Source organism: Paenibacillus sp. MER TA 81-3 (assembly GCF_023713585.1).
Lineage (GTDB): Bacteria > Bacillota > Bacilli > Paenibacillales > Paenibacillaceae > Paenibacillus_B > Paenibacillus_B profundus.
Map to the genome: position 1 here is coordinate 1 of NZ_JAMAWB010000007.1, position 115,343 is coordinate 115,343.

Annotated in this window: 121 protein-coding genes, 1 tRNA gene and 3 pseudogenes (1 of these 125 running past the window's edge); 47 read left to right on the forward strand and 78 right to left on the reverse strand. The window is 47.0% G+C overall.

The features are described 5' to 3' along the window. Positions 1 to 319: 319 nt before the first annotated feature. The 12 genes from M3650_RS11095 to coxB all read right to left on the reverse strand — a co-directional run bounded on the left by M3650_RS11095 (position 320) and on the right by coxB (position 10,733). A complete protein-coding gene (locus M3650_RS11095; protein WP_251574691.1) occupies positions 320 to 1,585 on the reverse strand; it encodes an ABC transporter permease in 1,266 nt (421 codons plus the stop codon). Next, positions 1,578 to 2,483 (reverse strand): ABC transporter ATP-binding protein, encoded by a 906-nt coding sequence (locus M3650_RS11100; protein ID WP_019420013.1) that lies wholly within the window; start codon positions 2,481 to 2,483, stop codon positions 1,578 to 1,580. Before M3650_RS11100 ends, M3650_RS11095 begins: the two co-directional genes overlap by 8 nt. After that, on the reverse strand, positions 2,480 to 3,385 hold the full coding sequence (locus M3650_RS11105) for an ABC transporter ATP-binding protein (RefSeq protein WP_251574692.1): 906 nt from the start codon (positions 3,383 to 3,385) through the stop codon (positions 2,480 to 2,482). Before M3650_RS11105 ends, M3650_RS11100 begins: the two co-directional genes overlap by 4 nt. Before the next feature lie 29 nt (positions 3,386 to 3,414). After that, a complete protein-coding gene (locus M3650_RS11110) occupies positions 3,415 to 3,801 on the reverse strand; it encodes a GntR family transcriptional regulator (RefSeq protein WP_251574693.1) in 387 nt (128 codons plus the stop codon). 50 nt (positions 3,802 to 3,851) lie between these two features. After that, entirely contained in the window at positions 3,852 to 4,580 is a 729-nt protein-coding gene (locus M3650_RS11115) for a hypothetical protein (protein WP_251574695.1), read from the reverse strand. 175 nt (positions 4,581 to 4,755) lie between these two features. Then, positions 4,756 to 4,962, reverse strand: coding sequence for a hypothetical protein (locus M3650_RS11120; RefSeq protein ID WP_251574697.1), 207 nt, complete (start codon positions 4,960 to 4,962; stop codon positions 4,756 to 4,758). Between the two features lie 270 nt (positions 4,963 to 5,232). Then, the gene (locus M3650_RS11125) at positions 5,233 to 5,697 is read right to left on the reverse strand and encodes a DUF420 domain-containing protein (RefSeq protein ID WP_019420017.1); all 465 of its coding nucleotides are present in this window, start codon (positions 5,695 to 5,697) and stop codon (positions 5,233 to 5,235) included. An 84-nt stretch (positions 5,698 to 5,781) separates the two neighbouring features. Continuing rightward, entirely contained in the window at positions 5,782 to 6,690 is a 909-nt protein-coding gene (ctaG, locus tag M3650_RS11130; RefSeq protein ID WP_251574701.1) for a cytochrome c oxidase assembly factor CtaG, read from the reverse strand. Between the two features lie 114 nt (positions 6,691 to 6,804). Beyond that, positions 6,805 to 7,125 carry a cytochrome C oxidase subunit IV family protein gene (locus M3650_RS11135; protein WP_019420019.1) on the reverse strand — a complete coding sequence of 107 codons (321 nt, stop codon included), beginning with the start codon at positions 7,123 to 7,125 and terminating at the stop codon, positions 6,805 to 6,807. A 4-nt stretch (positions 7,126 to 7,129) separates the two neighbouring features. Then, positions 7,130 to 7,750 (reverse strand): cytochrome (ubi)quinol oxidase subunit III, encoded by a 621-nt coding sequence (locus M3650_RS11140; protein ID WP_019420020.1) that lies wholly within the window; start codon positions 7,748 to 7,750, stop codon positions 7,130 to 7,132. After that, positions 7,747 to 9,597: a cytochrome c oxidase subunit I gene (gene ctaD, locus M3650_RS11145; protein ID WP_251575168.1), complete on the reverse strand. Its 1,851-nt coding sequence runs from the start codon at positions 9,595 to 9,597 to the stop codon at positions 7,747 to 7,749. The genes M3650_RS11140 and ctaD overlap by 4 nt, the downstream gene beginning before the upstream one ends. A 62-nt stretch (positions 9,598 to 9,659) precedes the next feature. Further along, a complete protein-coding gene (coxB, locus tag M3650_RS11150) occupies positions 9,660 to 10,733 on the reverse strand; it encodes a cytochrome c oxidase subunit II (protein ID WP_251574703.1) in 1,074 nt (357 codons plus the stop codon). A 500-nt stretch (positions 10,734 to 11,233) separates the two neighbouring features. Here coxB and M3650_RS11155 point away from each other — a divergent pair, with 500 nt between their 5' ends. Then, positions 11,234 to 12,007, forward strand: a complete 774-nt coding sequence (locus tag M3650_RS11155) for a hypothetical protein (protein ID WP_251574705.1) — start codon at positions 11,234 to 11,236, stop codon at positions 12,005 to 12,007. Positions 12,008 to 12,078: 71 nt separating this feature from the next. Here the strand turns inward: M3650_RS11155 and map are convergent, their stop codons facing one another. Next, positions 12,079 to 12,861 (reverse strand): type I methionyl aminopeptidase, encoded by a 783-nt coding sequence (map, locus tag M3650_RS11160; protein ID WP_251574707.1) that lies wholly within the window; start codon positions 12,859 to 12,861, stop codon positions 12,079 to 12,081. A gap of 265 nt (positions 12,862 to 13,126) precedes the next feature. After that, complete coding sequence (locus tag M3650_RS11165) at positions 13,127 to 13,315, reverse strand: hypothetical protein (protein WP_019420025.1); 189 nt, start codon at positions 13,313 to 13,315, stop codon at positions 13,127 to 13,129. A 246-nt stretch (positions 13,316 to 13,561) separates the two neighbouring features. Between M3650_RS11165 and M3650_RS11170 the strand changes: the two genes are divergently transcribed. From M3650_RS11170 to M3650_RS11185, 4 genes are all read left to right on the forward strand, one after another. Continuing rightward, on the forward strand, positions 13,562 to 14,587 hold the full coding sequence (locus tag M3650_RS11170; protein ID WP_251574709.1) for a serine hydrolase domain-containing protein: 1,026 nt from the start codon (positions 13,562 to 13,564) through the stop codon (positions 14,585 to 14,587). 139 nt (positions 14,588 to 14,726) lie between these two features. Continuing rightward, the gene (locus M3650_RS11175; RefSeq protein WP_251574710.1) at positions 14,727 to 15,905 is read left to right on the forward strand and encodes an MFS transporter; all 1,179 of its coding nucleotides are present in this window, start codon (positions 14,727 to 14,729) and stop codon (positions 15,903 to 15,905) included. A gap of 69 nt (positions 15,906 to 15,974) precedes the next feature. Continuing rightward, the gene (locus tag M3650_RS11180; RefSeq protein WP_019420028.1) at positions 15,975 to 16,583 is read left to right on the forward strand and encodes a TVP38/TMEM64 family protein; all 609 of its coding nucleotides are present in this window, start codon (positions 15,975 to 15,977) and stop codon (positions 16,581 to 16,583) included. Positions 16,584 to 16,729: 146 nt separating this feature from the next. Beyond that, entirely contained in the window at positions 16,730 to 17,011 is a 282-nt protein-coding gene (locus M3650_RS11185; RefSeq protein WP_019420029.1) for a hypothetical protein, read from the forward strand. 128 nt (positions 17,012 to 17,139) lie between these two features. Here the strand turns inward: M3650_RS11185 and M3650_RS11190 are convergent, their stop codons facing one another. Next, positions 17,140 to 17,916, reverse strand: a complete 777-nt coding sequence (locus M3650_RS11190) for a sporulation protein (RefSeq protein WP_251574711.1) — start codon at positions 17,914 to 17,916, stop codon at positions 17,140 to 17,142. A gap of 255 nt (positions 17,917 to 18,171) precedes the next feature. Here M3650_RS11190 and M3650_RS11195 point away from each other — a divergent pair, with 255 nt between their 5' ends. Further along, positions 18,172 to 19,086 (forward strand): diacylglycerol/lipid kinase family protein, encoded by a 915-nt coding sequence (locus M3650_RS11195; protein WP_251575170.1) that lies wholly within the window; start codon positions 18,172 to 18,174, stop codon positions 19,084 to 19,086. 126 nt (positions 19,087 to 19,212) lie between these two features. Next, a complete protein-coding gene (gene mscL, locus M3650_RS11200) occupies positions 19,213 to 19,716 on the forward strand; it encodes a large conductance mechanosensitive channel protein MscL (RefSeq protein ID WP_251574715.1) in 504 nt (167 codons plus the stop codon). A gap of 154 nt (positions 19,717 to 19,870) precedes the next feature. Here mscL and M3650_RS11205 read toward each other — a convergent pair whose 3' ends face one another. The 3 genes from M3650_RS11205 to M3650_RS11215 all read right to left on the reverse strand — a co-directional run bounded on the left by M3650_RS11205 (position 19,871) and on the right by M3650_RS11215 (position 22,211). Next, complete coding sequence (locus tag M3650_RS11205) at positions 19,871 to 20,182, reverse strand: hypothetical protein (protein ID WP_019420033.1); 312 nt, start codon at positions 20,180 to 20,182, stop codon at positions 19,871 to 19,873. A gap of 241 nt (positions 20,183 to 20,423) precedes the next feature. After that, positions 20,424 to 21,209 carry a TrmB family transcriptional regulator gene (locus M3650_RS11210; RefSeq protein WP_233695814.1) on the reverse strand — a complete coding sequence of 262 codons (786 nt, stop codon included), beginning with the start codon at positions 21,207 to 21,209 and terminating at the stop codon, positions 20,424 to 20,426. 237 nt (positions 21,210 to 21,446) lie between these two features. Next, complete coding sequence (locus M3650_RS11215; protein ID WP_251574717.1) at positions 21,447 to 22,211, reverse strand: zinc ribbon domain-containing protein; 765 nt, start codon at positions 22,209 to 22,211, stop codon at positions 21,447 to 21,449. Positions 22,212 to 22,613: 402 nt separating this feature from the next. Between M3650_RS11215 and M3650_RS11220 the strand changes: the two genes are divergently transcribed. The 4 genes from M3650_RS11220 (at position 22,614) to M3650_RS11235 (ending at position 26,519) form a co-directional block, all read left to right on the forward strand. Continuing rightward, positions 22,614 to 24,845 carry an ATP-dependent helicase gene (locus tag M3650_RS11220; RefSeq protein WP_251574718.1) on the forward strand — a complete coding sequence of 744 codons (2,232 nt, stop codon included), beginning with the start codon at positions 22,614 to 22,616 and terminating at the stop codon, positions 24,843 to 24,845. 100 nt (positions 24,846 to 24,945) lie between these two features. Further along, positions 24,946 to 25,629 carry a GTP pyrophosphokinase gene (locus M3650_RS11225; RefSeq protein WP_233695811.1) on the forward strand — a complete coding sequence of 228 codons (684 nt, stop codon included), beginning with the start codon at positions 24,946 to 24,948 and terminating at the stop codon, positions 25,627 to 25,629. Positions 25,630 to 25,857: 228 nt separating this feature from the next. Beyond that, complete coding sequence (locus M3650_RS11230) at positions 25,858 to 26,061, forward strand: AbrB/MazE/SpoVT family DNA-binding domain-containing protein (protein ID WP_019420039.1); 204 nt, start codon at positions 25,858 to 25,860, stop codon at positions 26,059 to 26,061. Between the two features lie 233 nt (positions 26,062 to 26,294). Beyond that, the gene (locus tag M3650_RS11235) at positions 26,295 to 26,519 is read left to right on the forward strand and encodes a small acid-soluble spore protein Tlp (RefSeq protein ID WP_019420040.1); all 225 of its coding nucleotides are present in this window, start codon (positions 26,295 to 26,297) and stop codon (positions 26,517 to 26,519) included. Between the two features lie 207 nt (positions 26,520 to 26,726). Here M3650_RS11235 and M3650_RS11240 read toward each other — a convergent pair whose 3' ends face one another. The 7 genes from M3650_RS11240 to M3650_RS11270 all read right to left on the reverse strand — a co-directional run bounded on the left by M3650_RS11240 (position 26,727) and on the right by M3650_RS11270 (position 34,087). After that, complete coding sequence (locus tag M3650_RS11240) at positions 26,727 to 27,590, reverse strand: M15 family metallopeptidase (RefSeq protein WP_251574719.1); 864 nt, start codon at positions 27,588 to 27,590, stop codon at positions 26,727 to 26,729. Between the two features lie 68 nt (positions 27,591 to 27,658). Continuing rightward, positions 27,659 to 27,811 (reverse strand): hypothetical protein, encoded by a 153-nt coding sequence (locus M3650_RS11245; protein WP_251574720.1) that lies wholly within the window; start codon positions 27,809 to 27,811, stop codon positions 27,659 to 27,661. Positions 27,812 to 27,871: 60 nt separating this feature from the next. Continuing rightward, on the reverse strand, positions 27,872 to 29,260 hold the full coding sequence (locus M3650_RS11250) for a dicarboxylate/amino acid:cation symporter (RefSeq protein WP_251574722.1): 1,389 nt from the start codon (positions 29,258 to 29,260) through the stop codon (positions 27,872 to 27,874). 95 nt (positions 29,261 to 29,355) lie between these two features. Then, positions 29,356 to 29,508, reverse strand: coding sequence for a DNA alkylation repair protein (locus M3650_RS11255; protein WP_251574723.1), 153 nt, complete (start codon positions 29,506 to 29,508; stop codon positions 29,356 to 29,358). A gap of 148 nt (positions 29,509 to 29,656) precedes the next feature. Continuing rightward, positions 29,657 to 31,987 (reverse strand): glycoside hydrolase, encoded by a 2,331-nt coding sequence (locus M3650_RS11260; RefSeq protein WP_251574725.1) that lies wholly within the window; start codon positions 31,985 to 31,987, stop codon positions 29,657 to 29,659. 56 nt (positions 31,988 to 32,043) lie between these two features. Continuing rightward, the gene (locus M3650_RS11265) at positions 32,044 to 33,429 is read right to left on the reverse strand and encodes a sensor histidine kinase (RefSeq protein WP_251574726.1); all 1,386 of its coding nucleotides are present in this window, start codon (positions 33,427 to 33,429) and stop codon (positions 32,044 to 32,046) included. Beyond that, complete coding sequence (locus tag M3650_RS11270; protein WP_251574727.1) at positions 33,422 to 34,087, reverse strand: response regulator transcription factor; 666 nt, start codon at positions 34,085 to 34,087, stop codon at positions 33,422 to 33,424. Before M3650_RS11270 ends, M3650_RS11265 begins: the two co-directional genes overlap by 8 nt. 671 nt (positions 34,088 to 34,758) lie before the next feature. On the opposite strand from M3650_RS11270, the gene M3650_RS11275 reads away from it, so the two are divergent. Next, positions 34,759 to 34,977 carry a hypothetical protein gene (locus M3650_RS11275; protein WP_251574728.1) on the forward strand — a complete coding sequence of 73 codons (219 nt, stop codon included), beginning with the start codon at positions 34,759 to 34,761 and terminating at the stop codon, positions 34,975 to 34,977. Between the two features lie 5 nt (positions 34,978 to 34,982). Here the strand turns inward: M3650_RS11275 and M3650_RS11280 are convergent, their stop codons facing one another. The 4 genes from M3650_RS11280 to M3650_RS11295 form a co-directional block, all read right to left on the reverse strand. Further along, positions 34,983 to 35,705 carry a PIG-L deacetylase family protein gene (locus M3650_RS11280; RefSeq protein WP_251574729.1) on the reverse strand — a complete coding sequence of 241 codons (723 nt, stop codon included), beginning with the start codon at positions 35,703 to 35,705 and terminating at the stop codon, positions 34,983 to 34,985. Between the two features lie 142 nt (positions 35,706 to 35,847). Continuing rightward, positions 35,848 to 37,152, reverse strand: coding sequence for an ABC transporter substrate-binding protein (locus M3650_RS11285; protein ID WP_251574732.1), 1,305 nt, complete (start codon positions 37,150 to 37,152; stop codon positions 35,848 to 35,850). A 236-nt stretch (positions 37,153 to 37,388) separates the two neighbouring features. Next, positions 37,389 to 38,225 (reverse strand): carbohydrate ABC transporter permease, encoded by an 837-nt coding sequence (locus tag M3650_RS11290; RefSeq protein WP_251574733.1) that lies wholly within the window; start codon positions 38,223 to 38,225, stop codon positions 37,389 to 37,391. After that, the gene (locus tag M3650_RS11295; RefSeq protein WP_233695804.1) at positions 38,225 to 39,106 is read right to left on the reverse strand and encodes a carbohydrate ABC transporter permease; all 882 of its coding nucleotides are present in this window, start codon (positions 39,104 to 39,106) and stop codon (positions 38,225 to 38,227) included. Before M3650_RS11295 ends, M3650_RS11290 begins: the two co-directional genes overlap by 1 nt. A 154-nt stretch (positions 39,107 to 39,260) precedes the next feature. Between M3650_RS11295 and M3650_RS11300 the strand changes: the two genes are divergently transcribed. Both M3650_RS11300 and M3650_RS11305 read left to right on the forward strand, forming a co-directional pair. Next, on the forward strand, positions 39,261 to 41,114 hold the full coding sequence (locus M3650_RS11300) for a cache domain-containing sensor histidine kinase (RefSeq protein ID WP_251574739.1): 1,854 nt from the start codon (positions 39,261 to 39,263) through the stop codon (positions 41,112 to 41,114). Next, on the forward strand, positions 41,095 to 42,741 hold the full coding sequence (locus M3650_RS11305; RefSeq protein WP_251574741.1) for a response regulator transcription factor: 1,647 nt from the start codon (positions 41,095 to 41,097) through the stop codon (positions 42,739 to 42,741). Before M3650_RS11300 ends, M3650_RS11305 begins: the two co-directional genes overlap by 20 nt. A 125-nt stretch (positions 42,742 to 42,866) precedes the next feature. Here the strand turns inward: M3650_RS11305 and M3650_RS11310 are convergent, their stop codons facing one another. Beyond that, on the reverse strand, positions 42,867 to 43,385 hold the full coding sequence (locus M3650_RS11310) for a DUF2062 domain-containing protein (protein ID WP_311295074.1): 519 nt from the start codon (positions 43,383 to 43,385) through the stop codon (positions 42,867 to 42,869). Positions 43,386 to 43,575: 190 nt separating this feature from the next. On the opposite strand from M3650_RS11310, the gene M3650_RS11315 reads away from it, so the two are divergent. Then, on the forward strand, positions 43,576 to 44,352 hold the full coding sequence (locus tag M3650_RS11315) for a tryptophan-rich sensory protein (protein ID WP_251574744.1): 777 nt from the start codon (positions 43,576 to 43,578) through the stop codon (positions 44,350 to 44,352). A 143-nt stretch (positions 44,353 to 44,495) separates the two neighbouring features. On the opposite strand, the gene M3650_RS11320 is transcribed toward M3650_RS11315, so the two are convergent. The 6 genes from M3650_RS11320 to M3650_RS11345 form a co-directional block, all read right to left on the reverse strand. Next, complete coding sequence (locus M3650_RS11320) at positions 44,496 to 44,735, reverse strand: hypothetical protein (RefSeq protein ID WP_251574745.1); 240 nt, start codon at positions 44,733 to 44,735, stop codon at positions 44,496 to 44,498. Between the two features lie 437 nt (positions 44,736 to 45,172). Continuing rightward, the gene (locus M3650_RS11325; RefSeq protein WP_251574746.1) at positions 45,173 to 46,288 is read right to left on the reverse strand and encodes a GerAB/ArcD/ProY family transporter; all 1,116 of its coding nucleotides are present in this window, start codon (positions 46,286 to 46,288) and stop codon (positions 45,173 to 45,175) included. A gap of 107 nt (positions 46,289 to 46,395) precedes the next feature. Continuing rightward, the gene (locus M3650_RS11330) at positions 46,396 to 47,520 is read right to left on the reverse strand and encodes a GerAB/ArcD/ProY family transporter (RefSeq protein WP_251574747.1); all 1,125 of its coding nucleotides are present in this window, start codon (positions 47,518 to 47,520) and stop codon (positions 46,396 to 46,398) included. An 11-nt stretch (positions 47,521 to 47,531) separates the two neighbouring features. Next, a complete protein-coding gene (locus tag M3650_RS11335) occupies positions 47,532 to 47,759 on the reverse strand; it encodes a hypothetical protein (RefSeq protein WP_251574749.1) in 228 nt (75 codons plus the stop codon). Then, positions 47,760 to 48,965, reverse strand: a complete 1,206-nt coding sequence (locus tag M3650_RS11340) for a Ger(x)C family spore germination protein (RefSeq protein WP_251574752.1) — start codon at positions 48,963 to 48,965, stop codon at positions 47,760 to 47,762. It abuts the gene before it with no gap. 24 nt (positions 48,966 to 48,989) lie between these two features. Then, positions 48,990 to 50,543 carry a spore germination protein gene (locus tag M3650_RS11345; RefSeq protein WP_251574754.1) on the reverse strand — a complete coding sequence of 518 codons (1,554 nt, stop codon included), beginning with the start codon at positions 50,541 to 50,543 and terminating at the stop codon, positions 48,990 to 48,992. A gap of 143 nt (positions 50,544 to 50,686) precedes the next feature. On the opposite strand from M3650_RS11345, the gene M3650_RS11350 reads away from it, so the two are divergent. The 11 genes from M3650_RS11350 (at position 50,687) to M3650_RS32565 (ending at position 59,034) form a co-directional block, all read left to right on the forward strand. Further along, complete coding sequence (locus M3650_RS11350) at positions 50,687 to 51,151, forward strand: MarR family winged helix-turn-helix transcriptional regulator (protein ID WP_251574756.1); 465 nt, start codon at positions 50,687 to 50,689, stop codon at positions 51,149 to 51,151. Between the two features lie 101 nt (positions 51,152 to 51,252). Then, positions 51,253 to 51,660, forward strand: a complete 408-nt coding sequence (locus tag M3650_RS11355) for a DoxX family protein (RefSeq protein ID WP_251574758.1) — start codon at positions 51,253 to 51,255, stop codon at positions 51,658 to 51,660. Positions 51,661 to 51,722: 62 nt separating this feature from the next. Next, the gene (locus tag M3650_RS11360; RefSeq protein WP_251574760.1) at positions 51,723 to 52,442 is read left to right on the forward strand and encodes a pirin family protein; all 720 of its coding nucleotides are present in this window, start codon (positions 51,723 to 51,725) and stop codon (positions 52,440 to 52,442) included. A 223-nt stretch (positions 52,443 to 52,665) separates the two neighbouring features. Then, the gene (locus tag M3650_RS11365) at positions 52,666 to 54,384 is read left to right on the forward strand and encodes a phospho-sugar mutase (protein WP_251574761.1); all 1,719 of its coding nucleotides are present in this window, start codon (positions 52,666 to 52,668) and stop codon (positions 54,382 to 54,384) included. Positions 54,385 to 54,886: 502 nt separating this feature from the next. Next, positions 54,887 to 55,966, forward strand: a complete 1,080-nt coding sequence (locus M3650_RS11370; RefSeq protein ID WP_233695789.1) for a M42 family metallopeptidase — start codon at positions 54,887 to 54,889, stop codon at positions 55,964 to 55,966. Positions 55,967 to 56,175: 209 nt separating this feature from the next. Next, on the forward strand, positions 56,176 to 56,757 hold the full coding sequence (msrA, locus tag M3650_RS11375; RefSeq protein ID WP_285848413.1) for a peptide-methionine (S)-S-oxide reductase MsrA: 582 nt from the start codon (positions 56,176 to 56,178) through the stop codon (positions 56,755 to 56,757). Positions 56,758 to 57,177: 420 nt separating this feature from the next. Then, positions 57,178 to 57,513: an IS3 family transposase gene (locus M3650_RS32555; RefSeq protein ID WP_369011108.1), complete on the forward strand. Its 336-nt coding sequence runs from the start codon at positions 57,178 to 57,180 to the stop codon at positions 57,511 to 57,513. Positions 57,514 to 57,609: 96 nt separating this feature from the next. Then, complete coding sequence (locus M3650_RS11380) at positions 57,610 to 57,864, forward strand: type II toxin-antitoxin system HicA family toxin (RefSeq protein WP_251574762.1); 255 nt, start codon at positions 57,610 to 57,612, stop codon at positions 57,862 to 57,864. Between the two features lie 56 nt (positions 57,865 to 57,920). Further along, on the forward strand, positions 57,921 to 58,322 hold the full coding sequence (locus M3650_RS11385; RefSeq protein WP_251574763.1) for a type II toxin-antitoxin system HicB family antitoxin: 402 nt from the start codon (positions 57,921 to 57,923) through the stop codon (positions 58,320 to 58,322). Positions 58,323 to 58,541: 219 nt separating this feature from the next. After that, positions 58,542 to 58,850: a tyrosine-type recombinase/integrase gene (locus M3650_RS32560; RefSeq protein WP_369011117.1), complete on the forward strand. Its 309-nt coding sequence runs from the start codon at positions 58,542 to 58,544 to the stop codon at positions 58,848 to 58,850. Between the two features lies 1 nt (position 58,851). Continuing rightward, a complete protein-coding gene (locus M3650_RS32565; RefSeq protein WP_251574765.1) occupies positions 58,852 to 59,034 on the forward strand; it encodes a tyrosine-type recombinase/integrase in 183 nt (60 codons plus the stop codon). Positions 59,035 to 59,089: 55 nt separating this feature from the next. Here M3650_RS32565 and M3650_RS11395 read toward each other — a convergent pair whose 3' ends face one another. From M3650_RS11395 to M3650_RS11405, 3 genes are all read right to left on the reverse strand, one after another. Beyond that, entirely contained in the window at positions 59,090 to 60,064 is a 975-nt protein-coding gene (locus M3650_RS11395; protein WP_251574778.1) for a diaminopimelate dehydrogenase, read from the reverse strand. Between the two features lie 109 nt (positions 60,065 to 60,173). Further along, positions 60,174 to 61,628: a sensor histidine kinase gene (locus M3650_RS11400; protein ID WP_251574781.1), complete on the reverse strand. Its 1,455-nt coding sequence runs from the start codon at positions 61,626 to 61,628 to the stop codon at positions 60,174 to 60,176. Continuing rightward, the gene (locus M3650_RS11405; protein WP_251575174.1) at positions 61,625 to 62,317 is read right to left on the reverse strand and encodes a response regulator transcription factor; all 693 of its coding nucleotides are present in this window, start codon (positions 62,315 to 62,317) and stop codon (positions 61,625 to 61,627) included. Before M3650_RS11405 ends, M3650_RS11400 begins: the two co-directional genes overlap by 4 nt. Positions 62,318 to 62,491: 174 nt before the next feature. Here M3650_RS11405 and M3650_RS11410 point away from each other — a divergent pair, with 174 nt between their 5' ends. Further along, positions 62,492 to 63,352, forward strand: a complete 861-nt coding sequence (locus tag M3650_RS11410; RefSeq protein WP_251574782.1) for a CPBP family intramembrane glutamic endopeptidase — start codon at positions 62,492 to 62,494, stop codon at positions 63,350 to 63,352. 171 nt (positions 63,353 to 63,523) lie between these two features. Next, a complete protein-coding gene (locus M3650_RS11415; RefSeq protein WP_019419771.1) occupies positions 63,524 to 63,862 on the forward strand; it encodes a L,D-transpeptidase in 339 nt (112 codons plus the stop codon). Positions 63,863 to 64,015: 153 nt separating this feature from the next. On the opposite strand, the gene M3650_RS11420 is transcribed toward M3650_RS11415, so the two are convergent. Continuing rightward, positions 64,016 to 64,792 (reverse strand): N-acetylmuramoyl-L-alanine amidase, encoded by a 777-nt coding sequence (locus M3650_RS11420; protein WP_251574786.1) that lies wholly within the window; start codon positions 64,790 to 64,792, stop codon positions 64,016 to 64,018. 500 nt (positions 64,793 to 65,292) lie between these two features. Between M3650_RS11420 and M3650_RS11425 the strand changes: the two are divergent. The 3 genes and pseudogenes from M3650_RS11425 to M3650_RS11435 all read left to right on the forward strand — a co-directional run. Then, positions 65,293 to 65,676: pseudogene (locus M3650_RS11425) on the forward strand (IS4 family transposase); the annotation flags it as partial. Between the two features lie 99 nt (positions 65,677 to 65,775). Further along, a complete protein-coding gene (locus M3650_RS11430; protein WP_251574788.1) occupies positions 65,776 to 66,270 on the forward strand; it encodes an effector binding domain-containing protein in 495 nt (164 codons plus the stop codon). Positions 66,271 to 66,345: 75 nt separating this feature from the next. Continuing rightward, on the forward strand, positions 66,346 to 66,462 hold the full coding sequence (locus M3650_RS11435; protein WP_285848416.1) for a putative holin-like toxin: 117 nt from the start codon (positions 66,346 to 66,348) through the stop codon (positions 66,460 to 66,462). A gap of 307 nt (positions 66,463 to 66,769) precedes the next feature. Here M3650_RS11435 and M3650_RS11440 read toward each other — a convergent pair whose 3' ends face one another. The 5 genes from M3650_RS11440 to M3650_RS11460 all read right to left on the reverse strand — a co-directional run bounded on the left by M3650_RS11440 (position 66,770) and on the right by M3650_RS11460 (position 73,953). Beyond that, positions 66,770 to 68,689: a serine hydrolase domain-containing protein gene (locus tag M3650_RS11440; protein WP_251574793.1), complete on the reverse strand. Its 1,920-nt coding sequence runs from the start codon at positions 68,687 to 68,689 to the stop codon at positions 66,770 to 66,772. A 111-nt stretch (positions 68,690 to 68,800) separates the two neighbouring features. Continuing rightward, the gene (locus M3650_RS11445) at positions 68,801 to 71,143 is read right to left on the reverse strand and encodes an ABC transporter permease (RefSeq protein WP_251574801.1); all 2,343 of its coding nucleotides are present in this window, start codon (positions 71,141 to 71,143) and stop codon (positions 68,801 to 68,803) included. 1 nt (position 71,144) lies between these two features. Next, positions 71,145 to 71,906 carry an ABC transporter ATP-binding protein gene (locus tag M3650_RS11450; RefSeq protein WP_251574802.1) on the reverse strand — a complete coding sequence of 254 codons (762 nt, stop codon included), beginning with the start codon at positions 71,904 to 71,906 and terminating at the stop codon, positions 71,145 to 71,147. Between the two features lie 107 nt (positions 71,907 to 72,013). Then, a complete protein-coding gene (locus M3650_RS11455) occupies positions 72,014 to 73,273 on the reverse strand; it encodes a HAMP domain-containing sensor histidine kinase (RefSeq protein WP_251574804.1) in 1,260 nt (419 codons plus the stop codon). After that, positions 73,270 to 73,953 carry a response regulator transcription factor gene (locus M3650_RS11460; protein ID WP_251574806.1) on the reverse strand — a complete coding sequence of 228 codons (684 nt, stop codon included), beginning with the start codon at positions 73,951 to 73,953 and terminating at the stop codon, positions 73,270 to 73,272. Before M3650_RS11460 ends, M3650_RS11455 begins: the two co-directional genes overlap by 4 nt. Positions 73,954 to 74,060: 107 nt before the next feature. Here M3650_RS11460 and M3650_RS11465 point away from each other — a divergent pair. Together M3650_RS11465 and M3650_RS32570 are read left to right on the forward strand one after the other, a co-directional pair. Beyond that, positions 74,061 to 74,228 (forward strand): annotated as a pseudogene (locus M3650_RS11465) (ran-binding protein 10); the annotation flags it as partial. Positions 74,229 to 74,385: 157 nt separating this feature from the next. After that, positions 74,386 to 74,493, forward strand: a complete 108-nt coding sequence (locus tag M3650_RS32570; protein ID WP_369011109.1) for a putative holin-like toxin — start codon at positions 74,386 to 74,388, stop codon at positions 74,491 to 74,493. 172 nt (positions 74,494 to 74,665) lie between these two features. Here the strand turns inward: M3650_RS32570 and M3650_RS11470 are convergent, their stop codons facing one another. From M3650_RS11470 to M3650_RS11480, 3 genes are read right to left on the reverse strand one after another with little or no spacing between them, the layout of a single operon-like run. Further along, positions 74,666 to 75,313, reverse strand: coding sequence for an ABC-2 transporter permease (locus M3650_RS11470; RefSeq protein ID WP_251574808.1), 648 nt, complete (start codon positions 75,311 to 75,313; stop codon positions 74,666 to 74,668). 5 nt (positions 75,314 to 75,318) lie between these two features. After that, entirely contained in the window at positions 75,319 to 76,170 is an 852-nt protein-coding gene (locus tag M3650_RS11475; protein WP_251574810.1) for an ABC transporter ATP-binding protein, read from the reverse strand. Next, a complete protein-coding gene (locus M3650_RS11480) occupies positions 76,163 to 76,546 on the reverse strand; it encodes a GntR family transcriptional regulator (RefSeq protein ID WP_251574811.1) in 384 nt (127 codons plus the stop codon). Before M3650_RS11480 ends, M3650_RS11475 begins: the two co-directional genes overlap by 8 nt. Positions 76,547 to 76,859: 313 nt before the next feature. Between M3650_RS11480 and M3650_RS11485 the strand changes: the two genes are divergently transcribed. Both M3650_RS11485 and M3650_RS32575 read left to right on the forward strand, forming a co-directional pair. Then, positions 76,860 to 77,312 carry a Kelch repeat-containing protein gene (locus M3650_RS11485; RefSeq protein WP_251574813.1) on the forward strand — a complete coding sequence of 151 codons (453 nt, stop codon included), beginning with the start codon at positions 76,860 to 76,862 and terminating at the stop codon, positions 77,310 to 77,312. After that, complete coding sequence (locus M3650_RS32575; RefSeq protein WP_369011110.1) at positions 77,282 to 77,503, forward strand: Kelch repeat-containing protein; 222 nt, start codon at positions 77,282 to 77,284, stop codon at positions 77,501 to 77,503. The genes M3650_RS11485 and M3650_RS32575 overlap by 31 nt, the downstream gene beginning before the upstream one ends. A gap of 17 nt (positions 77,504 to 77,520) precedes the next feature. On the opposite strand, the gene M3650_RS11490 is transcribed toward M3650_RS32575, so the two are convergent. After that, positions 77,521 to 78,559, reverse strand: a protein-coding gene (locus M3650_RS11490; protein ID WP_251574815.1) for an IS630 family transposase whose coding sequence is annotated in 2 segments (ribosomal slippage) — positions 77,521 to 78,054 and positions 78,056 to 78,559 — 1,038 coding nt in all. Because the reading frame shifts where the segments join, the coding sequence is not laid out codon by codon here. Between the two features lie 178 nt (positions 78,560 to 78,737). Here M3650_RS11490 and M3650_RS32580 point away from each other — a divergent pair. Both M3650_RS32580 and M3650_RS11495 read left to right on the forward strand, forming a co-directional pair. After that, positions 78,738 to 78,881: a Kelch repeat-containing protein gene (locus M3650_RS32580; protein WP_369011111.1), complete on the forward strand. Its 144-nt coding sequence runs from the start codon at positions 78,738 to 78,740 to the stop codon at positions 78,879 to 78,881. Beyond that, on the forward strand, positions 78,841 to 79,095 hold the full coding sequence (locus M3650_RS11495; RefSeq protein WP_251574817.1) for a Kelch repeat-containing protein: 255 nt from the start codon (positions 78,841 to 78,843) through the stop codon (positions 79,093 to 79,095). The genes M3650_RS32580 and M3650_RS11495 overlap by 41 nt, the downstream gene beginning before the upstream one ends. On the opposite strand, the gene M3650_RS11500 is transcribed toward M3650_RS11495, so the two are convergent. Next, the gene (locus tag M3650_RS11500) at positions 79,078 to 80,436 is read right to left on the reverse strand and encodes an IS4 family transposase (RefSeq protein WP_251574819.1); all 1,359 of its coding nucleotides are present in this window, start codon (positions 80,434 to 80,436) and stop codon (positions 79,078 to 79,080) included. The genes M3650_RS11495 and M3650_RS11500 overlap by 18 nt on opposite strands. Before the next feature lie 165 nt (positions 80,437 to 80,601). Between M3650_RS11500 and M3650_RS11505 the strand changes: the two genes are divergently transcribed. Next, a complete protein-coding gene (locus M3650_RS11505; protein WP_251574820.1) occupies positions 80,602 to 81,396 on the forward strand; it encodes a bacterial surface protein in 795 nt (264 codons plus the stop codon). Positions 81,397 to 81,534: 138 nt separating this feature from the next. Beyond that, a complete protein-coding gene (locus M3650_RS32585) occupies positions 81,535 to 81,618 on the forward strand; it encodes a putative holin-like toxin (protein ID WP_369011118.1) in 84 nt (27 codons plus the stop codon). A 1,247-nt stretch (positions 81,619 to 82,865) separates the two neighbouring features. Here the strand turns inward: M3650_RS32585 and M3650_RS11510 are convergent. Further along, on the reverse strand, positions 82,866 to 83,135 hold the full coding sequence (locus M3650_RS11510; RefSeq protein WP_251574821.1) for a stalk domain-containing protein: 270 nt from the start codon (positions 83,133 to 83,135) through the stop codon (positions 82,866 to 82,868). Positions 83,136 to 83,622: 487 nt separating this feature from the next. Between M3650_RS11510 and M3650_RS11515 the strand changes: the two genes are divergently transcribed. Continuing rightward, on the forward strand, positions 83,623 to 84,012 hold the full coding sequence (locus M3650_RS11515; RefSeq protein ID WP_251574822.1) for a hypothetical protein: 390 nt from the start codon (positions 83,623 to 83,625) through the stop codon (positions 84,010 to 84,012). A 166-nt stretch (positions 84,013 to 84,178) separates the two neighbouring features. Here the strand turns inward: M3650_RS11515 and M3650_RS11520 are convergent, their stop codons facing one another. The 8 genes and pseudogenes from M3650_RS11520 to M3650_RS11555 all read right to left on the reverse strand — a co-directional run bounded on the left by M3650_RS11520 (position 84,179) and on the right by M3650_RS11555 (position 86,439). Continuing rightward, entirely contained in the window at positions 84,179 to 84,292 is a 114-nt protein-coding gene (locus tag M3650_RS11520; protein ID WP_251574823.1) for an S-layer homology domain-containing protein, read from the reverse strand. Beyond that, a complete protein-coding gene (locus M3650_RS11525) occupies positions 84,292 to 84,717 on the reverse strand; it encodes a glucosaminidase domain-containing protein (protein WP_251574826.1) in 426 nt (141 codons plus the stop codon). The genes M3650_RS11520 and M3650_RS11525 overlap by 1 nt, the downstream gene beginning before the upstream one ends. Before the next feature lie 117 nt (positions 84,718 to 84,834). Then, entirely contained in the window at positions 84,835 to 85,026 is a 192-nt protein-coding gene (locus M3650_RS32590) for an N-acetylmuramoyl-L-alanine amidase (protein ID WP_369011112.1), read from the reverse strand. Beyond that, complete coding sequence (locus M3650_RS11535; protein ID WP_285848417.1) at positions 84,966 to 85,463, reverse strand: N-acetylmuramoyl-L-alanine amidase family protein; 498 nt, start codon at positions 85,461 to 85,463, stop codon at positions 84,966 to 84,968. Before M3650_RS11535 ends, M3650_RS32590 begins: the two co-directional genes overlap by 61 nt. Then, positions 85,463 to 85,730, reverse strand: a pseudogene (locus M3650_RS11540) (phage holin family protein). The gene M3650_RS11535 and the pseudogene M3650_RS11540 overlap by 1 nt, the downstream one beginning before the upstream one ends. 39 nt (positions 85,731 to 85,769) lie before the next feature. Next, the gene (locus tag M3650_RS11545) at positions 85,770 to 86,078 is read right to left on the reverse strand and encodes a hypothetical protein (RefSeq protein WP_311295075.1); all 309 of its coding nucleotides are present in this window, start codon (positions 86,076 to 86,078) and stop codon (positions 85,770 to 85,772) included. A gap of 55 nt (positions 86,079 to 86,133) precedes the next feature. After that, the gene (locus tag M3650_RS11550; RefSeq protein WP_251574827.1) at positions 86,134 to 86,283 is read right to left on the reverse strand and encodes a hypothetical protein; all 150 of its coding nucleotides are present in this window, start codon (positions 86,281 to 86,283) and stop codon (positions 86,134 to 86,136) included. Between the two features lie 6 nt (positions 86,284 to 86,289). Continuing rightward, positions 86,290 to 86,439, reverse strand: coding sequence for a hypothetical protein (locus tag M3650_RS11555; protein ID WP_251574828.1), 150 nt, complete (start codon positions 86,437 to 86,439; stop codon positions 86,290 to 86,292). 8 nt (positions 86,440 to 86,447) lie between these two features. Between M3650_RS11555 and M3650_RS32290 the strand changes: the two genes are divergently transcribed. Further along, a complete protein-coding gene (locus tag M3650_RS32290; protein ID WP_251574829.1) occupies positions 86,448 to 86,804 on the forward strand; it encodes an ImmA/IrrE family metallo-endopeptidase in 357 nt (118 codons plus the stop codon). A gap of 150 nt (positions 86,805 to 86,954) precedes the next feature. Here M3650_RS32290 and M3650_RS11565 read toward each other — a convergent pair. The 3 genes from M3650_RS11565 to M3650_RS11575 all read right to left on the reverse strand — a co-directional run bounded on the left by M3650_RS11565 (position 86,955) and on the right by M3650_RS11575 (position 89,121). Next, positions 86,955 to 87,029 (reverse strand) — tRNA-Thr (locus tag M3650_RS11565). A 101-nt stretch (positions 87,030 to 87,130) separates the two neighbouring features. Next, a complete protein-coding gene (gene hcp / locus M3650_RS11570; protein WP_251574832.1) occupies positions 87,131 to 88,423 on the reverse strand; it encodes a hydroxylamine reductase in 1,293 nt (430 codons plus the stop codon). A gap of 209 nt (positions 88,424 to 88,632) precedes the next feature. After that, entirely contained in the window at positions 88,633 to 89,121 is a 489-nt protein-coding gene (locus tag M3650_RS11575) for a GAF domain-containing protein (RefSeq protein WP_285848418.1), read from the reverse strand. A gap of 186 nt (positions 89,122 to 89,307) precedes the next feature. Here M3650_RS11575 and M3650_RS11580 point away from each other — a divergent pair, with 186 nt between their 5' ends. Together M3650_RS11580 and namA are read left to right on the forward strand one after the other, a co-directional pair. Further along, positions 89,308 to 90,261, forward strand: a complete 954-nt coding sequence (locus M3650_RS11580) for an alpha/beta hydrolase (protein ID WP_251574833.1) — start codon at positions 89,308 to 89,310, stop codon at positions 90,259 to 90,261. 122 nt (positions 90,262 to 90,383) lie between these two features. Continuing rightward, positions 90,384 to 91,394 (forward strand): NADPH dehydrogenase NamA, encoded by a 1,011-nt coding sequence (gene namA / locus M3650_RS11585; RefSeq protein ID WP_251574835.1) that lies wholly within the window; start codon positions 90,384 to 90,386, stop codon positions 91,392 to 91,394. A 171-nt stretch (positions 91,395 to 91,565) separates the two neighbouring features. Here the strand turns inward: namA and M3650_RS11590 are convergent, their stop codons facing one another. The 11 genes from M3650_RS11590 to M3650_RS11640 all read right to left on the reverse strand — a co-directional run bounded on the left by M3650_RS11590 (position 91,566) and on the right by M3650_RS11640 (position 104,393). Continuing rightward, positions 91,566 to 92,333, reverse strand: a complete 768-nt coding sequence (locus M3650_RS11590) for an ABC transporter permease (RefSeq protein WP_251574837.1) — start codon at positions 92,331 to 92,333, stop codon at positions 91,566 to 91,568. Then, positions 92,326 to 93,222 carry an ABC transporter ATP-binding protein gene (locus M3650_RS11595; protein WP_251574839.1) on the reverse strand — a complete coding sequence of 299 codons (897 nt, stop codon included), beginning with the start codon at positions 93,220 to 93,222 and terminating at the stop codon, positions 92,326 to 92,328. Before M3650_RS11595 ends, M3650_RS11590 begins: the two co-directional genes overlap by 8 nt. Continuing rightward, on the reverse strand, positions 93,219 to 94,100 hold the full coding sequence (locus M3650_RS11600; RefSeq protein WP_251574841.1) for a hypothetical protein: 882 nt from the start codon (positions 94,098 to 94,100) through the stop codon (positions 93,219 to 93,221). Before M3650_RS11600 ends, M3650_RS11595 begins: the two co-directional genes overlap by 4 nt. 4 nt (positions 94,101 to 94,104) lie before the next feature. Continuing rightward, complete coding sequence (locus M3650_RS11605) at positions 94,105 to 94,716, reverse strand: nitroreductase family protein (protein WP_251574844.1); 612 nt, start codon at positions 94,714 to 94,716, stop codon at positions 94,105 to 94,107. Positions 94,717 to 94,808: 92 nt separating this feature from the next. Beyond that, positions 94,809 to 95,633 carry a lantibiotic dehydratase C-terminal domain-containing protein gene (locus tag M3650_RS11610; protein ID WP_369011113.1) on the reverse strand — a complete coding sequence of 275 codons (825 nt, stop codon included), beginning with the start codon at positions 95,631 to 95,633 and terminating at the stop codon, positions 94,809 to 94,811. Between the two features lie 20 nt (positions 95,634 to 95,653). After that, positions 95,654 to 96,961: a hypothetical protein gene (locus M3650_RS11615; protein WP_251574846.1), complete on the reverse strand. Its 1,308-nt coding sequence runs from the start codon at positions 96,959 to 96,961 to the stop codon at positions 95,654 to 95,656. A 26-nt stretch (positions 96,962 to 96,987) separates the two neighbouring features. Beyond that, a complete protein-coding gene (locus M3650_RS11620; RefSeq protein ID WP_251574848.1) occupies positions 96,988 to 98,712 on the reverse strand; it encodes a YcaO-like family protein in 1,725 nt (574 codons plus the stop codon). Next, positions 98,709 to 100,325, reverse strand: a complete 1,617-nt coding sequence (locus tag M3650_RS11625) for a hypothetical protein (RefSeq protein ID WP_251574849.1) — start codon at positions 100,323 to 100,325, stop codon at positions 98,709 to 98,711. The genes M3650_RS11620 and M3650_RS11625 overlap by 4 nt, the downstream gene beginning before the upstream one ends. Then, positions 100,300 to 102,888, reverse strand: a complete 2,589-nt coding sequence (locus M3650_RS11630) for a hypothetical protein (RefSeq protein ID WP_251574850.1) — start codon at positions 102,886 to 102,888, stop codon at positions 100,300 to 100,302. The genes M3650_RS11625 and M3650_RS11630 overlap by 26 nt, the downstream gene beginning before the upstream one ends. Before the next feature lie 32 nt (positions 102,889 to 102,920). Beyond that, complete coding sequence (locus tag M3650_RS11635; RefSeq protein WP_251574851.1) at positions 102,921 to 103,967, reverse strand: hypothetical protein; 1,047 nt, start codon at positions 103,965 to 103,967, stop codon at positions 102,921 to 102,923. A 231-nt stretch (positions 103,968 to 104,198) separates the two neighbouring features. Beyond that, positions 104,199 to 104,393 carry a thiazolylpeptide-type bacteriocin gene (locus M3650_RS11640; RefSeq protein WP_251574853.1) on the reverse strand — a complete coding sequence of 65 codons (195 nt, stop codon included), beginning with the start codon at positions 104,391 to 104,393 and terminating at the stop codon, positions 104,199 to 104,201. A gap of 309 nt (positions 104,394 to 104,702) precedes the next feature. On the opposite strand from M3650_RS11640, the gene M3650_RS11645 reads away from it, so the two are divergent. The 3 genes from M3650_RS11645 to M3650_RS11655 are packed head-to-tail and all read left to right on the forward strand — an operon-like array spanning position 104,703 to position 107,916. Beyond that, a complete protein-coding gene (locus M3650_RS11645; protein ID WP_251574855.1) occupies positions 104,703 to 105,902 on the forward strand; it encodes a hypothetical protein in 1,200 nt (399 codons plus the stop codon). Positions 105,903 to 105,926: 24 nt separating this feature from the next. After that, positions 105,927 to 107,171 carry an aminotransferase class III-fold pyridoxal phosphate-dependent enzyme gene (locus M3650_RS11650; RefSeq protein WP_251574859.1) on the forward strand — a complete coding sequence of 415 codons (1,245 nt, stop codon included), beginning with the start codon at positions 105,927 to 105,929 and terminating at the stop codon, positions 107,169 to 107,171. A 34-nt stretch (positions 107,172 to 107,205) separates the two neighbouring features. Next, positions 107,206 to 107,916, forward strand: coding sequence for an SDR family oxidoreductase (locus tag M3650_RS11655; RefSeq protein WP_251574860.1), 711 nt, complete (start codon positions 107,206 to 107,208; stop codon positions 107,914 to 107,916). Positions 107,917 to 107,982: 66 nt separating this feature from the next. Here M3650_RS11655 and M3650_RS11660 read toward each other — a convergent pair whose 3' ends face one another. From M3650_RS11660 to M3650_RS11670, 3 genes are all read right to left on the reverse strand, one after another. Next, positions 107,983 to 108,144 carry a hypothetical protein gene (locus M3650_RS11660; protein WP_251574861.1) on the reverse strand — a complete coding sequence of 54 codons (162 nt, stop codon included), beginning with the start codon at positions 108,142 to 108,144 and terminating at the stop codon, positions 107,983 to 107,985. Between the two features lie 396 nt (positions 108,145 to 108,540). Beyond that, positions 108,541 to 111,120 carry a transglutaminase domain-containing protein gene (locus M3650_RS11665; protein ID WP_251574862.1) on the reverse strand — a complete coding sequence of 860 codons (2,580 nt, stop codon included), beginning with the start codon at positions 111,118 to 111,120 and terminating at the stop codon, positions 108,541 to 108,543. Positions 111,121 to 111,212: 92 nt separating this feature from the next. Continuing rightward, positions 111,213 to 112,229, reverse strand: coding sequence for a carbohydrate-binding family 9-like protein (locus M3650_RS11670; protein ID WP_251574863.1), 1,017 nt, complete (start codon positions 112,227 to 112,229; stop codon positions 111,213 to 111,215). Between the two features lie 520 nt (positions 112,230 to 112,749). On the opposite strand from M3650_RS11670, the gene M3650_RS11675 reads away from it, so the two are divergent. Next, positions 112,750 to 113,667, forward strand: a complete 918-nt coding sequence (locus M3650_RS11675; protein WP_251574864.1) for a transposase — start codon at positions 112,750 to 112,752, stop codon at positions 113,665 to 113,667. Between the two features lie 419 nt (positions 113,668 to 114,086). Here M3650_RS11675 and M3650_RS11680 read toward each other — a convergent pair whose 3' ends face one another. Together M3650_RS11680 and M3650_RS11685 are read right to left on the reverse strand one after the other, a co-directional pair. Further along, a complete protein-coding gene (locus M3650_RS11680) occupies positions 114,087 to 115,088 on the reverse strand; it encodes a LacI family DNA-binding transcriptional regulator (RefSeq protein ID WP_251574865.1) in 1,002 nt (333 codons plus the stop codon). Positions 115,089 to 115,172: 84 nt separating this feature from the next. Beyond that, positions 115,173 to 115,343, reverse strand: partial view of a GH36-type glycosyl hydrolase domain-containing protein gene (locus M3650_RS11685; protein ID WP_251574867.1) — the final stretch only. 3,177 nt of this gene lie beyond the right edge of the window; 171 of the gene's 3,348 nt are visible here — the last part of the coding sequence; the start codon falls outside the window, past its right edge; it ends in the stop codon at positions 115,173 to 115,175.

Below are 115,343 nucleotides of genomic sequence, written 5' to 3' on the forward strand. Positions count from 1 at the left end.
ATGCTCGCCTCCAGTGGGACAGTAAGCAAAAAAATACGATTTTCATTCGTGAAATCTGAATGAAAATCGTATTTTTTGATGTGTTCACATTCGGTTACGTACAAAAGCCGTGTTTTTCAGTGGCCTCGAAAACTCGAGCGGTGTTTTGCGATTTAAGTAAACTTAAATATAACAACAAGGGCTACTAAACCCTTGATCCATCAACATTTCTGACGAATCAAGGGCCCATCCTTGTCTCAAACATGTATTGTAAATAGTCTCATTTATTAACCAAATTAGTCTCAACTATAGCCGCTACTCACACCTAACCACATCGACCTTAAATCTTGTACGCCTTCATCGCCTTGCGAATTTCTTTCCATGATGGGCGCTTACCGTACATGAGCACGCCAGTGCGGTAGATTTTCGCGGACAGCCAGCCGAAGAAAACGACCGACACGAGCATAATCAGGACGCCGACCCAGAATTCCCACCATGCCGAGTTGCCGATTCCAATCCTCAGCAGCATCGACGTCGGTATGAAGAACGGAATATAAGAGGTGACCTTCACCAGCATTGAGTTCGGTGTAGACACGCTGAAGATCGCGATATAGAAGGCAGCCATCGTCAGCATCGTAATTGGCATAATTGCCTGCGCCAAGTCTTCCGTGCGGCTCACGATCGAGCCGACTGCGGCGAACAGCGTTGCGTAGAGGAAGTATCCCAAGACGTAAAGCAGCAATCCTCCGCCTACTACCGACCAATCAATCATGGAAATGTCGAAGTTAAGCTCCTTGAGCGGGCCTGCATTGTGCGGCAGCATCAGGTTCAAAAGAACGACCGCAAGGAAGATTCCAATCTGCAGCAATCCTAGCAGGAACATGCCGATGATTTTACCGAACATTTGCGCAAGCGGCGACACGCTCGTAATGAGAATTTCCATAACGCGCGAGCTTTTCTCCTGTGTTACCTCGGATGCAATCATGTTGCCCGTCATCGTATTGGTCATGAACAAGAGGACGATAAGCACCATGACGACCACAATGGATATGCCTTTGTTCGCCGGGTTCTCTTCCGCTTCTTCTCCTGCCTTCGCGATCGTCTTCGAGTCCAGCGAGACCGGCTTGCTAAGCTCCGCGATTTGTTCCGGAGTAAGCGAATCTTTCACGAGCCACTCCGTCTTAATTAACGTCAACGCGTTCGTCAAGACCGACTGTTTTTCCATCCCAAGTTCATCTTCCCCGTGATATACAACCTTCGGGAACGACCCGGCTTGCTCTTCTTCCAATGTCAAATAGCCTTCAATCTTGCCGTCTTCCACCTGCTTGTTCAGCTCTGCTTCGGAAGTATTAGCATAAGGAACGATTTTGAGATCACCATTCTCTTGTTTCGCAAAATACTGCTCCAGCGACTGCTCGATTCTCGTATCCTTTCCTTGCATCAGTCCAATGGAAGTCGGCTCGTCACTCGAAAACAATGAAATGATGTAAGGCAAGTTCACACCTAAACTAATGATGAGCGCCAAAATAATCGTCGTGACGAAAAAAGCTTTCGTCATCATCTTCGTGCGCAGCGTAAATCCGATTACGGTCCGTACATTATGCATTTGATTCACTCCCAACCGCCTTAATGAAGATTTCGTTCAATGTCGGCTCCTTCAGCTCGAACTGCTGTACGTTCACTTGCGCCATTGCCGTCTGCAAAATATGCTGAGCAGCTCCTTCGTCGGTAATGCGGAGACGGTATCCATCATCTGTCCGCTGCACATCACTCACTCCTGCAATGCTCTGCAGACCTTCCACCGCTCCACTCGTGCGCAAGACGACATGCTCACGCGGATAACGGGACTTCAAATCGCGAAGCGAACCTTGCAGGACCGCTTTTCCTTTTTGCAAAATAGTCAGGTTGCGGCACAATTCCTCGACATGCTCCATCCGGTGCGTCGAGAACAGAATGCTCGTGCCTTGATCGCGCAGCTCCTTGACCGTCTCCTTCAGCAGCTCCACGTTCACGGGATCAAGACCGCTGAACGCCTCGTCCAGAATGAGCAGCTTCGGTTTATGAACAATGGAAGCGATAAAGCCAATTTTTTGTTGGTTCCCTTTGGAGAGCTCTTCAATTTTCTTATTATAATTTTCCGGAACGTTGAATCGCTCCAGCCAGTACTTCAGGTTGCTGTCAGCATCTTTGCGTGACATTCCACGCAACTGGGCCAAATAAGTAACCTGCTCACTTACCTTAATCTTCGGATACATCCCGCGCTCCTCTGGCAAATAGCCGAAAATTCGGGATAAACCGCTATGGAATGGTTTGCCGTCATATTGGATAGTTCCCCCATCAGGATAAATGAGTCCGAGCACCATCCGCATCGTCGTCGTCTTGCCGGCCCCGTTCGCCCCGAGCAACCCGTACATTTCGCCCTCTTCCACATCAAAGCTAAGACCATTAACGGCGGTCTTGTCACCGTATTGCTTGACGACTTCTTGTAATTGTAGCGGCTTCATCGACTTGTAGCTCTCCCTTCGTTATTCAGCTCAATCAAATAGGCTAATATATCATCCAGCTCCAGACCTTTGGTCTGCAGTGTGGGTATATCATTCTCCTGCAAAAAGGCCTCAAGCTGGGCCGCATCCTTCGCAATGAGACGTACGCCATACCGCTCCTGAATCGCCTTCGCCAGGCCAGGAATGCGGTCATAATCTGCAGCATCGCCATCAACGAGGAACTCTTTCCAAGCGTCGAACATGGCATCCTTTTCGACCATTTGCAGTACCTGCCCCTTATTCATGAACAGGATGTAATCTGCAAGGCGCTTCACTTCTTCAATAATGTGTGTAGCGATAACAATCGAACGCTGACCATCCTGCAAATAGCGTTGCATGTCCTCGATCATCATGCGCCAGGATAATGGATCCAAGCCTGACGATGGCTCGTCGAGCAGCAGCAATTCAGGCTGGGGGCTCATGGCGATAATCAAGTCCAGCTTTCTGCGCATCCCCTTCGACAGTTTGCTCAGCTTCTGCTTCGGCGGGATTTCGTATTTCGCCATATAATGCTGGTAAAATTGCCAATCCCACTTCGGATACCACTGTGCCGTAAATGTAGCCAGCTGATCTGCCGTCAAATCGTTATCATCCGGATTCGGATGTTCACCGACGAATCCGATGCGTGCTTTCAACGCGGCATCATACTCTGGTTGAACCTTCTCTTGAAAGATGGTGATGCTTCCTTGCTCCGGGTGAACGAAGCCCATGCACATGCCTAACAACGTCGTCTTCCCCGAACCGTTCGTGCCGACAATCGCCGTGACACAGCCTTGCGGTATGTGGATATTTAGCGGACCTATTTTTATATTTTCCCGCGTCTTCACAATACTTTGCAATGTAATGACGTTGTTCTCCTCCACTTGAGTTCCCCTCCTTACTCCAAATGGACTCAATGCCATTTTTGCAGAATTACTTCTTGCATCAGCTGCTCTAATTCCTCTTTCGTTATATCGACGCGCAGCGCGGCATCAACCGCTTCTTCCAATGCTTGCTCAACGGCTTGCCGCCGATAACGAGCACGCTCTTCCGCATGAACCTGTGCGACAAACGTTCCCGTCCCCTGCTTCGTCCGGAGCAATCCTTCGCTTTCTAAATCTTGATACACCCTTCTTACCGTAATCACGCTGCATTGCAGTTGATTGGCGAATTCGCGTATGGACGGAAGAAGCATACCCTCTTCAAGATGGCCGCTCAAAATGAGCGCTCGAAGCTGGTGTGTAATTTGCGCATACAGCGGTTCCGAACTGTTATCATTGATTTGAATGGGCATAAACACCGCTTCTCACCACCTCCTGCTATATGGTTTTCTGCTCACTGTCATACGCGCTATACCAAATCTCGCTTACGAATCGCATTCTTTATCCTGACGATACCGAGCGTCGACACTTGTGTAATCAGACCCAATGCAAGAATGCCGCCTAACCAAGGGTAATATTTTGCGACATACACGATCGTCAGAACAAAGCTTCCACCAGATAGAGCAATAGCTATAGCGAGAGCGGTAGTGAAGGCAATTATAATTAACGACCTCTTAAAATATTTGCTGCCGCTGTAGCTCATCTCCATAATAATGAACATCATATTAATAATCATAGAAAATGCAATGAGCATGAACGCAAAGGCGATTATGGATACCGGCGCCAGCTCTGCCCTCAACGCGGGACTGAAAATAACCTGAACGGCAATGAATAGGGTCATGTTCAACACAAACGCAACGAGCATCATCATGATGCGTGATAAGGCAATCGTATGAATGTCAATCGGCAAGGTGCGCAGCTTCACCATCCATTTCGTATATGAATCTTCCTGAATGTAACGCATCGAGCGGCGTGAAAAGAAAAGCCCCATATTGGGCAGCGTAATCAAATAAACAAAGTCCAACGTTCCGCTTAGAAATCGATGCATCCCTTCGACTTCACCCAGTACGCCATTCATCATGAACATGCTCGTTACGCTCATGTACATATTGAACAGCAGCGTCGTAACCAATCCCCACTTGAAGCGTACGAGATCATTTTTGACAAGCGCCCATGCTTGTTTATATTGATTGCCCAATGTTTATCCCTCTTTCTACAACGGATTCAGCTCCGTATGTATGTGCAACGCGCCACACTTGCTGTGCTGAATATCATGCATACTGTGTTCACTGTGCTTACTGTGTATATCTTTATATACAGTATAATCACTGTGCTGTTTTATTGTCAATACCTTAGAAAACCTTTATCGAGGCTTAAAAATGGGCGACCGAGTTTGAGACAGGTTTAGGTTTTATCGCTGACTCTTCATCATGAACGACAAGTTCCGCTCTTGCTAGTTGCTCGTTCAGACTTACAGGGATTCGCTTCATCCGTCTCTTTGCTTCATTCTCCCCTTTCATCAGGAGGCGCCACGCCCAATGACGGCTCTGATTAACTGCCATCATGATCGGCCGCTTCATGGCACGGTATAAACGACTTGTTCTTATTCTCGATGTTATCCCTCCTGACTATATGGGAGAATGGAGTAAGGGCCATTATAACGGAAGCCCGACATTGTGTTTTCGTTTGATAGGAAAATGGCGGCTGCCATTCTGAATGAAAGGTAGAGTGTAGCAAGGGATGGAACAGAGTTACCTTCTCCGGAAAGGACAACGTGACGTGAACATAAAAAAACGTCCCGCCGTGAACGTATCACAGCAGGACGGATTTTACGCAGAATCGTTATGGTATTACAGACCAAAAATCGCATCGATGACCGGCTTGGTATGACCGCCCGGATACAGTAAATACAGCAAGCTATATACCGTTACCCCCGTAATTGCCGTCGCAAACCAAATGATAGATGTGATTTTCCCCAGCTTGCGGTGTGTTTTAAACCGTGATTTGAAACCAGTATACAGCGTTACAAGACCGAATACGGCTGCAACCGTCGCCAGTACGATATGAAATAGCAGGAAGACCAAATAGAAAACTTTCAGGTCATCTGGCCCCCCCCATGCCGTATTGCCGACAAAAATCGTCCGGGATACATAAATAATAAAGAACAGAAGTGCCGCCACGGCCGCCGCCACCATCGTTTTTTTATGCTGCTCCCGTTTGCCTTTGATGATTTGCGCCCAACCGATAGCAACGAGAATCGCACTGATGGCGATGAACGATGTGCTTACAGCGGGCATCAAATTATATAAATCCACGAAAGTAACGCCCTCCTCAACTCATTCAACAAGGTGCTTCATGCTATCCCTTGCGCTAGTCTTCGTTATCATTATAAAGGATTTCTACGAGTTCATCTGCCCCTCTGGCATCAATTCCACAAAATCGTCATCATCTTTGCCTTCTCTGCGGAACCAATGCACGAAGACATATCCGAGTATACAGCCGTACATCGTCTCTTGAATCAGCTTCATGAGAATGCCCCCCAACTGCTGATCCTCAAGTGGATTGAACCAGTTGAAAAATTCCGGCCCGTCGAACGCCGCCAGCATAGCTGCCGGATCCCCTGAAATGCAATACCCCATCGCCTCAACCCAGGCATCCTTGTCCACATAAGTGGCGAACAACGGATCACTTGCAAAAATGATGAGTGCACAGGCTGGTGTAATGAGAAGTCCGTTCAGAAAAATGTAGCCCATCTTCTTCACATCGGCTAGGGTGTTCCACTCGGGAACCGGGGCGACGACCCACCACCACATGAGCGTCGATGCAATGAACAACACAATATAGTAGATGATATGTTCTGTGTAATGTGTCATGACATAGTCGTGCACGACAGGTACATGATAGAAAGAAAACAGCACATTGAACAGCACTGCGCTCAATATAGGATGAGTGAACTTTCTCAATCGTCTAAGCGGCTTCCGATCAAGCAGGTAGCGCCATAGCCAGCCCGGCACGGACAACAAAATGAGCGGCGGCACGATAATATATGATATGGCCATCATGAGCATATGAAACGTAAACATCATATGGCTCATCATGTTAATGGGTCCGCCTTGGGCGAGATACAGGAGCAGTACGCCCGTGCTAAACATCACTTTCTGCTTTACAGATACCGGCTCTGAATTAGCAAAGCGATCACGAAACGGCCCTGTCACCCCAAGATACAAAATGATGACGAGCACCGAAGAGACAAGAAACAACGGACTCCACACATCATACAAACTGAAGTAATTCGTTAAACCGAACATGAACGTTCATTCCCTTCTCTCGTTGGCGCCACCATTTCGCCACAATTTGTCCCATTATGGAAAAAGAGGCGACGCTAAATGCGTCCCCTCTTGTGCAGCATGTCTTGCCTTCGCTTACCACCATACCCAGTATACGGACATGACAATTGCTGTAAAGGCAATGATAACTCCGCCTATCATAAATACAATTGGCAGCACATGACCTTTATCTTTCATGTGCATCCAATACGACATTTGAATAACAACTTGCAGTACCGCCATAACAAGAAGCAGGATTACTGTAAACGTCGGGTTCACTTCGCCTACCGAGGCTACGGTTACAAAAGCGATTAACGTTAACACGATGGAGAAGATAAAAGCTATAATATGCTTCTGTTTACCTTCATGTCTATGACGGCGTTTCGAGTTGTCCGGTGCCATATCATGTGCTGTCATTCGCTTAGCCCACCTTTCCCATTAAGTAAACGACGGTAAAGATGAATACCCATACGACGTCGATAAAATGCCAGTAGATAGCCGACACATACACCTTCGGCGCCGTTACGAGGTTCAGTCCTTTTTTGCGAACTTGTGCAATCAGAATCGAAATCCACGCCACACCAAATGCCACGTGAGCCCCGTGAAATCCAACTAACGTATAGAAAGACGAACTGAAGGCGCTTGTCGTAAACGTATGGCCTTCATGCACATATTCAACAAACTCGTAAATTTCCATACCGAGAAAGCAGAAACCAAGAATAACGGTTACGATAAGCCAGTTAAGCATTGCTTTGACTTCCTTGCGATGCATCGCCTGAATGGCGAACACACTCGTTAAGGAACTGACCAGCAAAATAGCGGTAACTGTGGCAATCATCGGCAGTTTGAACAGTTCGGCTGCAGAAGGCCCGTCACCGATTTGGTTGCGGAGCGCTAGGAACGTAGCAAACAATGTGCCGAACAGTACCGCTTCCCCACCAAGGAACAGCCAGAAGCCGATCACCTTATTGCGGCCTTCTAAAGTCGCTTTTTCCGGCTCGTGAGGCCATTGGTCATCTACGTGATGTGCAGGCGCGCTCATGCTTTAACCCCCTTCTGCTCCAACTCTTCCGGTTCAATATGATAGCCATGATCATCTTTAACCGAGCGCAGGAACATGCAGCCGAATGTAATCAGCAAGCCAAACGCTGCGATAAGATGATTGCCGAACAAGAAGTTCAATGCCGTGTTGCCGAAGTCATCCTTCGCGAACATAAAGCCAAAGCCTGCTACGAACAAGCCGACGGACATCATGAACGGCAGAATGGATGGGGACGGCATATGAATCGAACCAAGCGGCTCAGCGGCAGGCATTTCTGTGTTGCCTTCCATTTTTTCTTTCCACCAAGCATCATAACCACGCACAAGCGGAGTCTGCTTGAAGTTGTATTCCGGCACCGGAGATGGGATCGTCCACTCCAAGGTGCGTCCGTCTCCCCAAGGATCGTTGCCCAAGTTCTTCGGCTTCGTCGACGTAATGACGACATTGACCAGGAACAAGATAACACCGACACCCATCATGATAGCACCGATCGTGCTGACCAAGTTCATCTTATCGAAGCCTTGGTTAGGCAAGTACGTGAAGACACGGCGCTGCATACCAAGCAAGCCCAAGAAGTGCTGGATAAAGAATGTCAGTTGGAATCCAATCCAGAACAACCAGAATGTTACTTTGCCCAATGGTTCATTAAGCATGCGGCCGAACATCTTCGGCCACCAGTAGTGGAGACCTGCGAACAGCCCGAGCACGAGACCGCCTACAATCGTGTAATGGAAGTGCGCTACGACGAAATACGTGTCATGGAACTGGAAGTCAGCCGGCGCGGATGCCAACATGACCCCTGTTACGCCCCCCATAACGAACGTTGGAATGAAGCTGATCGCGTACATATTCGCCGCTGTGAATTGAATCGAACCGCCCCACATTGTAAATAGCCAGTTAAATATTTTAATCCCCGTTGGTACCGCAATCAGCATCGTCGCGATGGAGAACAACGCGTTCGCTACCGGACCGAGGCCGACGGCAAACATGTGATGCGCCCAAACCATGAAGCCCAAAAATCCGATCAGCACCGTAGCAAATACCATGGAGCTATAACCGAACAGACGCTTGCGCGAGAACGTGCTGACCACGTCGGAGATAATACCGAACGCCGGAAGAATGAGAATGTATACTTCCGGGTGACCGAAAATCCAGAATATATGCTGCCATAATACCACGTTACCGCCATTCGGCACATAGAAGAAGTTCCCGCCGAAGAGACGATCGAACATTAACAGAATCAAGCCTACCGTAACGGCAGGGAAAGCGAACAAGATCAATGCGGACGTAATGAATGACGCCCAAGTGAACATCGGCATGCGCATGAAGGACATTCCTGGCGCGCGCATGTTGATAATGGTTGCAAGGAAGTTAATACCGCCTATTAGAGTACCGAGACCGGATATCTGCAACCCTATCGTATAAAAGTCAACTCCGTGCGAATTGCTGTAATCCACCGACGCGAGCGGAAGATAGGAAGTCCAGCCCGCATCAGGCACGCTGCCGATAAGCCAGCTCAGGTTCAGGAGGATCCCCCCGAAGAAGAATGTCCAGAACCCCAGCGCGTTCAGGAACGGGAACGCAACGTCGCGTGCGCCAATCTGCAGCGGAACGATGACATTCATCAATGCAAGAATAATCGGCATGGCGCCTAGAAAAATCATCGTCGTGCCATGCATCGTAATCAGCTCGTTGAACGTCTGAGCGTCAACGAAATCATTCATTGGTTTAATCAATTGAATCCGGATTAAGATAGCCTCAATACCACCTATCCCGAAGAACAATGCTCCGGCTAAAAGGTAGAGAATACCTATCTTCTTATGGTCGACCGTCGTCAGCCAATCCATAATGCCGCGATGACGCTTCACCGTGTGAGCCAAGGTCGTTACCTCCCCTAGAAGATGCTATACTATTGCTTATTGAATTCTTTCAAGGACTCTAACTTGTACTCCGCCAAGTACTTCACAATGCCATCCAGTTCTTCTTCTGACAACTTTTCTTTGAACGCAGGCATCGTGTTGCCCGGCTTAACCTTTTGCGGTTCTGTAATCCATTGGCGTAAATGTTCTTCTACAACCGCCTGCTCAATGGGTTCATCCGCCGTTTCGCGATTAAGCATAATTCCAGCAACAGCCTCGCGGCTGCCGAAGCCCTTCAAGTTCGGCCCAAGAGCTGGCGCATTGTCAATTGCATGGCAAGTCAAGCAGTTCTGCTTGAAGCTTTCAGCAACTTTCAGGTCACCTTCAAATGCTTTCGGTTCAGCTTTCATCTCAGCTACCCACGCCTTGAACGTTTCTTCGCTTACAGACTTCACTTTAAACTCCATCAATGCGTGCGATTGTCCGCAGAATTCCGCACACTTGCCTCGGTAGAGACCTGCCTCGTAAGCCTCGATGAACATCTTGTTCACATTGCCTTGGGGATTGGTATCCATCTTACCGGCAATAGCTGGAACCCAGAAGGAGTGAAGCACGTCTGCCGTTCTCAATTCGATTGCAATCTTTTTGCCTTTCGGTATAACGAGATCGTGGGCCGTATTAATACCTAAGTCAGTATATTCGAACTCCCACCAGAATTGATGACCGGTTACCTTCACATTGACTGCATCCGGGTCGCCGCTGTAATCCTCGGCAAATGCAAAAACGTATTTCACAGTCGGTACAGCCAGAATGATAAGGAGAAGAATCGGAATTACTGTCCAGATCACTTCCAGCTTGTGGTTCCCTTCGATTTGTTTCGGTATTTCCTCTTGTCCTGGCCGTCTGCGGTAGCGAATGACGACATAAATTGCAATCCCAAAGACGGCGACGACAACAATCGTCATAATCGTAATCGCCAACAGCATCAGATCAAACTGCTTGTCTGCAACCGGCCCTTGCGGGTTGAGAGTAGACAAATCCGAGCGACCACAAGCGCTTAGGAGCAAGACGAGCCCGGCAAACAACGGAAGGAGTCTCTTCACTGCATGCCACCGTTTCATCATTGATCAACCCCACTTTGTACATTTTCGCTGATTACCTCATCTCATGCCCTTGCGGACCTCTCGTGGCATATGCACGTTCATGGTGAGTGAACATATGCTCCTGCTTGCCCCACGGAAAGCCCAGGTTGGCCGTGTCTAACATACGAGTTCCTTGGATAAGGTCACATGCGCATGCAGATCCGGCCGGTCAGATCGAGTCACCGGCTCTAGCACGGATGTTGTAATCCTGTCAATTAACACAATCACTTACCTAAATATAATTTCCATAATTTTATTTGTCAATGTTTCCCGGGGAGTTCACAAAGTGTTCAGATTCTAAAATTGCCGCGTCATATCAATGTTTGTAATCGGTTACAGCCGACAAAACATATTTGAACATTGTGTCGAAGGACGTCATTTTCTGTAAATTCGCCATCGTTTTCTAATATCCTTCTTTACTGCCTGCATACTTATCACGATTTTTCAGAAAAATAATGTGAACTGTTAAGGAGGGATAAGCCATGTTTTCAAACCGCGTTCATAATTCAGACAACTCAAAACGCAACGTTCACTCTTTTGTCACAATTGCCGCAATCATGATTTGTTCCAGTTTACTCTTTACCGGCTGTGCCGGGGCCCGCACTGAGCTGTCAAAATCACCAGACGGCAACACGAAGGGAAATTATGCAGACCGAAAGGTCAAGCCGTCTCAAACGGCAAAATCGATGCAGTCCTCATCCCAATCAGATAAAAAGGAAAATCGATACCGTGCGCAAAGCGGGCAACAGCCGCACCGATTGGACGGTTCCAATGGACATAACCTTTCTACGATGTTCATCAATCGCCCTGTAAGCAACGCAGTCGGTAATATCGACGGTGTCGCGGTTGCTTACGTACTGCAGCTGCACGATAATGCTTATGTCTCCCTCACGCTGGATGGCGCCGGGCTTGGCACGAGCGGACGCGGGGATAAAGATACGCGTGAGCAGCAAGGCATCGGACGGATTGAAACGAGCTGGCAAATGGAGCAAGAAGCGAAGGGCAATCCTCCGCGCTTCGTGACACCAACCAGTCCGATGCGTACGCTGAAGCGAAGCGACGACTTGGCCGATGAATTTATACACACGATTGATGTGCTTATTCGAGAGCGCGCTCCGGAAGTAAAGCACGTCTACATTAGCGCAAATATGGACTTGTTCAATGCCCTGACCCCATACATTATGAAGGCTTATCCGGATGAATCGCTTCAGTGGGCGCAGGATGATATCATGTATCATATTCGCCGCTACTTGTAATCAATTATTTCCTATTTAAATAGAAGGTTTTAATCATCAGTGGAGCATGAGCACCTCTTTCAGGGGAATGATTATGAGTTCTTGTGCTTTCCGCCAGGTGTAAACGGGAGCATGGTCAGGACGCGCGGACCGCTGTCCGTGACGGCGACAGTATGTTCGAAATGCGCCCCCCACGTTCCGTCGCAGGTCAGAACCGACCATCCGTCATGTCCTAGCATGACGTCTCCGGGAACACCCAGCGTGAAGATGGGCTCCAGCGTGATGATCATCCCCGTCTCTAGTACCGGGCCCGTGCCGGGCCATCCATCATTCGGCACTTCCGGCGGCTCGTGCATGTCCTGACCGATGCCATGCCCGACCAATGCGGTTACGATTCCATAACCGTGCGTGCGGGCGATTTGTCCGATTGTACTTGAAATATCGCCGATCGAAGTGCCCGGTTTTACCAACTTAACCGCTTGGCGGAGCGCATATAGCGTATGCTGAACGAGACGCTTCACTTCGGGGCGCACGTGTCCGATTGGGTATGTCCAAGCCATATCGGCAAGCCAGCCTTTATAATTAACGACGAAATCAATCGTCACGATGTCACCCGAATTCAACTCACGCGCGTCTGGAAATCCATGGCACACCACATCGTTAATGGAGGCGCAGATGGCATACGGGTATCCGTAGTAGCCTTTTTGTTCTGCCACAGCACCGTTCTTCTGCAGCCACCGTTCCACAAACAGATCGATTTCCTGCGTCGTAACACCCGGAGCGAGCCGCGAAGCAACTTCCCGGTGACAGCGCGCCGCCATATGTCCTGCCTTCTGCATCATTTCAAGCTGTATGTCGGTTTTTATCTCGCTCATGAGAGTCCCTCCTTGACAGTATCCAATGTTTAATATATGACCTGACCTACTCAGGGTAGAAGTCATTTCCAAATATTATTCTATTTCCATATATTATATTTCCATATTCAAAGACCTATAGCCTGCATTAGCTCTAATATTATAAACAGGGCGCAGCCGAGTTCATCGGTGCGCCCTGTTCATTATTTCCATATGTCAAGTCGAAACGAAAGCGTAACGCCCTCTATCCAATTCTCTATCTTCTGTCGTATCAAGCCATTGTTGCCTAGGAAACACTTGTGTCTATCCTTCCCAATTCCAACTCTACAAGCTGTGTTAATTCGTCTTCATAGCCTCCCATAATCCGGTATTTCCGGATATACTCCTTCACAAATTTCCGAGGATTTTTCGGACGGAAAATGCGCGTCATCTCCAACAAGCTTTCTTTCACTTCGTTGTGACCTTTTGTTGCCATGAAAATTCCCTCCCAAAGCGTTGTAGATCGTGCTCCGCAACGGAGAATCAATTAGACTTATCGCTTAGCATTCTGGAATTTGCAACCTTTTAGTCCTATTATAGCATATTCATCAGAGCTGCAAAATCACACAATCTTTCTTAACCAATTCTTCATTGGGCATCCTAGATGACATACACAACGCATACTGACATTACATTGCTTTCATCGATATCACTATAACAACTATAAACAGGAGTGCTCAGTATGAATCAGATCAGCACATTCCGCATGTCTTCTGTGATGCCGGCAGAGGTAAATATCGATGCAGTTAAGCTGCAAACAGCATTGGAACAGTTGCCTAAGCTGTTTCCACGTCTATATTGCTGCCTGATTGCCCGTCACGGCCATATCGCAGCGGAACAATATTACAACGGCGGAGAGCCGGAAAGACTGAATGATTTGCGGTCGGCCACGAAGAGCGTTCTGTCATCCTTGATCGGTATCGCGGTACACCGCGGTGACATGCCGCCGCCAGATCAGCCAATTCTCCCCTATCTGGAAGAAGACATGCCCGTTCGCTCAGTAACCGATGAAGGATGGCGCCGCCTTACGTTTCGACACCTGCTCACGATGACATCGGGTCTGCATTGGCAGACAGGCAACAGACTGGGGGAACGCTGGATCCACCGCTTCCATAATAGTTCGAGCTGGCTTCGCTTTGCGTTGCGGCTTCCAGTCCAGCCCGAGCGGCATGGTCAGTTCCAATACCGCAGCATCGATTCCCACTTGCTGTCCGTGTTGCTTACCCGTTGCACCGGCATACGCGCGGACGAATATGCCGCGCTCCATCTGTTCCGTCCCCTAGGCATCCCGCAATACCGTTGGGACTTGTCACCAGACGGCCACGCCGCAGGTCATATCGGCCTCCATCTGACGGGAAGAGACATGCTTGCCTTCGGCCAGCTCATCCTCAACGAAGGCCAATGTCTTGCAGACAGCATGAATGAAGGAGCCCCTTCATTTACAGCCGTCATACCTCTGGAGTGGATACGCGAATCACTTCAGCCGCACGTCACCGGTCTGCCGGCATTCGGCCATTATGGATATCAATGGTGGGTTCATCAGGTTGGTTCGCATGATGCGGCCTGTGCTATAGGGCATGGCGGACAGCTAATATATGTCGTTCCCTCCCATGCATTGACCGTTGTATTTGCAAGCAATCCACGGGTATGCCGCTGGCGGCATCCGAAGCGTTGGCTCGAAGAGTGGCTGCTTCCTTCCTGCCGTTAGCTTGCACAAAACAGGCTGCATAAGGCGTATTGCATATAGCAGCGTCCATATTATCTTTTAACATGCCGTAATGTAGGTTTGCTGGAAACACTTGTAACCCCGCGTTATAATGGTACAAGCAGGAAAGGGGCGTTCACGTTTGAAAGGGATTCGCGCGCTAGGCTTAGGCCGGGATATTGTACTGCTGGCCGTTATTTTATTTCTGGTGGAGTTTGTACGTGGAGCAACATTGGTATCGTTCATACCAATTTACGGAAAAGACGTGCTGCATATTAGCTTGGCCATTATCGGAACGGCCATCACCGCGCATTATTTAACAGATACCGTTCTTAAGACTGGAATCGGCTATTTGCTTGATCGGCTATCCGCCCGGCTCATCATAAATGTCGGATTGCTTATATCGCTTATCGGCGTTGCTTTGTTCCATTTTGGGGAGAGTAATTGGATATTTATCGCTGCCGCTGCGCTGTATGGAGTCGGCATCTCTCCGGTATGGATCGTCTGCTTAACCAAAGTGAAAGAAGAGCAGCGAGCCGCCCAGATGGGCTTTCTCTATATGATATGGCTGGTCGGCATGGGTGCCGGGCCGGTTGTGCTTAATCTTTTGATGGATTACCGTCCCGAGCTGGCATTCTATCTCATCGTGAGCCTCGCCGCGATCGCTTGGCTGCTCAGCTTCTTCATCCCCGGCGGGAAGCAGACCGATTCGAGCGTCAACACCGTCCCATTCAAGGAACAGTGGGAAGCACTGCGTGTCAAGCTGAAGGCGATGAAGCCGCTTCTTCCGGGAATGATATTACAGACGTTAGGTGCCAGCATGCTGGTGCCGATACTGCCGACCTTCGCTTCGGATACGCTCTCGCTATCAAGCAGCCAGTATTCCGTGCTGCTCTTGCTTGGAGGCGGCTGCACAGTGCTTGGACTTGTCCCGATGGGCAAATGGTCCGATAAAGTCGGGCGCAAGCCTTTCCTCATCACGGGATTCGCCATTTTTGGACTGACGCTTGCATCGTTGTCGTTGCAGCCTTCCACACTTGTCGCCTATGGGTTAGCTGTCGTGCTCGGTTTATCGTATTCTGCCGTGCTGCCAGCGTGGAACGCGCTGCTCGCACTTTATGTGCCACCTGGCCAGAAGGGGCTTGGCTGGAGTCTGCTCTCCACTGTGGAAGGCATTGGCGTGCTCATCGGACCAGTCGTTGGCGGCGTGCTTGCCAGCGCATTCTCGGCTGCGACCGTCGTATGGATTAGTGCTGGTCTCTTTGCCATTATTGCGCTTGTCTATACACTGTTCCCATCGCGCTGGTTCGCAGAGCGATAGCAACCTTTTGCATATATACACGTAATGCCTATGTAACAGATTAGACGCAAGCATTTAATGAGGTGATTGATGTTGTGGCAGTGGCTGCATGATATGATATCCATGCTCAAGCATCTGGATATGAAGCAAGTCGAAAGCTTGCTTGAGCAATACTCGAACTTAGGACCTTTGCCAGGTATTATACTTCCGCTGGTGGAAGCATTTCTGCCTTTTCTTCCACTTATCGTATTTGTGATGGCTAATGCTGCTGCATACGGGCTATGGCTCGGTTTCTTGTATTCATGGATTGGCGTGTGCGCGGGATCGTGCATTGTATTTTGGATCGCACGCAAGTTCGGGGGACGATTCGGGATGTATATTCAGAAACGTATGCCTTCGTCTCAACGTTTTTTTAACTGGATGGAGGAAAAGGGCTTTACTCCGCTCTTTATTTTATACTGCTTCCCATTTACGCCTTCCTCACTCATCAATATTGCGGCCGGCATCAGTACGGTTCCGTTCCGCACGTTCATAATCGCGGTAATGTCAGGCAAGTCAGTCGTCATTTTCCTGATGGCCTTCATCGGCCACGATTGGCAGGGATTCATTCATCAGCCTTGGCGGATTGCTATCGCGATACTCCTTTTGGTCTTGTTATGGCTCGGGGGCAAGAAGCTTGAATCGCGTTATCAACTATAAGCAGGGATGCTATTAACGCCGCTAATCGTTGATGGCGTGAAGGATATTTTCTCGGTAACAGGGCAACTTATGCATACACAGCCTGTGACCCTTTCAGCACCAAGAGCACCTGAAATGTTTCCAAAGGAAAGGAGCAACTTACCCGTATGTCGAAGGAAAATCAGAAGATGCATCCGATATCACGTGATCGTGTGGAAGTAGATGGGATATATGCGAACGAATGGGGACGCGAAGAGGTGCTGCATCGCGACCAGACCTTTCCTTCTGATCCGCAGCTTGGGGCGACGGAATGGGAACTGAAGCAGTTCATGTTCGATAATCATCATGACGGTCAGACCGATCCTCGGCTCGTTCCGAAGGCGGAAGATAAGGAAGAGCCTCCGAAGCAAACACATCCGCGTAAGCACCAGGATCGAGGAGATAAGTAGACTGTTTCATTTTCTACCTGAAAGAGGTAGATCGACAGCTATAGGGGGCATTTGAGCCCCCTATTGTCGCGTTCCACACTCTATTGACCTGCACTTTTGCAGTTTATCGTAACTTTTTCACCGGACTTCTAAAGCATACGCCGAATCCGTTCGGCCAATTCTCCGGCAAATCCTTCCGCTCCGAGCATCCTCCACTCTGTATTCGTTAATCGAAATGTAGTGAAGCTTTCATCTGTGGCTGCCACTTCATTCAACCAACCTGCAGCGTTCCTCGCCGAGCGGTCAATCTGAATAAGCAGACCCAGTCGCTGTTCCGTTCCAAGAAATACCATCTCAAGTTCATCCAAATCTCCGCGAAAGTAACTGGTAGGCACAAATTCAAATTCCTGAACAAACGGATATCTCCCCCCAAGACGAGGGGCGTACTCGCATTCCGCTTTCCGCAAGCGGAATCCAAGGCGGTTGACCGCATCGATGACGATGCTTTGCTCTACACTCGGAATGAGTTCAATCCGGTCATTGTCCGTTGGATCCAACGCGCTCGTCATATCCAATTCTGTCTTGAGCCAGACTGGCGTATTGTCAATGCTTAATGGGGTCTGCGGCGGCAGCACAATCGAAAATGGGACGTCTCTCGTCTCGTTGGCATCAATGGTAAATGCCTCGCTGATGTCGTACCGCTGCAATTCGCAATGAATGCATTGCCGAATGCAATCAGCTTCACGGGTATATTGCGTCATGAGCAATATGCGAATTCCCTCCATGTGTTGAGCGCCTTGGCCACCGCGTATCTTGACGACGCCGCGCACCTCTTCTCCCGGAGCATAACGCCCCCGCTCAAGCATCGTGTCAACCTTGGCCGCACCGATGCCAATGCTCGTTAAGAAACGGTTGAACATGGACATGTCTATGTTCCCCTCCCCTGAACTCTTCACCAACATATATGAGTGAAATTGGAAAATGTTTCCCCTTCATCCATTCGACGGATACACATTTTTTCCCTGCTATATGAAATGTACTTCCTTACAAATAGTTCACGCAAACTCTATTCATTTTGTTATTATGAAAGAGCGACAAATCAATGTATACAACGAGTTTCATTCAAATATGTCCGTATGAAACGTCTATGATTCGGCTAACATGGGAGAGATGGAATATTGATGTTGTTTGTAGTAAATCGAAATGCAGGGAACGGGAAGGGAATACGGGTATGGCGTGAAATCGAAGCCCGTCTCCAACGGTTCGGCACCTCCTATACCGCTTGTATTACTGCTACCGCGGAAGAAGCCGAATCACGCGTTAGAATGCATATCGATCGTCACCCTCGAACTTCGGTCATCGTCATTGGCGGAGATGGAACTATACATCGTCTATTGCCCCTCTTAACAGGCACAGAAGTCGCACTGGGCGTTATTCCTGCCGGTTCGGGCAATGATACGGCGCGCGGCTTCCATTTACCCACTGAACCGTTAAGCGCATTAAATACAATATTGCATGGACGACGCCGTATCGTCGACCTCATACAACTGAACGGAGAATGGACGTTAACGGCGCTCGCCACAGGCTTTGACGCTGACGTCGCAGAAGCGGTCAATCGGAGCTCCTATAAGCGCTGGTGCAACCGATTGGGCTTAGGTTCGGTCGCTTATTTACTAGGTGTGGTGGAGACGCTCTCCAGATTCAAGCCTGCCGACGCGAGTGTGCGCGTCAACGGTATAGATCACCATTACAAAGACGTATGGTTGACGGCGATTGCCAACGTTCCCTCCTATGGAGGAGGTATCCGGATATGCCCTCAGGCAGCTCCAGATGACGGGGAGTTGGACATCTGCATCGTACATGGATGCAGCCGCCGGACACTGATGCGTCTCTTCCCGACCGTCCTTACAGGAAAACATGTGGGATTGCCCTATGTCACCATGCTGCGCGGACAAGAGGTGCATATCGAATCCTCCATCCCCCGGGTCACTTATGGAGACGGAGAACGCTCGGGAACGACGCCGCTGCAGGCCGCTATTGTACCGGGAAGACTGCAGCTGCTTGTGCCGCCGAAAGAGCAGCCCAGTCACACTTAGCTGCTCTCCGGACGTACGGGCCCAACCATTCTTCCTTATATTGGAACGTGGGACAAGCCGTTTCTGAGTAATAAATCGGGGTAAGTATTATGTGGAACATTTTGAACGAGAAAGGGGCAACACCCAGTGGGAGAACCCAAAGTAAAAGTATTTTTTCAAGAATTTAAGCAATTCGCCATGCGCGGCAACGTCATCGATTTGGCAGTCGGTGTCCTGATCGGGACCGCCTTCAACAAAATCGTCACTTCTATTGTCAATGATGTAGTCATGCCGCCCCTCGGTGTATTGCTAGGCGGGGTGAACTTCAAAGATTTATTCATCAATCTTGATCCAGACCAGACACTTGCGAACGGCCAATCGATACAATCATTGGCACAAGCTCAGGAAGCTGGCGTGCCCGTCATCGCCTACGGGCAGTTCATCAATGTCATCATCGATTTCATTATCGTCGCTTTCTCCATCTTCCTTATCGTCAAGGGTATCAACGCCATGCACCGTAAGAAGGAGCCCGAAGCACCAGCAGAACCGGCAACGAAGGATTGCCCATATTGCTTGTCCGAAATACCGAAAGAAGCGGTACGCTGCGGACATTGCACGTCTATGCTGAATGAGGCTGAGGCAAAAGCATAAGCAATCTTATTCGTAAACTGCCGACCGACGCGGCTCCGCCGTTCTTCCCGATGGGCAGAAATCCGCAATCTAACATAGAAAAGGCCTTCCACCTGCTGTACAAGCTAGTACGAGCAGGTGGAAGGCCTTTATGTTATGGGCATGACGTCCGACGTTACATCGGTCGATTCGGCTTGCTCATCAACTGTTCCGCAATGGCACGCAGATGCGCGTCTGGGGTGAATGTTTCCTCCCCCATATCAAGTTTCTTGACGCGTATTTCCTCGACATCGCTTCCTGCGCCTCGGGGCAGGAACACGAGGCTGTCTTCATCCTCACATGCAACATCATACCCCATGGAGCTGAACATCTGCTCTAAATCAAGCGGGGATGGTTTCTCTCCCTCAGGTGTCATGACCAAGCCGCGAAGCTTAGCAACATCCCCTGCGCCGTGATGAACGACTTCAAAATGTACGATGCATTCCATTCCGTGTCCTCCTCATTACTGTCGCTTAGCTCGGTTCCCTATATAAGAGGATATTCAAAAAGTTAAGGTTGCTGTTCGAACATTTATATAAGTCGATAGCTTATCCGAAAGCCTTGCAAACCATACACTGATTTCCAATATGCCATGGCCTGGCAAAGCGACGCTGGTGTTGTATCCTATATTACGGAGCACATCTGCCTTCGTTGCAGGAACTTGTTGTAACTTTCACAAATGTCGCCAATTAGTCAAAATATTTGTGTATGACATGTTCAAATCGCTCCCCGAATGTCCGCCTCAGATCCAGTCCCATCTCCTGCTCCAATTCATATAGCACGATGTCCTGTACAAATCGGCCGAGCACCAAATTTGTCACGGCGTCATGTTCCGTCAGCAGCGCCTTGGTGGCCAATCCTTCACCACGGGCACCGATAAGCGTTTCTTTGCGATCGATAACGAACGCGAAGTGACGTGATTCACTCTGTATTCCGGATTCATCTGTACCCGCTTGCATCCGAATAAGCTTTCTTCCTTCCGCATCTGCATCGACGATAGACCACAGCACTTTCACTCCGCGCGCCTCCGCCAGTTCCAGTTCCTCCCTCAGCACAGCGGCCTCCTCTGGCCATACATCAACGATAATTTCCCGTTTTGCTTCGTGAAGCGCCCGCTTGATCGTTTCGTTAACGGCCCGCTCCCCTTCCACACTGTAAAAGGAAGTTTCATCCACTTCGGTAGCTGGCATATGATGCTTGACATAGCGAAGCGATGACTCCAGCCGGGATGCTAAAATGCGCGTAAGTTCCTCGGGCTGCAATGCAGCGTAATAAGACGGTTCGCCGTCTTGATGCAAAATAAGCCCTTGATCAACTAACCTCTGCAATGCAGCATACACATTGGACCGGGACACACCTAACTTCTTTGCTACTTCATATCCAGTCATCGCCCCTTGCTCGGATAGGCTGACGACAATCTTCGCTTCCATTTCCGTAAATCCGAGCGAGCGTAAATGTAAAATGAGTCCTTCCATAAGACTGCCTCCTATAATCCTTGCGAGTCTTTCTCTTAGCAGGGTACGAGGCTGTCCACCCAACGTTTCCCCAACATCTATTGTATCGCAGTTCGTTTCCAGTTTCATCGAAAAAAGTCGCAAATTGTCGGTTGTATCATGTAAAAAGAGGAGCCCCGCAGCATTTATGCTCTGCCTCAGACTCCTCTGAACAACGAATTGAGCAATTACAAATCTTCTAAATAGAGAGCGTTCCTCTTATACAAAGGGCGTACCGCAGCGTTCACACCATTTCGCTTCCACATCCGCATAGCTGTTGCAATTCGGACAGCGACGGATCGACAGCTCCCCATCAGGTCCAATGGGAAGACGGCGGCCGCCTACTGTGACATTCAGATCCCGTTTTTTGTGAGCTTCCTCGTACATAGGCTTGACCATGTCAGCCGAATGAGGCTTCTCCGCATTCGGTTGGGGGGGATGGGACGATTTGTACGTATAACGTTCCGGTTCATCCTCGTACACATCAAAATCGGGAGCTTGATATGCCTTCTCCTGCGAATAAAAAGGCTCATATCGTTCGTCATCTTCTACCTCCACGAACGATGGCTTTTTCATTTGTATAATCAATTCTTCCTGCTCCTCATCCTCCTCTAGGAGCGGAGCAGGTGGTTCAGGCAATTTACTTCCGCACGAAGAACAGAATTTAGCAGTAATCGGAGCGATCTCGCCGCATTCACATCGCTTCTCATGTCGAAGCTCACTCGTCTTCCATTCCAACTGCTTGATCTCTTCTTCGAGCGCCAAATTGGCTTTGCCGATCTCCATAATGTCTGATTCGGCTATCGTTAAATCATTCTTTTTATAAGCATCGTATACAAGTTCTCCAATGTTATAAATGTTGCTCTCGATTTCCTTACGACGGGCCGTAATTTGGGCTTGAATCCGATTGATTTCCATTACATTTTGCGCTTTTTCCGATGCCTTGGAGGCACCCTCTTTTAATTTTTGAATCAGGCGGTTCATCTTAAAGCCCCTCCTTTCGCATACCACGTAGTTGACACAGCTTCTCGGCACTCTACTCAATTACATATGCCTGTAAAAATATACACTCGATGATATGAATCGAAACTTCCCCTTACCCCTTTAAGAGATATGTATGTTTCCTTTTTTGATACGCGTATTAGGGCCAACATGTTGCGCAAAACTGCCATTGTCCCACAACAACGTATGCATCCGTGCAAAAAAACATGTATACCATGTCCGATCCCACTCAAGTTATAATAGAGGCTGTTGCTGCAATACGGATCACTGCCGTGGCATTCCACATCGAATTGAAACAAGTTAACATATTAACGCGAGTTCAAAAAGGGAACTTTCTGAACAACCTCAATTAGCATATTTCTATCATAAAGGAGATGCACGACATTGACCACTCCCACTTCATCAAGTCCGGCAGCATCCCATTGGCGCACTCGTCCCGTCGGAGCCTTGAAGGAGCGCGCAATTCCTGCTGCAGATCAAGTTGCCCCAGCCGCGCAGGACAAGAACGGGAGAACAAGGAACGATGACTCGTTCTTCACCGCTCTTGCGCAACAGGGAATCCATCTGCATGAAGCACAGCGGCATGCCGTACGCCACGACGAAGGCCCGCTGCTCTGTCTTGCCGGTGCCGGTTCCGGCAAGACGTCGGTATTGACGGCGCGTGCGGCTTATCTTATGGCGGTGCGGGGCGTGAAGCCGGAGGCGTTATGGCTGGTTACGTTCACGAGCAAAGCCGCACAAGAAATGCGCACGCGGCTCGCCCAACTCCCCGGCGTAACTGCTGCCATGGCGCGGCGCGTGCAGGCCCGCACCTTCCATTCCTTCGCGCTCGTGCTGCTGCAGGCGTATGCCCCGCCATTCAAGCTGATGGCGGAAGAGCGGATGCGCCACGGCATGATGAAGCGTGTGCTCCGGGAGCTCGGACTTCATGATCAGATGCAGGCGGAGACCGTGCTCGCCGCGTTGTCCTCATTGAAGTCACGCCGCACCCTGCCAGTGGAATGGCACCCACAGGATGTCGGTGAGCGGGATATGAAGCGGGCGATGCTCCGCTTCGAAGAACAGAAAGACAATCAAGGAGGCAAAGACTTCGACGACTTGCTGCTGGACACGCTGCGCCTGCTGGAAGAAGACAAGAACTTGCTGCAACGCCTGCGGTGCCGCTTTCAATATGTAATGGCCGATGAGTTTCAAGATACGACGCCTGTTCAATACGAACTACTTCAACTTCTATCCGATGAGCATCGCAACTTGGCGGTGTTCGGTGATGACGATCAGACGATATATACGTTTAATGGGGCGTGCCACCACTATATCACCGGCTTTCAAACACGGTATCCCGATGCAAAGCAGATTACGTTAAATATTAATTTCCGTTCAACCGCTCCCATCGTCGGACTCGGGAACGCCATTATCGCTTGCAATCAGGAACGTCTGCCTAAGCTTATGCGCACTCCGGTCGGGTTGCGTGTAAAGACCAAGCACATGGCAAATATGACGGATGGCTCAACAGAAGGCAGTGAGGTGGTCACCCCTCTCTATCTTCGACCGCGGGACGCAGAGGAAGAAGCGCAGCGCATTGCGGAACAGATACAAGCCTCCGTTGCGAATGGACAGCATGCTTGGCGTGACTTCGCAGTGCTGTACCGGACCGCGAACACAAGCCGGGCGCTTGTAGAGCATTTCACGATGCAGGGCTTACCCTTCCGCCAATTCGGCGCGGAGCCGCTCTTCTACGATCATAGCCAGGTGCGGCCGTTAATCGACCATTTACGGCTCGCCTTGGAACCGCGCAATATGAATGCTATGGAAAGCGCAGTTGCTGCGTTATATATATCACGAGAGGCGGGAATGCGCACTATCCGCGATGGCGAACAACAGAAAGCGAAGAAATATCCGCTCATCCATCTGCAATATTGGATGCAGTTGGCCGAATTCCAGCGGGACGCCATCAAACCCCGCATCAAGCTGATTAAGAAGCTCGCTGCTATGAAGCCTCATCATGCCATCCGGGAAATGCGGCGCGAATTCTACGATAAGTTTACGGCAACCCTATCCGGTGAGCAGGCTACCGCTCATCAGGAGGGCGCAGCGGATACACTTGAAGAGCTTGAATCTTCCGCCCAACGCTTTGATTCCATCGACGCTTTCATTCGCCATATCGACGTTCTGAAGGAACGATACTTGGCGATGCATCCAGAGCATGCGGCTCAACGGGCGTTCCAGTCTGACAAGACTGCAGGACAGAGTAGTACAGGACGTCGCTTCGCCGACCCTCAGGAGGATGTCATTACGCTCATGACGATTCATCGCGCCAAAGGGCTGGAATTTCCAGCAGTGTTCCTTATCGGCACCTCAGACGGCATTCTGCCTCACCGCACTGCGCTGCGCAAGGAGACGCCTCCAGACCGACAGGCCTCGGCACACGCAGCAGCGATATCGCCAGACGGGGTGAAGGAAGCGCTGCTTGAAGAGGAGCGCCGGTTAGCCTATGTTGCGGTCACCCGGGCCAGAAATTGGTTGTATATCAGCTCCCCCGCCGTCGTACACGGACAGAAGGCGGAAGTCAGCCGATTCGTGCGCGAGGCATGGGGAGAAGCCGTGGCTTTGAAATAGGCACCCTGTTTCCGTTACAATAGAAATAGAACAGATGTCTTGCTGGTGGACGTATAGAAATAATCGCTTTTACAATACCGTACCAATTGAGGGGATACACATGTCGATGACAGAAATGATCAAGAAGCAGTATGAGCAAGTGAAGCAGCTGCCAACATTGTATCAATTAGCTCTAGAAGAATTGGAAACGAAGATTAAAGTCATTCAAGCCGAGTGGAAAATACGAAACGGATATGCGCCATTCGAACATATTAAGACGCGTCTGAAGGAGCCGAACAGCATTTTCAGCAAGCTGCAGCGCAAGGGCTATCCTTTAACGCTAGATTCCATCGTTAACCAAATTTATGACGTAGCTGGCATGCGCATCGTGTTCGCTTTCATCAAGGATATTTACATGGTTCTGGATCATTTGAAGACACGTGACGATATTCGCATCGTAGAAATCAAGGATTATATCGCTAATCCGAAGCCGAACGGATATCAGAGTCTGCATGTTATCGTTCAAGTTCCGCTCGTACTGTTTGATGATACGCGCTGGATTTATATAGAAATCCAAATGCGCACGCTGGCGATGGATTTCTGGGCCAGTATGGAGCACATCATTTACTACAAGTTCGAGCAGCAGGTTCCACCGCATGTAACTCAAGAATTGACCGAGGCTGCCAAGGCTGTCGATGAACTGGATCGCAAAATGCTGGATCTCCGCAAAGAGATTCTGTCTTACAATAGTGAAGATTGGGTGCAGAGCATTCAGGGCGGGCTATCGATTGAGAATGCAAAATAGTCTCTTTTCTATTTTCTACTGGGACGTGTTATGGGAATCCCTCCGTAGTCACGGAGGGGTTGCCATGCGCGTCTCCACCATTTCCCCTGTTTTTTACCCCTATCGCGCTAATGATGTCACATACATCCCGAACGGCTTGCACCGTCTCATTTTTTATATGGAACGCTTGACACATAACTTTCGTACTGGTATACAAACTGTTAGTAAGAAGAAAGCGGGTGAATTGCTGTGAAAAAACGCAAGCTGCTGCGAATCGGAAACAGTTACGGCCTTATTCTTCCCAAAGAAATTTTAAGCAAATTACATGCTCAATACGGGGATACATTCGAGATGGAAGTAAAGGAACAGACCGGGGAGCTAATCATTCGTAAAATAAGACATGCCGAGTCCGCCTATAGACCTACACCGACACGCCCTCCGTTAACGTCCTAATCTCTACGCATTTCCTAGATCCCCCATCCGCAATTCCAGATGATTCAAGACGTTTACATGAGAACCACTCAACTTGGTTAGTCATTACCTATTATTCGGTGTAACCGGTTACCAGGCGATTGGATAAAAAATGGACGGATTACATAACTTAATCGTGACGCTGGAGCACGTGGTTACCCATGTCTTCAGCGTCCCATCGATATCATTTCTGGAATGCTAAGGAGGACCACGCCATGGCCAAGCCGGATAACCGCGCAAACAACGCAGTGCGTCAACAGCATGTCATCGACAATACCGTACAGAAGCTGCATCAGACTGATCAGTATTTGTCAGAGCATGCCGATGAAATCAGTGTAACGGAACGAGAAGCGCTTCAAGCAAAAAATGAACGCCGCCGTTCCAGTATTGAAGGGTTGGCCGAAGAGCGCCGCGACGAAATCTCGGATGCTCAGTCGTAGTTCACACCGGATGAACACAGGAATGATACGTAAGTAGAGACGGATAGACATCCTTGTCCTTCCCGGATGAACCGTGTCTGCTAAGATGAATCGGCACTTGCACAAAGTGAAGCCGCTCCGGCCCGATTCATAACAGAAGAGCCCGGAGCTAGCTTTGTCCGCTAAGCTTCGGGCTCTCATATTATAGAAATGAATATAACCGAAAAATTATTGCAAAAACTGCTCCAGCGTCGTTCCCTGCTTATAAACCTCTTCTGCAGCGTCCTTGCCTACATAGCGGATGTGCCAAGGCTCGTACACGTAACCGGTGATGCCCTCCCCATCCTTCGGATAACGAATAATAAATCCGAATTCATGCGCATGCTCGGCGAGCCACTTCCCTTCTGTCGAATCACCGAACTCTTCTTCCAATACGTTATTTACGCTTGGACTGGACACGTCAATCGCCAACCCCGTCTGATGCTCGCTCGTTCCCGGAATGGCACTTACACGAGAGGCGTATTCTTCACCCTGCGTGTCCACATAGTGATTAAAAAGCGACTTCTGCCGCTTATAGGAACGATAACCGGATACCGCATTGAGCGTAATGCCGTCCTGTTCCGCCTGGGCAAATAACGACTCTAATGCATCGGCTGCTTCCTTGCGGAGATGCCGCTTCTCATGCGCCTCCGCAAAAGAGAACTTCACATTCGGTTCAACCAAATCAGATGGCTCGTATCCATCTGGCAAATAGCGTTGTTTGTTCACCACGACCATAGTGGAGTCCGCGTTCGTAACGACCGCTTTCCCATCCGTCTCTTCCGTCGTAGCCGCTAGCGCATACTTGGATTTCATCTGGGCCACCGCATCCTGCTCCGTTTCGTTCGAAGCGTTTTCTCCGGAATCGGTATCATTTTCATTGCCTTGTTCCTTATTTTGTGACGGCGTCAGTGCCGGATTAACCTGTTCTTGTCCGGATTGTGCAGAAGTTCCTTCCGCAGCTTTGTTGTCAGCCGCCTGACAGCCACTGAGCAGTATCGCCGTGCCCATAGCAAAGATGATACACTTGGCCGCCATTCCGTTCTGGCTCATGTCATATTCCCCTCTCCCAGTCTCATATTGATAGACTGAGAGTCTATTATATCGTAATTCATAGTCTATTACGAATAGGCGCACAGCAATGATAAAGCAACAATACTGCATATCTTGTAATAGATTCTATCAAAGGGAGGCGAGCTCATGAGCAACTGTATCGCAATCTCAGCTCCGCCAAAAGTAGATGCCGAATCCAGCAGCAGGAACAATTGCTCCATACAAAATACACCTCCTCTAAATCGTTGCCTGCGATTTAGGGAGGTGTATTTCCATCGTCATTATACCGTAACGGCACCTGTATCGGCCGAAGTGTCATGGCCATATTCGATATCATCGTCCTCATCACGGTTGAATGCTTCACGGTCGAACTCTCCTTCGCTCTTTCCGACCAACAGAGAAGCTACCGTCGTTCCAGTCGCGTTCACTGCCGTGCGCGCCATATCGACAATGGCGTCTACACCAAGCACGAGCGCAAACCCCTCTAGCGGAAGTCCCGCTTGAACTAAGACGACCGTCGTCGAGATCGAAGCCGGGCCAGGTACGCCCGCAACGCCGACAGAAGCGATTGTCGCTGCACCGATGATGAGCAAGTAATCGGCAATGTTCAAGTCGATGCCATACACGCGGGCGATGAACACGGCCACAATCGCTGGATAAATGCCCCCGCAGCCATTCATGTTAATCGTGGCACCGAGCGGAGCAACGAAGCTCGCAATTCGTTCGGACACCTTCATCCGCTTCGTTATGACTTCCAAATTCACTGGCAGCGTCGCATAGCTGCTGCGGGTCGTAAAGGCGACCGCCATCGTCGGATAAGCCTTCTTGAAGAAGCGAATCGGGTTGACGCGGGCACCGAAGGTGACCAGCGATCCGAACGTCACGATCATATGAATCAAGCACGCGACATACACCGCGATAATGAACCAAGCCAATTCTTTCAGCGTCGATAATCCATACTTGGCTGACATCGCCGTCATTAATCCGAGTACTCCATATGGGGTAAGCTTAATAACAAACTTCGTGACACGGAACATAATATGTGAAAAGGATTGGAAGAAGGCTCTCACCGGCTGTACCCTATCCGGATTGCGCAGCCCTTCTAACGTAATCGCAACTGCAATAAAGGCAGCGAAAATGATAACCGGAACTACTTTTCCCTGAGCCATCTCATTCACCGGATTGGACGGAACCAAGTCGAGCAGCACTTGCTTGAATGTCGGAATTTCGCGTTGTTCAAAGTTTTGCGCCGCTTCCGTACTTTGCGCGATGCCAGAGCCCGGGTCGATGACCAACGCCGTGCCGAGGCCAATGACGGCGGCTATCGCGGTCGTAATAAGAAAGAGCGCAATGGTCTTCGTTCCGAGCTTCTTCAGCACGTTCGGGTCTTTGACTGAGGTGATGCTCGTAATAATGGTCGCAAAGACGAGCGGCATAACGACCATTTTAATGAGGCTGACATAGATTGATCCCAAAATGCTGATGTCCACAGAAGCAGGTCCGAATATGGCTCCAAGCGTCAAACCGAATGCCATTGCCAGCAGCACTCGAAGTCCGAAGCCGACTTTCTGTTTAGCGAGCCACCAGAGTACGATAACGAGCAGCAATGCAGCTCCCCAACTCGCATAGACGTTCCAGTCCTGCAGAGTAATCCAAGATTGTTCCTTCATGGTTATGCCCCTCCGCATGTTTGTCTTATAATTCCTACTTGTTTAATAGGTATTGTAGAAACGGGGACGGTTATCGTCAACCCTTTTTTTCGCGCTTACTCTTCCGTCGCCAATCCGTCTACGGTGTCCCACCACGAATTCGCCACGATAAAGCGCCCTATTCGATGTATATGTGATAAATCGAAAAACTTCACTCCGTCTTCGAGTAATCCCATCGCGATATAGGCAAACTCCCGTTCCTCCTGCACTCACAGTTCCTCGGCCGCGTGTAATATTTCCTCGGCTGTTGTGGGCTTTTCCCAGTCACACATGCGGTACTGCATTATCGAAATAGAAAAAAGCCGTCTCACCGTCTTGAAAGACGAATGAGACAGCCCGTATATTATCGTTGTGGCATCATCGTTGACGTACAGCTGAGGCGGCGTTGAACACAGTTTTCTTATCTCCTTCATAAATGACGGCGGACTTCGCCTTGACGGTGTCGTTTCCGTATACTGCATCCTTGTCCGAGAAATTGGCGACCACTTTCAGATCGGAGCCGTACTCTGCGGACTGCACCAACCGATCTGGGGACAGCACCTGGAACGCTGTCATCTCCTTCGTCACAGCCTTGGCATGGAAGGGCGACCATACCGCCAAGTAATCTGTGATCATCTTTTTATGGCTCTCCCATTCTTCCTTATCGAGATGATAGAGCGGAGGCACGTTGTACAGCAACTCATACAGCATGCGTTCGGCGGCCTCGTCCTTAATTTTGAGACTGCCCCACTCCCAATGATGGGTCGTTATTACCGAATCGTTGTAGACTAGCTTGAACAGCGGCAATGTATACGCCGGGTCAACATAAATATGTTGATACAGCTCCTTGATCGGAACCTGCTTCGCATACCGTTCAGGAATGCCGCCCTGTGCTGACCAATATGCGCCTACATAATATGGGCTGTTCTTGTCTTCCCGCATATCCTTGTCGCTCCACTTAATGACCGGCGTCTCCAAGCCATGGGCAAAAGCGATAACCCTGCTTGCAAAGTCATTCCCGCCTTCTGAGCCGATGACCATATGCTTCTCCTTCGCGATATAATCCATCCGTTCGAGACGCGCATCCATATCCTGCTCCTGCGTCGTCACATGCCCCGGTGAATAGTCGTCATATATTTCCCCTGTCGCGTCACAATCGATAAACCAAGAGTTATACATGATGCCGTCCTGCAAAATACTATCCACGCGCTGCTTCACGCTTGGAAGTGATAAGGTAGGATTCAGCTTGCGCCCCCGATTAAGGAAGCCGCCGATTTTTTTGCCTTTCTTGTTCGCGATGGTCGCTTGTTCATAGAGTGAGTTATCTGAAAAATAAGCCGTATTCCAATCTTTATTTTCCTGTTTCTGAATGGAGTGATAGGAATCGTACGGTCCAATCAAGTAACCTAGCTTGGCAGCCTTCTCGACAAAAGCCGGATTCATTAGCCCATCTGCCCAGTTCGGCAGGCCAATCCACGTCTTCGCAATTCCCGCTTGATGCATGTCCTCCACCAGCTCCGTCGAATGGTCACGCCCCCACGCCGAAGGATCGTCGACCGCATCCTGGAATGCGCTCTTCAGCAGGTTCTTGTTGAACGCATACAGCTTCTGCTCACTCAGCTTGTCCACGCCATCGGCAATTGTCTTGAGCAACGCAGCATCTGCCGACTGAAACCGGTCGGGACGGTACAGCTGCTCCAGCTTCATCACCTGATTCAGCGCCTTCACGATGACACGCTTGTGATAGGCGTTCAGCGGCTCCTTCTTCACCTCTTGCAGCACATTGTTCAACTCCTGCGCGCCATCCTCGGTGTAACGATCCGCGAGCTCCGCAATCCACGTCCAGATCGGGTCATTCAGCTTCTTTTTCATCGCTTGCCAACGAATGTTGCTATCCGTCAGCAACTGATTGTTCCACATATAAATATGCGGCGCCCCGTACAGCTTCTTGATTTCTGGATTGTCCTGCGCCTTCTCGGCCAGCGTCTTGAAGCCCTGCTTCTCCTGCACATACCCCCGGTACAGCCTCGCTATAGCGACAGGATCATTGTTCGTCACATAGAGCCTGAACCCATATTCCTTTTTCGGATTAATGGAAGGGAACTCATGGGAGAACGTCATGCCAATGTTCGATTCTGTGTCGAACGAGACCTCGTTGTTGAACGGATTCTCGACTATATAGAGGAGCGCGTAATGCTTCATATTCATGGCCATAAAGTTCATCGAGAACGACTCGCTCCACGTGAACGTCTCATCCTGCAAAAATTGCTTCCAATTCGGGTCGCTGCTCGGAATTCGTTTGCCTTCCCACATCGGGAGCATATAGCTGTCCGCCTGTACGGTTGGCCATGCGAATTGTTCCGCACCAATCGATTGAATGCGAATGTTGAGATAGTCCTCCTTTTTTTCGATGATTACCTTCACCTGTTCTTCGGGATACGTCCATTCCATGCGATCGGCTTCTTTCTTCAATTCGGTGAAGTTGCGCCGCTTCATGGGCACAGACGCATGCTCCTTCACTCCGTCTCTGTCGATCGCGATGTCGAACGTTGCCGGGTCCACCTCATACGTAAAGTCGCTGTAAGGCGCCTTGACCGTCTTGGCAACCTGCGAAGCCGCCTCTGCCTTAACGGCTTCCTGTCCGCTGCAGCCGGTGAACATACTCAAAGCCATGACGGCCGCCAATATGGATAGTAATGTTTTTCTCATGTGTGCATGCCTCCTGTACTGATATTGAATGCATGCATCATCATAGCCGTTCTCTGTTACGCCAATGTGACAGGAAGAGTAAAATAAAATTCAATCATGCCTTCCGAAGCGCGGACACCGTATGGCGCATCGTGCTTCTGCATAATGGTTCTGACGAGCGATAGGCCGAGTCCGGTTCCGCTCAGCTGCTTGCTGCGTGATCGTTCCGCCACGCTGAATGGCTCCCAGATTCGCTCCAGCTCGGCTTCGCTCCACTCGCCGGTGCTGTTTTGGATACTGAATGTGAAGCGTGAGTCCTGCAGCCGCACCGTAATGTGAATATCCGTGCCTGAAGCATATTTGATCGCATTCGTAATCAAGTTGTTCAGCACGATCTCTATTTTGGCGCGATCGGCTATGACGCGCATCTGGCGTATGCCGCCGTCGTCTACTGCAACCGTCAAGCCTTGCTGCGTCATGGCTGCACGGTATTTGCCTACCGTCTCTGCCAACAGCTCCATAAAATCAAATGAAGTCATTTGATAGGTCTCGGCTTGAAGTCTGGACAGCTCTAACAAGCGCTCCACGAGCCGTGTCATATCGTCAGCCTGATTCTCGATTACCGTGGTGTAGGTTCCATCGTCTAAACCATCCTTTATGCCTGCCGCATATGCCTTGATTAGCGCGAGCGGTGTTTTGAGCTCATGCGAGATGTCGGAGATGAAGCCGCGCAGATTCTCATTGCGGCTGTGCAGCTCCCGATGCGCCCGCTCCAGCTTGTCGCTCATCGCATTGACACTTGCCGCTAACGATTCAATCTCGTCACCGGTCTGGATATCAGCCTTGCGGAACGATAACTCGGCAATATCCTCGGCCGTCTCCTTCAGCTCGGCAAGTGGCTGAAGAATCCGCCTTGCCGACCAGGCTGACAACAGCAAGGTCACGAGCAACGCCCCGGCAGAGATGAACAAGGCGAACCGATTGACGATCTGAAGCGTCTCATCGGAATGGGCGACCGACTCCCCTATCGCGTACAGCTCGTTCTCCTTATTCATGAACGTGACGAGAAAGCTCGATTTCAGCTTCGCTTGACTGTATATTTTGTGAACCGTTTCTTGCTGCGCTAGCTTCGCCACATTGTCATCCGTAATCCAGAACTTGCTAAGCGTAATGCCTTTGCGGCCGAGCGCAAGCTTTACATTTTCATTCAGCTCATCAATATGCATCATGAACGGGGCATGAACGATCGTGACGCCATAAGATTGCTCCAATCGTTTGATGTCTGCCTGCAGTTCATTCCCTTCCATCTTATCGAGCATCGCCGTCAGCTCAGCTAGGTTGGCCTTCTTCTGATGCAAATAATATTGGGGCAGCAAAAACGTATTGGCCAGATAGGTCAGCAGCACCACCAGGCCGACGATGAGCGAAAAGCGGACAAATAGCTTGCGGCTCAGCTTATTCATCGTCTTCCATCGTCTCCTTGGGCACCTCGAGACTGTATCCCACTCCACGATGCGTCTTGATGAAATGCTCTCCTATCTTCTCGCGCAGCCTGCGTATGTGGGTGTCGACCGTACGGTCATCGCCGAAGTAATCGAAGCCCCATACTTGATCGAGTAAGGTTTGCCGCGTTAAAATACGGCCTTTATGCTCGATAAACGTCTTCAAAAGCAGGAACTCCTTGTTCGTCGCCTGAATGTCCGTTCCGTCCTTATATATTTTGTAGCCCTGCATGTCTACGGTCAGATTGCCTAAGCGGACGCCGTCTTCGACCTGAAGCAGCTTTTTGGCCCGCAGCATCAGAATGCGCGGATCGAACGGCTTGCGCACATAGTCGTCCGCCCCGGACTGCAGCGCTTTAAGCTCATCCTCCGCCTCACCCTTGGCTGTAAGCAGCAACACCTTCGCGCCGCTGCGCTGCTTCATCTCCCTGCATACGTCAATGCCGCTCACCTTCGGCATCATCCAATCGAGAACAGCCAAATCGATAGCTTCGCTGTAGAACACGTTCAACGCGGCCTCGCCGTCTGCGGCAATATAAGTCCGGAAGCCTTCCCGGTCGAAATATGCTTTTATAATGTTCAACATATGCGGCTCGTCATCCGCAATCAATATATTCATCTAGTATCTCCTTGCTGTGAAGATGGCAATATGGATTTATGAATTCCGTTTTATTTATGATACAAGAATTCATAGTGAATCCCAAACTGAACACGAACAAAAAGACAGCCGGCATATCGTTCTGCTGTCCACGCAACCTTAATTCGTCGTAATCCAGGATAGGAAGGAGTATTCTGGTAGATTAGATACCGGATCGGGCCAAGCTTATATTGAAATAAATGGAATTCATTGCGTGTTAGATATCCTAGGATTAGCCACCTTAATCATTAACCATATTGAATACATTGACTCTTCTTCATGAACGAAATATTCTGTTCGTGCAATCACGCTTCAGACGTACAGTGCTCCACTTCATCCGCCCCTTTGCTTCATTCTCCCCATCCTTCAGGGGGCCGCACACCAATGACGACTCTAGTTATCTGTCATTAGGAGCGACCTCTGCCTGGCATGGTATATACGAATCGGCAGGGAGCTCGTCCCCCTCGTCATCCTCCCTCCTGACGATTTGGGAGAATGGACATAAGGACCATTTGCTGAGTACCCGACAATCTATTCTCATTCGAAGAGGAAAGGGGCTGCCATTCTGAATGCCATTCATTGCGCAATCTGAATCATGGGGAGAGTGAACAAAAGGGGGAATCGAACAGGGTTGAGGAACCACGAATGCTAGTTTGGAGATACGCAATGAGATACGCAATGAGATGCGCAATGAGATGCGCAAACAGAAGCGGGAATCCGCATCATTCAGGTCCACACCGATTGACCAGGCTACGGATTTAGTCGGCTCATCCACACTTATTCCACAGCAAGCGATGAATATAGCCAGATCCACGATACAAAATACAGTCCATATACCGCTTAGCCGTTCAATCGGTATGTGGACTGTATAGATGGCTCATTTAAAATATTCCGTAAGCGAGCCCAGCGGCGGATTGAAATCTTCGCCGAACAGTTCGAAATAGACGGTGTCGCCAATGCGCTCAACGACACGTGTGCCTGCTATCGTGGACTGATACGTCTTATAGCAGGCCAGAGCGCGCTCCATCGCGTCGATATCGGCGGCGCTGAGCTTCTGCACGACATCGATACGCTCGGGCGCCGACAGCTTGAAGCGGAACGTGCCGTCCGCGTTCATGCTCGCTCCGCCCGGATCGGGCATCGCGAGGAGTGCGAGGCGCTTCAGCGGCGCCACCCCTTCGTCGCGCAGCTCCAGGAAGACGCGCTTCACGGCCGCATGCGTGACGAGATGATCGTGGAAGCCGCTTATGCCATGAACGGCGTAGGTGACCACGACGTCCGGCTGGAGGCGACGAATGGCGTCAGCCGCCGCGCGCTCGACGATGCGAGGATCGATGTCCTGCAGCCCGCTGTCGGGCAGGTCGAGCACCGTCATCTCCGTCAAGTCGAGCGTCTTCGCCACCTCGAGCATCTCCCGGTAGCGGACCTCGCCCATCTCTTCGATGGTGAGGCCGAGCTTGTGGCGCTGCGAGGTGGCGCCACCCTTCGTCAAGGTGAGCAAATACACTTCATGCCCCGCTTGGCGCTGGGCATGAATCGGGCCTGCCGGACCGAACGATTCATCGTCGGGGTGAGGAAATATATACAGAATCTTCGCCATGCATCATCATCTCCTTCACCCCTAGTATAAACGTTTGCCACACATTAGGAAGCGCCAATCCGCAGCCTACGCGCTGGACTGTCAGCGCCATGATCGAACAGTGGCCCCTACGCAACGTAGAGGCCACATGCATTAAAAAAAGTTATTTTTTCAAATTGTCCCAAGCTTTTTGGAAGTCGTCCAGCATCTTGCCATTGTCCGACTTGCCTGCGATGTAAGCCTGGATGGCATTACCGAACTCTTGCGTGGCGCCGTCCGGATATTTGAACCAGTTCCAGCTAAGCACCTTGTTCTCTTGGCTGTACTTCATCACATCAGCCGCAATATCGCCGAGATCGTCTGCTGTCGCCGTAATCGTCGTCATCGCCGGAATGAATTTGAACTGCTTCGCAATATATTCCTTACCGATGTCGGAAGTGACCATCCAATTCAGGAATGTCTTCGCTTCCTCTTTCACCTTCGAATTTTTGTTCACGACCCAGTTGTTCGGAACGCCCACCAAAAGCTTGTCGTTCTTCGCGGCATCCTCATCAATCGGCATTGGCAGCACACCCAAATTCAAGTCAGGATTAATGCCATCGATTTGCACCTGCGTCCAGTTGCCTTGCTGCATCATCGCCGTTTCGCCTTTTGCGAACAGTGTAACTTGCGTATTATAGTCTGTCGTGAGCGGATTTTTGTTACCGTATTTAGCGGTCAAATCAAGCATTTTCACCCAATTTTCAAATTCTGCATTCCCTTTGAACTTCGCGCTTCCATCATTCAAGCCCTGGATGAAGGCATTCGGATCCGGTTGTTGTTGCGCAAAAGCCACGTTCAAGGTGTGAATACCTAGAATCCACCATTCCTGATACCCGTTCGCGAACGGTGTGATGCCAGCGTCCTGCAGCTTCTTCGCTGCTGCATCCAGCTGCGACAACGTCTTTGGCATCTCCGTAATTCCAGCTTTTTGGAATAAATCTTTATTATAAATGAAGCCATAGCCTTCCAGGTTCATCGGCATGCCGTACAGCTTTCCGTCCTTCGTCATCGGTTCTTTCGCGAGCGGAATGACATCCTTGACCCACGCCTCGCCCGACATGTCTTCCAAGTGCTCCATCCACGTCTCCATCTCTTGGAAACCGCCGTTATTGAAAATGTCCGGCGCGTCATTGGCCGCGAATTTAGCTTTCAGCGCTGCGCCATAATCGGCACCGCCGCCGACAGTCTGAATGTCCAGCTTAATATTCGGATGCTCTTTCTCAAATTCCGTCTTCAAGCGGTTGAGCGCCTCTGCGATTTCAACTTTGAACTGAAATATTTTAACTGTTTTGACTTCCTGTTTTCCTTTATCACCGTCTGCCGAACCTGTTGCATCACTAGAGCTGCTTTCCTTGGATCCGCAGCCCGCCAGCATGACGGATACTGCCAACAGCATAAGCATTGACCATTTTGCCATTCGTTTCATTCGAAAGACCTCCCTATCTGTGTACGTAACGATGTTGCTTCATTGTTGACATGCTAATCTTCAGATTCTGATATTATTTTCGGAACGCTGCATTCTTTCTTTGAACATTTCCTGTCTTCTTTTGTGTTACAAGCTCAGTATAGCTTCCTTCGTGCAAACGTTTACACCGAAAGAATTGACCGAACAGGTGGAATTCATTGACCTCTGCAGCCACCTGTTCGAGTGTGTACATCTTATTATCCTTTCACAGAGCCTGCCGTAATCCCTTCGATAATATATTTCTGCATCGCGAGGAAGAAGGCGACGATCGGAGCAATCCCAAGCACGAGCGCTGGCAACGCCAAGTCCCATTGCTTCGTATATTGTCCGAAGAATGCGTATGTCGCGAGCGGAATCGTGCGATGCTCTGCGCTTTGCAGCATCAAGGACGGCAGCAGATAGTCGTTCCAAATCCATAAGCTGTTCAGGATGACGACCGTGACGAACATAGGCTTCAAAAGCGGAAACACGACGCGCCAGAATACAGCGTACGGCGAGCATCCGTCCACTACCGCCGCTTCCTCAATTTCTACCGGCACAGATTTCACAAATCCATGGAAGAGGAAGATTGAGAGCGGAGCGCCAAAGCCAAGGTAACAAATAATAATTCCGCCAATGCTGTCTGTCAAGTGAATCATTCCCGTAACTTTCACAAGCGGAATCATAATCGATTGAAACGGAATGACCATGGCGGCGACAAAAATCATGAACAGCGCCTTATTAAATCGACTGTTGTGACGAACCATACGGTAAGCGGCCATCGCACTCAAGAGCGCAATTAGCAAAATACTTGCAGCCGTAATGATAAACGAATTCGAGAACGCCTGCGGGAACTTCGTAATCTCCCACGCCCGCTGGTAGTTGCTCCATTCGAACGCAGCCGGCCAGCTGGCGGCGTTCGACAGCAGATCGCCGAACGACTTCACCGAGTTCACAAGCAGGAAGTAGAACGGAACGAGAAAGACTAATCCGACGATAATCATGACAACTTCCGTAACAAACGTGCGGCCGCCGTATTTTTTTCCTGATTCCATTACACCTCCACCTCCTTGCTCTTCGTGATGCGCACTTGGATAAGCGTAATGACAGCGACGATAATGAAGAACAAGAACGCTTTCGCCGTGCCGAGACCGTAGCGGTTATTTTGGAAAGCTTCTAAGTAAATGTTCAACGCAACTGATTCCGTTGATTTGAACGGCCCGCCTTTCGTGAGCGACAAGTTCAGGTCGAACATTTTAAAGGACCACGAAATAGCCAAGAATAAACATACCGTCACTGCCGGCATGATGAGCGGAACGATAACGTGGCGCAGCACCTGCCCACGGGTCGCGCCATCGATCTCCGCGGCCTCCATAACATCCTTCGGCACGTTCGTCATCGCGGCGATGTAAATAACCATCAGGTAGCCGGCCGTCTGCCAGACGAACACGATGATGATGCCCCAGAAGGCGGTAATCTCATCACCGAGCCATGGAAGGTTGAAGAACCCAATTCCCGTTGCATCGCCGATGGCCGAGAAGCCTTTGACGAAGATGAACTGCCAGATGAACCCGAGCAAGAGACCGCCGATTACGTTCGGCATAAAAAATATAGTCCGCAGCGCGTTGCGCAGCTTGAGCGGCTTCGTGAGCACATATGCGAGGCCGAAGCCGAGCAGGTTCGTCAGCACGACGCCTACAATCGTAAATTTGGTCGTAAACCAGAAGGCCGGAAAAAAATCCGAGTCTTTTGCAAAAATTTGTGTAAAGTTATCCAATCCGACCCAAGCAACTGTACCCGATACCCCATTCCAATCGGTGAAGGAATAGTACATGCCAAGCAGGAACGGAATGACGACAATTAGTGTAAAAAAGAATGTCGCCGGGCCGATGAAAAAGAGCTGCTGTCCGACTTGTGACCATGCTTTGCGCGACATCCGACTCTCCCCTTTGCGTGTAAAGTAAGTGTTTGTACATTCAGTATGGGGTTTTATGAAAGCGGTTGCCACTGATGCTGGTGAACGAAAAGGTGGAATATATTGACCTGACCCTGAGGAAAAAGGTACACTTTGAACCGGAGGCGACGTTGTTATGCGATGGAATAGTATTCGGACTAAGCTCATTACATTTATGCTGATTGCAACGATCGTCCCTACAGTAGCGACGATGGTCATTTCCTACAGCTACACGACGGATTCACTGAAAAAGCGGGCTATACAAGAAAATCATCAGTTGATTTTCCAAGGTAAGACCAATCTTGCGAACTTCCTCGAAAATATAAATCGCGCTTCGCTGACGGTCTATACCGATTTTGAATTTTTTCGCCAATTAAGCCGGGGATACGACGATTACACGTTCGAATCCTATTCGTATATCACCTTGCAAAATATTGCGGCTTCCATGCGCGACATCTGGCAGGTGTACTTGTACCGCAACGAGGTCAAGCGCGCCACGCTCGTCATTCAGAACGTGCCCCGCCGCTTGCATGACGAGGAGCCGAACAGTTCGGCGCTGGAATATGCGCGCGACGGCGACGGCATCGGCATGCAGCCGACACATTTGAGCCAGACTTATGGCTTCGCCACCTCGCCCTATTATTTCCCGAGCGTGCAGGTGTTTTCTTTGCATCGAAAAATTTACCGCGTCCCGTCCAAAGAAGAGATCGGGCTCTTGTCCATCGATGTGAAGCTCGATGCGCTCGCCGCAATTATCGATCAGTTGTACCAACGGGACAAAGAGCACATTTATTTGCTAAATGATGACGGAGACGTGTTCTATTCCGATGATCGCAGGCTCATCGGACAGCGTCTCCATGAAAGCTGGTATACTTCTTCCCATTTTCAGAGCAATGGAAACGGGAATTTTGAAAAAGATGACGCTATTTTCATACATGAACGCATTGATACACCGATCGCCAACTGGACGCTGGTCAAGCAGATACCGAAATCGTATCTGCTGCGGGAGGCTAACCGCGCCGCGGTCATTAATATGATGCTCATCGCCCTCTCGCTCGTCGTCATTATCGCGGCCACCATCATCGTCTCACTGCGGATTACGAAGCCGATTAGCCAGCTTGTCCGCTACATCAATCAGGTTCAGACCGGGAACTTGCGTGTGGACATCCAGCCGGTCAGCAATGACGAAATCGGCGTCGTCTCGAAGCGGTTCCGCAATATGATGGACATGATTAACAATCTCATACTGCGCGAATATCAGCTTGAGATTGCGAATAAGACGAACCAGCTCAAGGCGCTGCAGGCGCAGATTAACCCGCATTTTATGAACAATGCGCTGCAATCGATTGGCACACAGGCGCTGCAGTTGAACGCGCCTCACATCTACAAGCTGGTGACAGCACTGGCGAAGATGATGCGCTACAGCATGTATACCGATCAGAGCACCGCCACCCTGCACGAGGAAATCGAGCATGTGAGGGCTTACTTGCAGCTGCAGGCGCAACGGTTCGAGAACACCTTCGATGCCGCCTACGAGAATGAAGCGGCTACCTTGAACGTTCTCGTGCCCAAGATGACTCTGCAGCCGCTCGTCGAGAATTATTTCAAGCATGGGCTCGACCGCGGATTGACAAGCGGGAAGCTCATTGTTCGCAGCCGCTTTATCGATGAACCGGACGGGCTTATCGAAATCACCGTGGAGGATAACGGACGCGGCATGCCGCTTCAGCACCGGATTAAGCTCAACGAGAAGCTGCGGGAACTATACCCTGAACAGCCCGGTGTCTCGACGACACACGTGTTGTCGCGCAACGATTTCGTGACAGGGGAAGCCTCCTCCGGAATCGGACTTGTGAATGTGCTCACCCGGCTCACGCTGTTCAGCGGCGGAAATGCCAACATGCATGTGGAAGCTGTGGAGCCGCAAGGCACCCGCATCGTCATACAAATGAAGGTGGAGCGTGATAACAATGAAGGCATTGATCGTTGATGACGAGAAGCATGTCCGTGACGCCATCAGGCTGCTTGTGGAATGGGATGCGCACGGCATCGACCATATTTATGAAGCAGCCGACGGGCAACAGGCCGTGGAGCTGCTCTCTGCTCATAAGCCGCAAATCGTCATGACAGACATGATGATGCCCAATATGAGCGGCAGCGCCTTAATGGAGTGGATTAGCCAACATTCCCCTACAAGCAAGCTAATTGCGATAAGCGGGCATGATGATTTTGCGCTGGTGCGGCACACGATGCAGCACGGAGGAATGGACTATATATTGAAGCCGATCGATCCCGAAATAATCAATGCAGCTGTAGCCAAAGCGGTCGCCGCCTGGCTTCAGGACGAGAAAGAGCGGGTTGCGCGTCACCAGCAGCGAATGCAGGTGAATGAATTCAAGCCTCTCCTGTCGGAGAAGCTGTGGTCGAGCCTGCTCGATGATCCTTCCGTCTATGAGGCCAATATGCGCCGGCTTGAATTGGAGTTCGGCTTGCCGGCTGGCATAGATGAAGTGCGGATCACTGTTGCGGTGATTAATGTATACCATCCGACGTTTCGCCATAAATTCGGCGATAACCGCCAGCTGCTGTATTACTCCCTGCTCAATATCGCCAACGAGATCGTGAATGGTGGTGCGCAATCGCGTGGCGCCGCCTTCCGCTATGCCAGTGCACCGAACGAGCTGGTGCTCGTCATGTGGAAGCAGGCGGACGAGCTTGAAGCGGTGCTGCAGCAGGTGAACGAAGGCTTGCAGCAGACGATGCAGCGCAACCTGCATTTCGGCGTAAGCGAGAAGGTGGCCTTTCCAGCCGGAATGCAGGACGCTTATGCCAGAGCCAAGGCCGCTCTGGCGCAGCGCAACCTGCTCGAACGCGGCTCACATATTCATGCTGCGCGGGCACTCGCTGCGCCGGAAGAAGCTGGCGCTTCCGCTGCGAGCAAAGCCGTGCGGCTCTCGTCTTATGACGAGGCATGGAAGCTGGCCGTACAGAGCGGCCATGCCGAGCAATTGAAGAGCGCCGTCCGCCGCTGGGTGGATGCCGCGCGTTCCCTGCAAGCGGTAACGCCGCATATGCTGCAAGCTTGGTTGAAGGAATGGGGAGCGCTCCGTATGCGCATTGCGCAAGAGGTGGCCCCCGATGCCGCGGATCAGATTATCGCGCAGCTGACGCAGCATGATTCGTTGACCGAAATCGATTGCACGGAGGAGTTGCAGTGGGACGTATGGGAAGACGCCTGGCAGACAGCGTTGACGGAGCTGTCTGCGGCCCTGCTCAGCCATCAAGGACAGGAGCAGCACATTATTTTTGACATCGCCAAATATATCGAACAGCATTATCATGAGGAACTGTCTCTGCAGGATATGGCTGGGCGCTTCTATGTGAGCCGCGAATATATTTCGCGCAAATTCAAGCAGCAGTTTGGCATCAACCTATCGGATTATGTAACGCAAATTCGAATAGAGAAGGCGAAAATGCTGCTGTTGAACCCGCACCTTCGGATCGTGCATGTCGCCGAAATGGTCGGCTATCAGGATGAGAAATATTTCAGCAAAGTGTTCAAAAAAGTGATGGGCGTATCGCCGAATGCCTATCGAAAGCGGCAATCCGAGCTATAATGCAGAAGAAAAATGCCTGTGCAATCCTATCACAACAAGTTAAACAGACACTCCGTTCCATACAAAAGGCACTGCGTTTCTCTTGGGAAGTAGAGACGCAGTGCCTTCTTGAAGTTGGCTAACGTTTACGCATGCTTCAGCTTGCGCGAGCGGACAAGCCATAGAAATCGATGACGATAGCGATGCACCAAATAACGGACAATAAAATAACCGACAGCCGTAAACACAATACTGTTCAAGACAGCGCCGATGACAAAATCCATACCCATTTGCTGCCAAGAATGTACGGATTCGGCCGCCTCCTGATACATGCCTTCACCCGGACGCACATCCGGAACCTCCACATTGACGCCCTGACTCGTCCACAAAGAACCTACAGCGTAATTCAAGTAGAACAAGAGTGGCCAAGCGAAGGAGCCGACTCCCGCCGCCAACAAAGCCCCAGTAACACTGCCTCGCACCAGCTTCGTCAAACCGATCGACATGGCGGGACCGATCCCGAATGTCGGAAACCAACAAGGGAAAAATCCAAATACGATTCCTAATGCTATTTTTGACGCCCCTTGCTTGGAACGCAACATTTGAATCATCGTAAGACGAAATTTACGTGTCCATTTCATGCTCAGACTCTTTTTCCTATCCATAATGTGTAATATACCTCATGCAATCTTTTTTCTATACGCAATTTCTATTATAGCGCTTCCCGCTTTGAGTTATCTGACAAAATTGAAAGAATTGACCGTGTACCCGTTATTTTTGGACGGGTTCGGTTATATTCTGTTAATAGTAAGAGATGGTGAAGGGGAAGATATGCAGTTGCGAGGAGGGATTAAAATGCGCACTTTTAACTACAAATGGCTTAACATTCTCGCCTTTGCCGCCGTCCTGGCTGTGAACACTCTGGCCGAGACCGTGCCGTTAGGCGGTAAGACGACAGGAGAAATCTCCGCCATGTTTCCCGTGCTATTTACACCTGCAAGCTATACCTTCAGCATGTGGATATTGATTTATTTGTTGCTTGCCGGATTCGTTGTTCATCAAGCGCTTCCCGGAAAGGACGTCACGCCTGCCATACGATCCATCGGCCCTTTATTTGTTTTCAGCTGCCTGTTCAACATCGGCTGGATACTGTTGTGGCATTACTTGTACACGCAAGTATGGGTGTCTCTCATCGCCATGATTGGATTATTAACGAGCTTAATTTTGACTTATAACAATCTGCGCAAAGTGGGAGCATTCACGACGGTGGAACGCTGGCTGGTGCGGCTGCCATTCAGCATCTACATGGGCTGGAGCTGTGTAGCGACGATTATCAATGCTGCAGTCGTCCTGTATGATGTGCAGTGGAACGGCTTCGGCTTCGAGGAGGAGGCCTGGACTATCTTCATGCTGGCGGTCGGCGCACTGCTGGCTTGGGTCGTCGGCGGACCGAACCGCGATCCGGCGTTCGTGCTCGTCTTTGTATGGGCTTATATCGGCATTGCGATTAAGCAGCAGGACATCACTACCGTTGCCTATACCGCTTATGGTCTTGCTGCCTTGTTGATGCTGCTAGCCGTATCCCTGACGTTCAGCCGGCGCGCCGATACGCATTCAGCCAGTTTGCAATAGACCGTCCCGTTCCAGCACAACTCGGAAATAAATAAGACCTCTCATCAAGACAAGGGAAATTCCCCCGTTCATTGTCCTGGAGAGGTCTTCTGTTTTGAATCGTATATACAACTTGCCGTTTGCCGTTCGTCAACGAAGTGCGTCTACGTACTTGCATTCTTCTGTTCCGGAAGCGGATGAAGATGCCTTCCGTCACGCAGCAGCAAATATTTATTGCTGTATCGCGCATTCAAAGTCCCCCATACATAGAGGCTGCACATACTGACAACCGTCTGCACGACAGTAATGATCGATACGCGGTCATAGCCTATTCCGAGCAGTTCAAGCATCATATAGGAGTAGGACGGTAAAATTGTATTTTGCAAAAAAAGCCACACTGACAAAAAAAGTACCACCTTCATAAATCCCCTGTCCCGAAGCGGTTTCTTCAACATGGACACCATCTACAGTCACCCATACACTCTTGTCGAATAGAAACGGAATAAGACCAGTAGCAGTCCACATGAGACGGTGGATGGCAACAGTCGTTATTAGAGCGTACGCCTTGAATATAATATGTGTTCGCTTTTTAGATCGTAAAATCGGAGTATTTCGAGCAATTGCATCGCCTTGTTGATCAGAATGTCACTGTGTTTCGTATGAGGTCGCATACATAGCGTACAGCAGGAAAATTTACGCAGAAAAGGCGGCTTATCGACATGTCACGACGGAAAGTATGCCCTATCCGATTCTCGAAATCTGATTGGTCAACCTTCCACCGTTAACCCGTGCTCATCCGCATCTTCCAGGAAGCGACCCAAAGAGGCATCCAATCGCAGCGCTAAGCAGACGATCTATCTTTGACGTCTTGGCCACCGTTCCGCTTATGCTTCCACCAGGCAAGCAGCAACAACAGTGCTGGATATACAATCTGCACCGTTCCTGAGAACAGCGGCTCGCTCGTCATGAACAGATCGTTCATCTCTTGAATGCTGTCCGCTATCCAGAAGCTCATCGCGATGATAAGAATCCCGATAGGGAAGACGAGGGGGCGATAATCGCTCAGCTTGAAGCACTGCGCCGTTCCAATGACGAGCGCATAGTACCACACTGCCATCTGGACGAACCCGCTCATGACCCACAGTACCATCACAATCGCTTCCACGTGCTCGAAGAAATTACCCAGACTGATATAGCGGGAAGCCACAAAGATCGGAAAGGTGAATAACGACGTCAAGTTGCCGAACAGAAACAAGCATGTCAGGTTGGTAACGAGCATAGTTACAAGCATTAACACGATGGAAATAATAGTCCATCTCCACTTGTTGCGCTTCCCGGTCGCATAAGGAATGACGAAACCGATGAGCGCAAATTCCATAAACCAGACAAGCGGAGTGACCGCCCCCTCGAATACCGGCTTCCAGCCTTTCTCAAGCACCGGTGTAATATGGTGAATGTCGAGTTCGGGGAGCAGCAGGACCGGAGTCAGAAAAATAAATCCCGCAAACAGCGGAGCGATCAATAAAGAAAACTTTCCAAGCACTTCAATTCCTCCGCGAATCGCTACAGCGCACACAAATGTGAGACAGATGCTCACTACGAATTCCGGAGTCCGCAGCAGCACCGAGCCGACGATGAATTCCCCGTATTCCCGCACGATAAGCCCCGCGCAGTGCCAGAGGAAAAACAACCATACGAGATTGGCCGCTCCACCTATCCATCTGCCAAGCAACCGCTCTCCGTACTGTATAATCGTCTGCTCCGGATAATAATGATGAAGCTTAAGCAGCAGGAACATCGTGAGAAACCCTGTGCTGGAGCCGATGATGGGAGAGATCCACAGATCATTCCCCGCAAATTTCGAGGTAATGGCAGGAATGATCAATACAGACGTAGAGCCTACCGCCAAATACATGAGCATGCACAGCTGCGGCCATGTAATACGCCCCTTTTCCACAAGAATTCACCTCACTATCGTATCGTCCAATTTAAGTAACAAGCGTGCGCTCGGACATATCACCGCATTCTTAATAACGCTGGACGGATGGCTGCCATTATGGTCCACTATGTTGCCGAGGGCGAATCGGGCCGTTCTCGATACTTCGATTCTCCGGTCTTATGCTTCCACCATGCGATCAACAGAAGCATCGCCGGGTAACAAATCTGTACCGCAGCGGCAAACACCGCCCCGCTTGTCGCGAATAGCTTCGTCATCTCCGATAGATCATTCACAATCCACAAGCTCATCGCCACGATAAGAATGCCAATGGGAAACACTAGCGGACGGTAATCACGGATATGAAAGGACTGGGCCGTTCCGATGACAAGTATGTAGTACCATGAGCTAATCTGCACGAATCCGCCCATAATCCACAGCACCATTACAATCGCTTCGATATGTTCGATGATGTTGCCCAAGCTGATATATTTTGCCGCATTGAATACGGAAAAGGTATACATGGAAGTCAAATCGCCGAACACGAACAGGCATGTCAAATTCAGCAATACCATCGTGCCGAGCATTAGAATAATCGGCAGGCTAAGCCACCTCCATGGGCTCTGCTGACCGGTCGCATATGGGAGCATGAAGCTGACGAGCACATATTCCATGAACCACTCCATCGGCAGAATGGAGCCTTTCAGCACCGGCTTCCAGCCGTTCTCGAGCACCGGAGTAATTTGCAGGACATCCATTTCCGGCGTCAACAGCAGCGGAATGAAGATGACAAATCCCAAGAAGAGCGGGGTAATCAGCAAAGCAAACTTGCCGAGCACCTCAATGCCCCCGCGAATGGCCAAGGCGCATACGAAGATGAGGCAGATGCTCACGACGCTTTGCGGCGTGCGCAGCAGGACCGAGCCGACGATAAATTCCCCATATTCCCGCAAAATGACCCCTGTATTCTGCCAGAGGAAGAAGAGCCATACGAGGTTGGCCGCCCCGCCGATCCACTTGCCCAATAAATGCTCTCCGTACTGAATGATCGACTGATTCGGATAATACCGATACAGTCTGAGCGCCATATAGATCGCCACAAAGCCAACCACTGAACCGATGAACGGTGTCATCCACAAATCCTGATGAGCATACTTAGCCGTCACCGAAGGAACGATAAGCACGGAAGTTGCACCCACCATCAAATACATCAACATGCCAAGCTGCGGCCATGTAATGCGACCTTGTTCCATATCTCCCTCCCTCAGCCATTCAGCCACAAGTAGACCGGCATAAAAAAGAAATCGATTAAATCGCGCGGCGTCGGGCCCTTGTAAAAAATACCCATATACAAAACAACGACCCAGCCCAGCGCGGACAAGATGAAGAAGGCGCGCAGCTCCCGAATAGGCGTCTTGCGCCGTCTCGTCCATTCGAACAGGCCGTTCAAGAGCAGCAGAACGCACATGGCTGCGAAAAAGGGGTGCGTCATTTAGCGTTCACCTACCTTTTTCAAATTTTCCCTAATGCTGCCCGGGCGGATGATAAGCGACTCTACCGTAATCTCCGTATCCATATCCTTATAGATGCGCTCCCAATTCTGCTTAATCGTCCGGTTCCACTCCTTTGCATATTTGCGGTGGACATATTTTGCGAAGCCGAACACATCCGCCTGCCATTGTGTCTGCGAAATCATGATAGAATGGTCGATAATGCGCTTAATCTTCTGATTGGCCTTGAGCTGTGCCTTATGCGCCTCTGCTGCATTTGACACGTCGAACTGGCTGTTATTCTGTATCGCGTCCATAAATGGCAATATTTTGATGCGCATTGTCAGCTTGCGCCCGTCCCATTGCGGGTCGATATCGATTCGGTTCTCCCTGAGACGCAGCGTCAGACAATCATGTGCGGTCTCTCCTTCCGCGCAATACGAGACAGACAACCGTTTTTCACCTCGCAGAATCATGACCCCCAGCATATCGTCTCCGGTCATTCCGCCAATATAGCGGTCTTTTTTAATGATGGCCAGCTGATTTACGGAAGGGACCTGGACCCCAAGCTCGCTGTTGCTCCACTCGACAAATGGCGCATAGGCCGTTCCCGAATCCCCGCTCAGCATTTTGACCATTTCCAGCAAGCTGATATTCCAAACGGCACGCGACTTTCCCAAATCCTCGAACAACTCGGCCACGGTATTTTGCAGCTGCGGCAGTGATTGGAGGAATTCGCTCGCCTGACCGTCGGCGACGAAGATAAGCGCACGTTCGCGCGGACTCTGGAATCGCTGGAAGAAATCGAAGTGCTCCAACACCCCCTTGGATGCCAAGTCTTTGCTAACGACGTACACTTCCGCATGTCCCCAAAAGATGTAGCGCGGCATTTTATTTTGCAATTCGAACAGCACGTGACCCAAAGTAGGCCCCGATGCAGAGAAAACCGTTGTCTGTCCCCCGCCTCCACCGCCCTTTTTCGGCTCGCTGCCAGACTGCTGCCCGCCACCTCCGCCTTCCTTCGGCACGAACACCTGGAGCGTCATCTTCACGCCTCCGTTTCCGTCCGAATCGAGACCGGCAGCCAAAATAATAGACAGCTGCTCCAGCTCGGTGCGATCCCAGCAACCGGTAAGCGTCGTTAGCAGCAGCATCGCGATACCGAATGACATCATGCACCGGCACGGCACACGAATCGCTTTACGCATCATGCAACCCCCTCCATTACAGGCTCAGCCCAATCCATTCCCTTGATTTGCTTTGTCTGATGATTGCTCTGCGTTTTGCATCTGATCGGTTTCTTTGGTCATGTTCTCCACCCATACCGGTTGCCGAATCAAGATGTCCTTCATCATGGAAGACCTAAACGGAGCGACGCCGGTTAAGTAAGGCACGCCGAACGATTTCAACGTCAGCAAATGCGTCACGAGCAAAATGAAGCCCATCATCGTTCCGATGAGACCGAGAAATCCCGACAGCAGTATAATCGGGAACCGGAGAAGCCGTACGGAGATGCCCAGGTTGTAGTGCGGCACAATAAAGGAAGCGACGCCCGTAATCGCCACGACCATGACCATCGGAGCGGATACGAGTCCGGCCGATATCGCGGCTTGTCCAATCACGAGCGCGCCCACGATGCTTACCGCAGAGCCGACCTGCTTCGGCAGTCTAGCCCCGGCCTCACGCAGCGCTTCGAACATCAATTCCATCAGCAGCGCTTCCACCAATGCGGGAAACGGCACTTGGGTTCGCGCCTTTGCCATCGTCAGGATAAGAGCAGTCGGAATCATTTCCTGATGGTAGGAGATGACAGCCACATATATAGAAGGACCGAGAAGAGCCACAAATATACTAGCGTATCTCAACCATCGGACAATCGTCCCAAAGAAGTGGCGCTCGTAATAATCCTCAGGGGACTGCAGGAAGGACACCCACAAGGCCGGAGCGATAAGCGCAACCGGGGATCCATCCACCAGAATGACGACTCTTCCTTCCAGCAAGTGAGACGAAGCAACATCCGGACGCTCGGTCGTCAGGAGCTGCGGGAAAGGAGAATACGGATTGTCCTCCAGACATTGTTCTACATACCCGCTGTCCAAGATGCTCTCCAGCGTGATGTTATCCAGACGCCGCTTTACTTCTTCCAGCAATTGCTCGCTCGCCAAGCCTTCCATATATACAAGGTTGATCGTTGTATGGGTCAGTTTCCCTCGTTTAATCGGTTGTATCTTAAGCTTCGGAGAACGGATGCGGCGGCGCAGCAGACTCGTATTCGACTGCATCGTCTCGACGAAGCCATCCCGCGGCCCCCGGACGACGGATTCCGCATCCGGTTCTGTCACGCTGCGCTTGTCGAACTGGATCGCTTCGATTGAGAAAGCAGTGTCGCTCTGATGCGGAATGAGGATCGTCATGCCAGACAGCATCAGCTCGACTACTTCCTGCATAGTCGTATGGGTCTTCACCTTCACCGCCGTCAACGTTCGCCGGACGCTCTCGACCGTGACCCCGTCCTCCTCCGAATCTTGCTCATAACGAGTAACGAGCGGCTCGATGACATGCTCGTCAATCTGTAAATTATCCACCATACCGTCGACATATATTAAAGAAGCTTGTTGTCCGCCCTGAAATGAAAAGGCAAAGAACACGATATCCGAACAATGGTAAAATATATTTTCTAAATTTTTTACATTTTCTTTCCCTTCAGAGGACCAGACCATATTCGCATCCGAAGCCTCTTGCAACGGCATTGCCGAAGGCACAATGATCACGCCTTTCCTTGTCATCCTTTCGTTTCCATGATAGGGTTCCATAAATATCCGAAAATTATAAGTTGACAGCTGCAGCGTCATATGATAAATTAATCTCGTATTCAAGATATATTTATTCGAGACATTAGCAAGAGCAAGTATAAAGGTGGTGAATAACCATGCATGAGAATCGATTGGAATTGATGGATGCCGATGTGCAGCAATCCCTTAAATTGTTCGTCGTACTCTCACGAGCTTCGAAGACGCTAATGGATTATGCGCAGCATGACATGAAGCATTATCAGCTTAATCCGTCAGAATTCGCAGTGATGGAAATGCTGTATCATAAAGGCTCCACCCCTATTCAACAAATTGGCGGCAAGGTGCTCTTAGCTAGCGGGACGATGACTTATGTAGTTGATAAGCTTGTGAACAAAGGATATATCAAGCGACGTCCTTGCGAACAAGATCGCCGGGTCATCTATGCGGAATTAACGGAAGAAGGCGAACGTGTCATGACAGCCATTTTTCCAAAGCATGCAGCAGCCATTCATGAATCCATGAGGGGATTGACGGCAGACGAGAAGCAGCAATTAATTGAGCTTCTGAAGACGCTGGGTCAGAGCGCAACCTCTCCTGATTAGCCCTTCTTTTTCACAGAGGGCTCTTATTAGGCACGATATCTCGAATTCAAGAATCTTTATTTTAACAAACTTTTGTTTGATACAATTTGAGGAGGAACATAATGATGTTGGCAGATTACGGTTTATTGCTTATACGAGTTATTATCGGAGTAACGATGATGGGGCACGGCGCACAGAAATTGTTCGGCTGGTTCGGCGGTTACGGTGTAAAAGGCACTGGCGGTTGGTTCGAATCCATCGGAATGCGGCCGGGTGTCGCAATGGCGCTGCTGGCTGGAATGACTGAACTAATTGGCGGCCTGCTGTTCGGTCTCGGGTTATTTACATGGGTCGGCGCCGCGCTTATCGTCGGCACGATGTTGGTTGCGATTGTGAAAGTTCATGGGGCCAATGGCTACTGGGTCACTCAGAACGGGATTGAATACAACGTCATCCTCGTTGTAACGGCCATAGGAGTCGCTTTAATCGGGGCAGGTTCTATTTCCTTAGATGCTCTGCTGCAAGGGTAATTGGGAATAGCGGTTGTACCGTTACCAACTCGGAAACTCTATAATTTTCAGGAGGCATCGTTATGAATGAAACAATGGATCGCTCGATTCGACGGGCGAATGAACGCTATCACAATGACCATGGATGGTTAAAGACACACTTCAGCTTTTCTTTTGCCGATTACTATGATCCAAATAATATCCAGTTCAGCGCGTTACGGGTATTGAATGATGATAACATCGCCCCGGGAACCGGCTTCGATCTTCATCCGCACCGGGATATGGAAATCGTCACCGTCGTGTTGAAAGGCCAACTGGAACATCGGGATACAACAGGGAATCGGGAAATCATCGTACCGGGCCAAATCCAGCGCATGAGTGCCGGCACCGGCATTTATCACGGCGAATTCAATGCTTCGGACACCGAATCGCTGCAGTTGATGCAGTTGTGGTTTCTGCCGGAAAAAATGGGACTTCAGCCATCCTATGAGACGTTCACCTATGGCATGGAATCGATACAGAATCGACTAGTTCCGGTCGTGTCTAATCGCGCGGACGAACTCGGAACTGCACGAATCCATCAGGATGTAACGCTGCAGCTAGGACAGTTCGCGGCAGGCCAGGAGCTTGCCTACGTAACGAAGCCCGGCCGTTCTCTGTACTTGTTCATCATCGAGGGAGAAGTCCGGTTCGATGACGGCATGACACTTCATCGCCGCGATGACGCCCGCATTCGGAACGCTCATTCGCTTAAGCTGCAATTCGAGCAAGACTCTCATATCATGCTCATCGATTTGTCGTAACGTGAACTGCATTCTGCTTACCACATAGACCACCTGTCTGCAGATCTTTCCATCTGCAAGCGAGTGGTCTATTTCTTTTTTGCACATCATACATGCAGTCATATAGCTGTACCCCGACTGCGTACGATAGAATTAGTGCATGATTATTCACATGCAGAATGCTGCAAATTCCAGTACAATAGATCAATGCACAGTAAGATGAATTGAAGGAGGCAATCAACGAATGGATACTGCACTTCGTGCGCAACAAAATTACGACGCGTGGTTACACGATCCTCATATCGACGAGACGACAAAAGCGGAACTGCAAGGCATCGCCGGCGAGGAACGCGAAATTACGGATCGCTTCTATAAAGACTTGGAATTCGGCACAGGGGGGCTCCGGGGCGTAATCGGGGCGGGCAGCAACCGCATGAACGTCTATACGGTCGGCAAAGCGACACAGGGACTTGCCCAATACTTGAAGCAAACAACGGCTACTCCATCAGCTGCCATTGCTTATGACTCCCGGCATTTCTCACCAGAATTTGCGCTTGAGGCGGCACTGGTACTGGCCGGAAACGGTGTAAAGGCATATGTATTCGAGAGCTTGCGTCCCACACCGGAGCTGTCGTTCGCGGTGCGTCAGCTGCAAGCAAGCGCTGGCATTGTCGTTACCGCCAGCCACAACCCGCCGGAATATAACGGCTATAAGGTGTATGGCGATGATGGCGGACAGATTACGCCTGAGACTGCCGCCCGTGTCATTGCCGAGATTCGCGGCGTGACTTCGTTCGCCGATATCCGTAAGTTAAGCCGCGAGGAAGCAGAAGCACAAGGCATGCTCGTATGGCTGGGTGAAGACATGGATGAAGCGTACATATCGGCTGTTGCGCAAGTAAGCCAGAATGAAGAGCTAGTGCGCAAGACAAGCGATCAATTCCGCGTCCTCTATACTCCTCTGCATGGCACAGGCAACATGCCGGTGCGGCGTGTGCTGGAGCGCATCGGGTTCCAGCAGGTGCGCGTAGTACCGGAACAGGAGCAGCCGGATCCGAACTTCTCTACTGTGAAATCGCCGAATCCGGAGGAGCGTGAAGCATTCACCATTGCCATCGAACAAGCGAAGGCTTGGGATGCTGACATCATTATGGGCACAGACCCGGATGCCGACCGAATGGGTACCGTCGTGAAGAACGCGAATGGCGAGTATGTCGTCCTGACCGGGAACCAAGCTGGCGCCATTATGGTACATTATTTGCTCGATGCAATGAAGACGAAGGGCACGCTGCCAGTTAACGGCGCGGTTATCAAAACGGTCGTAACGAGCGAGCTTGGGGCGTCCATTGCAAAATCATACGACATGACCGTATTGAATACGCTGACCGGCTTCAAATATATAGGGGAGAAAATGACGGAGTTCGATCAAACCGGCGAGCATACGTTCATCTTCGGTTACGAAGAAAGCTACGGCTACCTGGCCGGCAATTATGCACGCGACAAGGACGCGGTCATCGCCTCCATGCTCATTAGCGAGGCGGGCGCTTACTATAAAGCACAAGGCAAGACGCTGTACGAAGTGCTGCAACAATTATACGCCCAGCATGGGTATTACTTGGAAGGCTTGCAGACACGCACGCTGAAAGGTGTGGAAGGCGTGGCCGTTATCGGCGGCATTATGGAGAATTGGCGAGTCCAAGCACCAGACACGGCCGGTGGCATCCGAATCGTGCGCACAGAAGACTTCGCTCAAGGTCTGTATGATCTGCCGAAGGAGAACGTCCTCAAGTTCCACTTGGAAGACGGAAGCTGGTTCTGCCTGCGTCCGTCCGGAACGGAGCCGAAGATTAAGATGTACTTCGCAGTGAAAGGCACATCCGGAGAAGACGCGCAAGCAAGATTACAGCGCGTTACCGAAGACGTCATGTCCAATATCGACGCCTTCATTGCAGCCCAGAAATAATCTACTTACACTAAGAGGCTGCCAACGTATGTCCGTATACGTTGGCAGCCCTCTTTGTGTTAATAACGTTTGAAGGTTTGGAGGCAGGCGGTTATCCTTGTCTATGCATAGTATCTGCAAACTCCTAATCACGTAATTCAGGAGATGAGATGGAGGGCCAACTCCCCCTTATGCGCACTCTCCCCTTTAGTCAGGGTAATATTCAGATGAAGTCACCCCACATAAAAATGGCAGCGTAACCGCGAACACCTATACTTGCGCTTTGGCCGCCCGACAACTTAATTCGAAGCTTAGGGCATAGCTTTCGATTGCTGCACATCTTGATGCTTCACTTGGCTTCCTCGCCCTGACGGAACGGTTCACAATGAACCCCGAGCGAGATCGTCGAAATGATGAGCGTCATCAGGAACACGTCTCATTTCAAAGGCTTGCATCCTCAATTGGATCGGTTCATACTTAGGTTACATAATTATTCGCTTATTATGAAAGGAGCATCCATTCAATGCAGCAAGAAACGTTAGATTTATTCCGTACCTTAACAGAGTTCCCTTCCGCTCCCGGCTTTGAACGAGAGCTTCGTGCCTTAGTAAAGCAAGAACTGTCCCAATATACGGATGAATTCGTCCATGATGCGCTCGGCAGCATCTTCGGCGTTATGCGTGGCGATGAGCAAGGCCCTCGCGTCATGGTGGCTGGCCATTTGGATGAAGTCGGCTTCATGACGACTCAAATCACACCGAACGGGATGCTGAAATTCACACCACTCGGCGGCTGGTGGGGGCAGGTCGTTCTCGCGCAGCAAGTGGAAGTCATTACGCCGAACGGCCCGATTCCGGGTGTCGTAGGCTCGATTCCGAAGCATTTGCTTGATGAAGCAACGGCGAACAAGCCTGTCGACACGAAGCATATGTATATCGATGTAGGTGCGGACAGCCGTGAAGAAGCAGAGCAAGCTGGCATCCGTCCAGGACAGCAAATCGTTCCGGTCTGCCCGTTCACCCCTCTGCTCAATCCGAAGAAAATTATGGCCAAGGCATGGGATAACCGCTATGGCGTCGGCCTCGCGATTGAGCTGATGAAGGAACTTCACCGGGAGCAAGCTAAGCTGCCGAACATCTTGTTCGCCGGCGCGACCGTACAGGAAGAGGTCGGCTTGCGCGGAGCACGCACGGCGGCGAACCTGATCCAGCCCGACATTTTCTACGCTCTTGATTGCAGCGCAGCGAACGATATGACTGGCGATCCGAACTCGTTCGGCCACCTTGGCAAAGGCGCATTGCTCCGCATTTACGACCCGACGATGATTACCCATCGCGGCCTGGTGGAATTCATCCAGGATATTGCGGACACACACAAGATTCCATATCAATATTTCGTTTCCCCAGGGGGAACAGATGCGGGACAAGTTCATTTGAGCAACAAAGGCGTGCCTTCCACCGTTATTGGCGTATGTGGACGCTATATCCATACTCCGGCTTCCATCGTTCATACGGACGACATAGATGCGGCGAAGGAATTGCTTATTCAGCTTGTGAAGCACACAGACCGCACGACGTACAACACAATTGTGGAACGTGCGTAACGAATAGATAAATTAACGGATATTTTTAACCCGCTCAGCCGGGATTCAAACATCAAATATCGAACCACAGAGCGCGGACCCTTCCAGACGGAAGAGGGTCGCGCTCTTTATTTTGAGGAATCCACATCAACAGTTCTTGGCAGCCACTGCCGCTCGCGTTACACTAATAACACAATCTATGACTTTTCCTAACAAGGAGGCTAACACTGATGTCTTATTCACAATCAACGAACACTTCTGAGGAGAACCGTGCGCCTGATCCATCGACATGCATTGAGACAGCGACGTTCGCTGGCGGCTGCTTCTGGTGCATGGTTAAGCCGTTCGATCAATGGGACGGTGTGCACAGCGTCATATCCGGTTATATGGGAGGACACGTTCCGAACCCGACATATGAGCAAGTAAAATCGCAAACGACAGGGCATATCGAAGCGGTGCAGATTACATTCGACCCTGCCGTCATAACATACGAACGTCTGCTTAAGCTATTCTGGGGACAGATCGACCCGACAGACGCCGAAGGTCAATTTCAAGATCGGGGCCATTCGTATACAACGGCCATCTTCGTTCATTCGGAGGAGCAACGGCGCAAGGCCGAAGCCTCCAAAGCTGCACTTGCTGCGTGCGGCAGCTTCGACAAGCCGATCGTCACACCGATTGTAGACGCCAGGCCTTTCTATCCGGCAGAAGATTATCATCAAGACTATTACCGCAAAGAGCCGGAGCATTACAAGGAGGACCGCTTCAAATCAGGCAGGGATGAATTCATCGCGAAGCATTGGGAATTGTAAAAGACTCCCGTTCGTCGCTGCGCAGATATCGCCTGATATTGGCTGAAACAAAACAAGCTGACGTCTGTACTAGACAGACATCAGCTTGCAGCCAACAGACCTATATCGGCCGGATCGCTTTCTACATGTGTTCGGGATACTTCTCGTTTTGGATTAAGATGATTTCGGGTTATTTCTGCTATAAATATGGTCACGGGAGATTGCGGGATTTTACGCACCAAGCGGTTTCTTATCCTTTTACGTGCACATTGATTATATGGCCTTGTTTCCTGATTGGGCAGCTGACGAAGAAGATGCACCGTGTACACGATGAGGTGGTGTTGCGTCGCCCACATTTTATGCTCGTCAGGCAAAGGCCCGTAGAGCCTCGAATTCTGCGGATACCCACGTTCGTAGAGGACGCCCAGACCTGGCTACTTCTTGACCCAAGACGGGAAGCGAGTCAACGACGAACAAACGAAGGAATGGCTCATGGAACTCATAGCTGGGGAGGAACATATCTACGGGTACTACCTATTGACGCAATGTTTACGCGATCAGCATCAGTTGATCATTAACCATAAAAAGGTATATCGGCTGTGTGATGAATTGGATATTCTGCAACCCGAACGACGTAAAATTGTCCATCATCCGAGAAGTTTGGCCCGAAATCACAACATTACCGGCCCAAACCAACTGTGGCAACTTGATATTAAATATGGGTACGTAGCTGGTCGTGATCAATTCTTTTTTGTTGCGGATATGATTGACGTATAGGTGGCAACCGTACGACAAAATGCGCCAGTCACGCCCCTTCTGCAAACTTTATACACGCATAGATTATGCGCATTTAATTATTGACGCGCATTTATAATGCGTGTTATATTAGATTATGAAGGGAGGGAGAAACATTTGGGGAAGCAACGTACCGTTAGGGAAGTCTTACAAGCACTCAAAGCCGCAGGGTTTCGCAAGTCACCCACTCACGGCAAAGGTACTAGCCACCGAAGGTACATACACATTGACGACCCGACGCGCTACGCTGACGTGAGTTACCACTCAAGCGGCGATGTACTAGCAAAGGGCACGTTGAAAAGTATAGAACGCACATCAGGGGTTGAATTTTAACCCTTGATGTCCCCATCTCCAACTCTCCCTTTAAAAAAGATAAAGGAGACTTTATGATGCCAAACTACATCTATCCTGTTGTTGTTGAAGAGACGCCGACCGGTGTAAGCATGTACTTTCCGGATTTCCCGGGCACCGCTGTAACGGCTCCGTCCACGGTTGTTGGTATTAAGGATGCTAAGGCCATGCTGATACATCGCATTGAAGAGATGCACGATAACAACGAACTTGTGCCAGAGCCTGCCGAGACTGGCTCTATCCAGTTGGAGGAGCCTAGTAGCGACCGGATTATCTATGTTGAGGTCTTTGTGATTCCGCCGGCCGACGATAAAACCGTAACCAAAAACTGTACCATGCCGAAATGGCTGCGCGATGCCGGGGAAGAAGCAAACCTTAACTTCTCCCAATTGCTGCAGCAATCCGTTCGTGAAGCCTTGGGCATAGAAAAGCGGCCGTGATTAGGCCGCTTACTTTTTTTATGATATTGGGTGCATATCCCGCTCCGCTGAACAATCATAGTTCATCGTCAAAATAAAATGTGGGTACGTACACACATTTAGGATTCCGCGCCTTAAACCGATGGTCATTGCCAGAGCGGGCACATGCCGACCGAGACATCTCGCTCCTTCCTTCGTTTGAAGTTATGAAGGAGGGACAGTCGTTCAATGGATCATGTGATGTTTCATTTGTGTATCTACACCGGTGCTCGCAAAGGGGAAATCTTAGCGCTCCGCGAGTCTGACATCGATTTTAAAAACAAAATGCTCACATTAAACAAAACTCTGTATCATGAGGACAAAGCTTTTTCATACCAGACGTCCAAGACAGCCGCATCTAGGCGTTCTATAAGCTTAGAAGATGTAACGATCCGTTTATTAAGAAAGTGGCTTACACATTATAAAGAACGGCGTTTGGCTGAAGGTATGAAAGCAGACTCGGATAGTTTAGTATTCCACGCTTCGAGGCGGAGGCGGTACCCCACTTAGAATGGCATATCCCAATGACAGACTGAATGAAATTATCACAAAATACAATCTACACAAAATAACAGTGCATGGTTTACGACATACGCATGCATCATTATTATTCGAAGCAGGAGCCAGTATAAAAGAGGTCCTAGAACGCCTCGGTCACTCTGACATCAAAATGACGATGAACATATTTAAATAAAACTAAAGCCCCAAACCAAAACTTGATTCAGGGCCGTAATTCCTTGATATATAAGCTACAGCAGCTCCTTGCGCAATTGCTCTGGCGACTTTGGAGACATCAGGCCTAACGGAATGTCGAATACCGTACGCGCCCCGGACTCTCCACGCGCAGCCAGCTTAGAGACAGCACGTGCGTAAGCTACGAGCACACTTGCGGTAAACTCCGGATTGCTGCCGAGGTTCAGGCCGAACTCCATAATTTGCGCAGTGCCTTCACCCGTCATGCCACTGCGGAATACGAGGCCGCCGTGCGGCATCGCAGAGTGGTTCATCTTCAGCTCTTCCTCACTGATGAAGTGTACGATCGTGTCGTAGTCAGCGAAGTAGTTCGGCATCGACTTAATTTCTGCTTCAATGCGCGCTTGATCCGCATCTGCTTCCGCCACGATGTAACATTCGCGTACATGCTTGTCCCGTGTCGTCAGCTTCGGATTTTCCCCAGCACGGACTTTCGCTACCGCCTCATCGGACGGAATCGTGTATTGCACGCCGTTCTTGACACCTTCCACCCGGCGGATAGCATCGGAGTGCCCTTGGCTTACGCCGCGGCCCCAGAACGTATATTCATTGCCTTCCGGCAAGATGGATTGGAACAAAAGTCGGTTAAGCGAGAACAAGCCCGGATCCCAGCCCGTCGAAATGACGGAGACGTGTCCGTTCGCTGCTGCTGCGGAATTCACAGATTCGAAATATTCCGGAATGCGTGCGTGTGTATCAAAGCTGTCGACGGTGTGGAACATACGGGCAAGCTGAGGCCCTTGCTCCGGCAGATCCGTTGCCGAACCGCCGCACAGAATCATAACATCGACTTTACCTTTGTATGATTCGGCCTCGTCCAACGAAACGACCGGAACGTGCGCTTGAATAGATTGCGGATCGCGACGCGTAAAGATGGCGACGAGCTCCATATCTGAATTTTGGCGAATCGATTTCTCGACCCCTTTGCCGAGGTTGCCATATCCTACGATACCAATGCGAATTGCTGTCATGTGGTGTTGCTCCTTTCCTAATCACAGATCTTTCTCTAGTATAATGTGGATTTCCACAGTCCGACATAGATTATTGGAAGAACATATTGCACTTCATGTGCACTACACGTTAAGACTGGACCGTCTCCCTGGCCGGGAGCGTGACCGTCACGCAAGCTCCGCCTACGTCGAGGTTGGATGCTAGGATAACGCCGCCGTGCTTCTCTGTCAGCAGCTTCGCCATGTACAGGCCTAGTCCGGCGTGACCTTTATGGCGCGAACGCGACGTATCGCCTTGAACAAATTTATCGAACACGATGTCCAGCGCGTGCGCCGGGAATCCCGGCCCGGTATCCATAATTTGCATAACAAGCTTATGCTCCGCTAATTCCGTTCTCCATGAAATGGTTCCTCCTGCCGGCGTAAACTGCACGCTGTTGGCAAACAAGTTATCCAACAATTGCGACAGCCTGTCCGGATCGAACAGTACGGAAGCCTGCTCTTTGCGTTTGTCCTCCAGGTCATATGTGAAATGAATGTGCTGCTCCCCGCACAGCCGTTCGATGTCGGACGCCTTCTCTTCCATAAACACCCTGACGTCCACAGCACGCCGATTCAGCTGGAACTCCGGCGTCTCCATTGCCGATACCGTATTCATCTCCTGTACTAACCGCGCCGCGCGCTTCGTGTTTTTGTCAATCGTCGCCAAATAGCGATACAAACGATCCGGGCGCTCCGCCCCGCCTTCCAACAGTCCTTCCACATGGCCTTGAACAATGGCAAGCGGCGTTCGCAGATCGTGGGCTAAGGCGGCTACCATGTCGCGCCGCTCTTGCTCGAGCTTCCATTCGCGCTGCAGCGATGAATACAGTTCCCGCCGCATCTCATCGAAAGCTTTTACAAGCTGGGCGATCTCGGACGTGCCTTCATAAGAGAAGCTGAAGTCCAAATCACGCCGCTGCACCCGCTTCGTTCCCTCGATCAGCTCTTGAATCGGCTGGTTCAGCTGTCGGCTGAATCTCCTGCCGAACAGCCACGTAAATACAATAATAAGCAGAAATGGTAAAAGTATAATAAGCGTTCCCAACAGGCTGACGTACGGATTGCTTGCCTCATCGGTCGCAGTGACCGCAAGCACATAAGTCAGTACGACCGCCCCTTCGAACTCACCTGCCGCATTCACGATTGGCATCATTGTCCGCGCATGATTGGAATCAATCATTTTGGTGGAATTGAGCCGTTCAATCAATTCGCGGCCACTGTCGATTCGCGGGTCTGTCAATGTGCCATACACAGGTGTCCCGTATCGATCAACTATCGCGTAAGATATCCCTGTGCCGTCGATAACCTGCTCTAACGCTGACCTACCGCCCTCTTGCAGCAGATTGTCTCCCTCCGCCGCCACAACCTGCCAGATGCCCGGTATCTTCTTCTCATAATAATTAGCAGGTCTAATCCAGTCCGCTTCTCCCTGAAACATCAACCACACGACCAGCCCCCATACGGCAGCAGTCAAGATAAAGCTGAGTCCGATAACTAGACTGAAATAAAAGATGAATTGGCGTTTAATGGAGCGTGTCTTCACGAACGGCCCCCCCATTTGTAGCCAACCCCCCACACGGTTTCGATCCAGCGCGAATCCGGATCGGCGGCAGCCATTTTGGCCCGGATATTTTTGATGTGCTCCGTTACGGTAGCATCATCTCCGAACGCATCCATCCCCCACACCTGCTCATAAATGTGTTCGCGCGCGAATACTTGTCCCGGATGCAAGGCAAGCAGCTCTACAATGGCAAATTCACGGTTCGTCAACGGCAAGGTCTGTCCTTGGCAGCGCAGTTCATATCCCCTGACATCGATCGTATAGGAGCCGAACTTAAGCAGTCCGCTGTCCCGGCGCTGTATGCTGCGACGTTCCCGCCTGAGGTGCGCTTCAATGCGTGCCTTCAGTTCCCGTAGGCTAAACGGCTTGACGATATAGTCGTCTCCCCCTGCCGCCAGTCCGTAAATCCGATCGGCTTCGCTCTCCCTTGCGCTAACAAATATAATCGGGCAATCGACACTATCCCGCACTTGTTTGCAAAATTGAAACCCGTCCGTGCCCGGCATCATCACATCCAGCACAATCAAATCCGGCAGCCGCTCTAATATGAGCCGTTCCGCTTGCTCCACGTTATAAGCTGCCCTCACCGCATAGCCCTCATCCTCCAGCGCATCCCGTACGAACTCAGTCATCTCTTCTTCATCATCAACAAGCAAAATGCTCGCTCTCATCATATCCTCTGTCATCCCCCGCCGAACGTTCTCCTTCTGTTCAGTGTAATCCAAACTTCTTCTGCGGGGCAAATGAGCGCGGACTTTATACTTTCTTGAGAAATGCGTTGTAAGCTGACAGATAGACACTGCAAAATGTATCTCTTGTGCACATGAAAGAAAGGACGATATTAAATGAATTCAACCGCAAATGCAATTTTGAAAAAAGAGGCCTTCTTATACTGCGTGCTTGTGCTCGGCTTAACCTTGGCCGCGAACTTGAGCGGCGTGTTCGAGCTTATCGCCGTCAGCCAAGCCGCACCGCTCATCACGGTGTTGCTGCTGCTTCTGTTCCGCCCAAAGTGGAAAGAGACACTGCTATCGACTGGCATGGCGAAGCTCGGCGGACTTCGCTGGTACGTGATTGCACTGCTGTCCGGCATTCCGGTCATAATAGGTTTTGCCGCAGCCTGGGGTCTCGGCTTTATCGCGTTGCCGTCCGCCCATGAATTTAGCAACGGCATGACAATGACCGCCTACTTCCAAGTCATCGCTCAGAGCTTCTTCAGCCCGAACATGCTCATTGTGATGACATTGTTCTCCTTCGCGGAGGAGATCGGCTGGCGCGGCTACTTGCAGCCGAAGCTGACACAGGCTATCGGTGCAAAGAAGGCGATTCTGATTACAGCGGCCGTGTGGGCCGTATTCCATTACCCATTCTACTTAAACGGTTACAATGAGGACGGAATTCCGCTTGTGACGATTGCGCTATTCACGGCGATGATATTTCCGCTTTCCGTCGTGATGGGCTGGGTCCGGCATAAGAGTGGCAGCCTATGGCCTGCCGTCATCATACATACGGCTATCAACCATAGCCGCAGCTGGTTCGAAGCGTTGTTCAATCACAAGCAGGAAGGCTGGACGTATGTCGCGGGTGAGTCCGGCATCGCCACGCTCCTTCTGTGGAGCATCGCCGCCGTGTTCGTGTGGCGGTCGCTATCCGGTTCCGAAGCGGATGCCTCCAAGTCCGGGCAAATCAACGATGTCGCCCTATAGTGGATGCCTAATCCACCGCCATGGATTTAATATCGGGAGACGATGCACAGCACCTTGTATTGAAAAAAAGTGTGTAGATCTAGTATCTTTCGACACCTTATCTACACGCTGAATGCTATTTTAACATCACCAACCCACCCAGCATATTGTAATGAAAAGGAGTGGGGTGTTATGCCACAATATCGAATCATTGTCGATTTGTCGGATCGTAAGCTGTATCTCTTGGACGGAAATATCGTAGTCAGAGAGTTCCCCGTCGGAATCGGAAAGATGCTCACCCAGACTCCGACAGGCGAATATACCATAATCAACAAGGAGCCCAATCCGGGCGGACCATACGGTGCGTTCTGGATGGGCTTGTCGAAGCCGCATTACGGCATTCACGGAACGAATGATCCTTCCTCGATTGGAAGACTAGTATCTCACGGATGTATCCGGATGTTTAACGAAGATGTGCTTCAATTAGCTTCGCTTGTGCCCATACACACCAGGGTAACCATTCGTCCGTAGATAGTTCCTATCAGACCTTTTTATCAATCCTCTAGAAGCTCAGCCAGCCTGCCTTCTTCGTAAGTTATAATCGACCGTACCATCACTTACTCCGGGGCTTAATTTGATAAGAACATGGATTTTTTCGATTACCGCTCAGGCGCTGCCGATCTTTTACGGTTGCAGTTGGATGCTGATTGTTTTCTCTTTTCCATTCCAGTTGACTTTTGCACCGGCTGCTTCTGCTACTGCCCGTACTGGAGCATATGCCTTCCCGCCGATCAATCGCCCACCGGCAACATTATTTCCATTTATTGATGCTGTTTTACTGCCATTGTCCCATACGACTGGCGCACCGATCGCCGCACCGATGTCCCGTATTGGTGCAAACACAAGGTTGTTTACGAATATGCCTGTTGCTACCTTCGCTCCATTCACTTCAATAATCGCTTCATTTTTCGGCCTCTGGAGCTTTTGTAATTCTTCCTTAACCATATTAATGAACTTGCTCCAATACGGCAGCAGTTGCGACGGGCACAGCTTGCCCGACCATTTTTGGTGCGGAACTATGTGCTCAACTGTTAACTTATGACGATTAATGAGAAAGGCTGCCAACCAAGCTGCATTCCGCCAGGCGACCTCCGTCTTCATACCGATGAACATGCACACTTCCATACCGAGGCTCGTCTGATTCCCTGGGCCGTCACCATCTCCAGCATGCCACCCCTGTTCGTTATCGCGCAGGTGCTGGAAAATATCCACATCGTCCACTGTGTAGTGCCATGATGCCTGCCTGCCGCCGCTGCCGTCCAAAATGTATCGCGCATGCGACTCCGCCGTGCCTGTGAGATTGTCCGTATTATGGATGGTGATCCATCCCGGAACCATGGGCTTGTTAGGTTTGTTCGGACGTCCGTCCGGAAGCAGCCGTTGTTTAATCTCGATGCTCATTCTCCATCAACTCGCTTCTGAAAAAGTATGTGGTTGTCCTGACTGGATTCCAATAAGTAGCCGCCAAATCAAAAAAAGCGTTCAGTAAGTTGAACGCTGCAGCGATGACTAAATATGCGAGGAATAGTGTTGTTTGAATTCCAATTTTATTTTAGAAGCAGCTGCCCTCTGCAAGGAATATCAGTAACTAATCCCCTGTCAATTGGCTCAGTTCAGGTCAGTTTCTACCGTACTATAGTAAATGTTATGATAGCTAGAATCACAGTGCCAATTACAGCTGTACCGGGGCAAAGGCTTGTTTTACTGTTCAAACAGCACGCACCATATTATCAACGCTATCCATCCTGATTGTGGGGAAGAATGGACATATGGACATTGCTGGAAGTCCGACAACATGCTCTCGGTTAAAAGGGTCTTCATAGAACTCAAATCCCTTATGAGCAAGAAAAACGCGGCCCCCGGAACGCTGGAAGCCGCAGCGTTATCGCATGTAATTGGTGCTGGTGAAGGGAATTGAACCCCCGACCTACTCATTACTAGTAAGAGAAATCAAACCGGCTTTTCAAGAACTGAATGTGCTCAAACACTTAAATGCCGCAGGGTTCAAGAAAAAGTTTGGTTTCACCTGTACCTGCTTGTTTCGCCTCGTATTCGTTCTTTTGTTTCACCAGAAGAATTGGTTTCGCCTGCTGGAAAGTAACAAAGGCGAGGTGTTTCCCGGCAAAGATGCCGTTTACCGGTTTCTCAATCACGGCGGGTACGCCTGGAGGCGGTTCTTACTGTCGCTGAGTGGCGAGACCGTGCAGCGTATCGGGAAACTGACCTCGGAAAGCCGTGAGACGGCATTCATCTTTGATGACTCCATGTTCGAGCGTAATCGGAGTAATTAACAATACACGATTTTCTGGACAAATCAGCGCACTCGAGAACAGGAACGAAAGCTTAGCGTCCTATACACTGGATGGGAAAGGAGATGAGATCAGATGGAGTCGTTAAAAATGCTTCGCCAAGCCATCGATTATATCGAGGATCATTTGCATGTTATGCTTGAGATCGATGATATTGCGAAGGCAGCTTTATCATCCCGGTATCATCTTCAACGAATGTTCCATGCATTAACCGGCTTCACGGTCACCGAGTACATTCGGAACCGGCGATTAACGCTTGCCGCAGAAGAATTGGCATCTACCGTAATCAGCAAGAGTGTCGATATCCGGACGGATGCCTTCAAGGAAATACCCGAATTCGCCGAGAAAATCTGGAAAGACGGTACGCATGACCGGATCAACGAGGCGACCGGCAGATCAGCCGGTATGCTGCTCTACGGCTATCATTTTGACTTCAAAGAGGACGGGAGCAGACGTTATATGATGGGATTTGATTTTCCAAAAGGAAGCGATGCCCCGCCTGAGTTCACCGTTCTGCACGTGCCGGCCCGAACGTACGCGGTCGAATCGATTTGCGAGATCACTCCATGAGGGAAATTATGGTATGATGGATAGGCGATAGAATGGCTTTATGGGCGGTCGGCTACTCTCCCGGAAGGGAGGTGAATGCCTGTGGAGGTTAAAGATGCTTTGCTTATCATGATTGGTTTCGGTTCGCTGATTGTCGGGCTACTGGGATTAGTCTTGACGCTCATTGCTCTTGTCCTGCACCAAAAGAAATAGGCCGCCCCGTCGAAGGAATCGGCCTATCTGGTGAAACTTTCGTATTGAGCCACCGCCTTTGAAGCGGCTGTTGCACTGGAGTCGTGTTACCCGCACGGCTCCTTTTCTATTTATATCTTATCATGCATGGTTTTATACGTCTACTTTGATGCTACGGAGGCTTAGCAGCCCCCTCCTATACGCTCCTTGGTGACGCAATTGACTCGCGATGGGCAAATATTAGCCAGTCATGTCACTCGAAAAAATAAAAAACGGACCTGCCACAGTTTGTATCTTGGCCGATCCGTCTGATGTCTTTAGCAGACATTTAAGCAATGAGATGAAAGAACTTCCAGTCGGCCAGCAGGACGATGAAACCGACAAGAAGCACCGCTGTAGCCATTCGGAACACTTTTTGGACTTGGGATTGCGGATGGTGTCTGCCTTTAAAGATAGAGATCACAAGCAGCAAGCCAGCGAGCATTGCCAGTATCCAGTTCATAATAATTCCATAATTCAACTGATTAGTGGTCACGTTTTGATTGCCGATGGCGTTCAGGAGCAGGAACAAGACGTTTAATACCAGTGCGGTTCCGCACACAATGACGCCTGCGGACAAATGATTAGCTGTGCTTGAAGACAAAATTCCTTTTCTTTTCCACAGGAGCCAGCGAATGATAAGCACAAGCGGAGCCAACAAAAAGAACGAAACAGCTACTGCGGCAACAATCAGATAGGTCATCAATGCCAGGACGGAACGGCTGGACTTGAGCGGAAGCATGTCCATCGCTTGTCCGCCGCTTAACCGCGTTACTTTTCCTTCTGATTTTTCAGCATACAACATAGGCGCACTCATCTGAATACTCTTACTGTTGGTTTTATCCAGTTTGTATACATAGGGGCTAATTTGTTTATACTCTCCTGATATTCCACGCCCGGTTAAGGTAAGGTCATGTTCGCCCTTCGCTTCCAGATTAACCAACGTCAGGTAGCCCATAAACTCCTGGACAGTGGTAAAGGTATTGCGTGATAGTACATAGTGTCCAGCCACTTCGCTTGACGGCGGCAGGTTTTTACTTGGCTGCACGAGCTCCTTTGCCTTATTCCGAATCAGCAGGTCAATCAAACTAGGCACAATATCGCGTTCGCCCTCTGTGTTGGTTAATACGACAACACCAAGCTTTTCTTCAGGAACAACAGCAAAATTACTTGAAAAGCCCATGGTGCCTCCACTGTGTCCAACAGTACGGGGCTGTGCGTTGTATTCCCAGAATCCATGCGCATTGGAAAGAAGGTCCTTGTGTGGCGTATAGCTTTGGGTAAGCATCGTTTGCAGCGTCTGCTGCTTGGCGAACAACGGGCTGTCAGCGGTTGTCAATGCTATGGCAAACCGTGCGAGGTCTTCCGCCGTTCCTTTCATTGCTCCTGCAGGATAGAAAGGAATATAATAATGTGCTCTAGGTTCGAAGCCTCCTTTCGCTGTAATCGCATAGCCTGTAGCTTCTGCATCCTGCAAATCCCGGTGATCAGCCAGTGTCGGATGGCCTGAGGTATGATTCATCTCCAGCGGGCGTAAAATCCGCTTCTTTTCGTAGTCGGAAAAAGGTTCCCCACTTACCTTCTCCACCGCAAATCCTGCCAGGGCTGTGGCAAAGTTAGAGTAAGACATGACTTTGCCAGGCTCAAATATTTGCTCGGGTTGGGAAGATAACAGCACTTTTTCCAGTGATTCCAGCTTCTCCGATGACTTTATAAATAGGCCGCCCGAATATTCCTCAAAGCCGGCGGTATGGCTCATTATATCCAGCAGCGTAATCGGTTTGTCGTAGCGAAGCTTCTCTGCAAACTCCTGCGGAAAATACGCCCTGATGTCTTGATCCAGCTTCATCTTTCCTTCTTCTACTAATTGCATAATGGAGGTCCAGACAAATAGCTTGTTAATTGAACCGTAGCCAAACACAGTGTTGGCGGTGTCTACAGGGATTTGCTTCTCCATATTGGCGTAACCATAGCCTTTGGAAAAAATAATCTCGTCGCCTCTGGTTACCACAACCGCAGCACCAGGAGTTGATTTTCCGATATATGAATTCACATAGTTGTCGATCTCTTGCTCAAGCTGGGTGTAGGGAATACCGGAAGGTGTCCGATCTGAGCTTGCTTCCTCTGCGTAGACAGGGATCGAAAAAGCAGTAAAGAATAGCGCACTCATCAAGATCGCGATTATTTTGTTCCATTTTTTCATGTTCATGCTAGTGTTCCCCCATATTTTACAAATAAATAGATTAAATCACGTCTATCTATGAGCTGATATTCAAAAACATCACAGTTCGTCTGTGGCCTTTAATAAGCTGCTGCCTATCTACTCCGTAATCAATCCATATGCTGTGATTCTCTTGATTCTGCGCGACACTAACATCGATACGAGATAGACCAGTACAATAATGGCGATGCAGAGTGTAACAATAAGCGGAACATGTATGATGAATTGCACATTGGAAATGCCGGCATCTGAGAGCAGCAGCTCAAGCACGGAATTGGTGTACAGACTGCCCAGCACACCGCCGACGATTACGCCTGCAATTACAATGGGAACAAAGCTCAGCGCGATCTGGGTCATAAGCTGGAACGTGGTATAGCCTGTCGCTATTAGAATCCCCAGTTCCCTTTTTCGCTTGAGAATCGTCATTTTGATGACCAGATAGAGAATCAATACAACTACCAGCACGGTTATCGCCAGGATCACAACCATGACAGCAAATACTGCCGATATATATACCCGGGTTCCGCTCTCTAGCGATTCATCCACATCCGTTATAGTCTGAATCATGCTTCCGTACTCCGCTTCGACATCACGGATAAAGTCCGATTTGTTGACACCTTCCAGGTATACATTAATGGACATTCCTTTATGGTCAGGAATCAGGTGATGCACCCCTGCCATGGTTAAAGATGCTCCATTCCGCCCCGCATTAAACGATTGGTTCAGCCCGGTTATCAGAAACGGATGGGAAGCACCTCCCACCCCCACTTTAATCGTATCGCCAATGTTTTTGCCGAGCAGTCTGGCTAGTCCTCCGGTAACAACAATCTCGTTGTCGAATTGCGGATAGCGGCCTTCATAGACCGATTTGTTTTCCAGCTTTCCGTAATCATCAGAAAAATCCGTATTCACCAACTGGCCATCAATCGTCGTTGTAATATAGTCCAGAATATTGGCTTTTTCCACACCTGTCATCTGTTGAATCTGCATTAGCAACTGCTCGCTGTCTTTACCGGGTTCAACCTGAATTCCGACATTAGGCGTTTCGGCACCAAGCATTTGGAAAAACGCCGTTTTATCTTCAGCAATATTGTAGTACAACACAACCGAGAAGACCGAAGCAAAGGTAATCGCGACAATAATGCTGCCGATCATTAGGTTCTGCCGGCTGTTCGCAAGCATTGTTTTGCAAGCAAGCACGAATTGGAGGCCGCCTTTGGCCTTGTCCAGCGGGAGAAGATTTCGTCTAAAATTATGGGTCATGATCCCTCCCCGCAATGCTGCGACAGGGGAAAGCTTATGGATCCGCATGGAAGAGAGCAGCGCTACTACCAGCACCAACAGGGTTACAATCAGGACACTGGCCAGATCTGTTCCCATGTGGGCGTCCCCCGTCCATAGCAACCCCGCCAAAGAAGAGATCACTCCACCGAACGCGGGCATTACGGCATAAGAAACGGCTGCACCTGTGACACTCGCGGCAACTGCGATCAGCATAAACTGCAAGACAATTGATGTGTGAATCTGCAGGCTGGTATAGCCCACCGCTTTAAGCACGCCAATGTTCACCATACCATCGTCGATGCTGTATGATATACGGAACTTGATCACTGTAAGCGACATCAGCACGATCATTACCGCAAACGCGACCAGAATCATGGCGACAATATTAACGATTAAAGCGCTGCTGCTTTCTGCCGTCTGCATGTCCGCTCCCCAAAAACTGGGATCCACAGCCTCGTTGGATTGTGGAAATTGATTGTTATAGTCACTTAATAAGGCGCCTGATTGTTCACTATCCGTAAAAATTGCAGATATAAGGGTGCCGTCGGCCGCAGGACCCAGTTCCTCAGACAATTGACGGTAGGCCGCATCCGGCAAATAAAATTTCAGCATGGCGAGTTTGGATGTGCCCATCAAAGTCGACTCAAAAAATCCGGTTACACGGTAACTATATTTCTTATTTTGATAAGTAAGGGTGAAGTTGTCTCCTAGTTGGTAGCCGTTCCTCACTTTTAAGCCATAAGGGATATAGATTCCCTCTCCTTTGTCAGAAGCCGACTCCTCAATCAGCTTCAGCGGCGCAACGGTCCGCTCTGCATCCGCATTCAGCAGCGCAGTTCGAATACTAAATTCGCTCTTGTCGAAACGAATCGTGGCCGTGGGCAGCAATATCATTTGTTCCGTTTCTGTCTCTTTCACTCCTGAATAGGATTTGAGAAAATCTCCATAAGGCTGCTTATAGTTTGCGCTTTTCATTACGATGCTTACATGCGCATCGTGTAATTCTTCGACCTTGTCTTCATAAAAGGTGCTCATTTTAGACATAACCGTCGTGCCTATGTTCAGCAGCAGTGCGGCAATAAAAATCAAAACAAACAGGGAGAAGACCGCGCTTTTTCCTGTTTTGATATTGGCCATGGCCAGGTTAATAATTCTCATCTTACCATCCCATTTCAGACAGGAACGCATTTAGCTTCTCATGCCTTGCAAGGTTGTGATCGGCATGAAAAGCACCTAGGTCCAGATCTCCACAAATAATGCCGTCACGCAGGTAAAGGATTCGGTTGCCCCGCAAAGCCGTTGTGATATCATGTGTGACCGTGACTATGCTCTGTCCATTCCGGTTGACCTCGGTCATGACGTCCAGCACACTGTCGCTTGATACGGAGTTGAGTGCGCCGGTGGGCTCATCTGCGAACACCATTTTCGGACTGTTGATCAGGGCGCGCACGATCCCGGCCCGCTGTGCTTCACCACCGGATAACTGGGAGGGGAATTTCCCCCACAAGGTTTCATTTAATCCCATCTGGGCAAGCAATTGTTTGGCTTTGGCAGCAACAGCCTGCTTGTTCTTGCTCACCAGCAGACCGCTCGCCAGCACATTATCCAGCACGCTCAGGTTGTCCAGCAAGTGGATTTGCTGGAACACAAACCCGCAATTATTGCGGCGGAAAATGGCAAGTTGGTCATTATTCAGCTTGGATATATTTTCACCCTCAAAATGAATTTCCCCGAGCGAAGGTTTGTCCATGCCGGAAAGTGCATAGAGCAGTGTCGATTTTCCTGAACCGGAGCTGCCCATAATAATTGTAAAGTCTCCTTCCATCAGGCTGATGTCCAAATTTTTCAGCACATGCTGCTGAATTCCGCCAGTGGAGAACGTTTTGCATAATTTCTCTGTTCTAAGTATCGTATCTTGCACGAGGTGATCATTCCTTTGTTGATAGATTGCAGAATGGATTACAGTCCTATCATACAAAATCAATTCTTATTTAATCTTTGTCCAATCCTTAACCGTTCCTTAAATCGTTAGACGAGCTTGATTCGGAGGGTGACGGTAAAACCGTCATCGCGATTATGGCATTCAATATCGCCCTGCATGCTCTGCATGAGATAATTGGAGATGAACAGTCCAAGCCCTGCTCCGGTTTGGCCCGCGATGTTATTGCCCCGGTAGAATTTGTTGAACAGCAGCGGCAATTCATCCCGGCTGACGCCATTTCCATAATCCATAATCTCTATTTGCAAATGGGTAGGGGTAATAAAAGAAGAGATTTTAACAGCGGTACCCGCATATTTGTAAGAGTTGCTCAGGATATTATCGAAGACTTGCTGTAAGCGTGTGACATCGGTGAGGATAATACAATCCGGGATGGGGTCACAGGTAATTTGGTCATCGTAGTTCACATTCGCGATAATTCCCTTCAGAACGCCGCTGTATTCCTCAGTCACATTCACCTTCAGTTCTTTCAACTCCTCAAGCGTCGCATGGAACATATCCGTCACCAGCAAGTTAATTTGCTCTGCCTTGGAATAGATCATGTTCAACTGCTTGATTGCTTTCTCATCGTTAGCTCGCAACAGCATCAGTTCGCTAACCGCCTTAATGGAGGCGACCGGTGTTTTGACGTCATGGCTTAGGCTGGCCACGAGCTCTTTCTTACTGCGGTTGGCCTCATATTCACTCTGCCGCGCCGCCGCCAGCTCCTCCCGCATCATGTCGAAGCTTTCGGTGAACGCGCCGAACGGATTGTTTTTATCCATGTTTAAAGGAATATCCAGATTCCCCCGGGCCACATTCAGGGCAAAGCTTTGCAGCTTTTTAAACGGGGTGATTACGGCATGATTCAAAAATATAATATAGAGTACGCATAGCACGGTTAACACGGTAAAAGTTATCAAGATTACGGTCACAAGCTGTTCCTTGTTGCGCTGCATCTTTTGGTCATAATCATCATGGATGATGAGCTTTCCTGCGGGAGTTCCTTCCACCATAACATCCAAGATCGAATCCCTGTTCCGGATGGCATCATTAATGGTCATGGACAGTCCGTCTGCCGTTTGGTAGCGTACGTTCCCGCTCTGATCCAGAACGATAAATTGCTGCGTGATGCCGCTGTAATCGCCTTGCTCAATCTGCTCCCAGTGGCTTTCAACCGTCTTCAGTACCCTGTTGGCCATGACAATATCCACATCCGTATTTACTTCGGCCCCAATCACCTGCACAGAAAGAATAATACCTGCAATAAAAACAACAAGCATCGTCAAGAGCATTCCCTTGGCTTTCATCGCTTGCCATCCTCTAGAACATATCCCGTTCCCCACACCGTTTTGATATATTGCGGTTTGTTGGGATTGACCTCTATTTTTTCGCGCAAATGCCGAATATGTACGTTTAAGGTTCCATCTCCAGTAAAAGAGTCACCCCACACCTTGGCGAACAGCTCTTCCTTGGACACCACCCGGTTTTTATTTTGTGCCAAATAGCAGAGCAGCCTGTACTCCAGCGTTTTGAATTTGATCTCTGCACCGTTCACGCGAACACGGGAAAGCATACAGTCGATCTGGACCTGACCGAACTCCAGCATTTCTGCCGGACTTTGTTTTCCATATCTTTTGAGCACAGCTCTAACCTTGGCTAGCAATATGCTGAGCGTATACGGCTTTTGGATGTAATCGTCTCCGCCGATGTTAAGGGCAATCAGAATATCGTCATCGCTCGAGCGGGCACTGATGAACAGAATTGGAATCTGCGTAGTTTGCCTCAGCTTTTTGCACAGATCAAAGCCCGAGCTCTGACCCAGATTGATATCCAGAAGAATCAGGGAAGTTTCATTCTCCTGCAAAAAATGCTCACACGCCTCCGCGCTGGTCACATAAGCTGATTGGACCTCGAACATATTAAAATACTCACATGTTGTTTCCGCAAGAATACTCTCGTCATCCACAATTAAACAATCATAGTTCATACATATTCTCCATTTGATCACAAGAATTAGAATCGATCCGTTCCACCCATAAGATACCACGAAAAAGGATCGTGTGGTAATTTGCTTGCATCATCCATATTAGAAAGGTAAATGCCTTCATCACCTGGCACGAAAATAAACAAGCCGGCGCAGGAACAGCATCCCATGCCATTAACAAACACAACAATAACAAAGGACCGTTCAGCAGTCGCAAAGACTATGTGATTTTCGATAAGATTTTATCGTTTGAAGTAAACGAGTATTCGATAAAGTAGTGCAAAAAAGCCGTGGGAACTATCCTGCGGCTTTTCTCATATGTCTTTTTTAAAGAGATGTTAATCTCCTTCTTAAGTGAAAAATATGGTAAGATAGTTAGGCAATAGAATGGCTTTTTGGGCGGTCGGCTAATCTCCCGGAAGGGAGGTGAAGCCTGTGAGCGTATACGAAGCACTATCCGTTATGTTCCAATTTGGACTTTGGATATTCGCATTATTGACGTTTGTCGTAATGCTGATGATATACATGCACAAAAAGAAATAGACCGCCCTCGCTAAAGGTACGCGGTCTATTCGTGACACCTAATTAAAGCCTGCCGCCCTTAAAAGCGGCTATTGCACTGGAGTCGTGTTCACGCACGGCTCCTTTTCTATTTATATCTTATCATGATGGAAAATATACGTCTACTTTCTTTGGCATCTGTCCCCTACCATAGTTATAAGTTCTTTTTAGAATAAATGCGTATAGATACAGTCATAGATATTAGGCCTATTACCAACGCTAGTAAAAAAGGAAACAACTCTTGAACGATTTTCGGAAAAGGAAGCATCATTTGGAAACTAATATTATTGGCTTGCACTACCTTTATTATGAAGGGAAATACAAACGGTGTTATAAAAATAAAAAACATGAATATATATTTGGATTTTTCATAACCGAAGTAGTATTGAACCGGTATAATTGCCCCAAAAATAATAGATAAGATTAATAATGATAATCCAGATTCCGAAATGCTCAGCATCTCTATCTTTCCCGCAATAAGTAAGGCAGTAATTGTGTATACGATATAACAGCACACAAAAATGGCCAATATAAATAAATACTTTGATTTTACCAATGCCTTGCGTGTATAAGGAGTTGCGCATAGGAGCGCAGAACCTTTGTATTTATATTCTAACATCGATACTGAATTGAACAGCAGATATTGAATATAAAGAGTGCTTAGAAAAAATGGAAAAAAACCTCCGCTTATAAAATCAACTTTGAAGGTCATAAAAATGGGAATCCCAAATGAAGCGATAAGCATCACTTTCATATATCTTTTCGAGAGTAGGAAATCCTTTTTTACAAGATGCAACAACATCTCAATTACCTCCTTACATAGCCCAACATAATATCTTCAATAGTCGGCTTTTCTATTAGCACATTGTTCATTTGCTGCCTTACGGCATGTTTGCTGTTTGTCAATCCTTCAAACCCATAATTGGTTTCGCGCAACGTTAAAAATAATTCTCTTGTTTGGTCATTAAGCGCCATTTTTTCTCCTTTTACTAAGCCATGCGTGTCAAGCAGTACATCCTTTTCCTCACTCAATATGATTCTGCCCTTATCAATTAAAATCAGTACATCAGCTACTTTTTCGAGGTCAGAGGTAATATGGGAAGAAAAGAACACACCTTTTCCGCCATTCCCCATAAAGTCCAATAATATTTCCATCAATTCACTTCGTACCAGTGGATCAAGTCCGCTTGTTGGCTCATCCATAATCAATATGTCGGCATGATGGGAAAGAGCTAATGCTATAGCGTACTTCATGCGCATGCCTTTGGACAATGTAGAGATTTTCTGATTAAGTGGCAACCCAAAGTGTTCCATGTACTTATGAAAAATGGATTCTTCCCAATTTGAATAGGCAGGTGCAATAATGCTTTTCATTTCCGCCAATGTCAATTCTTCATAGAAATATCCCTCATCAAATACGATACCAATATGATTCTTTAGTTCCCGTTCATTCAGGTTCATGTCTTTGCCGAAAAATTCAATGCTTCCCGAATCCTTCAACACCAGCCCAAGGATTGTTTTTATAGTTGTGGTCTTACCGGCCCCATTTAAACCAATGAATCCAGTAATGCAACCTTCTAATAAAGAAAAGCTGACATCCTGCAAGCTAAAGGTGCCCAAATCTTTTTTTAGTCCCTTAACCTCTAAAATCTTATTCATGTTCGCCCTCCTCAAACAGTAAACCCATCATTGAAATCAATTCTTCTTTGCTAATCCCCAGCGAACGGGCCGCATTCCAAGCCTCAGTGAGCTTTACTTCGACCATATGCCGCCTTGATTCCAACAGAAGTTCCAGGTTTTCTTTTGCCACAAATGAGCCTTTGCCCGCTTTGGTTGTAATAAAACCCTCTGACTCAAGCTCGTCGTATACTCTTCGGGTTGTAAGAACGCTCACTCGCAGATCATTGGCTAGTGCCCTGATAGATGGAAGCAGTTCGCCCTCTTTCAATTCACCATAAAGTATCGCATCCTTTATTTGTTCTTTTATCTGCTGATATATAGGTGAATCGGATGTATTGGAAATAATAATTTTCATTTAACCTCCACCAAAATTACAACTGTGTATTTCATACATACACATCATATACAGATATTTCATCACTGTCAATAATACAACATCTGAGTTTATATTCAGGCAGAAAGGGTGCAACTGGACCAAAGCCGGAATGCTGCGCAGTCCTGTCTTTGTGGATTTTGTAGTATGAAGAGGAAGCACAGGAGGTATCCTGCGGTGTTTTTTCATGTGGATACTTTCATTTTTCTATTTATAGGATTTTATGTTTAGACATCCCATTTATAATTATGTAAAGTCGTTCTATAACGATATTACATAGAGAGAGGTTATTACATTGAAAAAGAGAGTATCATTTGCATCTGTAGCCTTTATAGTGTTTGTTACGTTTGTTTGCTCTTCCCAAGCTTTTGCTGAAGAGTCGAGTGAATGGATTAAAAGAAGTGACATACCCGAAGCACGCACCGGGTCAGCTTCTGCGGTAGTTGATGGAAAAATTTATGTGTTCGGAGGTTCTTCCGGTTCAAATGCTGCTTATACAGGAATAAAACACGATAATACATATGAATATGACCCTAGCACCGATACTTGGACAGAGAAAAAAAATATGCTAACAGCCAGATCTGGAGTATCAGCTGCAGTAATAGATAGCAAAATCTATGTTGTCAGAGGATACTTCACTACTGTAGGAAAGTTGACAAGAGCCAACAAAGTAGAAATATACGACCCTAAAACTGATTCTTGGGAAAATAGCCGGATATGCCTACAGCTAGATCGTGGACTTCTGTAGTAGCTGTAGGTAAGCAATTATATGTATTTGGCGGAGGAAACAATTCTAATGTTGCTGTAGATACTACTGAATGCTTTGATACTGAAACGAATACTTGGTCAACAAAGAAAAATATGCCTTACACTGCTAATGCACCTGCTAGCGAAGTTATTGACGGGAAAGTATATCTTATTGGAGGCTATATAAGTTGAACGAAAGAAGATATCAATCAAAGTCTAACGCATAGGCGGTCAATGATGGCATGAGGGTACTTCATGATTTCATCCATAAACTGCCCGACACGCAGACGGATTTCGGAAACGGTGGAATAGAACACATTGTTGATCACACTGGACTTGAGCCATTTCCAGAGTCCTTCCACGATGTTTAACTGCGGGCTATATGGTGGCAGAAACACAAGCTTAAGCCGATTACTCTGTTCTTTCAGAAACGGCTGAAGCAGCTTTGCATGATGAATCCGGGCATTATCTAACACAAGAACAAGTTTCCCCGTCGGATAAGCCGCGAGGATCTTCTGGAGAAAGGCAAGAAAAGTTTCAGCCGTATAGTGTTCGTCTTCTTGCCAAACGATTCGTCCCGTCTCATAGTCAACCGTCGCGAGTAGCTTGACCCCGCGATGCTTGCCCGTGGTTGGAATGATTCGTTGCTTCCCGCGAAGAAACCAGGTTTTCTGAATCGCTTGATAATCCCGAATCATGGATTCATCCTCGAACAGTAAGTGATCGATCTCATGGTTCAGTAACATTTTTCAAATCGGGAAAGGTCGATTCGGCAAACTGGCGTTGCTTCTCTGGATCTGCTGCCGCAAGCGTGTATGTCGGTTTTGTATAGCTGAGTCCTAAGCGTTCCATCACTTTGGAGATGCCTCGGAGCGAGTAGCGGTGACCCCATTCTCGTTCCACATACCTGGCAATGAGTTCAAGCGTCCAGTTGTGCTTGGCTGTAAAGCCGACCTCGTGGGGCACCGAATAGGCGACGGTCTGCGTCAACTGATCCTGTTGTTCCTTGGTTAACCGAGGAGGAGCACCAGATGAATGCTTGAGCCGCAAGGCGACCAATCCGCCGTTTTCGTACGTATGAATGTAACTGCTCACCGTCATTCGATTACGATTCAGAATTTCAGCGATTGCCGTCATGGATGTGCCTTTCAAGTGCAAATAGATGGCTTGATAGCGTTCATACATTCGACGCTCTTTGGCTTGTTTCATGGCTTCTTTTACTTTTTCCAGTTCATTATGCTTATCCATGGCGTTCCCCACTTTGTCCGCTTCTTCTCTGTTTCTTATTCGACAAATGGTTCATTTTTCCTTGCCAAGGGTTGCTAAGAACTTTGATTCAACTTATATAGACTACTCCGTATCTAATAATTCAATCATAATCTATGACCCTCAACAAGATTCCTGGAATTCAATTGAGAGCAAGCTAATGAAAAGAGTTGGCCATAAGACTGTTAAAATCAATGACAAAGTCTACATTTTGGGAGGATATACAGGAGGTAAAATAGGTTTGGGCGAACTCATTTCAACTGTTGAAATTTTTGACCCCAAAAGAAACAATAACCACGCTTAAGGATTTAACTTTCCCAAGAACTGAACACACTTCTGTACAAATGAATGGAAATATATACATTATTGGGGGAGCAGTTTTTGAGAATGATGGGATTCTCAGCACAGTTGAAATGTACTCAGTTGAAAGTCCAGAACCGGAGCCTGAACCTAAACCAGATCAACCTAAAGGTGACCGAGCAATTCTTGTCGTTACTATCTCAACTTTCGCAGCATGAAATCGACAGATATGCCTTGATGTAACTGGGCAGACCGCCGATCCATTGCTGCAGTTGACACTGAATGAGCGATGTGATCCTCTTACTGGCTTTCGTAGCAATATCGGTAATCAAATCAACCATTTGTTGCAGGGCAACCGCCCAATCGATGATGCCAACTTCATCGCAAAGTACATAAAACAGTCCGCCAAAAGACCGCTGATCGGTGCTTTGCCGGTGCTGCCAAGCGAGCAGAATGTAACGTGAAAACACAATCGTCGTATGGCTCACGAGCAAGTCGTACGAGCGGCCCTGAAACTCTTTTTGCAGTCGCAACAGTGACTTGGCGCACTTGAAGAAGACTTCGATCTCCCAGCGCATCCGGTAGATCCGGATGATGTCCTGGGCGGTCAAAGCCAGATCCGTTGAGAGAATGGTAAGCCACTCGTTCTTCTTGGAACGATGACGGACAAACACGACCGTCACCGGGATGCCGGGGGCAAGCTCCGTTCGGATGTGGCGAAGGATATAGCGGTTGTTGCCCTCGACACGCGGCGCAGCAGCATACAGCTTTTTGAGGCACAGTCGCTGCCCGTTCACGAGGTAGCGCTTGTTATCGTTCTTCACCATGCCGATCACTTGCAGTCCAAGGCAAGTGACTTCCTGAATGAGCGGTGCATGCGTAAACCAACTGTCCATGAGGACATACGACGTGGAAACGCCGGCTTGTATGGCACGGTCCAGCATAGTCGAGATCACTTGCGGGGCAGAACAAAAGGCTTCCTGACGGCGCTTGTAGCCATGAGTGCGTTTGTCGATACCTTCCATGATGCCGTTAATACCGGACTTCGCGGAACTGAGCAGCGAAAAGTCCATGGGGATAAACGAATGGCCGTCTGACCAGCCCATCGTCAACATGCGGAATCCCTTATAGAACGCACCCGTCGCATGATCCTTGAAGCGCGCTAGCATCTCGACGGTTTTACTCCGATTACGCTCGAACATGGAGTCATCAAAGATGAATGCCGTCTCACGGCTTTCCGAGGTCAGTTTCTCGATACGCTGCACGGTCTCGCCACTCAGCGACAGTAAGAACCGCCGCCAGGCGTACCCGCCGTGATAGAGAAACCGGTAAACGGCATCTTTGCCGGGAAACCCCTCGCCTTTGTTGCTTTCCAGCAGGCGAAACCAGTTCTTCTGGTGAAACAAAAGAACGAATACGAGGCGAAACAAGCAGGCACAGGTGAAACCAAACTTTTTCTTGACCCCCGCGGCATTTAAGTGTTTGAGCACATTCAGTTCTTGAAAAGCCGGTTTGATTTCTCTTGGCAGTTGATCGAAAGACTGCTTTTGTTCTATCATATAGAGGACACCTCTTCTTTATGGTAGTGATTGTTCGACACTCTCACTTTACCAAACGAAGCGGTGTTTTTCTATTTTCGTCAAGTAGATAATCCAATCGTTCTCAAATCTATGCAGTACGTGCTGTTAAGCTAATTTTGGCTCTGCGAAAGTTGAGTTAATTAAATGAAAAAGTACATAATTCCTATTATATTTTCAATCTTTCTCGCATTGTCATTTTCACAAACTTCCTACGCTTCATATGTTGGCCCTGCTTCCGACGAAGCCGAGGTGGGCTGGGAAAGATATCTGTATGACGAAGTAAATATAACTTACGAAGGCAGTTGGACGGTCTGTCAGGTTTCGCGTTGCACTAAAAACGTTTGGCAAACAAGCGACGCAAAAATAAAGTTTAATTTCGTTGGAGACAAATTCCGGTTTATATCCTACTACTATAGCAACAGTTCAAAGGACATTGATGTTTATATTGATGGAGAAAAAACAGATAACTTTTCATTACATGGGACTAATGACAGCACTCCAAGAATCGCTTACGAGAGTCCAACCCTAGAATCAAGGGAACATTCTGTTGAAATCATTAACAACACAAAAGAATACTTATATATAGTTGGTCTAGATTTTCCTAATGGAAGCAAGTTAAATCCATTTGATCCTGAAGTATCTCCACCTACTAATCCTGAACCTAATCCAGAGCCAAAACCAGAACCAGAACAGCCTAAAGGTGACAGAGCAATACTTGTCGTTACAATGACTACTGGCTTAGAAAAAGAATTCGATCTTAGCATGGAAGAAGTTAATGCCTTCATTACCTGGTACGAAAGTAAACAAGCCGGCTCAGGAACAGCATCCTATGCCATTAACAAACACAACAATAACAAAGGGCCGTTCAGCAGTCGTAAAGACTATGTGATTTTCGATAAGATTTTATCGTTTGAAGTGAATGAGTATACAATCAAGTAGTGCAAAAAGAGCCGTGGGAATTATCCCGCTATCTTCTTTTAAGAACCACTTCTAACGAAGAAAAATATGGTATGATAGTTAGGCAATAGAATGGCTTACAAGGGCGGTCGGTGATCCTTCCGGAAGGGAGGTGATACGATGGAGACATACCAAGCTTTGACGCTGATGATTTCATTTGCGACACTGGTTGTGTTGATCCTTTCATTTCATAAAAAGAAATGAGCCGCCCTTGGAGTAGGTTAACGGCTCATTTATGCTGTTTAACACCAACCGCCCTTAAAAGCGGCTATTGCGTGGGAGTCGTGTTAGCCGCACGGCTCCTTTTATAATTATATGATAGCATTTTGCTTTCTAAACGTAAACTTGAAAAAGATTGTCTTTTTCAAGTACCGTACGAGCTCATCTAAAGCTAGTGCTTTCCCAACGGCTCTTTCGGTGATCGCCGGAAAATCCAGCTTGACAACAGTATACCAAATAAAACCATGGAGCTAAAGTCCTTTAGAAATAAGAAATGGCCGTCCAAGACGGCCCGCTGATAAGGAGGCAAGGAACTCGTCATAGTATGCCCTTGTATTATTGAGGCACCAATACAAGAACCTTAAAACTAAAGAGTCATTTAAATGCCTGAAATAATTCGATTTTATTGGTATTTGTTTTATTTATCTTCCTTAATTTTTAAATTATTGATACAATAGGAATTAATAATATATTTTATAATAATAAACTAAATATTTCTTCTCGAGATAGTCATAATGATAGCAACAAAAATCAAATTATTGAGAGGTGAAAAGGTAGAAGTCATATTCCTGTTTCTATCATTTATGAACTATAAATCAGCGTTAGTTTTTCTTCGAAAGCTGAGTTCATGGTTATAACCTATTTTCTTTACAGCCTTGATCTAACTTTATGGTTAGCAAGTTTATTCCTTGAGTCCGGGCGAATCTGGCATTCAGAAAAACAAAACGCTAACAAATTATAGGAGGTTATTAAGCGCGAAGAAAATTATGGGGCTTTGCTTGGCCATGGTATTGATCTTGTCCTTCTCCTCATCTGCTTTTGCATCAGCGATTTTGATAGACAATTTATCACACCGATCAACATCTGATTTCAAGGATTCTTTCACATTAAACGAGAAAAATGGTAAAACATTGAATGTTCATGTGAAGAATAGACATTCTACAGACCCAGTCTATCTGACTGTAACAGGTTCATCAGAAAAAAAAAATTAGAGCAGGAGAAGAAATAACAGTTCCAGTAGAAGTTAAGGGAAAGGAAAAGAAGATCAACATCAAAGTGACCAACAAGACTGGGCATAGAATGGACCTCTTTATTCATGCAAGACAATTTTAAGACCCTAAGAAAGTTGTCTCTAAATGGGAAACATATGCTGTAAGTAATTAATGATAAATACGACTTTCATTCATTGTTTTGAATGAAAGTCGTATTATTTTACCTACAGACCCCGCAGGTTAGTCCGATATAAGTACCTTCCGTTCCTTTGTATCCCATTTAACTATTGCCACTGCAACCTTCGCAACTGCCCGAACATAAGCATATGCGCTGCCGCCAATCAACTCTCCCGGTACAGTCACGCCATTGATTGATGCCGTTTTGGTCTGCTGGTTCCAACCTACTCGGCAGCCAAGCGCTTCGCCTACCGCTCGGACCGGAGCAAGGACCGTTCCATCGACTAGCGGCCACTCGCCAATCTTTTTACCGTTGACTTCGATTGAAGCCATTTCCGCCGAGGCTCCTGGGGCATCCGCCTTCATCCTCCGCATCTTCGAAAGCTCGTCCACCAGCCGCGAGCCGTATGTCGGAGACGGAGCCCATTTTGTGCCCAGAGACTCCACCGTCCGCGCTGTGCCATGCAGATAGGCAAAGTGCCACGGATCGGGAGTATTGGCCCGCGGATATCCGCCTACACGGTGGTAAACTTCACAACTTTTTAGGTGGCTGGGATATTTGGAAACACTGAATCCGCTCAACCTCGAGAGAAGCTGAGAATACTATCCATAAAAGTACAGGTAATACAAACATATACTTGTATTGATGGAGAAATAATATTAAAATACCTAAAAAATAATTATTTTATATATTAATATCCAAATAGTATTGACAAAATATATTATTATAGGTAGTATCAGGGTGATTCATCATACAGACACATAGCTATTCTACTAAAAAGTGGTGAATTAAAATTATCATTTTTTGGGAGGTAATACTATGTTAAAAGAGCTTTCTGTTTCGATCCTTGCAGCAACTACGTTGTTCTCTGCTGGTTCTGGTGCAGTTCTTGCGGAGCCGCTTCAAGCCTCTACTGTTGAGACAAAAGCAGTAAGTCAAGCCGCACGTTATGAAACCGCCGAGGTTAGGTGGAGCGGCGTAGACGGTGCTGCTTATTATAAAATTGCCATCAGGGATTTAACTACCGACCGACTAATTGTAGAAGTGCGCCAAGATTATGGTAATTATTACAAAACACCTTTCCTGCAAGTTGGTCATAAATTCAGATTTTGGGTTGGTGCATATAATAATAATAATGTATTGCTAGATCATGGCCAAACAGAAGCTTGGGTGTATGGAGGTGAGGATATTTTTGTTCCTATATGGTGAGGATATATTTGTTCCTTTATATGATTAAAAATAATAGGAATTATGTCTTGATTGGCCTCAATCCTCTCAAGGTTTGGTGCTAATAATTCTTTTTTTCAAGGTAAGAGCTGCAGGAATGATCCCGCGGCTCTTATCGTATAACAGGGAGCAGACTCGGCCTAAGCCCTTATTTCCCCATCTGCTTCAACAGCCGATCAATTATCACGGCCATCTCTGCCCGCGTAATTGGTTCATTCGGCGCTAATCCAGTGTTACGGCCGCCCATAATTCCTGCGTCCATCACTCGCCGAATAGATGCTTCTGCCCAGTGGTCAGCATAATCCGTTTGCTTCGGCTGTTTTTCATTGCTTGTACCTCCTTTAAATACTGCACTAATTTGTGTCCATAAGTTGACGATGGGGCCCATTTACCGCCGAGTGCTTCCACCGTCCGCGCCGTACCTTTGAGGTACGAGAAATGACGCGGATCGGGAGTGCTATCCCGTGGATATCCGCTCGCCCCGGCATATAGCGCGAGGTGGTCAAGGTGGGCCGTTATCCCCTCACGCCAATTGGCAAAGCGCTTGTGTGCGGCGGCCTGCGTATCGCCGCCGCCAGCGGTAACCTTCAAGCCGCATGGATTGCAGTACGTGGCGTCAATCCCCGCCGCACTCCGCCCGTCTCTATACAAGTACCCAGTTTCATGTCCGAACTGGACATAGACCACTGCCGGATCTACTCCGCCGCGCTCAGGCGCAAGTAGCCAATATAGATCGGCGAGTGCAACGAATTCAGCGGGAGCATTCTTCGATTTCGCCCATGCTTTGGCCTGCTCGACCGTAGCCTATGCTGGGCCAAGGATGTTGGTCGCTCCGCTCGCTGGCGGCTGCTGTGCTTTCTTCGGCTGCAGCTTCAGATACTTCGCAACCCCGGCCACATGGCCGACAACAATCGCCTCAATCACTTCTGGCCGCTTTAATCTGGCCGCATCAGCAGCCACATCGACGAACAGATTTTCAGTGAGTACGGCCGGCATGAGCGATTCCCGGCAGACATATAGATCCTTCTTCTTCTGCCCCCGGTCCCGGACTCCGAACGGTTTAAGCGGTTCATGATTTCGGCGTGCAGCACGTCTTGAAACGCCGCTGTAGCAGCATCTTTCGTCCCGATGTACGTGAATGATTCAAACCCACCAGCGCCGCCGCCCGCGTTGCAATGGATTGATATAAATAGATGGGCCCCTGCTGCATTCGCTTTGTTGGTTCGCTCTGAAAGGGATAGATAAACATCAGAAGAACGGGAAAGAAGGCATTGGACACCTTCGTAGTCCCGTTCCAATCGCTTCGCCGCTTCTGTTGCGACTTGTAAGGCGATGTTCTTTTCAACGACTCCATTCCCACTGGACCCGGGATCTTTTCCTCCGTGGCCGCCATCCCATAATACCTTTTTCACTTCCTCAATCGCCGCTACCATTACTTTTCACCGCCCTTCTTCGCTTGTTTAACAGCTTGGTGCCCAAACACTGAAAACGCCCCCGCTAGAATGCCCTGTATCAACGCCTCTACGCTCCAACCAAGCATTCCAACAGTAAAACACCACCGCCAGCACAACGACGATGTAAACGATGCTCCAATCGGGCACAGCGGGCGTCTGCTTGAGCATGTACCCAATCACCCAACAAGCGCCGACAACGATAAATAAAGCCGGGTCAATCAGTTCAAAAATCATGTTCCATTCCATCCATTCCATAGTTCAACACTCTCCCATTAAAATAATTTGTTATTCCTCAATCCGATCCAGACGCTTATGCGCCTGCTTCGCCGATTCCTCAACCCGTGTAACGCGCTCTGCCAAAGAATCAAACCGTTGTCCTTGCGTCTTTTGTTCAATCCTCACGTCATCAATCCCGCGCTTGATGTATTCCAAATCAGTGCGTAGGCGGGCGTCGTTCCCGGCTTCAATTGCTGTATCCTGTCTAATTGTGCGAGATCTACCTAGCCAGCCTAAGAAAATACCGGAAATGGCCGCTGCCACGGATATTAGAGCCGTGATCGTCCCTGCATCCATCTCATCACCCCTATAACTCAAATAGCCCCCGGACTCCCGAGGGCATAAAAATAGCGCCTTCCGATTTACGGGGCGCTTACTCTGTTGTTCCGTTGATCACTTCGCCAACAACATCCTTAAGATTATAAAGCTTGGGTACTTGCTCGTATTTGTATGTGCCCACCATGACCAATCCAACCCAAACTTTTACCAATCCGCTGTCCCTCGTAAATACCATTTCGATCATCCTCTCTTATTGTTGTGGCGTTTCTATCAATATTGTAAGTTCAGCAACTGATTGTTTCAGCTCGTCAACCTCTTCACTTAGTGGCTTCCCCTCACTCAGCGGTTCTGGTGATGCAACATAGTCGTAATAAAGCTCTTTATTTTCGATCAACACCATAAGTAACGGTGTCAGGCTATCAATTGACTCGTATTGAGGAATTTCAAGAAGAGCTTTACAACAAAATTGGCGTTACGGAACCTTCACAACTCACGATCGAGGATATTTCTTTTCGTATGAACGTTTGGATATATTATGGAAGTTTCAGAAGCGAAGCGTTAGAAGTGAAGTCAGGAATGTACACTATGAACATTGATTCGCGTCTCGAACCCACTCAGCAATGGTTAGACTTCCTGCACGAGCTATGTCACTTATTGAGGCATGCTGGCGATCAAAGTACTATGCCCGAACAGTTCACCCAGGCGCAGGAAGACGAGGCCGATGCATTCGCATTGTATGCCTCGATGCCGTTTGGTGCTGCGTAACGTCGGTGATTCGATAACCGGACACCAAATCGACAGAGAAAATCCGCTTTATCTGGATAAAGGGTAGATGATCGGTAGATGAAGCCCCTAAAAAGGGAAAAAGCGCGGCCCCCGAATCCCCCGGAAGCCGCGCCGTTATCGACATGTAAGTGGTGCTGGTGAAGGGAATTGAACCCCCGACCTACGCATTACGAGTGCGTTGCTCTACCCCTGAGCTACACCAGCAGTTTAACAATGAAAAAATTATATATAATTTTGCGAGAAGATGCAATACCCAGCTCGTATTTTCTATATTTTGCATAACGATAATGCGTATCTACTTCAATCTATGCAAGCCGGAGCATTTCCTTCATATCCTCCTGCGCATTGCCAATGAGCTTCAAGCCGAACAGTTCGGTTAGCACGTTCATTACGCCCTCAGAAATAAATTCCGGCGGCTTCGGCCCGATGCGGATATCACGGATGCCCAAGCTGAACAGGCCGAGTAAGATGGCGACAGCCTTCTGCTCGAACCATGACAGCACAATCGACACCGGCAGCTCATTCACGCTGCAGCCGAATGCGTCTGCGAGCGCTTGAGCGATCTTGACGGTGGAACCGGAATTGTTGCATTGGCCCAGATCGATGTACCGGGGAATGCCCGTATCCGCGACCGTTCCATATTCCACATCGTTGAAGCGGAATTTGCCGCAGGAAGTCGTGAGAATAACGGTATCGTTCGGTAAGGACGTCGCCAATTCGCGGTAATATTCGCCGCCTTTGCCCGGCGCATCGCAGCCTGCGATGACGAAGAAATGCTTGATCTTCCCATCCTTGACCGCCTGGATAATTTCCGGCGCAAGCCCGAGCACCGTCTCGTGATGATACCCCGTCGTCAAGGTTTGTACGCTGTCCACGTCCGCCGCAGGCAGCGCAAGCGCCCGCTCGATGAGCGGCGTGAAGTCGTCGTTTACGATTTTGGCCACTCCCTCGAGCCCGGCCACCTCATAGGAGAAGAACCGATCGGCATACGTGCCTTTGATCGGCATGACACAATTGGTTGTAGCCAAAATAGCGCCCGGATATTGCTCGAACAGACGGCGTTGATCGTACCACGCTTTACCGATGTTGCCCTTCAAATGCGGATATTTTTTCAACGCTGGGTACCCGTGTGCCGGGAGCATCTCAGAATGAGTGTAAATGTTGATGCCTCTGCCCTCCGTCTGCTTCAGCAGTTCCTCCAGCGCATACAAGTTATGTCCCGTCACGACGATAGACTTGCCCTCAAGCTTGTTCTGTGGGACGGTAACCGGTTCAGGAATGCCGAAATGCCCGGTGTGAGCCCGGTCCAGCACATCCATGATGCGTATGGCTGCGCCTCCTACCTTCATCGCCATATCGAGATGCTCCTGCACATTGAAGTTGGAGTTGGTCAACGTCATATAGAGCGCTTCATGCGTAATCCCGTCAACCTCCTCATCGATATAGCCAAGCTGTCGCGCATGCGTCGCGTAAGCCGCGATGCCTTTCAAAGCAAACACAATCGTATCCTGAAGACTTGCAATCGTTTCATCCTTGCCGCACACTCCGACGACCTTGCAGCCGCCCGTAGGCGTCTGTTCGCATTGATGACAGAACATTCGCGCTTCCCCCTGTCAAAATGGATTTCTGACTCCAACATACTAAATATGGAAGTCCCGTCGTGTGAGCACGATCACAAAAAGGATGAACAATTTAGCACAGAATCCCCGGCTTTTCTGTACAGGCACACCGTTACTCTTATTTTTGAACAGTCAGTCCTCCAATTCGAATGCGGCTGCTCCATTGAACCCGATATTCCTTCTCCAAGCTACTCCGATTCCGACATAATTGCTGCGACCATCTTCTCTAACGCTGCCTGATCGTCTTCGTTGAATCGCTCTGTCAGCGGGCTGTCAATATCAAGCACGCCGACCAGCTTGCCATCCTTCACCATTGGGACGACGATTTCGGAACGAGAAGCCGCATCACATGCAATGTGGCCTGCAAAAGCATGCACGTCGGGAACAATGAGCGTGCGCTGTTCCTTGGCCGCCGTGCCGCAGACACCGCGCCCAAGCGGAATGCGCACACACGCAGGCATACCTTGAAAGGGTCCGAGCACAAGTTCACCTTTTGCCACGTCCATCAGATAGAACCCTGCCCAATTAATATTCTTCAAGCCTTGCCAGAGCAAAGCCGATGCGTTCGCCAAGTTCGCAATGAGATTCGGTTCCCCATCAATCAATGCGGATAATTGCTGTGTTATTACCGGATAGTCCTTTTCTCTGCTCCCAGTATACATTGTTGGTGCAAACATGTGTCCAACGCCTCCTCACTGCTTGTCATGCTGTTCCATAGATAGATTATAGACGTATCATATCACAAGAGATGCCACCGGCGAATAGCAGACCCGCACGGAGATGACACAAAACTATCCATAGCTTTATCGATATGTCCCTCACTATAATGAAAGTAATAGGAGCAAGGACAGGAGGCATCTCTCATGTTAACGAACACGTTTACGTTTACCGATCCACAGCGTGTCCATGTGTATGTGTATTGCTGGACGCCAGTGAATGCGAATGAAGCGAAGGGAGTCGTGCAGATTGCGCACGGCATGACGGAAACGGCGCGACGCTACGAACAATTCGCCGAAGCGCTCACTTCTGCTGGATATATCGTATACGCCAACGACCATCGAGGTCATGGGAAGACTGCGGCTTGCGAAGAAGATTTAGGCTATGTCGGCGAAGACGGCTTCAACTGGATGGTGCGCAACATGGTTCAACTGACTGAAATAATTCAAAAAAACCATGAGCAGCTGCCAATCTACTTATTTGCCCACAGCATGGGCTCTTTTCTCGCGCAACAATACATATCGGAGCATGCAAGTCATATCAACGGCGTCATTCTATGCGGCAGCAACGGGCCACGCGGCCCAGAACTATTGGCAGGCGTCGGGGTGGCTAATCTGCTATCCGGCGTACGCGGCTCACGCCACCGCAGTTCATTTATCGACAAGATGGCCTTTGGAGCCTATAACCGCAAGTTCAACCCTAGCCGCACACCATATGACTGGCTAAGCCGGGACGAAAAAGAAGTCGATAAATATATTGCCGATCCGCATTGCGGCTTCTTAAGCACGGTCGGCTTCTATCGGGACTTCTTCAAGCTGCTGCGACATATACATCGACCGGAAACGATGGAGCGAATTCCAAAGGGACTGCCTATCTTCCTCATAGCAGGAGATGCCGATCCAGTAGGCATGTACGGCAAAGGTGTGCGCAATCTGGCGGACCTCTATCGCCGCATCAATCTGAAGCACGTCGAATGCACACTATACCCGGACGCGCGCCATGAATTGCTAAACGAGACAAACCGCGAAGAAGTAACGGCAGACTGCATCGATTGGCTGGACCGTGTCGTACAAAACCACGGACAGCAGCAGCTCGAATAACTGCATCGTAAAGCATAAACAGCAAAAACGCAGTGCATACAGCTGTCCTATTTGTTTCATGCATACATGCAGGGGTATAATGGGATTGGAACAATAACCATGAACATATGGAGGGATTTTCCATGCCCCGTTTATTTGAACCATTAACTTTACGCGGTATGACGATACCGAATCGAATTGTGATGTCACCAATGTGTATGTACGCTTGCGCCGAAGAGGACGGCAAGGTGAACGATTGGCATCTCGTTCACTATACGTCCCGGGCAGTCGGTCAAGTCGGACTGATTATGGTAGAAGCGACAGCCGTCACACCGGAGGGACGCATCAGTGCGCAGGATTTGGGCATATGGAGCGACGAGCATGTCGAGGGACTGCGTCGATTGACCGACATGGTTCATGCCCATGGCAGCAGAATCGGCATTCAACTCGCCCACGCAGGACGCAAGGCGACCGTGCCGGGCTTAATTGCGCCTTCTGCCATTCCGTTCAGCGAGGATTATGCACTGCCGGAAGAAATGACACAGGAGGATATACGGCGGACGATTAAAGCATTTGCGGATGCGGCGCGGCGCGCCGAGGAAGCCGGATTCGACATCATCGAGATTCATGGCGCGCACGGGTATTTGATTAATCAGTTCCTGTCCCCGCTCACGAATCAACGGATGGACGGTTATGGCGGCAATGCAGAAGGCCGATACCGCTTCTTAAGCGAAATTATTGATACGATACGCGTAACATGGAACAAGCCGCTCTTCGTGCGAATTTCCGCGAATGAGTATGCAGACGGCGGCAACGCCCTTGAGGCATACATCGACTATGCTCGACGCATGAAGGATCAGGGCGTCGACTTAATCGATTGCAGTTCTGGCGCAGTCGTTCCGCATCCAATCGACGTATTCCCAGGGTACCAGATTCCGTATGCGCATGCCATTCGCCAATCGGCGGGTATTGCCACAGGTGCCGTCGGGCTCATTACTGAGCCTGCACAGGCCGAAGAGATCGTGCATAACGATCGGGCGGATCTCGTGTTCCTCGGACGCGAGCTGCTTCGCAATCCGTATTGGCCGCGACACGCCGCTCAGGTTCTGCGGGCCAAGCTTGCAGCTCCGAAATCGTATCAACGCAGTTGGTAAGCAGCCGCTGCTATTAAAGTGATGAACTACATGCATTGCGCGTTAAATTATGCTGTCAAAGACGAAGGGCGGCCAATGGCCGCCCTCAAAATATCGGGAAACCCGTGTCTCTTTGCCCACAAGGTTAAAATCTCCCATTGTTCTTCATTTTTTTATAAGGATTGCTGAACTTTATTGATATTGTAATTTTTCTCGTTTTTTTGAAATAAACATTCCAATTGCGATCAAACCTATTGATACAAATGATAAAATCATAACTTCTTGTGAGTAATTCAAAATGCTTTGTCCATCCGCCCATATTCCCCTCATAGCTACCAAACCATAAATAATCGGATTAACAATATACACGATTTCCTTTATGAAAACAGGGAACATTTCAGGAGGAAACGTTAACCCGCCTAAAAATATTTGGATGTAGAAGATAATGAGTGATACCGATTGATAGGTAGTACTTTTATTAATAAGTGAAGCCATAAAAATAACAATTGCAAATTGATAAAGATTAATGAGCAGCATCATGAATATAACAGAGAGGAGGTTTCCGTAAGGAACCGTCACGCCTTTTGTTACGACCGCAAATATGATTAAAAACAAGGTTGCGATTATTTGAAAAATGAGAGTAGCCAAAAAAATACCAAATGAAATGCTAAATGTATTTAAACCGAGTAATTTATACTTCAACAAATTGCCTTGTTCTTTGTATAACATATAATACTGTCCATAGATTACAATGACTGCATTGATGATGATAATGGGTATAAATGCCGGCACCAAGTAGTCTACTATCGTTTTCCCCGTTTCTGGAACTTCTAATTCCGCTAGCATATTACTAAAAATAAAGAACATGACAACAGGTAATAAGAAGCCTACAATTGTACTTTTAAAGCTTCTTAGCAGCAAGCTAGTCTGGAATTTGGAAAATATATATAATTTACGCATCTTTTATCTCCCCTTTCTCAGTCATCCTATACCCAAGTATTTTCAGAAAAGCATCTTCAAAGGAAAAACGGTTGATATTTATATCGTATCCACCCTTTTGTGAAATCTCGTTGAAGATCTGTGATTCATCTTTAGAATTGTATTCAACGATATATTTACCTTTATCATCTATCCAGTATGGGAAGGTAAAATCCTCTTTATTTTCATCAGAACCCTTATAACCAAAACTTATTTTCTTTCGGTCTCCAAAAGAATTTTCAATAATCTCTTCCACGCTTCCGGATACGGACTCTTTCCCTTTTTCTAAAATAATGACATTGTCGGCGAGATATTCTACTTCATCTAAAAAGTGACTCGTTAATAGGAGCGTTATTCCTTTCTCCTTATTTATGTCTTTTAATAAATTCCAAGTTTTCCTTCTTGCCATGACATCCAAGCCAGTGGTCAACTCATCGAAGATAATCACTTTGGGTTCATTAATTAATGTCAACAAAATGGACAGCTTTTGTTTTTGTCCTCCAGATAGCTTATTTACATAGGACTTGCTATGCTCTTCAAGATCGAATTGTTTTAATAACTCCTTAATATTTACTTTACTATTCAGTATGTCTTTGTATAATTTGCAAATATCCATGACTCTTACGCCTTCTTCAAAGACAGACGTTTGCATTTGCAAACTGATATTTTGATACAAATTAGCCTGGTCAAATGAATAGGTAATGTCACCCTCGTACTTCATTAAATCCATAATACATTTGATTAAAGTCGTTTTTCCGGCGCCATTATGACCTAATATCGCATATATTTCACCCTCATTCACATGTAAATTGATATTATCCAAAGCTAATTTGTCTCCGTATTTTTTACTTACAGATGTAACAGTAATCAATTTTCATTCCTCCCTATCCCGTCCTCAATCTGCTTCATGCATGTAGAACACGAAATACCTTTATAGACATTGGTGACTTCAATATTTAAATGAGGGTGTACCAATGTGAAATACTTTTTTATTGGCAAACCAACGTCTTTATAAAGGCCTATAAACAAATCACTTTTCAAATAGTAAATCGAATTTACTAAAATATTGTAAATAAATGTCCGGTAGTACGCAGGAAAATAATTAGCGCCATTATCAGTGGGCTCAGTGTGAATATTCAGATAGCAATCCATACATGCTGTTATCTCTGGAATCAAGATTGGACCTGCTTGTAATTTATCCAAGGAATATAATAAATAGATATGGTTCCTTTGACAGGAAATCGCACTTGCATACTTATCGTCTAACAATATAATTTTTCTTTCATCATTTATTGGCTCAGCATTAATATCCTGAACCGTTTTTCTCTGAATGTTTGTAATCCCCTCCGCATGGAAGAAATCAATCATTTCAAGGTTTGAATGATCGATCCATACGATTTCGTGCGAATCAAAATGATCTAAATAATACTTTAACGCTTCTCTGGCTACTCCAGAGTATAAGGCTGTATGTAGTACCGATCTAACATTGATGATCCGATTCAGGTCGCTTTTATTTTTAACGACTTCAAAGGCATGTTTCGTGTTTTTGAAAATATTCACAACTATTTTTTCCTCTATGGTATCCATATTACGCTCAATATAGATACCATTTTCCAACATTTCCTTGAGTTTAGCTGCATGAATGCTTTGTTTAATATCAATGAAAATGTGATTGTCATCGATGATATGTGTAAGAGTTAGCCTCTCATTGAACTCGATATAATAAGAAGGTTTGAGTATTAGATACATTCGATTACCCCACTGCCATTACATAATGCAAATCGTATCTCTCATCCACAACGGATTTAAACACACTTTCTACGAAGCCGCCAATACAAACAGAATTGAATTTTCTGTGCTCACAATAAAGCGATATATTTTGAGCGATGTGTCCGATTTCTTGACATAACAATCGGTAAGATAATTCACCATATTTCTCTTCTAACAGCTGATAATCGCTAGTGAAATATAGTTTTAACGGGAATTTTTTTAAATCTTTGTCTAAAATAACATTGTTTATGATTTTTGATTGATCTAGTTTATATTCTTCTAAGGTGTGCATATAAGGATTATATCTATAGACATAATCGTACTCTGGGGTATTAATGGAGATAAACAATGTGCAAGGGTATAGAGCTCCTGGTGAAGGGTAACTAAATAGGTTATTATCATGATCAGTAATTCCAGCACAAAATTTCAATAACTTCGCTATAAATACGACATCAATTGAGTTTTCACTCACAAACCTTCTTGTCCTTCTTTTTTCTAATAATCTTTCAAACTCGGTTTCTGCTGTAAAAGAGGGTAACGCAATTCCAGCTTTAATTTCCCACGATTTAGTACTTCTTAAGTTTTTCAGATTCACGGAACTGAATTCTTTCGTACTATTGGAATTATTGTGATAGAATCTCCTCAGTAAACTTCTGTCACTTTCTAGATCCCATAAATATTCCTTTCCTATGTGAATACCTCCTTCTTACCTATAGAATGATAAATGAAATCTGATATCTCATATTCAAATTCAGGATGAATACCTAATCTGTTGTTGGTCATGTGTATATGTGAAGCAATTAATGAAAAATCATCCTTGTCGTAAATCTTCTCTCTCAACGTCAGGAAATAGTTATAATATATCGTTTGTTCCGAGAAATCATAATTCGATAAATACGCTAACCTTTTTGTGAAAACGGGATGATGTAATGGAACTATTTTTTGTCCCGCAGTATAACCCGCCCATATTTCCGAGTAATTCTTATATGCCTCATCTGTATAATTAAATAACTTGAAAGTTAAATAAATCAAATCCAGTCCAACAACAATCCTTTTCTGAAAATTCAATGTATTGATGGAACAAGTAAGTTTGCTGCTCTCCATAAAAATACACTCCGATTGATCGATATGTGCTTCCCCGCCATATCGATCATATTCCGGTATATAGGCGATTTCTTGCACAGACCCATGTTCACACCAATAGACATCTTCAATATTTTCATTTTGCAGCATGGAGTCCTTATAAAAAGAATGGTAATCAATAAGCGCTATGTCATTTCCGCGGATAAATTCAGTAATTGACTCTTGAAAATTCCCTTTTACGATCGCATAATCATCTGCATGATTACAAGAAAATCGGAATCTAATATGAGGCCCGCCTAACCAGTATCTTATATAAAAAAATTGTTTAATATAGGTATTGTTGTTCTGTAAAAAAACATTGAAATGATTGGAAATATATTTGTCCAACGAGTTAAAATCGTGGATAAATCCATGCAGCGAGTACCACATTCCTTCACAACCTTTAACATTTAGATGTCAAAACTAATTTGTTTTGCAGGGGAATTACATAAAACCCCTATGTAATTCACTTCATATTCATCATTTAGCGATAATATGCGCTTAATATAGGCATCATTATGATTTTTCATAGGTCGAAAGGAATAGCCTGCACTGGAAGCATAGATTGCTGTTATTTGCATTATTTCTCCACATGTTATAAGCAAATTACGCAGCCCTGTTTGGTAAATGGAATCTGTCTTGGAATAACAAATCAACACTACTTTGTATGTTTTTAGATCGAAAAATCGATGATCATCAAACATAATGTGTGAAAAGTCACCGGCAATAATGGAGGTTTCTCCATTACTGCCGTATAATCTCAAAAAATTTTCATTCTCTCTAACTAAGAAGCTGTACTCAATATAGGGTGAACTTAATATTCTTTCTGATTCTTTCAGTAGTTTCATTGCATGTTCGACTTGGAAATTAGTAAAGCTTTCATCTAAGTTAAAGTTTCCAACCATCGTATGGGCTGAGTTCCGATTTACTTTCTCACTAACCGGTAAAAATTCGATATCTTTATGATCCATATATCTTTTCTTGTGAGTACTTTCATTCGCATACTCTTTTAATAAAGCCTTTACATACTTTGTTGGTGCTAACTCATCAAAGTTCTTTTGCAATCTTACATCAAGATTCTTGCCTGTTCTGTTCGAGATATCCTCATTATTCAGAACAACAGGTGCATCTAACTCAAGCATAAAAGAGATAAAATAAGTACTCCGATCAAGCGGGAGTTTATCCAAAATATCTTTAGAATTGATATGTGAATATTGATAATAATCGACGGATAAACGACCCAGCACATGTTTGATATTATATAAAACGTGGCCAGCATCCAAGTTGGAAATATATAGACAAAATTCACTATAAAACCTGGAAAGGTTCAATACATCGTTTAAGCCTACAATAAATATTTTATTCTCATCATCCTTGTTACATGTAATATCCCCAGAAATCCATATCAGTTCATCTTCATAAATGCTATATAGATAGGCATTCTCATTGGATATGATCAGAATATTACAGGAATGCATACTCCTTACGGATGGAGAATTATTGTGATCCTGATATCTGCTCAATACATCATATCTTCGAATTCTAACCGTATTATCTATAATAGAATCGATCAGTGGGTTACTTTTCAAAAAATCAGCAGCCTTATGATTAGCCTTATTTATATATTCTTTCCGAAAGGGTGTTAGAATGGTTAGATAATTATTCTCAGTGTTTTTGTAGCGGTTGCTAGAGTAATTTGTATAATATTCTATTTCCATGTTAATCATATCATTATGTCCCACTTTCATGGAAAAGGATGTGGATGTGGATTAATCTTATCTGGAGCTCCGTCCAATTGATTTATTTCGACTCCTTGTTTAATTCTGTTCGTATTTACATTTTGTTGTTCATAGCCAAAGCTAATATTTTGCATGGATGGAACGGATATTTTCACACAATTAAAACCTAGTCTCTTCAATGGTTCACTTGTCATATTAGCTTGCAAGATTTGATCATGAAAAGGTTTCATATACGCAATAATCTGATTTAATAACTCTCTTTGGGTAGTTGATTGGTCATAGAAATTATGTTTGGATATCGATGCGACAGCATCGATTTTTTTAGAACTTTTTAAAGCAAAGGACAGGGCGTATTCCATTTTGTAAGAAGAATACAAAAATAAATGATCCTCTAGAAATTTCACGTTATTAAAATTAGTAATCATCGAGTCTACATCTTTATTTTTATATCTTTTTTCCCTAAATACTAAAAAAGCCTTTATCGACGTAGAAGCTTCTATTAAAGCAGATTCTATCGCTTGTAATGGGTTAATATTTGCACCAGCAGCCGTGTAAAATGCCATTTTATTCGTATTCGTTTTATCTTTTAATTCCAGAAGGACCCAGTATGTGGGGACCTTGCTTTCTAAAGTAATATCAAAAAGATGTACATCATATCCGAAGTAGTCTAAATAAGCTAAAATCAGTTGAATTCCCGTACTCCCTAAACCTTCAATATTCTCCAGCTTCGTAGGGGTTGACCGTGAAAACCAGTAAACCATAAATGCATCTCGCTCTATAAGTTCAAATAGACCAGATATAGAGGCTTCATCAATATTAGAACCTAACGCGACACCATTAGAACTATCTGGAAGATAGCGCTTTTCCATACTTTTTTTATAAAAATGATGATTTGAAAAATAAATGATTTGTTCAGGCGCAAGAATATATCTTTCCTTCGTGAGGGAATAGACATATCTCCAGAGTATAGGGTTATCCGTCTCGTACCTGTCAAATCGAAATTCCTCATTGTTGAAATGACTGCTATCAAAATGGAGATATCTTTCAAGGGAAATAAACTCCTTGTTTTGATTCAGCAGAGCATTTTCACTCGTTTGGTAACCAGCGTAAGTAGATGGCGCAACTCCTTGATGCCGCTCCAACCCTTCCAGCACAGCTGTATAATATGCTTTTTTGTACGTATAATTCCTGCCATATGAATCATAATTGACCTTGCTCAAATATCCATCCAATGCAATTAAAGGCATGCTGTCCGTTACAGATCGATAATGATTTTTAAACCAACCGGTTTCCGGGTGGATGAGAGAGGTAACGTTTTCTTTTAACCCTTTTACGATTTCATTAAAATCTTTTGCCCTGTAATCAGAACCAATACGTGTACCTGTTGATTCAATCTTTAATTCTTCTAACTTTTGTATCGTTTCTGCCTCTCCGCAAATCTCACACTGTGGATATTTCAACGTTAGGCTTTTCGTTATTTTCTTCGTAAATAAATTATATTTAAAATAAAAATCTGTATTTTGTGCAGAAAGTTGATTTTTTAGCTCATCCACAATATTGTAATCTATCTTTTTTAAATCTATGAAAGATGTTTCTATCCGTCCAGGCTTAATAAATTGATTATCAATCATTCTGCTTTTGATGCAATTTATACATCCATGAGCATGACTTTCACTCGCTATAACGATATAATGTTGGACTCGTTCAATTGCAATTTTTTCTTTTATCATGAATATTCACCAACCATAATTTTTCTAACAAGCAAGTTGGCGTCTCTTAACTCCTCCTCATATCTCCAAGCTCTTTCATCATATCTAATATTATAATTTTTAAATAAGCTTAATGATTTTTCTATAAATTGACGTCTATTGTCCTGTAATAAATCAGGCATTTCATATAATTGCGGTTCTGTTCCCAGCTCAATGGATTCAAGAACGTCTAACAGACCATCGAAATCTATATTTTGATTATATTTCTTAACTACGTAGTTCAAGAAAACTTCGTCTATTCTTTCTTTGATTTCAATGGTTTTCTTGCCGTCAGTGTAATAAAGGTTCTCGTCTGGAATATATAAATAAACAATGGCTGCAGAAGATAAGTGATGGACCTTTAAAAACACCTTATACTCTATATTCAACCTGGTTCCATAAATATGAATTAACGATGAATCATCCAATTGATCATTATTCAACTCGATAACATGGAACGGTTCATCAAGGTGACTCAATAAATAAATCACCTTATCATAAAAATAATTTTCCGCATCTGTTACCAGCCAATTTTTTGATACCTCTGTATGAAAATGATGTTCAAGCCCTTTTTTGATAGCCCTGAATCCTGTTTCTCGATAATCGGTCCCTGCATATACAAAACCATATTCGTCTTTTTTATTTTGTATCCCATATGTCGTGAACCCTACCTGGAACAGATCTGAATACCGATCCAGATGCCCTGATATTTTCAAAGGCAAAATATTTTTAGCAATGAAAGTCTCAAATCCATTAATATAATCAAGTTTATCCTTTTCTTCATTTATCGTTCCGACATTAATATGAGAGACTGTCTCATAGAGATGACTTGGAGTGAAGTCTTGTTCAAAAAACCTTCCTTCTTCGTTTAGTGTAAACGTCTGGCTCGACAGTCCGAATATCGTCTTCGTAATATATATCAATAAGTATAAAGGAGCTGTTTTATGTAAAAGGTTATTTTTGTTTATTGCATCTGCGGCTTTATTTGTATTTCTGGGAATCAAGTCTTCATTGCTATATTTGATTCCTGACACCGAATGATTATGAACTGATACTACAATAGTATTGTGCCCGCTTTCGACTTCCTCCGTATTCATTGTTATTAACCAATCATTGATCGATGGGGAATAAGGAAGAGCGCAATCGAGAGAGACGTTTATACCGTATTCCTGCAATAAAGAGATCAGTCTAGGAAATAGCTTGTTCACTTCAACGTCTATCCATACTTTTGATTGATTGACCCGGTCTATATAATCGGACAAATTCTTGTTAGGGGGTAAATATTGTGTCAGGATATGAAACCAGCCTGCAGAAGCAACTTTATCTACTGGGATTGAGCTAGGATATATAAAGATAGAGCCAGCCTCATACATTAATTTAACCATTTTCATGAGTTCGTTATGTTGAATTCCATTTTCTAACATCTTTAAAGGGGTACCTTCTTTAGATGCGCTTAATAGTTCAATCAATATTTGATGTGTCGAATCCGTCATTTTAACTTCCAACTCTTTAAAGTGGCTTTTAATAAAAGTCTTTTCTTTTTCTCTATACAGCATCGTATTTTGCCTATTAAAGACTTGCAAGCTGTTCTCCAATTCCCTCGCCTTCTTTCTTATATACTTCAATATCATACTCTTTGGCATAATCACCTTCATTACTTAAGTACTCTTCGATGTAGAAATTATTGAATATTTCCATTTCACTTTTACTGATAATTTCTTTCTCCAATATCCTCAAGGCAATGGGATTGGCTATGTCAATATAAAGTGGTTTAAAGTCCCTCAGATAGGAGTCATTAAATTGGAAATCTCTCTTTGCTATTATAAAAAACTCTTTTTTTAGATTGCTTTCAAGGAAGTACATATTGATTCGTCGATAATATTGATAGCTACTCTCCCCGTCTCTCCTCTTTAGTTGTTCGCCTATACTGTTAAGTCTGATTCTTTGCCGGTTCAAGACAATCTTGCCATAAGTGATTCTAGGCATAACATCCTGTTCTAATAATTCGGAGAACTTAAACAGCATACTTCCTGAAGAGAACAACTGAAGCAAGACGGATATATATCCAGGCATAGAGGTAGGAACAAGAGACCCTCTAAAGCATATTTTTACCGTTTGTTTATCCATATCGATTAATCGGAACTTTTTATTCTCTTTATCAATCTTAATTTTAAAGTCTTCAACTTTTGTAAGCAGTCTCTCTGCATCCGGCAGAAACCTTTTTGTGCCTACCCCAATGGTATAGCACTCTCTCTTTAGCTTCATTTTTTTTACATTCCCATTAAAACCGAAACTTTCTGTAAATTCATAATAATTTTGAGTATCATAATAGTCTTCACTGAATGTTAAATACTTATCATCATTCGATAAATACGAAGTAAAGTAGTTCATAAAACGAGCTTTAAATTTTTCATGCCCATCATAAGCCGAGTTCACAATAATGTTGTCTCCATTAAACTGAACAAAATAGCTGCTTGTTACATCTGCATTTTTAATAATCTTTTCTGGTATTTGATTTATGTATTTATCAATAAGAACTTTGATATCGATTTCCTTTTGGCTAGAGCCTAGACATAATGCTCTCAACTCTTGTATAAAGCTCACCTTTAAATGATCCAATATTCTGATTTCTTCTGTCTCTGCTGCCGGTTTCATATAGGTAATATCTTCCCAATAAGGGATCATTTCCTTCGATACAGCAAAGAGTATCGAAAAGAAATCGCTGTCAATGTCCATTTCCTGTCCACGTGAGTGCTCATACAACTTTGTTCCCATTTCATACTGCAATCTAATATTGGCATCAAAAATGAGGGAAAACGCTTGCAGCCTTTTAAAATCAATGTATGACTGATCTAACTTCTCTTGATCAATAAATTGTTCCTCGTCTATGATTCCATCTTCATAAAATACGGAATTCGCCGGAAACGTAATGCCTGTTTCATGTTCTAGCTCTAAGAGAACAGCAGCCAACTCCCGATGAAGTAGATGTTTTGCTTCGTACTTATCGTTTAGGGATATTTTTTTTGACACTTCAGCTATGTCCGTTAGAAATTGATTTAACTTTTCAAAATCATCCTTTACTAAATATTTCTGAGATGTATTTTTTATATCCCGCAATAATAACTCACTGCTTCCTTCATCAAAACCAACTGCAGGGATTAGCAAGCCAATGTTTACATATTTTCTTATAATTTGATACATATTCTCTTCACTTATCTTATGGTCAAATGCGCCCATAAAGTCTTCAAAAGTAAGGTTGTTATCCATATCCTTACTTTCAAATAAATCCGCCAAAATGGCGGGTATTTTTAATTCACCAAGGTTTTCCGAAGGCAAATATAACTTATTATTTGTAGGCAAGTCTTTTCTCGATAAAAAACTGATATAAAACGAACCTTCTTCTTGCCGTATCGAATAAGGCGGAAGATAAAAATCAATTGTTCTTAAAAACAGATTGGAATTTATTAAATAATAAAAAGCCAATCGATATAAAAAGGTATAGTTTAATGATATATGCTTGGAAAAGTTTTCATGGTGAGTTGAATTTTTCGTGTTGGTTTGTGCCTTTGCCATTCCTACATTCGTTATAGAAAGAAAAGGACTGGTTTTTAGCACCGCTCTACTAATAAATTTATAAAGTGTTGACTCCAGTTTGCGGTTTTTGCTCTTATGTAGGTCTAACGGAGTGTTTATGTAGGCTTCCAATTTATAATAGATGTCCGGATTGATCATTAATAATCCGCTCAGTATTTCTTCCTTGTCTATCAATAATTTAATCATGGATTGTCTAAATTTATTCAATTGCCTGTTGTATCTATTTTCCGCTTCATGTTCCAGGCTTTCTAGCTCTTGATATTTTCCCAAATAAGCGCTAAGAGATACATACACTGGTGTGGTCTCTTTACCATGGAATAGCTCTATATTAAGGTTAACCTTATGTATTTTATCATTATATATGTTTCGTTTTATTTCTAAGATCACGCCATCTTTTTCAGCTTTATAAAAAAGTTCTAACTTCTTTATTATTTCATCTTTTAATTTGGTTATTACCAATCTACTTCTCTGAATTTGTATGTAAATACTATTATCCATCGTTACATCTATCGATTTTTTTTCCAAGCTATTTTCCCTTACGAGAATAAACGGATTAATATTCAATATAACCCTCCCCCATAAAATCGTGTTAGATTTTAATCGATAACAAAGAGTAAATCTTCTTTATTATTCTCTTCAATAAACTTTACCGTACAGTATGCATAGAATTGTTTTTTGACCATACTCTGTTCAAAGATAGGGAGTGACAAATAAAACAAGTTGATAATATCCCTGAAAACAAGCATTTTTTGGGATAAAATGAAGGACTTCAGCTCCTGATTACGAACCAGTTCACTATGAAAGGAATTATCTAAAGGCGAAATATTTTCAAGCAGTATCTCAAATTGTTCATCTAAACCAAGCCTATCTTCATCTTGGTAGTTTTCAATTTTAAATTGACTGTTCATCTCAGCGGCTATTGCAGCCCACGCTTTTTTCCATTTGTCCATGATGTCTGCAAGTTCATCGTGCAAAATAATCTTGTTTTCCTTTAAAATACTTGTTCTGCGTCTTTCAAACTCACTTTTCATGTCGATATTGTGGCCCTCCAGCCTAAGCCGCGAAAAAAATCCCTCGACATGCGATAGAAAAGATAGATATCCTCTCTTGGACCCCTCTTCGTAAAGAGATGTTAAATAATGATACATATAAAGAAACATATGAGTTTGATGAAACGTATCCAGTCCGATATAAATTCGCATCATTTCCAAATACACGCTATTCAGACGGGATCTATAATGATCAAACATGTCTTGATGATAATTGGAATTAAACGCATTATTTTTTCTGCTTCTAATTTCCACTGTTCCATCATCACGCATGAATTGCGTATTACCTTCTATATCTCTTAGTTCTAATTGTTTGAGAACGATTTGATTTCTTGCATATTGTTCAGCCTTTTTATTGATTTCCTCTTTGGGTACTGGATACTTTTCTTTATAAGCAGCTACGATTCCCTTGATACTCTCGATGGCCTGACTCTCAAACTTCGAGTCTTTAAATATAATGATTGTATTAGGGCCGTTCTCCCAATCGTTATCCAAATAATACTCTCCAGCAAAATTTCTCTCCAAATAGGATTCCGATAATTGTAACATCAATGGTATCTTGCTGTTTTGATAGTTGTAGATACTTATTGGCATATCATAATCTCCTAAAATTTATCGGTTTTTAGGTATATATTCCGGAGCTTATATTCATAGGGACATTTCTAAAAGATTAGCACAATGAATTAATAAAATAGGGACTGTACCTATTCAAATATAGGTACAGTCTCTATTTAGACACACTGGATATCATTATAACTATGAGCTCAGTTATTTTGATAACCTGGTATACGGAATTATGTTAATACTCAGTTGAGTGATGTTGAATTATGTCGAGGAGGAGCATGTTGAACTAGAACCACAAGTCGAGCAGCCACTACTAAAAGCGGAGCCACTCGTAGCAGCTGTTTCAGGTAAAGCTGTTGCTTCATTAATTTCGATAAATTCTAAATCTTCTACGTTAGAAAAAAGCTCATCCAGTAATTGCTGTTCGTTTTTAATAATAGTACTTGCGCTACTCATATAGAAACACCTCCTTTTTAATTTCTCCTTATTATTACATCTGAGGGACAATAACTCAACAAAAATCTTCTAAATTTTTGATATTAATATAAACTTGGACAAAATACCTCTTATTACACTACAATAAAAATATCTGGGTAAGATTCCATGAAGATTTGAACCAGTTGCTGCGGGAACGCTTGAAGCACTTCGAAAATTGAATACAATTCCATCTTTTTTTCTTGATTTTTACTAAAATCTATATAATTGTATAGGAAGTGTTTGTCAATCTCATTTCAACAAAAAAAAATAGTAAGGGGGTATAATAGCATGATTGGAATATCAGTTGTTCTGGAAAATAAGCTCGGTGTTTTCTCTAAGAAAGAATTGTCTGCATCCATTAGAAAATCCCAAGATTTTTTCATTGATGATCTTGATTTTCATACAAACTCCATAAATGACTTCTATGATTATTTAGAATTTCATGATGTCATGGATTACGTATTCATCTCAGATGGTTCCAGAATAAAAAGATTCGTAATGTTTATGAATCAGCACTATGGTATACGCTTTCATTTATGTGACACAAATTTTAATTGTATTATTGGGGATGTAAACATAATTTCGAGAGTTGAAATAAGTTTCTCTGAGGAGTTATCTTCAGACACAGGAAATGAATATGATTTATCAGGCATCCAATTAAAAAACGGACTTCGCTTTCTTGTTACAGGAGCATACCCTTTATCTATAGGAAACAGCTTAATCAAACACATATATGTAGACAACTTGACCCTATTAAATAAGCTTCATGACGAAATTTATAAATTTTCAGCTATCAACAGCGCTATACTTATTAACGATCCTACGCCTCTGGAATCGCCAGAATTCCCATGTATTTACGTTGATTATTATAAAATCACACAAGATAAGCTGCTCCCGACTTCCTTATACCTCCCTGAGCATGAATTGCAAGAAATGATACATACATTTAAATCTGAGGGAACAATTGACAATCCATCAAAAATACAAGGAATTATTGATTATGCGCACACTCTTCATATAGATAGGAACAATCGCCTTTTTTATTTTAGTGAGGGGATATATAAAGACCATAGAAAGACATGCTGCATAACCGAGCAATTGAACAGCAGCTTCATGTCGTTATTAAACAGGTTAAGTTACATATCAACTAAAAATGCCAACCCTTTATATGATATTTTTCCGCTTGTTCTCAACATTTCGGCTCATTTGCAAGGACACACATCGACATTTATCACTCCGTACTCCGTATATCATGTAGCGCAGACCATTGATAAACACAAAAGTTTGAAGTTTTTAGGGATTGTAAATGATGGAAAAAAATTCGCGTATAATGTGTTGAACAACAAAATGTATGAGGTCAATGACACCTTTCTTCATTTTTTGGAATACGATCTAAAAGAAAACATAGATTCAGAAGAGTTGAAAGCAAAATACTCGAATCATTTTCCTGCTATTATCAAGAAATTCAGAAGTATCGTGAATGCTTAGCTTCTCATAGAAAGGGGCTTCTCTATGGTTTACAACTATGTCGTACCCATGACTACATTCGACAATTACCCTTATTACAATATAGATGTGGCAAAGGCATCTAACGAATACATAATCGATAAAAACGGAAAAAAGTACTTGGATTTAAGAAGTGGCTTATGGAATGTAAGCTTGGGTTATCATGCTGAGTTATTGGCTAAAATACAACAAAAAATGAACATGCTTTTGGCTGACGGATTGTTTTATTTGGACATCCACTCTTACCATCACAGCATCTATCAGGAATTTGCAGATAACTTGCTAGAATTTTCAAATCGCGACCACCCTGCATTCAATAAAGTTTTTTATACAAGCAGCGGCTCTGAAGGGACAGAGCTGGCGCTTAAATTATCCCATTTCAATAATCGAAAGAAATATATCTTGGCTTTTCAAGAAGGGTATCATGGCACTTTTTTTGGCGGCATGGCGGTAAGCGGCGTCGACTATAACATTAGCGAAGCATACAATAATGTCAACGAACACGTTATTTTCTTCCCTGCGCCCAGAAATCAAAGCATGTTAGATGAGTTGCTGGCTTTTATCGATCAGAACAAGGACACCATCGCAGCTTTTATATTTGAGCCTGTTATCGGATCAAGTGGAACGATAGCAGTACATGACACCTATTTAAATATCCTGATGGAAAATTGTGAAGTGAACCATATTTTAAAAATCTTCGACGAGGTGGCAACGGGCTTTTTTAGAACTGGCGATAGATTTTATTATCATAAGTTATCTTCTCCCCCGGATATATTAATTCTAAGCAAATCAATAAACAATGGCATCCTGCCTTTTGGGGCCGTTTTAATAGGGGAAAAAGTTTGCGATCTATTATTAAATAAACATATTGATCATTTTTCAACGCAAAATGGCAACTTGTTATCCATTCATACAGCTAACGAAACGTTAAACTACATGAGAGAAACAGAAGTCGAACTCAAGCGGAACGTAGCGGAAATTGAAAAATGCATGCAGCGAGTGTGTGACCATTATTCTATACGATATAGTGGTGCGGGAGCCATGTTCTCCATAAGTATTAACGATGTGAATCTAACAAACCGAATTGTTAATGAACTAAAAGAATTTGGCATTTTAGTTTACTATTACTATGATTACTCTGATAATACAGTCAACTCGGGCATTACACTCTTTCCTCCTTTATTCCTCGCCGCAAATAAATTAGAAGCAGCCTTGCATATCATCTGCAAGAAAATAAAACGTTATATGTAATCGCAATAATTCCATAAATGAAAGGGGATTTAGCTTGAAAAACGTCGTCATAATCGGTTCGGAAGGCGAGATAGGGACAGAAGTAAAACGAGTCTACAATCATATTCAAACGATTTGTTTGGACAAAAATATAGAAGAAACTGTGAAAGTGGATGGGAATCGTATTTATATGAATTTTGATGTGACCTCTAAGGAAAGTATAGATAGAGTAGCTTCTTATTTACATAATCACTCTATAGCCATTGATGGTATCATTTATTTAGCCGGCATCAATTATATGACAAATTTTTATGATGTGAATTATGAAGATTGGGTCAACACATTTGATATTAATGCCGCCGGTTTTCTATTCTGCTTAAAGGGATGGTATGATTTATTCAACCAACAAATATCAATCGTTTGCATTGCCTCCCAGAATGGCGTAGTTGGCCATGAAAACAGAGTTTCTTACGGCCCATCTAAAGCAGCTCTAATCCAATTAGTGAAAAATCTTACTGTTGATTTCTCTCGGGATCAGAATAAAGATATAAAGATTAATAGTATATCACCGACTTATGTTCTGATCGAAAAAAATAAAGAGTATTTTGAAACAATAGAAGGTAAGAAATTAATAAACAGAATTCCGTATAAAAAGTTGATAAATCCAAATGATGTTACTGGAGTTGTGAAATTTTTAATGTCTGATGAAAGCAGAGCGATTAGGGGACAAAACATCATTGTCGACTATGGCTATACTATAGTATAAATTACATATTTAACCGACAACAGCCTAATCCCTTATGTACAATGACGGGGGATTAGGCTGCTTCATTCAAAAACCCCTTACTACCCATCCTACCATCGCTAATACTGGGATTAAAATCCAAAACCATGAAAAATCAAATCCACTGCTTTCCTTGGATTGAGTTTCTAGTGCCATTCTAATCTCAGTCACTTCTCTTTCCAAACGTTCAATTCGCTCACTATCATTCATGTAAACCCCTCCTCTTAAATTCGGAAGAATATTTAACAAATAACTCAATATGGGATATTTTTCATGTATATCGTATCAAACTCCTCGTCATCTGAACAGCAGTTAACTTCAAAAGTCGATGTTTTTTAAGAAACTTCGGATCGGCTTACAAAAACCTAGGATACCCCCGGTTTTTGTAATTCCAGACTGTATTTGAAGCATATGAGGCGTTGAGGCGCAGTTTGTTTATGGGGTTATGTTTAATACCTGTTTAGACTTTATCGACAGTCTAAGGGCGGCCTATGGCCGCCCTCTTTTGTATGAGATATCGTACTAATAGACATACCTTCTAATGGTTCGTCAGAACATACGGCCCTTCAGCCTAGATTGCTTGACTGCCACAGCAAGCCGATGTCTCTACATGTTCTTGACGGTCTTGACGATGTCCGCTCCAATTCCCAGCTTATAGCCCTGAGATTGATAGCGAATTCGATATTGATGATCCACAATGAGAACGAGCGGATACTCTTGGCCGTTCCATTCCGTTATGGAGGGTTGAATGGCTTGCAAGCACGCTCCCTCCGCATCCTCATCGTAAGACGTGCGTATAGGCAAGCCTTCCATGTTGAATTCACCACGGTTCCGCTGCTCTTCAACCATCAGAGCAATCCGACCGCCCCACTCATCCAGCTCCGACTTCAGCTCGCGCAGCTCGCGAGCAATGTGCTTCGAAGGCTCCCGTTCCGGATCAAGCCACGCCAGCACGAGGCCTTGCTGCGGAATCTCGAGTGCTGCAGCTTCCGTGATTACTCTCCATTGTTCTTCGGTCACCGTTCCGAGCACCGGAACGTGCACCTCTTCCTTGCGGAACACGATCGGCACCAAGGCTACATCTCCGACCGGTACCGTGAAGCAGGACAGGCGGACCAACACAGTTCCGTCCGACAGGCGCGTACCCGTCGTCAGCCGGTACTCCCCGCTCATGACCTCAATTGGCTTATCGTATACGTCCTTCTCCCCGAACGGGAATGTGAGCGTTCGATAAACACCATTTTCGAGCCGCGCAATCGTAAAGTTCTGATAATATGCTGCCTCTTGTTCGCCCTCGTTGTCACTGCGGCTGAATTGAATACAGCCACCCGCCGCTTCTACCGGGGCAGCACCCGCTTCCTGACATTCAGTATGGAAGCTCGCATCATGCCATTCACCTGCTTGCCAATATTGCGGAAGGGCGTTGAGCGGCTCTAGACGAGCTGGAATCCCCAAGCTTCTCGCCATTGCGACGAAGCAGATATCGCGACTCAATCGATCGGCGCATTTCAATGCAAAGGCGCCCTCCGGTGCCGCCATGCCCATATATCTGTCCAGATCGTTAACGATATTGAGCTCTTGTGCCAGCCGGTCCGCCAAGGCCTGTGGCTTCTCCGTGTACACCACTTTATCCGCATCGGAAATCTCCTGTTGGAAGAACGTACGGTAAGGCGCAATCATCTCGAAATGAACCCGCGGACAAAGCACATATGGCACAAACAGCGATTCCTCCATTACGCGATCACGATATGGGAGCGCCCCTTCCAAATGATCGACCAAGGACGGAACCATCGTATCTTGCAGGTCCTTCTCGCGCAGCGACTCCAACAGCTTGAGCGCCCATTCGCCATGACGCGGCGTCTGCTCCTGTAGGAACAAAGCGATTTCAGGACTGTTGCCCCTTGCTGTCTGCAAAATCTTCCACACCCGTTCAGCCGGCAGCCCCAATTCTTGAGCAAGCGCTTCGGCCTGTTCAGCATTCCAGAACGTATCTACGAATGCTGCTCGTGTCGCAGTACCGTGCTGCACCCGGTTGTCGTTGCTGTGACGTTCTTCTTCCGTCATCATGTCATCGCTCTTATCCGGGATTTCAGGCGGCGGCACCATGTCCCAATCCAGCACTCCCGCATGATCCTGATTCGATTCAATTGCAACCTCGAACACATCCGCCTCACCGACCGAGATTTTTCGATAACCGTAACCTTGATCGTTCCGTACATGAATAAGCAAATCTCCATATCCCGTCGTGAACTTGACTACCCCATTTTCATCCGTTGGCAATGTCGAGACAGAGTAGAACTCAGCAAAATTATACATTTGAAAATGCACTTCGGCTGGTGTCGGCTTCCCTTTTTCATTAACGACCTTAATCGTTATCGTTTTATGAAGAGCGTAATTGCCGAGAAGATTGATTTCCGTATACCAAGGATGATTCGAGCACGTTTCTTCTGGCCCGTTATAATCGGCGGACACGCGCGTATTGACGAGCATAGCCCGGCGCGAAGGGGCCTTGAACCAGCCTTCATTCAAACGTCCTTCCGGTTCACAGGCGCCGAGGAAATACCATTCTCCATCCGCCCATGCCTCGACCCACGCGTGGTTCGAATCGCAATGGGCCCAACGCGGCGTATAGCATTGGCGTGCCGGAATTCCCAGACTGCGCAGCGCGGCGACGGCAAGTGTCGATTGTTCTCCGCAGCGGCCCAGTGCCGTTCGCATCAAAGTCAGCGGCGAGACGGTGCGTTGGTCCGTTCCGACATAAGTCGCCTTTTCATGACACCAGTAGTTCGTTTCCAGAATAGCATCCTTCATAGACTTGTCTTTGACGCGGCCATACAGCTCGTGGAAGATGACTTCCCGGTTGCCGTCGATATTCTCGTTATTCACACGGTAAGGCAGTACAAAATTCATGAACATGTAATCTGGAATCCGGCTTCCCCAAGGTACTAGTTCACGTGTCTGCAGGGTGCGGCGCACATGCGCCAGGAAGAATTCACCGTCATAATCCGCCAGGTCGTGAAGCGGCATATACGCATATAGAAACTTCAACAGGACGCGCTCTTCATCTGTCAGCGCTTGCTCGAAAGCACCGAACAACTCCCGTTCCCGGTGCTTGGCCAAGTTCCGTTTATATTGAAACTTTTCTTCGATATGTTGAAGCAATTGTTCATCTATCGTGCTTGTCATCATTTAATTCACCAGCCTCATACGTAAAATGTCAATCATGACAATATCCGTTCAACCATAGGCAGCAACACGCCAGCTCTATGCAAGCCTCGTTATTCGTGCCACACTTTCCCGTCTTCCTGAATCCGAATCCACCGCTGACGGTCATGTGAACGCGCGGAAATTTGGAACATACCGCCCGTCGTCTCTATAATCGGATCGATGCTCCACGCATCGTCATGCTTCAGAACCGCAAAATCATTGCAGTAGCATCCATGTTCCTCAAAATGCTGCCGCTCCCGGTAGTAAAGCTTGCGCAGCTCCCATTTAATAAGCTCGTCCTTTGGCATTTCGAACTCTAGTGGCTCATCAGCAAACTGAACGAATCCCCACAGCTCAGGATAATGCATATTAATAATTCCTTGCGGGCTCCACACCCAGTTATCTTCCGGGTACGGGGCATTCGTCTCCGGATTGAGCGTCTTCACATACTTCCCGTCCTTGACCTCAGCTCTCCACTCGACACGTGAGAAATTGATGCGCCAATACTCCCCGTGACGCGGCTTCCGTCCCTCTGGCGCACATTCTTTCAGCACGCTCCAAGGCATGGCAACCTCGACGCTCCAACCTCGGTTGTCCGCATCGGGATTGTTGACCTCCCCATCGATGTGCACCGCGGTCTTGATGCCTCTGATATCCCAAGAGTTAATAGGCGGTCCTCCGTCCCGATAAGGCTTCGGCAGCAGCAGATCCCATATCGTATTGAAGGCATTCATCTCGAACTCATAATAGTTATGGGTATCTCCATCAGGATCGATGAAGATCTCAAAATCGTTATCGTAAAAAATGACAGAATCCCGCTCCGTCAACGTCGCCCAGATCTGATCCTCTTCCATATCAGCGCCGAAATACAAATACTCGTCATCCCAGAGCATTTTCACGCGGGTCCGCTTGTTCGGCAACGGTTTCAAATCTCCTTCGATGTCGACAAAGTCATCGGTCCAAGGGGCTTGTTCCCAGAACGGCTTGTTCAGCCGTCCATCCAATTCCAATGGCTCCGTGACTCGCCGGCATACATAATGCTTCGGCATGAACGCCGTTATGGGCTCGGGTACACCGCTTCTATCCATCGCTAAATCCTCCTCAAGGCTGAATAAATGTGATGTGTTGGAGAAAAAAACATTGCTAATTCACCTTAATACTAGATGGATATGAAAGCATATTCAATAGAATGAGGCACATTTCCAGAAAAAAAGTTATCGATAGCTCAAATTGTAAAAAGCATACACTCTTCACAATATGATGAACCGTACTCATCAGCAGGTTATTCCTTATTTCGATCGACAGCTAGTAAATTTCCAGATTATCATTCCTGCCCGGAGCCTCTCGAATCCAAGAATCCAAGAATCCAAGGGCTGTTCTCATCCCCCATACTGTGCTTTCCAGAGACATACTATCACTATAGCAGCCCTTATTACTACTCTCCCAATCACTCAGAACGTCGAGTACTTTCAAATTAAGCGCCCCTGTCGATAGAGCATCCGGTAAAAAAGATAGCAATAAAGTGATAATTCCTTGAAATGGGAACTTTTGTTTGTTATAATGAATAAAAGAACGTATGTTCTTATTCCGTCTAAGGGGGATGTCTTTATGGATGCGTGGCTATCTGTCGACACATTGGAGGAACTGCAGCGTTATTTTTCTACGGAATCTTCGTGTGTGCCCTTCCTGTTTCAGTTGAAGTGGCCGCAAGGTTTTGCATGCCCGCGCTGTCGGCATCCCCATGCCTATGTCATCCGTACACGGCGGCTTCCTCTATATGAGTGCCGCGCTTGCAGCCATCAAACCTCACTGACTGCTGGCACGGTTTTGGAGGGCAGCCGGACTTCCCTACGCAAATGGATTTCTGCGTTTTGGCTCGTTTCACATACCAATGCCGATAATGGGATAAACGCCGTTAAGCTGAGCTCTCTCATTGAGGTGACGTACAAGACCGCTTGGTCTATGCTGCACAAAATCAGAGCAGCCATGAGCCATGGCGAAGCCGATCGGGTGCTTGAAGGCGAAGTTCATGGCTTCGTCGCTTTTTATGGCCATTCATATCGCTCGAGGACAGACCTAACAGACATTCATCCCCGGGAATATCCCCTCATCGTTGCCGAATCCCTCACTCCAGACGGACAGACTATGGGCGTGAAGATGAAGCTTGTAGAGCGGGATCACGTTTCTCACAAAATGCTGCTGCGTTCTGCATGTGACCACTTTATTGATCTTCATGTCTCGCAGAGTGCTTCCACGATATCTCTCATTAGGCAGCCGTTTCGGGTTCATCACGGCGGACGCCTCTATAATACATTCAACCGAGCACGACGCTGGATGAATAGGACGTTTCACGGGATAGGGATTACGTATCTGCAGAAGTACTTGGATGAATTTTGTTTTCGCCAAAATGCGGCTGCCTGCCTTACATCCGTATGGGAGCAGTTATTGCACTTGTGCATGTCTTTTTCCTCTGCCCACAAGCCTGGTCTCTCCTTTCATCACACCAACCACCGTGTTGCTGCATAAATGATATCTGGACGAATAGGGCCCCAAATGCAATTATACCGACTTCTTTGCAGCACAGTGTCTGCCCTATGTGCGTGGCTAATTGATCGTCTAATCATGCGATATTTCATGAGCTCATGCATTCATAGCGTATCGTGTGCTTATGTCATGCAGTGCATGTCACATTTATTTATGTGCATAGAAAATGCTCATTCAGTATGCAATTCCATTTTTCACATCGTAATCTAATCGGATTCACATTCATAAAAGCGGGATTCGATCAATCACTCCTGTAACGCACCTGAGCTAATGGGAGAATGGTACTAAGCACTTTTTGCTAAGGTTATCTCTACGATAATGAAGCAATCATAATATAAAAAAGCCCCGGTGTTGTCCGGGACTCTGCTCAACAAACTACACAGGCTATAGAGCTTAATGAGCTACATAGATTGCATGGGATGAACCGACCCGGCCTTAATTAGGGTCACATAGATTCGTTCATGCTCTACCGGTTCATCCGTAATTAATTTCAACAGCTGCTCGGAGGCGAGCGCCCCCCATTTGCGCTTGGAATAATCAATCGTAGCGAGACGCGGCTGCACGAATTGTGATAGCTCCATATTATCGAATCCGATGACGTGAATATGCTCGCCAATCCGATAAGACGAATCCTTCACCACATTGTATAATCCGATGGCCATTTCGTCATTAAGGCAGAACACGGCCACAGGCTCCGTATATTCTTTTATAATCTGTTGTGCTGCTTCTTCTCCGCCAGTTTTGTCGAAATTGCCTTGGATTTCAATATATTCGATGGACTGATCCCTTTCATCCGATTCGAGAGGCTGGTTCCGTTCGATCGTTTGCTTTGCAGCCTGCAGACGTTGATTGGAATCGAACGATCCCTGAGGTCCCGTCACGACGTAAATTTTCCGATAGCCTTCCTCAATGAGGTATTCCATGGCCAACGTGGCTCCCGCTTTGTTATCAAGCAGCACCTGGTTCACATTCGGGTGGTCCAACTCCCGGTCCAGTACGACCAACTTATGCCCACGATCAGCATATTGCAGCAGTTCCTCACTGGAGAATGACGCGTCCAGCACAATCGCGCCATCAATTGTCCGTTCCGGCAGCAGTCGATGAGACTGGGAGCCACTGCATACAATCAGGTCATAGCCTTTCTTATTCAGCACTTCCTTCATTCCTTGCAGCAATTGACCGTAAAACGCCCCTTCAAAGTCCGTCAAAAAGGCGCCGATGATTTTCGTTTCCCTCTTCTTCAGCGTTCTTGCCGCGGCATTCGGAACATAATTTAACTCTTTGGCTACAGCTAGTATTTTGCTGCTCGTTTCTTCCGTCACTTTGGGGCTCCCGTTCAAAGCATAAGATACTGTCGAGATTGAAACCCCGGCTTTCTTGGCGATATCTTTAATACTGACCACAGCACTCGCTCCTATCGTTCACTCCATCATTTCCCTTACTATAACAAATCATGCGGCGACCCCGAAAGATCGCCGCGCATTCGATTACATATCTATAACAATGACATTATGTTGATCGGTGAGATATTTGTCTAACTCTTGCCGATCGATACGCACGCCTCCCTGACGGTAACGGTTCGCTGTCGTTGTTGTCTTGGCTTCCTGTCCATTGATGATGATACGGCTGACAGACCGACCGCTAAGGTGATATTCAAA

Excerpts from the sequence above, each read along its gene's own strand:
- M3650_RS11340 (WP_251574752.1), bottom strand. The coding sequence starts at position 48,965 with ATGCGTAAAGCGATTCGTGTGCCGTGCCGGTGCATGATGTCATTCGGT.
- M3650_RS11645 (WP_251574855.1), top strand. The coding sequence starts at position 104,703 with ATGATTGGAATATCAGTTGTTCTGGAAAATAAGCTCGGTGTTTTCTCT.
- M3650_RS11600 (WP_251574841.1), bottom strand. The coding sequence starts at position 94,100 with ATGTATCTAATACTCAAACCTTCTTATTATATCGAGTTCAATGAGAGG.
- coxB (WP_251574703.1), bottom strand. The coding sequence starts at position 10,733 with ATGATGAAACGGTGGCATGCAGTGAAGAGACTCCTTCCGTTGTTTGCC.
- M3650_RS11260 (WP_251574725.1), bottom strand. The coding sequence starts at position 31,987 with ATGAGAAAAACATTACTATCCATATTGGCGGCCGTCATGGCTTTGAGT.
- M3650_RS11240 (WP_251574719.1), bottom strand. The coding sequence starts at position 27,590 with ATGAGCCAGAACGGAATGGCGGCCAAGTGTATCATCTTTGCTATGGGC.
- M3650_RS11420 (WP_251574786.1), bottom strand. The coding sequence starts at position 64,792 with ATGAGCATCGAGATTAAACAACGGCTGCTTCCGGACGGACGTCCGAAC.
- M3650_RS11180 (WP_019420028.1), top strand. The coding sequence starts at position 15,975 with ATGTTGTGGCAGTGGCTGCATGATATGATATCCATGCTCAAGCATCTG.
- M3650_RS11120 (WP_251574697.1), bottom strand. The coding sequence starts at position 4,962 with ATGAAGCGGCCGATCATGATGGCAGTTAATCAGAGCCGTCATTGGGCG.
- M3650_RS11155 (WP_251574705.1), top strand. The coding sequence starts at position 11,234 with ATGTTTTCAAACCGCGTTCATAATTCAGACAACTCAAAACGCAACGTT.
- M3650_RS11365 (WP_251574761.1), top strand. The coding sequence starts at position 52,666 with ATGGATACTGCACTTCGTGCGCAACAAAATTACGACGCGTGGTTACAC.
- M3650_RS11170 (WP_251574709.1), top strand. The coding sequence starts at position 13,562 with ATGAATCAGATCAGCACATTCCGCATGTCTTCTGTGATGCCGGCAGAG.
- M3650_RS32585 (WP_369011118.1), top strand. The coding sequence starts at position 81,535 with ATGGAGACATACCAAGCTTTGACGCTGATGATTTCATTTGCGACACTG.
- M3650_RS11270 (WP_251574727.1), bottom strand. The coding sequence starts at position 34,087 with ATGAATATATTGATTGCGGATGACGAGCCGCATATGTTGAACATTATA.
- M3650_RS11350 (WP_251574756.1), top strand. The coding sequence starts at position 50,687 with ATGCATGAGAATCGATTGGAATTGATGGATGCCGATGTGCAGCAATCC.
- M3650_RS11280 (WP_251574729.1), bottom strand. The coding sequence starts at position 35,705 with ATGGCGAAGATTCTGTATATATTTCCTCACCCCGACGATGAATCGTTC.
- M3650_RS11360 (WP_251574760.1), top strand. The coding sequence starts at position 51,723 with ATGAATGAAACAATGGATCGCTCGATTCGACGGGCGAATGAACGCTAT.
- M3650_RS11505 (WP_251574820.1), top strand. The coding sequence starts at position 80,602 with ATGAAAAAGTACATAATTCCTATTATATTTTCAATCTTTCTCGCATTG.
- M3650_RS11515 (WP_251574822.1), top strand. The coding sequence starts at position 83,623 with ATGTTAAAAGAGCTTTCTGTTTCGATCCTTGCAGCAACTACGTTGTTC.
- M3650_RS11095 (WP_251574691.1), bottom strand. The coding sequence starts at position 1,585 with ATGCATAATGTACGGACCGTAATCGGATTTACGCTGCGCACGAAGATG.
- M3650_RS11410 (WP_251574782.1), top strand. The coding sequence starts at position 62,492 with ATGAATTCAACCGCAAATGCAATTTTGAAAAAAGAGGCCTTCTTATAC.
- M3650_RS11245 (WP_251574720.1), bottom strand. The coding sequence starts at position 27,811 with ATGGAGCAATTGTTCCTGCTGCTGGATTCGGCATCTACTTTTGGCGGA.
- M3650_RS11660 (WP_251574861.1), bottom strand. The coding sequence starts at position 108,144 with ATGAATGATAGTGAGCGAATTGAACGTTTGGAAAGAGAAGTGACTGAG.
- M3650_RS11405 (WP_251575174.1), bottom strand. The coding sequence starts at position 62,317 with ATGAGAGCGAGCATTTTGCTTGTTGATGATGAAGAAGAGATGACTGAG.
- M3650_RS11435 (WP_285848416.1), top strand. The coding sequence starts at position 66,346 with ATGCCTGTGGAGGTTAAAGATGCTTTGCTTATCATGATTGGTTTCGGT.
- M3650_RS11670 (WP_251574863.1), bottom strand. The coding sequence starts at position 112,229 with ATGGATAGAAGCGGTGTACCCGAGCCCATAACGGCGTTCATGCCGAAG.
- M3650_RS11395 (WP_251574778.1), bottom strand. The coding sequence starts at position 60,064 with ATGACAGCAATTCGCATTGGTATCGTAGGATATGGCAACCTCGGCAAA.
- msrA (WP_285848413.1), top strand. The coding sequence starts at position 56,176 with ATGTCTTATTCACAATCAACGAACACTTCTGAGGAGAACCGTGCGCCT.
- M3650_RS11285 (WP_251574732.1), bottom strand. The coding sequence starts at position 37,152 with ATGAAACGAATGGCAAAATGGTCAATGCTTATGCTGTTGGCAGTATCC.
- M3650_RS11210 (WP_233695814.1), bottom strand. The coding sequence starts at position 21,209 with ATGGAAGGACTCATTTTACATTTACGCTCGCTCGGATTTACGGAAATG.
- M3650_RS11510 (WP_251574821.1), bottom strand. The coding sequence starts at position 83,135 with ATGGCTTCAATCGAAGTCAACGGTAAAAAGATTGGCGAGTGGCCGCTA.
- M3650_RS11500 (WP_251574819.1), bottom strand. The coding sequence starts at position 80,436 with ATGATAGAACAAAAGCAGTCTTTCGATCAACTGCCAAGAGAAATCAAA.
- M3650_RS11225 (WP_233695811.1), top strand. The coding sequence starts at position 24,946 with ATGTCGATGACAGAAATGATCAAGAAGCAGTATGAGCAAGTGAAGCAG.
- M3650_RS32560 (WP_369011117.1), top strand. The coding sequence starts at position 58,542 with ATGTTTCATTTGTGTATCTACACCGGTGCTCGCAAAGGGGAAATCTTA.
- M3650_RS11550 (WP_251574827.1), bottom strand. The coding sequence starts at position 86,283 with ATGATCGAAATGGTATTTACGAGGGACAGCGGATTGGTAAAAGTTTGG.
- M3650_RS11520 (WP_251574823.1), bottom strand. The coding sequence starts at position 84,292 with ATGGACGCAGGAATTATGGGCGGCCGTAACACTGGATTAGCGCCGAAT.
- M3650_RS11665 (WP_251574862.1), bottom strand. The coding sequence starts at position 111,120 with ATGACAAGCACGATAGATGAACAATTGCTTCAACATATCGAAGAAAAG.
- M3650_RS11640 (WP_251574853.1), bottom strand. The coding sequence starts at position 104,393 with ATGAGTAGCGCAAGTACTATTATTAAAAACGAACAGCAATTACTGGAT.
- M3650_RS11610 (WP_369011113.1), bottom strand. The coding sequence starts at position 95,633 with ATGTGGTACTCGCTGCATGGATTTATCCACGATTTTAACTCGTTGGAC.
- M3650_RS32575 (WP_369011110.1), top strand. The coding sequence starts at position 77,282 with ATGCCTACAGCTAGATCGTGGACTTCTGTAGTAGCTGTAGGTAAGCAA.
- M3650_RS11650 (WP_251574859.1), top strand. The coding sequence starts at position 105,927 with ATGGTTTACAACTATGTCGTACCCATGACTACATTCGACAATTACCCT.
- M3650_RS11380 (WP_251574762.1), top strand. The coding sequence starts at position 57,610 with ATGCGTGTTATATTAGATTATGAAGGGAGGGAGAAACATTTGGGGAAG.
- M3650_RS11195 (WP_251575170.1), top strand. The coding sequence starts at position 18,172 with ATGTTGTTTGTAGTAAATCGAAATGCAGGGAACGGGAAGGGAATACGG.
- M3650_RS11330 (WP_251574747.1), bottom strand. The coding sequence starts at position 47,520 with ATGGAACAAGGTCGCATTACATGGCCGCAGCTTGGCATGTTGATGTAT.
- M3650_RS11675 (WP_251574864.1), top strand. The coding sequence starts at position 112,750 with ATGGATGCGTGGCTATCTGTCGACACATTGGAGGAACTGCAGCGTTAT.
- hcp (WP_251574832.1), bottom strand. The coding sequence starts at position 88,423 with ATGTTCTGTCATCAATGCGAACAGACGCCTACGGGCGGCTGCAAGGTC.
- M3650_RS32565 (WP_251574765.1), top strand. The coding sequence starts at position 58,852 with ATGGCATATCCCAATGACAGACTGAATGAAATTATCACAAAATACAAT.
- M3650_RS11370 (WP_233695789.1), top strand. The coding sequence starts at position 54,887 with ATGCAGCAAGAAACGTTAGATTTATTCCGTACCTTAACAGAGTTCCCT.
- M3650_RS11265 (WP_251574726.1), bottom strand. The coding sequence starts at position 33,429 with ATGAATAAGCTGAGCCGCAAGCTATTTGTCCGCTTTTCGCTCATCGTC.
- M3650_RS11140 (WP_019420020.1), bottom strand. The coding sequence starts at position 7,750 with ATGAGCGCGCCTGCACATCACGTAGATGACCAATGGCCTCACGAGCCG.
- M3650_RS11205 (WP_019420033.1), bottom strand. The coding sequence starts at position 20,182 with ATGGAATGCATCGTACATTTTGAAGTCGTTCATCACGGCGCAGGGGAT.
- ctaD (WP_251575168.1), bottom strand. The coding sequence starts at position 9,597 with ATGGATTGGCTGACGACGGTCGACCATAAGAAGATAGGTATTCTCTAC.
- M3650_RS11335 (WP_251574749.1), bottom strand. The coding sequence starts at position 47,759 with ATGACGCACCCCTTTTTCGCAGCCATGTGCGTTCTGCTGCTCTTGAAC.
- M3650_RS11455 (WP_251574804.1), bottom strand. The coding sequence starts at position 73,273 with ATGAAAGCCAAGGGAATGCTCTTGACGATGCTTGTTGTTTTTATTGCA.
- M3650_RS11635 (WP_251574851.1), bottom strand. The coding sequence starts at position 103,967 with ATGCCAATAAGTATCTACAACTATCAAAACAGCAAGATACCATTGATG.
- M3650_RS11385 (WP_251574763.1), top strand. The coding sequence starts at position 57,921 with ATGCCAAACTACATCTATCCTGTTGTTGTTGAAGAGACGCCGACCGGT.
- M3650_RS11315 (WP_251574744.1), top strand. The coding sequence starts at position 43,576 with ATGCGCACTTTTAACTACAAATGGCTTAACATTCTCGCCTTTGCCGCC.
- M3650_RS11165 (WP_019420025.1), bottom strand. The coding sequence starts at position 13,315 with ATGGCAACAAAAGGTCACAACGAAGTGAAAGAAAGCTTGTTGGAGATG.
- M3650_RS11480 (WP_251574811.1), bottom strand. The coding sequence starts at position 76,546 with ATGAAAATTATTATTTCCAATACATCCGATTCACCTATATATCAGCAG.
- M3650_RS11430 (WP_251574788.1), top strand. The coding sequence starts at position 65,776 with ATGGAGTCGTTAAAAATGCTTCGCCAAGCCATCGATTATATCGAGGAT.
- M3650_RS11460 (WP_251574806.1), bottom strand. The coding sequence starts at position 73,953 with ATGAACTATGATTGTTTAATTGTGGATGACGAGAGTATTCTTGCGGAA.
- M3650_RS11440 (WP_251574793.1), bottom strand. The coding sequence starts at position 68,689 with ATGAACATGAAAAAATGGAACAAAATAATCGCGATCTTGATGAGTGCG.
- M3650_RS11100 (WP_019420013.1), bottom strand. The coding sequence starts at position 2,483 with ATGAAGCCGCTACAATTACAAGAAGTCGTCAAGCAATACGGTGACAAG.
- M3650_RS11215 (WP_251574717.1), bottom strand. The coding sequence starts at position 22,211 with ATGAACCGCCTGATTCAAAAATTAAAAGAGGGTGCCTCCAAGGCATCG.
- M3650_RS11310 (WP_311295074.1), bottom strand. The coding sequence starts at position 43,385 with ATGGATAGGAAAAAGAGTCTGAGCATGAAATGGACACGTAAATTTCGT.
- M3650_RS11445 (WP_251574801.1), bottom strand. The coding sequence starts at position 71,143 with ATGAGAATTATTAACCTGGCCATGGCCAATATCAAAACAGGAAAAAGC.
- M3650_RS11620 (WP_251574848.1), bottom strand. The coding sequence starts at position 98,712 with ATGATAAAAGAAAAAATTGCAATTGAACGAGTCCAACATTATATCGTT.
- M3650_RS11580 (WP_251574833.1), top strand. The coding sequence starts at position 89,308 with ATGTTAACGAACACGTTTACGTTTACCGATCCACAGCGTGTCCATGTG.
- M3650_RS11590 (WP_251574837.1), bottom strand. The coding sequence starts at position 92,333 with ATGCGTAAATTATATATATTTTCCAAATTCCAGACTAGCTTGCTGCTA.
- M3650_RS11295 (WP_233695804.1), bottom strand. The coding sequence starts at position 39,106 with ATGTCGCGCAAAGCATGGTCACAAGTCGGACAGCAGCTCTTTTTCATC.
- namA (WP_251574835.1), top strand. The coding sequence starts at position 90,384 with ATGCCCCGTTTATTTGAACCATTAACTTTACGCGGTATGACGATACCG.
- M3650_RS11475 (WP_251574810.1), bottom strand. The coding sequence starts at position 76,170 with ATGAATAAGATTTTAGAGGTTAAGGGACTAAAAAAAGATTTGGGCACC.
- M3650_RS11235 (WP_019420040.1), top strand. The coding sequence starts at position 26,295 with ATGGCCAAGCCGGATAACCGCGCAAACAACGCAGTGCGTCAACAGCAT.
- M3650_RS11135 (WP_019420019.1), bottom strand. The coding sequence starts at position 7,125 with ATGACAGCACATGATATGGCACCGGACAACTCGAAACGCCGTCATAGA.
- M3650_RS11555 (WP_251574828.1), bottom strand. The coding sequence starts at position 86,439 with ATGGTGTTGATCGAAAATAAAGAGCTTTATTACGACTATGTTGCATCA.
- M3650_RS32580 (WP_369011111.1), top strand. The coding sequence starts at position 78,738 with ATGAAAAGAGTTGGCCATAAGACTGTTAAAATCAATGACAAAGTCTAC.
- M3650_RS11305 (WP_251574741.1), top strand. The coding sequence starts at position 41,095 with ATGAAGGCATTGATCGTTGATGACGAGAAGCATGTCCGTGACGCCATC.
- map (WP_251574707.1), bottom strand. The coding sequence starts at position 12,861 with ATGAGCGAGATAAAAACCGACATACAGCTTGAAATGATGCAGAAGGCA.
- M3650_RS11615 (WP_251574846.1), bottom strand. The coding sequence starts at position 96,961 with ATGGAAATAGAATATTATACAAATTACTCTAGCAACCGCTACAAAAAC.
- M3650_RS11355 (WP_251574758.1), top strand. The coding sequence starts at position 51,253 with ATGATGTTGGCAGATTACGGTTTATTGCTTATACGAGTTATTATCGGA.
- M3650_RS11300 (WP_251574739.1), top strand. The coding sequence starts at position 39,261 with ATGCGATGGAATAGTATTCGGACTAAGCTCATTACATTTATGCTGATT.
- M3650_RS11470 (WP_251574808.1), bottom strand. The coding sequence starts at position 75,313 with ATGTTGTTGCATCTTGTAAAAAAGGATTTCCTACTCTCGAAAAGATAT.
- M3650_RS11190 (WP_251574711.1), bottom strand. The coding sequence starts at position 17,916 with ATGTCCATGTTCAACCGTTTCTTAACGAGCATTGGCATCGGTGCGGCC.
- M3650_RS11415 (WP_019419771.1), top strand. The coding sequence starts at position 63,524 with ATGCCACAATATCGAATCATTGTCGATTTGTCGGATCGTAAGCTGTAT.
- M3650_RS11250 (WP_251574722.1), bottom strand. The coding sequence starts at position 29,260 with ATGAAGGAACAATCTTGGATTACTCTGCAGGACTGGAACGTCTATGCG.
- ctaG (WP_251574701.1), bottom strand. The coding sequence starts at position 6,690 with ATGTTCGGTTTAACGAATTACTTCAGTTTGTATGATGTGTGGAGTCCG.
- M3650_RS11575 (WP_285848418.1), bottom strand. The coding sequence starts at position 89,121 with ATGTTTGCACCAACAATGTATACTGGGAGCAGAGAAAAGGACTATCCG.
- M3650_RS32590 (WP_369011112.1), bottom strand. The coding sequence starts at position 85,026 with ATGCCGGCCGTACTCACTGAAAATCTGTTCGTCGATGTGGCTGCTGAT.
- M3650_RS11345 (WP_251574754.1), bottom strand. The coding sequence starts at position 50,543 with ATGACAAGGAAAGGCGTGATCATTGTGCCTTCGGCAATGCCGTTGCAA.
- M3650_RS11185 (WP_019420029.1), top strand. The coding sequence starts at position 16,730 with ATGTCGAAGGAAAATCAGAAGATGCATCCGATATCACGTGATCGTGTG.
- M3650_RS11290 (WP_251574733.1), bottom strand. The coding sequence starts at position 38,225 with ATGGAATCAGGAAAAAAATACGGCGGCCGCACGTTTGTTACGGAAGTT.
- M3650_RS11535 (WP_285848417.1), bottom strand. The coding sequence starts at position 85,463 with ATGGTAGCGGCGATTGAGGAAGTGAAAAAGGTATTATGGGATGGCGGC.